This window comes from Pseudoxanthomonas mexicana, assembly GCF_046736355.1.
Lineage (GTDB): Bacteria > Pseudomonadota > Gammaproteobacteria > Xanthomonadales > Xanthomonadaceae > Pseudoxanthomonas_A > Pseudoxanthomonas_A mexicana_B.
This window is the reverse complement of the sequence record NZ_CP157201.1, coordinates 2615789-2731131: the sequence shown is the minus strand read 5'-3', so window position 1 is coordinate 2731131 and position 115343 is coordinate 2615789. Positions and strand designations below refer to the sequence as shown.

The 115343-nt window shown below is 70.4% G+C and carries 93 protein-coding genes, 4 tRNA genes and 1 pseudogene (2 of these 98 running past the window's edge); 55 read left to right on the top strand and 43 right to left on the bottom strand.

What is annotated here, in order from left to right; genetic code table 11:
* Positions 1-2964, top strand: partial view of a YhdP family protein gene (locus AAG688_RS12525; protein ID WP_411832575.1) — the 3' portion only. Its footprint begins 912 nt before the window's first position; only the last 2964 of its 3876 coding nucleotides appear in the window; its start codon lies beyond the left edge, outside the window; its stop codon occupies positions 2962-2964.
* A 102-nt stretch (positions 2965-3066) separates the two neighbouring features.
* Positions 3067-4512: a metalloprotease TldD gene (gene tldD / locus AAG688_RS12520; RefSeq protein WP_411832574.1), complete on the top strand. Its 1446-nt coding sequence runs from the start codon at positions 3067-3069 to the stop codon at positions 4510-4512.
* A 65-nt stretch (positions 4513-4577) separates the two neighbouring features.
* Here the strand turns inward: tldD and yjgA are convergent, their stop codons facing one another.
* Entirely contained in the window at positions 4578-5126 is a 549-nt protein-coding gene (gene yjgA, locus AAG688_RS12515; RefSeq protein WP_411832573.1) for a ribosome biogenesis factor YjgA, read from the bottom strand.
* Positions 5127-5298: 172 nt separating this feature from the next.
* Between yjgA and pmbA the strand changes: the two genes are divergently transcribed.
* Both pmbA and AAG688_RS12505 read left to right on the top strand, forming a co-directional pair.
* The gene (pmbA, locus tag AAG688_RS12510) at positions 5299-6609 is read left to right on the top strand and encodes a metalloprotease PmbA (RefSeq protein ID WP_411834998.1); all 1311 of its coding nucleotides are present in this window, start codon (positions 5299-5301) and stop codon (positions 6607-6609) included.
* 76 nt (positions 6610-6685) lie between these two features.
* On the top strand, positions 6686-7096 hold the full coding sequence (locus AAG688_RS12505) for a DUF4870 domain-containing protein (RefSeq protein ID WP_411832572.1): 411 nt from the start codon (positions 6686-6688) through the stop codon (positions 7094-7096).
* 159 nt (positions 7097-7255) lie between these two features.
* On the opposite strand, the gene AAG688_RS12500 is transcribed toward AAG688_RS12505, so the two are convergent.
* The 11 genes from AAG688_RS12500 to AAG688_RS12450 all read right to left on the bottom strand — a co-directional run bounded on the left by AAG688_RS12500 (position 7256) and on the right by AAG688_RS12450 (position 17973).
* Positions 7256-8131: a polyprenyl synthetase family protein gene (locus AAG688_RS12500; protein ID WP_411832571.1), complete on the bottom strand. Its 876-nt coding sequence runs from the start codon at positions 8129-8131 to the stop codon at positions 7256-7258.
* Complete coding sequence (locus AAG688_RS12495; protein ID WP_411832570.1) at positions 8121-8381, bottom strand: exodeoxyribonuclease VII small subunit; 261 nt, start codon at positions 8379-8381, stop codon at positions 8121-8123. Before AAG688_RS12495 ends, AAG688_RS12500 begins: the two co-directional genes overlap by 11 nt.
* Positions 8382-8426: 45 nt before the next feature.
* Positions 8427-9716, bottom strand: coding sequence for a tRNA lysidine(34) synthetase TilS (gene tilS / locus AAG688_RS12490; RefSeq protein ID WP_411832569.1), 1290 nt, complete (start codon positions 9714-9716; stop codon positions 8427-8429).
* A gap of 171 nt (positions 9717-9887) precedes the next feature.
* Positions 9888-10766 (bottom strand): translation elongation factor Ts, encoded by an 879-nt coding sequence (tsf, locus tag AAG688_RS12485; RefSeq protein ID WP_411832568.1) that lies wholly within the window; start codon positions 10764-10766, stop codon positions 9888-9890.
* A 198-nt stretch (positions 10767-10964) separates the two neighbouring features.
* Complete coding sequence (gene rpsB, locus AAG688_RS12480; RefSeq protein ID WP_411832567.1) at positions 10965-11765, bottom strand: 30S ribosomal protein S2; 801 nt, start codon at positions 11763-11765, stop codon at positions 10965-10967.
* A gap of 255 nt (positions 11766-12020) precedes the next feature.
* A complete protein-coding gene (locus tag AAG688_RS12475; protein WP_411832566.1) occupies positions 12021-12755 on the bottom strand; it encodes a molecular chaperone in 735 nt (244 codons plus the stop codon).
* The gene (locus AAG688_RS12470) at positions 12755-13120 is read right to left on the bottom strand and encodes a hypothetical protein (protein ID WP_411832565.1); all 366 of its coding nucleotides are present in this window, start codon (positions 13118-13120) and stop codon (positions 12755-12757) included. The genes AAG688_RS12475 and AAG688_RS12470 overlap by 1 nt, the downstream gene beginning before the upstream one ends.
* Before the next feature lie 124 nt (positions 13121-13244).
* Positions 13245-14246: a spore coat U domain-containing protein gene (locus tag AAG688_RS12465; RefSeq protein ID WP_411832564.1), complete on the bottom strand. Its 1002-nt coding sequence runs from the start codon at positions 14244-14246 to the stop codon at positions 13245-13247.
* Between the two features lie 11 nt (positions 14247-14257).
* Complete coding sequence (locus tag AAG688_RS12460; RefSeq protein ID WP_411832563.1) at positions 14258-16579, bottom strand: fimbria/pilus outer membrane usher protein; 2322 nt, start codon at positions 16577-16579, stop codon at positions 14258-14260.
* A gap of 66 nt (positions 16580-16645) precedes the next feature.
* Complete coding sequence (locus tag AAG688_RS12455) at positions 16646-17452, bottom strand: molecular chaperone (RefSeq protein ID WP_411832562.1); 807 nt, start codon at positions 17450-17452, stop codon at positions 16646-16648.
* Positions 17453-17457: 5 nt separating this feature from the next.
* Positions 17458-17973: a spore coat U domain-containing protein gene (locus AAG688_RS12450; RefSeq protein WP_411832561.1), complete on the bottom strand. Its 516-nt coding sequence runs from the start codon at positions 17971-17973 to the stop codon at positions 17458-17460.
* A 381-nt stretch (positions 17974-18354) separates the two neighbouring features.
* Here AAG688_RS12450 and map point away from each other — a divergent pair, with 381 nt between their 5' ends.
* The 6 genes and pseudogenes from map (at position 18355) to asnB (ending at position 26615) form a co-directional block, all read left to right on the top strand.
* A complete protein-coding gene (gene map, locus AAG688_RS12445) occupies positions 18355-19149 on the top strand; it encodes a type I methionyl aminopeptidase (RefSeq protein ID WP_411832560.1) in 795 nt (264 codons plus the stop codon).
* Positions 19146-21782: a [protein-PII] uridylyltransferase gene (gene glnD / locus AAG688_RS12440; RefSeq protein WP_411832559.1), complete on the top strand. Its 2637-nt coding sequence runs from the start codon at positions 19146-19148 to the stop codon at positions 21780-21782. Before map ends, glnD begins: the two co-directional genes overlap by 4 nt.
* 55 nt (positions 21783-21837) lie before the next feature.
* Positions 21838-22656: pseudogene (gene dapD, locus AAG688_RS12435) on the top strand (2,3,4,5-tetrahydropyridine-2,6-dicarboxylate N-succinyltransferase); the annotation flags it as partial.
* A 161-nt stretch (positions 22657-22817) separates the two neighbouring features.
* Positions 22818-23174 (top strand): Spx/MgsR family RNA polymerase-binding regulatory protein, encoded by a 357-nt coding sequence (locus AAG688_RS12430; RefSeq protein ID WP_411832558.1) that lies wholly within the window; start codon positions 22818-22820, stop codon positions 23172-23174.
* Positions 23175-23431: 257 nt separating this feature from the next.
* Complete coding sequence (dapE, locus tag AAG688_RS12425; RefSeq protein ID WP_411832557.1) at positions 23432-24559, top strand: succinyl-diaminopimelate desuccinylase; 1128 nt, start codon at positions 23432-23434, stop codon at positions 24557-24559.
* A 325-nt stretch (positions 24560-24884) separates the two neighbouring features.
* On the top strand, positions 24885-26615 hold the full coding sequence (gene asnB / locus AAG688_RS12420; RefSeq protein ID WP_411832556.1) for an asparagine synthase B: 1731 nt from the start codon (positions 24885-24887) through the stop codon (positions 26613-26615).
* Positions 26616-26680: 65 nt separating this feature from the next.
* On the opposite strand, the gene AAG688_RS12415 is transcribed toward asnB, so the two are convergent.
* Complete coding sequence (locus AAG688_RS12415; protein ID WP_411832555.1) at positions 26681-26911, bottom strand: hexameric tyrosine-coordinated heme protein; 231 nt, start codon at positions 26909-26911, stop codon at positions 26681-26683.
* 303 nt (positions 26912-27214) lie between these two features.
* Positions 27215-29677, bottom strand: a complete 2463-nt coding sequence (locus AAG688_RS12410; RefSeq protein WP_411832554.1) for a penicillin acylase family protein — start codon at positions 29675-29677, stop codon at positions 27215-27217.
* A 139-nt stretch (positions 29678-29816) separates the two neighbouring features.
* Between AAG688_RS12410 and bfr the strand changes: the two genes are divergently transcribed.
* Positions 29817-30302: a bacterioferritin gene (gene bfr / locus AAG688_RS12405; RefSeq protein ID WP_411832553.1), complete on the top strand. Its 486-nt coding sequence runs from the start codon at positions 29817-29819 to the stop codon at positions 30300-30302.
* A 43-nt stretch (positions 30303-30345) separates the two neighbouring features.
* Here the strand turns inward: bfr and AAG688_RS12400 are convergent, their stop codons facing one another.
* The 4 genes from AAG688_RS12400 to AAG688_RS12385 form a co-directional block, all read right to left on the bottom strand.
* The gene (locus AAG688_RS12400; protein WP_411832552.1) at positions 30346-31008 is read right to left on the bottom strand and encodes a thiopurine S-methyltransferase; all 663 of its coding nucleotides are present in this window, start codon (positions 31006-31008) and stop codon (positions 30346-30348) included.
* Between the two features lie 51 nt (positions 31009-31059).
* Positions 31060-33303 (bottom strand): DNA topoisomerase IV subunit A, encoded by a 2244-nt coding sequence (gene parC, locus AAG688_RS12395; protein WP_411832551.1) that lies wholly within the window; start codon positions 33301-33303, stop codon positions 31060-31062.
* A gap of 61 nt (positions 33304-33364) precedes the next feature.
* The gene (locus AAG688_RS12390) at positions 33365-35185 is read right to left on the bottom strand and encodes an SLC13 family permease (protein WP_411832550.1); all 1821 of its coding nucleotides are present in this window, start codon (positions 35183-35185) and stop codon (positions 33365-33367) included.
* Between the two features lie 132 nt (positions 35186-35317).
* Positions 35318-35402 (bottom strand) — tRNA-Leu (locus tag AAG688_RS12385).
* Positions 35403-35497: 95 nt separating this feature from the next.
* Here AAG688_RS12385 and rnr point away from each other — a divergent pair.
* The 6 genes from rnr (at position 35498) to AAG688_RS12355 (ending at position 47018) form a co-directional block, all read left to right on the top strand.
* On the top strand, positions 35498-38005 hold the full coding sequence (gene rnr, locus AAG688_RS12380; RefSeq protein ID WP_411832549.1) for a ribonuclease R: 2508 nt from the start codon (positions 35498-35500) through the stop codon (positions 38003-38005).
* 10 nt (positions 38006-38015) lie between these two features.
* On the top strand, positions 38016-38465 hold the full coding sequence (locus AAG688_RS12375) for a GFA family protein (protein ID WP_411832548.1): 450 nt from the start codon (positions 38016-38018) through the stop codon (positions 38463-38465).
* 285 nt (positions 38466-38750) lie between these two features.
* The gene (rlmB, locus tag AAG688_RS12370; protein WP_411832547.1) at positions 38751-39497 is read left to right on the top strand and encodes a 23S rRNA (guanosine(2251)-2'-O)-methyltransferase RlmB; all 747 of its coding nucleotides are present in this window, start codon (positions 38751-38753) and stop codon (positions 39495-39497) included.
* Between the two features lie 257 nt (positions 39498-39754).
* Entirely contained in the window at positions 39755-42745 is a 2991-nt protein-coding gene (locus AAG688_RS12365; protein ID WP_411832546.1) for a diguanylate cyclase, read from the top strand.
* A gap of 176 nt (positions 42746-42921) precedes the next feature.
* Positions 42922-45120 (top strand): EAL domain-containing protein, encoded by a 2199-nt coding sequence (locus AAG688_RS12360; protein WP_411832545.1) that lies wholly within the window; start codon positions 42922-42924, stop codon positions 45118-45120.
* Complete coding sequence (locus AAG688_RS12355; protein WP_411832544.1) at positions 45117-47018, top strand: ATP-binding protein; 1902 nt, start codon at positions 45117-45119, stop codon at positions 47016-47018. The genes AAG688_RS12360 and AAG688_RS12355 overlap by 4 nt, the downstream gene beginning before the upstream one ends.
* Before the next feature lie 15 nt (positions 47019-47033).
* Here the strand turns inward: AAG688_RS12355 and rnt are convergent, their stop codons facing one another.
* The 10 genes from rnt to pstS (AAG688_RS12305) form a co-directional block, all read right to left on the bottom strand.
* Positions 47034-47663, bottom strand: a complete 630-nt coding sequence (gene rnt / locus AAG688_RS12350) for a ribonuclease T (protein ID WP_411832543.1) — start codon at positions 47661-47663, stop codon at positions 47034-47036.
* A gap of 222 nt (positions 47664-47885) precedes the next feature.
* Positions 47886-48650 (bottom strand): DUF2063 domain-containing protein, encoded by a 765-nt coding sequence (locus AAG688_RS12345; RefSeq protein ID WP_411832542.1) that lies wholly within the window; start codon positions 48648-48650, stop codon positions 47886-47888.
* Positions 48643-49512 carry a DUF692 domain-containing protein gene (locus AAG688_RS12340; RefSeq protein ID WP_411832541.1) on the bottom strand — a complete coding sequence of 290 codons (870 nt, stop codon included), beginning with the start codon at positions 49510-49512 and terminating at the stop codon, positions 48643-48645. The genes AAG688_RS12345 and AAG688_RS12340 overlap by 8 nt, the downstream gene beginning before the upstream one ends.
* A gap of 52 nt (positions 49513-49564) precedes the next feature.
* Positions 49565-50002, bottom strand: a complete 438-nt coding sequence (locus AAG688_RS12335; RefSeq protein ID WP_411832540.1) for a hypothetical protein — start codon at positions 50000-50002, stop codon at positions 49565-49567.
* Between the two features lie 101 nt (positions 50003-50103).
* On the bottom strand, positions 50104-50811 hold the full coding sequence (gene phoU / locus AAG688_RS12330; protein ID WP_411832539.1) for a phosphate signaling complex protein PhoU: 708 nt from the start codon (positions 50809-50811) through the stop codon (positions 50104-50106).
* A 128-nt stretch (positions 50812-50939) separates the two neighbouring features.
* Positions 50940-51761, bottom strand: coding sequence for a phosphate ABC transporter ATP-binding protein PstB (gene pstB / locus AAG688_RS12325; RefSeq protein WP_411832538.1), 822 nt, complete (start codon positions 51759-51761; stop codon positions 50940-50942).
* Positions 51762-51769: 8 nt separating this feature from the next.
* Entirely contained in the window at positions 51770-52621 is an 852-nt protein-coding gene (gene pstA / locus AAG688_RS12320) for a phosphate ABC transporter permease PstA (RefSeq protein ID WP_411832537.1), read from the bottom strand.
* On the bottom strand, positions 52621-53592 hold the full coding sequence (pstC, locus tag AAG688_RS12315) for a phosphate ABC transporter permease subunit PstC (RefSeq protein ID WP_411832536.1): 972 nt from the start codon (positions 53590-53592) through the stop codon (positions 52621-52623). Before pstC ends, pstA begins: the two co-directional genes overlap by 1 nt.
* Before the next feature lie 108 nt (positions 53593-53700).
* Positions 53701-54798 (bottom strand): phosphate ABC transporter substrate-binding protein PstS, encoded by a 1098-nt coding sequence (pstS, locus tag AAG688_RS12310; protein ID WP_411832535.1) that lies wholly within the window; start codon positions 54796-54798, stop codon positions 53701-53703.
* A gap of 236 nt (positions 54799-55034) precedes the next feature.
* Positions 55035-56084, bottom strand: a complete 1050-nt coding sequence (gene pstS, locus AAG688_RS12305) for a phosphate ABC transporter substrate-binding protein PstS (protein WP_411832534.1) — start codon at positions 56082-56084, stop codon at positions 55035-55037.
* 255 nt (positions 56085-56339) lie between these two features.
* Here pstS (AAG688_RS12305) and AAG688_RS12300 point away from each other — a divergent pair, with 255 nt between their 5' ends.
* On the top strand, positions 56340-57635 hold the full coding sequence (locus AAG688_RS12300; RefSeq protein WP_411832532.1) for an OprO/OprP family phosphate-selective porin: 1296 nt from the start codon (positions 56340-56342) through the stop codon (positions 57633-57635).
* Positions 57636-57790: 155 nt separating this feature from the next.
* Here AAG688_RS12300 and nth read toward each other — a convergent pair whose 3' ends face one another.
* The 3 genes from nth to AAG688_RS12285 are packed head-to-tail and all read right to left on the bottom strand — an operon-like array spanning position 57791 to position 59614.
* Entirely contained in the window at positions 57791-58459 is a 669-nt protein-coding gene (gene nth / locus AAG688_RS12295) for an endonuclease III (protein ID WP_411832531.1), read from the bottom strand.
* On the bottom strand, positions 58456-58821 hold the full coding sequence (locus tag AAG688_RS12290) for a hypothetical protein (protein ID WP_411832530.1): 366 nt from the start codon (positions 58819-58821) through the stop codon (positions 58456-58458). The genes nth and AAG688_RS12290 overlap by 4 nt, the downstream gene beginning before the upstream one ends.
* Positions 58822-58831: 10 nt before the next feature.
* A complete protein-coding gene (locus AAG688_RS12285; RefSeq protein ID WP_411832529.1) occupies positions 58832-59614 on the bottom strand; it encodes an enoyl-CoA hydratase/isomerase family protein in 783 nt (260 codons plus the stop codon).
* Positions 59615-59796: 182 nt separating this feature from the next.
* Here AAG688_RS12285 and AAG688_RS12280 point away from each other — a divergent pair, with 182 nt between their 5' ends.
* From AAG688_RS12280 to AAG688_RS12270, 3 genes are all read left to right on the top strand, one after another.
* Positions 59797-60498, top strand: coding sequence for an FKBP-type peptidyl-prolyl cis-trans isomerase N-terminal domain-containing protein (locus AAG688_RS12280; protein ID WP_411832528.1), 702 nt, complete (start codon positions 59797-59799; stop codon positions 60496-60498).
* 214 nt (positions 60499-60712) lie between these two features.
* Positions 60713-61510 (top strand): NUDIX hydrolase, encoded by a 798-nt coding sequence (locus AAG688_RS12275; RefSeq protein ID WP_411832527.1) that lies wholly within the window; start codon positions 60713-60715, stop codon positions 61508-61510.
* 10 nt (positions 61511-61520) lie between these two features.
* Positions 61521-62372 carry a sulfurtransferase gene (locus AAG688_RS12270; protein ID WP_411832526.1) on the top strand — a complete coding sequence of 284 codons (852 nt, stop codon included), beginning with the start codon at positions 61521-61523 and terminating at the stop codon, positions 62370-62372.
* 25 nt (positions 62373-62397) lie between these two features.
* On the opposite strand, the gene AAG688_RS12265 is transcribed toward AAG688_RS12270, so the two are convergent.
* Positions 62398-63174 carry an enoyl-CoA hydratase/isomerase family protein gene (locus AAG688_RS12265; RefSeq protein WP_411832525.1) on the bottom strand — a complete coding sequence of 259 codons (777 nt, stop codon included), beginning with the start codon at positions 63172-63174 and terminating at the stop codon, positions 62398-62400.
* Between the two features lie 35 nt (positions 63175-63209).
* On the opposite strand from AAG688_RS12265, the gene AAG688_RS12260 reads away from it, so the two are divergent.
* The 3 genes from AAG688_RS12260 (at position 63210) to AAG688_RS12250 (ending at position 67464) form a co-directional block, all read left to right on the top strand.
* On the top strand, positions 63210-63668 hold the full coding sequence (locus tag AAG688_RS12260; RefSeq protein WP_411832524.1) for a copper chaperone PCu(A)C: 459 nt from the start codon (positions 63210-63212) through the stop codon (positions 63666-63668).
* Positions 63669-63796: 128 nt separating this feature from the next.
* On the top strand, positions 63797-66559 hold the full coding sequence (locus tag AAG688_RS12255) for an HAD-IC family P-type ATPase (RefSeq protein WP_411832523.1): 2763 nt from the start codon (positions 63797-63799) through the stop codon (positions 66557-66559).
* Positions 66556-67464, top strand: coding sequence for a universal stress protein (locus AAG688_RS12250; RefSeq protein WP_411832522.1), 909 nt, complete (start codon positions 66556-66558; stop codon positions 67462-67464). The genes AAG688_RS12255 and AAG688_RS12250 overlap by 4 nt, the downstream gene beginning before the upstream one ends.
* A gap of 173 nt (positions 67465-67637) precedes the next feature.
* Here AAG688_RS12250 and AAG688_RS12245 read toward each other — a convergent pair whose 3' ends face one another.
* Positions 67638-68063 carry an acyl-CoA thioesterase gene (locus AAG688_RS12245; RefSeq protein ID WP_411832521.1) on the bottom strand — a complete coding sequence of 142 codons (426 nt, stop codon included), beginning with the start codon at positions 68061-68063 and terminating at the stop codon, positions 67638-67640.
* A complete protein-coding gene (gene uvrA, locus AAG688_RS12240) occupies positions 68060-71008 on the bottom strand; it encodes an excinuclease ABC subunit UvrA (RefSeq protein ID WP_411832520.1) in 2949 nt (982 codons plus the stop codon). The genes AAG688_RS12245 and uvrA overlap by 4 nt, the downstream gene beginning before the upstream one ends.
* A 368-nt stretch (positions 71009-71376) precedes the next feature.
* Between uvrA and rplU the strand changes: the two genes are divergently transcribed.
* The 3 genes from rplU to obgE all read left to right on the top strand — a co-directional run bounded on the left by rplU (position 71377) and on the right by obgE (position 73250).
* Complete coding sequence (gene rplU / locus AAG688_RS12235; RefSeq protein WP_411832519.1) at positions 71377-71694, top strand: 50S ribosomal protein L21; 318 nt, start codon at positions 71377-71379, stop codon at positions 71692-71694.
* A gap of 12 nt (positions 71695-71706) precedes the next feature.
* On the top strand, positions 71707-71967 hold the full coding sequence (gene rpmA, locus AAG688_RS12230; RefSeq protein WP_411832518.1) for a 50S ribosomal protein L27: 261 nt from the start codon (positions 71707-71709) through the stop codon (positions 71965-71967).
* A gap of 218 nt (positions 71968-72185) precedes the next feature.
* The gene (gene obgE / locus AAG688_RS12225; protein ID WP_411832517.1) at positions 72186-73250 is read left to right on the top strand and encodes a GTPase ObgE; all 1065 of its coding nucleotides are present in this window, start codon (positions 72186-72188) and stop codon (positions 73248-73250) included.
* 181 nt (positions 73251-73431) lie between these two features.
* On the opposite strand, the gene rpsT is transcribed toward obgE, so the two are convergent.
* Positions 73432-73704 carry a 30S ribosomal protein S20 gene (gene rpsT, locus AAG688_RS12220; protein WP_411832516.1) on the bottom strand — a complete coding sequence of 91 codons (273 nt, stop codon included), beginning with the start codon at positions 73702-73704 and terminating at the stop codon, positions 73432-73434.
* Positions 73705-73811: 107 nt separating this feature from the next.
* On the opposite strand from rpsT, the gene murJ reads away from it, so the two are divergent.
* The 5 genes from murJ (at position 73812) to ispH (ending at position 81201) form a co-directional block, all read left to right on the top strand.
* Positions 73812-75434 (top strand): murein biosynthesis integral membrane protein MurJ, encoded by a 1623-nt coding sequence (gene murJ, locus AAG688_RS12215; protein WP_411832514.1) that lies wholly within the window; start codon positions 73812-73814, stop codon positions 75432-75434.
* Between the two features lie 78 nt (positions 75435-75512).
* Positions 75513-76550, top strand: coding sequence for a bifunctional riboflavin kinase/FAD synthetase (locus tag AAG688_RS12210; RefSeq protein ID WP_411832513.1), 1038 nt, complete (start codon positions 75513-75515; stop codon positions 76548-76550).
* Positions 76547-79378, top strand: coding sequence for an isoleucine--tRNA ligase (gene ileS / locus AAG688_RS12205; RefSeq protein WP_411832512.1), 2832 nt, complete (start codon positions 76547-76549; stop codon positions 79376-79378). Before AAG688_RS12210 ends, ileS begins: the two co-directional genes overlap by 4 nt.
* Before the next feature lie 176 nt (positions 79379-79554).
* Positions 79555-80052 (top strand): signal peptidase II, encoded by a 498-nt coding sequence (gene lspA / locus AAG688_RS12200; RefSeq protein WP_411832511.1) that lies wholly within the window; start codon positions 79555-79557, stop codon positions 80050-80052.
* A gap of 198 nt (positions 80053-80250) precedes the next feature.
* The gene (gene ispH / locus AAG688_RS12195) at positions 80251-81201 is read left to right on the top strand and encodes a 4-hydroxy-3-methylbut-2-enyl diphosphate reductase (protein ID WP_411832510.1); all 951 of its coding nucleotides are present in this window, start codon (positions 80251-80253) and stop codon (positions 81199-81201) included.
* A 124-nt stretch (positions 81202-81325) separates the two neighbouring features.
* On the opposite strand, the gene AAG688_RS12190 is transcribed toward ispH, so the two are convergent.
* Entirely contained in the window at positions 81326-83626 is a 2301-nt protein-coding gene (locus tag AAG688_RS12190) for a DUF3772 domain-containing protein (protein WP_411832509.1), read from the bottom strand.
* 175 nt (positions 83627-83801) lie between these two features.
* On the opposite strand from AAG688_RS12190, the gene AAG688_RS12185 reads away from it, so the two are divergent.
* From AAG688_RS12185 to radA, 3 genes are all read left to right on the top strand, one after another.
* Positions 83802-83877: transfer RNA gene (locus AAG688_RS12185), tRNA-Thr, on the top strand.
* Positions 83878-84049: 172 nt separating this feature from the next.
* Entirely contained in the window at positions 84050-84766 is a 717-nt protein-coding gene (locus AAG688_RS12180) for a hypothetical protein (protein WP_411832508.1), read from the top strand.
* A 58-nt stretch (positions 84767-84824) separates the two neighbouring features.
* A complete protein-coding gene (radA, locus tag AAG688_RS12175; protein ID WP_411832507.1) occupies positions 84825-86201 on the top strand; it encodes a DNA repair protein RadA in 1377 nt (458 codons plus the stop codon).
* Positions 86202-86230: 29 nt separating this feature from the next.
* On the opposite strand, the gene AAG688_RS12170 is transcribed toward radA, so the two are convergent.
* On the bottom strand, positions 86231-87022 hold the full coding sequence (locus tag AAG688_RS12170) for an inner membrane protein YpjD (RefSeq protein WP_411832506.1): 792 nt from the start codon (positions 87020-87022) through the stop codon (positions 86231-86233).
* Between the two features lie 135 nt (positions 87023-87157).
* Between AAG688_RS12170 and ffh the strand changes: the two genes are divergently transcribed.
* From ffh to AAG688_RS12135, 7 genes are all read left to right on the top strand, one after another.
* Positions 87158-88528, top strand: coding sequence for a signal recognition particle protein (gene ffh, locus AAG688_RS12165; protein ID WP_411832505.1), 1371 nt, complete (start codon positions 87158-87160; stop codon positions 88526-88528).
* A gap of 98 nt (positions 88529-88626) precedes the next feature.
* Positions 88627-89424, top strand: a complete 798-nt coding sequence (locus tag AAG688_RS12160) for an aminotransferase class IV family protein (RefSeq protein ID WP_411832504.1) — start codon at positions 88627-88629, stop codon at positions 89422-89424.
* A 182-nt stretch (positions 89425-89606) separates the two neighbouring features.
* Positions 89607-89867 (top strand): 30S ribosomal protein S16, encoded by a 261-nt coding sequence (rpsP, locus tag AAG688_RS12155; RefSeq protein WP_411832503.1) that lies wholly within the window; start codon positions 89607-89609, stop codon positions 89865-89867.
* A 38-nt stretch (positions 89868-89905) separates the two neighbouring features.
* Positions 89906-90433 carry a ribosome maturation factor RimM gene (gene rimM, locus AAG688_RS12150; RefSeq protein ID WP_411832502.1) on the top strand — a complete coding sequence of 176 codons (528 nt, stop codon included), beginning with the start codon at positions 89906-89908 and terminating at the stop codon, positions 90431-90433.
* Between the two features lie 151 nt (positions 90434-90584).
* Positions 90585-91340 carry a tRNA (guanosine(37)-N1)-methyltransferase TrmD gene (trmD, locus tag AAG688_RS12145; RefSeq protein ID WP_411832501.1) on the top strand — a complete coding sequence of 252 codons (756 nt, stop codon included), beginning with the start codon at positions 90585-90587 and terminating at the stop codon, positions 91338-91340.
* A 153-nt stretch (positions 91341-91493) separates the two neighbouring features.
* Positions 91494-91901 (top strand): 50S ribosomal protein L19, encoded by a 408-nt coding sequence (gene rplS, locus AAG688_RS12140; protein WP_411832500.1) that lies wholly within the window; start codon positions 91494-91496, stop codon positions 91899-91901.
* 168 nt (positions 91902-92069) lie between these two features.
* Entirely contained in the window at positions 92070-92492 is a 423-nt protein-coding gene (locus AAG688_RS12135) for an RNA-binding S4 domain-containing protein (protein ID WP_411832499.1), read from the top strand.
* A gap of 51 nt (positions 92493-92543) precedes the next feature.
* Here AAG688_RS12135 and AAG688_RS12130 read toward each other — a convergent pair whose 3' ends face one another.
* The 5 genes from AAG688_RS12130 to mutS form a co-directional block, all read right to left on the bottom strand.
* A complete protein-coding gene (locus AAG688_RS12130; protein ID WP_411832498.1) occupies positions 92544-93602 on the bottom strand; it encodes a cytochrome-c peroxidase in 1059 nt (352 codons plus the stop codon).
* A gap of 165 nt (positions 93603-93767) precedes the next feature.
* Entirely contained in the window at positions 93768-94961 is a 1194-nt protein-coding gene (locus AAG688_RS12125; RefSeq protein ID WP_411832497.1) for an efflux RND transporter periplasmic adaptor subunit, read from the bottom strand.
* Positions 94962-94965: 4 nt separating this feature from the next.
* The gene (locus tag AAG688_RS12120; protein WP_411832496.1) at positions 94966-97323 is read right to left on the bottom strand and encodes an ABC transporter permease; all 2358 of its coding nucleotides are present in this window, start codon (positions 97321-97323) and stop codon (positions 94966-94968) included.
* Positions 97320-98051 (bottom strand): ABC transporter ATP-binding protein, encoded by a 732-nt coding sequence (locus tag AAG688_RS12115; RefSeq protein ID WP_411832495.1) that lies wholly within the window; start codon positions 98049-98051, stop codon positions 97320-97322. Before AAG688_RS12115 ends, AAG688_RS12120 begins: the two co-directional genes overlap by 4 nt.
* 64 nt (positions 98052-98115) lie before the next feature.
* Positions 98116-100746: a DNA mismatch repair protein MutS gene (gene mutS / locus AAG688_RS12110; RefSeq protein WP_411832494.1), complete on the bottom strand. Its 2631-nt coding sequence runs from the start codon at positions 100744-100746 to the stop codon at positions 98116-98118.
* A 144-nt stretch (positions 100747-100890) separates the two neighbouring features.
* Between mutS and adhP the strand changes: the two genes are divergently transcribed.
* The 11 genes from adhP to AAG688_RS12055 all read left to right on the top strand — a co-directional run bounded on the left by adhP (position 100891) and on the right by AAG688_RS12055 (position 113287).
* Positions 100891-101916 (top strand): alcohol dehydrogenase AdhP, encoded by a 1026-nt coding sequence (adhP, locus tag AAG688_RS12105; RefSeq protein WP_411832493.1) that lies wholly within the window; start codon positions 100891-100893, stop codon positions 101914-101916.
* 238 nt (positions 101917-102154) lie between these two features.
* Positions 102155-104800 carry a TonB-dependent receptor gene (locus AAG688_RS12100; protein WP_411832492.1) on the top strand — a complete coding sequence of 882 codons (2646 nt, stop codon included), beginning with the start codon at positions 102155-102157 and terminating at the stop codon, positions 104798-104800.
* A 129-nt stretch (positions 104801-104929) separates the two neighbouring features.
* Positions 104930-105421 (top strand): CinA family protein, encoded by a 492-nt coding sequence (locus tag AAG688_RS12095; protein WP_411832491.1) that lies wholly within the window; start codon positions 104930-104932, stop codon positions 105419-105421.
* 31 nt (positions 105422-105452) lie between these two features.
* The gene (gene ubiB, locus AAG688_RS12090; protein ID WP_411832490.1) at positions 105453-107138 is read left to right on the top strand and encodes a 2-polyprenylphenol 6-hydroxylase; all 1686 of its coding nucleotides are present in this window, start codon (positions 105453-105455) and stop codon (positions 107136-107138) included.
* 32 nt (positions 107139-107170) lie between these two features.
* Positions 107171-107812, top strand: a complete 642-nt coding sequence (lexA, locus tag AAG688_RS12085; protein ID WP_411832489.1) for a transcriptional repressor LexA — start codon at positions 107171-107173, stop codon at positions 107810-107812.
* Between the two features lie 193 nt (positions 107813-108005).
* A complete protein-coding gene (gene recA / locus AAG688_RS12080; protein WP_411832488.1) occupies positions 108006-109037 on the top strand; it encodes a recombinase RecA in 1032 nt (343 codons plus the stop codon).
* 111 nt (positions 109038-109148) lie between these two features.
* Positions 109149-109655 (top strand): recombination regulator RecX, encoded by a 507-nt coding sequence (gene recX / locus AAG688_RS12075; RefSeq protein ID WP_411832487.1) that lies wholly within the window; start codon positions 109149-109151, stop codon positions 109653-109655.
* Between the two features lie 218 nt (positions 109656-109873).
* On the top strand, positions 109874-112522 hold the full coding sequence (alaS, locus tag AAG688_RS12070) for an alanine--tRNA ligase (protein ID WP_411832486.1): 2649 nt from the start codon (positions 109874-109876) through the stop codon (positions 112520-112522).
* Between the two features lie 150 nt (positions 112523-112672).
* Positions 112673-112876: a carbon storage regulator CsrA gene (csrA, locus tag AAG688_RS12065; protein WP_411832485.1), complete on the top strand. Its 204-nt coding sequence runs from the start codon at positions 112673-112675 to the stop codon at positions 112874-112876.
* Positions 112877-112951: 75 nt separating this feature from the next.
* A tRNA-Ser gene (locus AAG688_RS12060) sits at positions 112952-113044 on the top strand.
* A gap of 166 nt (positions 113045-113210) precedes the next feature.
* Positions 113211-113287: transfer RNA gene (locus tag AAG688_RS12055), tRNA-Arg, on the top strand.
* Between the two features lie 447 nt (positions 113288-113734).
* Here AAG688_RS12055 and AAG688_RS12050 read toward each other — a convergent pair.
* Positions 113735-113983, bottom strand: a complete 249-nt coding sequence (locus AAG688_RS12050) for a DUF6289 family protein (RefSeq protein WP_411832484.1) — start codon at positions 113981-113983, stop codon at positions 113735-113737.
* 278 nt (positions 113984-114261) lie between these two features.
* Here AAG688_RS12050 and AAG688_RS12045 point away from each other — a divergent pair, with 278 nt between their 5' ends.
* Together AAG688_RS12045 and AAG688_RS12040 are read left to right on the top strand one after the other, a co-directional pair.
* Complete coding sequence (locus AAG688_RS12045) at positions 114262-115014, top strand: 4'-phosphopantetheinyl transferase family protein (RefSeq protein WP_411832483.1); 753 nt, start codon at positions 114262-114264, stop codon at positions 115012-115014.
* Positions 115015-115069: 55 nt separating this feature from the next.
* On the top strand, positions 115070-115343 hold the beginning of the coding sequence (locus tag AAG688_RS12040; RefSeq protein WP_411832482.1) for a TIGR03013 family XrtA/PEP-CTERM system glycosyltransferase. The gene runs 1121 nt beyond the window's last position; the window shows 274 of its 1395 coding nt (coding positions 1-274); the start codon lies at positions 115070-115072; its stop codon lies beyond the right edge, outside the window.

The following is a 115343-nucleotide window of genomic DNA, read 5'->3' as shown; positions in this document are numbered from 1 at the left end:
GGCTGGCGCTTCGACGCGCCGCGCCTGCGCATGTCCGGCGACGGACGGCAGCAGGTGCTGGACGGGCTGACCGTGGCGGCCGGGCAGCGCTACGCGCTGCTGGCCGAGCGCATCGACGCCGCGCCGCTGCTGCGGCTGCTGGCGCTCAGCGATGGCGTCGATGCCGGCCTGCGCCGCTGGCTGTCGCAGGCGCGGCCGAGCGCGCAGATCGCGCAGCTGTCGCTGGCCGGCACGCGCGGCGGTCCGATGCGCGGCAGCGGCCGGCTCAGCGGCGTGGGCTTCCTGCCGGTCGGCGATGCGCCGGGGCTGGAAGGACTGGCCGGTGAATTCCAGGGTGACGGCGAGGGCTTCGCGCTGCGGCTGGATCCGCATGCGGCGATGCGCTTCGACTGGCCGCGCGGCTTCGGCGTGGCCCACGAACTCGGCCTGGATGGCCAGATCCTGGGCTGGCGCGAGGGCGCCGGCTGGCGCGTGGCCACCCCGGCGCTGCGCGTGAGCGGGCGCGACTATGGCGCGCGGGTGCGCGGCGGCCTGTGGTTCCAGGGCGACGGCAGCCGGCCCTGGATCGATCTGGCGGCCGAACTGGACGATGCGCCGGTGCCGGTGGCCAAGGGCTTCTGGATCCACCACCGGATGCCGGAAGCGGCGGTGCGCTGGCTCGACGCGGCGCTGGTCGGCGGCCGCGTGCGCGGCGGCCGCGCGCTGGTGTCCGGCGATCTCGACGACTGGCCGTTCGTTGAGCGCAATGGCCGCTTCGAGGCCACCGCCCGCATCGAGGACGGGCAGTTCAAGTTCCAGCCCGACTGGCCGGCGATGGAGCGCGTCGAGGCCGACATCGCCTTCGTCGGCAACGGCTTCACCATCGGCGGGCAGGCGCGCCTGGCCGGCGTGCGGCTGGATCGCTTCGATGCCGGCATCGCCGACTTCGGCGACGCCGATCTCAGCGTGGACGCGCGCGCCGCCGGCGATGCCGGCGCCTTCATCGACCTGCTCAGGCGCAGCCCGCTGCAACGGCGCTACGGCGAGGTCCTCGACAACCTGCAGGGCAAGGGGCCGGTGCGTGCCAGCTTCGCCCTGCTGCAGCCGCTGAAGAAGGAGCACGCGGCGCTGCACAGGCTCAAGGGCGAGGTCGAACTGCAGGGCGCGGCGCTGACCGAAAAGCGCTGGGACCTGGCCTTCGCGCAGATGCACGGCAAGGCCCGCTACGGCGACGGCGGTTTCGCCTCCGGGCCGCTGCGGGTGGTCCACCAGGGCCGCCCCGGCGTGCTGTCGCTGCGCGCCGGCGATGGCGTGCGCGATGCCGCGCAGGCGTTCGAGGCCGACCTGTCGGCGATGCTGGACGCGCGCGAGCTGCTCGACCGCGCGCCGGAGATGGCATGGCTGAAACCGCACATCCACGGCCAGTCCGAATGGACGGTGGCGGTGGCGATACCGGTCGAGAAGGCGGGCGCGCCGGCGGCCCTGCCGAGCCGGCTGCAACTGCGTTCCAGCCTGTTCGGCACCACCCTGGACCTGCCCGCGCCGCTGGACAAGCCGGCCGCCACGCCGCTGGCCACGACCGTGGTCGCGCCGCTGCCGCTGGGCGGCGGGCAGATCGACGTCGGCTTCGGCAACCGGCTGGCCCTGCGCGCGCACAGCCGGAACGGCCAGACCGGCGTGCGCGTCGCGCTCGGCAGCGCGCGGGTCGACCAGTTGCCGCCGGCCAACGGACTGATCGCGACCGGCCGCACCGGCACGCTCGACGCGATGGAATGGATCGCGCTGGCGCGCGGCGGCGCCGGCGACGGCGGCCTGCCGCTGCGGCGCATCGACGTCAGCGCCGACCGCCTGCGCCTGCTGGGCGGGCAGTTCCCATCCACGCGCGTGCAGATCGCGCCGGCCGATCAGGCGCTGGCGGTGAGCCTGGACGGACCGGCGCTGTCCGGGTCCCTGCTGGTGCCCGACGCCAGGCACGCCGCGATCGCCGGCCAACTGGCGCGGCTGCACTGGCGCGCGGCGCCGGCCACCGGTGCGACCGTCGCGCCCGTGGCCACGGCCACGGCGGAGGCGGGCGCCGCGCCGGTCGCCTCCGCATCGCCGGCGTCGCTGGCCGACGATCTGGATCCGGCGCAGATCCCGCCGCTGACGCTGGACATCGACGACCTGCGCTTCGGCGACGCCGTGCTGGGCAGCGCGCGCCTGCGCACGCAGGCCGTGGCCGGCGGCATGAAGGTCGAGCAGCTGCAACTGCGCTCGCAACGCCAGCGCATCGACGTCGAAGGCAGCTGGACCGGCCGCGGCGCGGCCGCGCGCACCCGCCTGGGCGCGGCCATCGACAGCGATGACGTGGGCGCGCTGCTGGCCTCGCTGGGCTATCCCGGCCGGGTCGGCGGCGGCCACGGCCAGGTGAACCTGGACCTGCAATGGCCGGGCAATCCGGCCGCGTTCCGGCTGGCCACGCTGGAGGGCGCCGCGCGCCTCGACGTGCGCGACGGCCACCTGCTGGAGGTCGAGCCCGGCGCCGGGCGCATGCTCGGCCTGCTCAGCGTGGCCGAGGTGCGGCGGCGGCTGATGCTGGACTTCAGCGATTTCTTCTCGCGCGGCTTCGCCTTCAACCGCATCGAGGGCAACCTGAGCGTGGACGGCGGGCTGGCGCGCAGCGACGACCTGAAGATCGACGGCCCGGCCGCCGAAATCCGCATCCGCGGCACCACCGACCTGGGCGGCGAACGCTTCGACCAGACCATCGAGGTGCTGCCCAAGTCGGCCAACGTGCTGACCGCGGTCGGCGCGGTCGCCGGCGGCCCGATCGGCGCGGCGGTCGGTGCGGTCGCCAACGCGGTGCTGAAGAAGCCGCTCGGCGAGATGGGCGCCAGGACCTATCGCGTCACCGGGCCGTGGAAGGAACCGAAGATCGAGACGATTGGCCGCGAGCAGTCGCGCGCCGCGCCAGCGTCCGAAGCCGGCCCGATCGAAGCGCGCTGACGGCCCTGCATCCGCCGCGCCGCCGGTAGACAGGTGGCGTGGGTCGATTCCGCGCCGCGGTTTCGGCTTGTCTTTCCCCTCCCTTGCCCCAATCCTTGTCCGATGAATACCTCCGCGCTTTCCCTCGCCGAAACCCGCCTCCTGCTGCCTGCCGGCCTCGACCAGGGCGAACTCGACCGCGCCTTCGGCACGCTGCTGGGGCCGGGCATCGACTTCGGCGACCTGTACTTCCAGCATGCACGGCGCGAGAGCTGGACGGTCGAGGACGGCATCGTCAAGGACGGCGCGCACTCGATCGAGCAGGGCGTGGGCGTGCGCGCGATCTCCGGCGAGAAGACCGGCTTCGCCTATTCCGACGACATCAACGGCGCGGCGCTGATCGAGGCGGCGCACTCGGCGCGCGCGATCGCCCGCGACGGCGCCGCGCACCGACCGCAGGCGCTGGTGCGCGGTGGCGGTCGCGCGCTGTACGACGCGGCCGATCCGATCGATGCGATGAGCAACGACGCCAAGGTCGCCGCGCTGCGCCGCGTCGACCAGTACGTGCGCGCCGCCGACCCGCGCGTGCAGCAGGTCACCGTCAGCCTGTCCGGCGGCGTGGACACGGTGATGGTGGCGCGCAGCGACGGCGTGCTGGCCGCCGACGTGCGCCCGCTGGTGCGGCTCAACGTGCAGGTCATCGTCGAGCAGGGCGGCCGCCGCGAGTCCGGCTACGCCGGCATGGGCGGGCGCTATTCCTACGCCGAGCTGTTCGCCGACGGCAAGCCGGAGGACCTGGCGCGCGAGGCGCTGCGGCAGGCGCTGGTCAACCTCGACGCGATCGACGCGCCGGCCGGGGTGATGCCGGTGGTGCTGGGATCCGGCTGGCCGGGCGTGCTGCTGCACGAAGCGGTCGGCCACGGCCTGGAGGGCGACTTCAACCGCAAGGGCACCAGCGTCTACGCCGGCCGCATCGGCCAGCGCGTGGCCTCGCCCGGGGTGACCATCGTCGACGACGGCACGCTGCCGGGCCGGCGCGGTTCGCTCAACATCGACGACGAGGGCACGCCGACCAACTGCACGACGCTGATCGAGGACGGCGTGCTGGTCGGCTACATGCAGGACACCCACAACGCGCGGCTGATGGGCATGGCGCCGACCGGCAACGGCCGCCGCGAATCGTTCGCGCACCTGCCGATGCCGCGCATGACCAACACCTACATGCTGGCCGGCCGGCACGATCCCGAGGAGATGATCCGTTCGGTGAAGAAGGGCCTGTACGCGGTCAACTTCGGCGGCGGGCAGGTCGACATCACCAGCGGCAAGTACGTGTTCTCGGCGACCGAGGCCTATCTCATCGAGGACGGCAAGGTTACCGCGCCGGTCAAGGGCGCCACGCTGATCGGCAACGGCCCGGAGACGATGCAGAAGGTGCGCATGGTCGGCCACGACCTGGCGCTGGACCAGGGCGTCGGCGTATGCGGCAAGGATGGCCAGAGCGTGCCGGTCGGCGTGGGCCAGCCGTCGCTGCTGATCGAGGGGCTGACCGTGGGCGGTACGAAGGCGTGAAGGCCGGGAACGGGGAATCGGGAATGGGGAATCGGCAGGCGCCTGAGTCCTGCTTCCGCCATTCCCTATTCCCCATTCTCCATTCCCGCTTCCGGCTCCGCCGCCAGCACCTCGCGCAGCTCGCGGAACAACTCGCGGAACGCGCGCGGCGGCTTGTTCTTCGCGCGTTCTTCGGCGGCGTTGCGCGCCAGCGTGCGCAGCCGCTGGCGATCGGCCTGCGGGTGTTCTTCCAGCAGGTCGGCCAGCGCGGCGTCGCCGTCGGCCAGCAGGCGATCGCGCCAGTGCTCGGCGCGGTGCAGCAGCGCGGTCTCGCGCCGCGCCGCCTCGCCGCCCTCGTCCATCGCGTCGCGGATGGCTTCCAGCGCCGCGTCGTCCTCGCGCCGCATCTGCTTGGCCAGGTACTGCAGCTGGCGCTTGTGCGCGATGTGCGAGGTGATGCGCTGGGTCTCGACGATGTGCGGCATCAGATCCTCGGGGATCGGCAGCCGCGCCAGCTGCGCGGCCGGCAGCGCCACCAGTTTCTCGGCCAGGTCGCGCACTTCCAGCGCGCCTTCGCGCTGCTGGGTGCGGCTGGGGCCATAGTATTCGCCGGTTTCGGGATCGCGTCCGCGCATGTTTGATTCTCCGCATGTCCCCGGGTGATGCCGGCGCGTCGTGCGTCGCGGGCCGCGGGGCTCGAATGACAGGTGTCCGGAGCGCTGACGCCCGGATCGCAAGGAACAGAAGGATAAAGCATTGAACGCCATCGCCACCCTCCATGCCGACGACAGCCAGCGCAAGCTGGACATGCTGGCCGACCTGTCGCAGCGCCTGCTGCTGCGCGCAAAGGCCCACGGCGCCAGCCAGGCCGAGGTCAGCTGCAGCGAGGAGCGCGGCCTCAGCGTCAACGTGCGCATGGGCGCGGTGGAGACGGTCGAGTCCACCCGCGACCGCGGCATCGGCGTGACCGTCTACTTCGGCCGGCGCAAGGGCAGCGCCAGCACCGCCGACCTGCGCGAGGAGAGCCTGGAGGCCACCGTCGAGCAGGCCTGCGCGATCGCCCGCTACACCGAGGACGACGAGGCCGCCGGGCTGGCCGATCCCGAACTGATGGCGCGCGAGTTCCCCGATTTCGACGACTGGCATCCGTGGGCGCTGGAGGCCGACCAGGCCATCGACCTGGCGCTGGCCTGCGAGGCCGCCGGGCGCCAGGTCGATGCGCGCATCGCCAATTCCGACGGCGCCTCGGTCGGCAGCAGCGAGAGCCTGTCGGTGTACGCCAATTCGCACGGCTTCGTCGGCCGCGAGCGCAGCACCCAGCACACCCTGGGCTGCGCGCTGATCGCCGGCCACGGCGACGGCATGCAGCGCGACGGCTGGTACAGCACCGCGCTGGCGGCGGCCGACCTGGAGGCGCCGCGGGCCATCGGCCTGGAGGCGGCGCGGCGCACGCTGGCGCGGCTGGAGCCGCGTTCGCTGGCCACCGGCGAGTACCCGGTGCTGTTCGCCGCCGAGGTCGCGCGCTCGCTGATCGGCCACCTGCTCGGCGCGGTGTCCGGCGGCGCGCTGTACCGCAAGGCCAGCTTCCTGCTCGACAGCGCCGGCCAGCGGCTGTTCCCGGAATGGTTTTCCATCGACGAGCGCCCGCACCTGCGCCGCGGCCTGCGCTCGGCGGCGTTCGACGCCGAGGGCGTGGCCACGCGCGACTCGGCGCTGGTGTCCGGCGGCGTGCTGCAACGCTACCTGCTGGGCAGCTACTCGGCGCGCAAGCTGGGGCTGCGCAGCACCGGCAACGCCGGCGGCGTGCACAACCTGCAGGTGGCGGCCAACGCCGGCGGTTTCGACGAACTGCTGGCGGGAATGAAGCGCGGGCTGCTGGTGACCGAGCTGATGGGGCAGGGCGTCAATCCGGTGACCGGCGACTATTCGCGCGGCGCGGCCGGGTTCTGGGTGGAGGACGGCGCCATCGCCCATCCGGTCGACGGCATCACCATCGCCGGCCACCTGCGCGGCATGTTCGCCGGCATCGAGGCGGTGGGCAGCGACGTCGATACGCGATCGCATGTTGGCGTCGGCTCGATATTGATCGGGCGGATGACCGTCGCCGGCGGCGATTGACGTTTATGATGAGGGGCGCGCACGCAGGCCGTGGCGCCATCCAGACACATCCACCATCGATGGGGAGTCGAATCACATGTCAGATTTCAACCAGTACACCGCCGCGCCGGAAGCGCCGACCGCCGTGCCCGGCGCCGAGGAGCGCCAATGGGCGATGTTCGCCCACCTGTCCGCGCTTGTCGGCCTGATCATCCCCTTTGGCAACCTGCTGGGGCCGCTGGTGGTGTGGCTGGTCAAGCGCGACACCATGCCGTTCGTCGCCGACCAGGGCAAGGAAGCACTGAACTTCCAGATCACGGTGACGGTGGTATGCGTCGTGCTCGGCATCGCCGCCTTCATCCTGTCTTTCGTCCTGATCGGCTTCCTGCTGTTCCCGGTGATCGCGCTCGTCGGCCTGGCCGCGCTGGTGCTGGCCATCATCGCCGGCATCAAGGCCAACGAAGGCACGGCCTATCGTTATCCGTTCTCGGTGCGCCTGATCAAGTAATCCGCTCCGCGCATCAGGCAAAGGCCCGGCTTGTCCGGGCCTTTGCCGTTTGTGGCGACTGCTTATTGTGGGAGCGACGTCAGTCGCGATGAAGCTTTTCCGATGACCTGTCGCGACTGACGTCGCTCCGACAAGTAATGCCCCGGTAGGGCGCAGGACTCAATGCGAACGGCGGATCGCCAGTTCGCCCAGCGCCCGCAGCGCCTCGGCGCGCGCATCGAACGGCGCCAGCGCATCGCGCATGGCATCGGCCAGTTCCTCCAGCTTGGCCCTGGCGCCCTGCATGCCCAGCAGCGCGGGATAGGTGGACTTGGCCTGCGCCGCGTCCTTGCCGGCGGTCTTGCCCAGTTGCTCGGAACTGGCCTCGATGTCGAGGATGTCGTCGCGCACCTGGAAGGCCAGGCCCAGCGCGGCGGCGTAGCCGTCCAGGCGGGTCAGCGCATCGGGGCCGGCAGCGCCGGCCAGCGCGCCCAGCCGCACCGCGGCGCGGATCAGCGCGCCGGTCTTGAGCGCGTGCATGCGTTCCAGTTCGTCCAGCGCCTGCCCGCCGCCGGTGGCGTCGATGTCCAGCGCCTGCCCGCCGCACATGCCGGCCGCGCCTGCGGCCTGCGCCAGCGTGGCCAGCCAGGCCACGCGCAGTTGCGCGGGCGCGTCGGCCTGCGCCAGCAACTCGAACGCGCGCGTCTGCAGCGCATCGCCGGCGAGGATGGCGGTGGCCTCGTCGAAGGCCACGTGCACGGTTGGCCGGCCGCGGCGCAGGTCGTCGTCGTCCATCGCCGGCAGATCGTCGTGGACCAGCGAGTAGGCGTGGATCAGCTCGACCGCCGCCGCCGGGACGTCCAGCGTTTCCTCCGCCGCGCCCGCCAGCGTGCCGGCCGCGTACACCAGCAGCGGGCGCATGCGCTTGCCGCCGCCCAGCGCGGCATGGCGCATCGCCGCGTGCAGGCGCCGCGGCGCGAGATCGGGCGAAGGCAGCGCGCTTTCCAGCGTGGCCTCGCTGCGCGCGGCCCAGGCCGCGAAGCGATCAGTTGCCATCGGGCAGCGGCGCGAACGGCTCGGCGCTGTCGGGGTTCTGCGGATCGCTGAGCAGGCGCACGCGGATCTCGGCCTGCTCCAGCGCGCTCTGGCACTGCCGGTACAGGCCGACGCCGCGCTCGTAGGCGCTCAGCGATTCCTCCAGGGTCATCTCGCCCTGTTCCATGCGATCGACCAGCTGTTCCAGCTCGTCCAGCGACTGCTCGAAGCGGGCGACCGGCGAGGCGTCGGGGGAAGTCTTCTTTGCCATCGGCGCAGTGTGCGGATGCGGATGGGGCAGGTCAACGCGCCGGCATCAGTCGCGCCGCCACTCCAGCCGGGCGCCGCGTTCGCGCAGCCATGCATCGAGTCCGGCCGCGACGACCAGATCGCCGGCGGCCAGCACCTCGCCGCCGGCGTCGCGCAGCAGCGGCAGGCGCTCGCGCTCCCACGGCGGCACGTCCAGGTCTTGCAGCACCTTCTTAAGCGCGTGCGAGTGCGTCCTGCCCGGCAGCCGGAGGCGCTCGCCGCCGTGGCGGGCGGTGACGGTGACCGGGCAGGGCAATGCATCCGCGCCGGCCAGCGCCAGCGCACCGCCGCCGGGCAGGGACAGCGCGGCGCGGCCATCCCATCCGGTCCGCCAGCCGGGCGGCAGCGGCGGCACCAGCGGCGCGGCATGCAGCAGATCGCGCCAGCGCCGCACCTGCGCCTGCCGCCAGCGGAACGCGGCCCCGCCGTCGCCGCGCGCGGCCAGCAGGTCCGACTCGATGCGGGCCACGCCCTCGGCCGGCAGCGGCGGCAGGCCCAGTGCCTGCACCCAGCGCCGCAACACCCGCGCGCGGCGCGCTGCGGGCAGCCTCAGCAGCGGCGCGACGGCGAGCGCGTGCGCGTCCAGGGTGGCGCAGGCGGCCAGCGCGGTGGCGTCTTCCGCTTCCAGCAACTGCGCCGCCTGCGCGCCGAGCGCGGCGCTGCGGGCGAAGGCGGCCTCGGCCCGCGGCCAGCGCGTGCGCAGCAGCGGCAGCACCTGCCGGCGCAGGAAGTTGCGGTCGAAATCGGTGTCGTCGTTGCCGGGATCCTCGATCCAGCGCAGGCCGTGGCGCTGCGCATAGGCGAACAGCGCCGTGCGCGGCGTGTCCAGCAACGGCCGCCAGTGCCGGCCGGCGGCGAAGGCGCGCCAGGGCCGCATCGCGCCCAGCCCGTCCGGGCCGGAGGCGCGCAGCGCGCGCAGCAGGAAGGTCTCGGCCTGGTCGTCCAGGTGATGCGCGGTGGCCAGCACCTCGCCTTCGCCCAGCGCGCGCGCGAAGGCGGCGTAGCGGGCCTGGCGTGCGGCGGCTTCCAGGCCCTCGCCGGCGTTGCGCGCGACCTCGACCCGGGCGACCTCCAGCGGCACCTCCAGACTCGCGCACAGCGCCCGGCAGTGATCCGTCCAGCGATCGGCATCGTCGTGCAGGCCGTGGTGGACGTGGAGGGCGCGCAGGCCGCGCGCGCGCGCCGGTGCATCGCCGGCCAGCCGATGCAGCAGCACCACCGAATCCAGGCCCCCGCTCAGGCCCACCAGCAGCGGCGCATGGGCATCCGGGGCGATGAGCGGCAGGGCGTCGGGCATTGCGTATCCTAGCCTGCGCGCCGGTGCGGCCGGGCCGACAGGCAGCTGCAACGACAAGCTGCGCCGCCGTTGCGGAGGAACCGCCGGCAACTGCATCGGCGGATGGAACCACGCAAAGAAAAAGCCGCGGGGTGAGCCGCGGCTTCTTCCGGTACTGCCGGAGCGGAGGACTCAGGCCAGGCCGGCCTGCTTCATCACTTCGGCGGCGTAGTCCTCGACCACCTTCTCGATGCCTTCGCCCACGGCCAGGCGCTGGCTGCTGACGACGTCGGCGCCGGCGGCCTTGAGCACGGCTTCGACCGTCTGGTTGGTGTCCAGCACGTACGGCTGGCCGTACAGGGTGACCTCGTTGACGATCTTGGCGATCTTGCCGCTGATGATCTTCTCCAGGATGTCGGCCGGCTTGTTCTTGTCCTTTTCGGACATCTTGGCCAGCTCGATTTCCTTTTCCTTGGCGACGAAATCGGCCGGCACGTCGGAAGCCTTGACGTGCGGCGGGTTCATCGCGGCCACGTGCATGGCCAAGCCGCGCGCCAGTTCGGCGTCGCCGCCCTTGACCTCGACCAGCACGCCGATCTTGCCGCCGTGGACGTAGGCGGCGACGTTGTCGGCGCTGTCCACGCGGGCCAGGCGGCGGATCAGGATGTTCTCGCCGAGCTTGGCGATGGCGGCGGCGCGGGCTTCCTCGACGGTCTCGCCGGACGCCAGCTTGGCGGCCTTCAGCGTTTCCACGTCGGTGGCGCCGGCGGCCAGCGCGGCCTGGGCGACGGCGTCGGCGAAGGCCAGGAAGTTGCTGTCCTTGGCGACGAAGTCGGTCTCGGAGTTGATCTCCACCAGCACGGCCTTGCCGCCGGCCTGGGCCACGGCGATGCGGCCTTCGGCGGCGACGCGGTCGGCCTTCTTGTCGGCCTTGGCCAGGCCCGACTTGCGCAGCCACTCGGCGGCGGCGTCGATGTCGCCGTTGTTCTCGGTGAGCGCCTTCTTGCACTCCATCATGCCGGCGCCGGTGCGCTCGCGCAGTTCCTTGACCAGGGAAGCGGTGATTTCCACGGGATTACCTCGGTTTAGATTGGCAAAGCCCCTCTCCCGTCGGGAGAGGGGTTGGGGTGAGGGTCCGGTGGAGTCGTGACGCGTTGAACGCCAACATGCTTCCCGCACCCTCATCCGCCCTTCGGGCACCTTCTCCCGATGGGAGAAGGGATGAACATGGGCGGCCGCGCAGGATGGCGCGGCCGCATTGCAGGCCGATTACTCGGCGGCGGCGGCCTCGTCGGCCTTCTTGCCGGACTTCTTCGGCGCGCGGCGCTTGCCGGCGTCGTCGCCGCCCTCGGCGAACTCTTCCTCGCGCACGCTGGCGGCGTTCGGCGAGGCGGCCTTGCCTTCCAGCACGGCGTCGGCGGCGGCGCGGGCGTACAGCTGCACGGCGCGGATGGCGTCGTCGTTGCCGGGGATGGCGTAGTCGACCAGGGCCGGGTCGTAGTTGGAGTCGACCACCGCGATCACCGGGATGCCGAGCTTCTTGGCTTCCTTGATGGCGATGTCCTCATGGCCGATGTCGATGACGAACAGCGCGTCGGGCAGGCGGTTCATGTCCTTGATGCCGCCCAGCGAGGCCAGCAGCTTCTCGCGCTCGCGGCGCAGGCCCAGCACTTCGTGCTTGACCAGCTTGTCGAAGGTGCCGTCGGTCTCGGCGGCTTCCAGTTCCTTCAGGCGGGCGACCGACTTCTTCACGGTGGCGAAGTTGGTCAGCGTGCCGCCCAGCCAGCGCTGGGTCATGAACGGCATGCCGCAACGCTCGGCCTCTTCCTTGATCGCCTCGCGCGCGCTGCGCTTGGTGCCGACGAACAGGATGGTGCCGCGCTTCTGCGCCACGCCCGAGATGAAGTTCATCGCGTCGTTGAACAGCGGAACGGTCTTCTCGAGGTTGATGATGTGGATCTTGCCGCGCGCGCCGAAGATGTACGGCGCCATCTTGGGGTTCCAGTAGCGGGTCTGGTGGCCGAAATGGACGCCGGCTTCCAGCATCTGGCGCATGGTGACCTGGGGCATTGCATGAACTCCTGAAAGGGGAACCGGCCGCCGGAAGGGAGGATGGCGGTCTGCCCGCGAGGGCGTGGTTCCGGGGTTGGGCCTCCCTGCGGCTTCCGTGTCCGAACCTCCTTCAAGGAGGCACCCCGGCACGGGTCGTGGCAGCAGGTGTGGATTCGCCGGTGTCGCCCGGCGTGGGCGGAACTGGCCGGCAGGGCCGGACAAAGCCGCGGAAGTATAGCCGGCGCGGCGGTGGTGGCGCAAACCGCCGGGCGCTCAGCGCTCCGGCGCCAGCGCCAGCGGCTGCGCGGCCCCGTCGCGGTTGAGGCGGGCCTCGAAGCGGCCGCCGGCATAGCCGCCGGCCCGCGCCGGCAGCGTCCAGGTGCGGTATTGCCCCGGCAGCACGTAGCCGGCCAGGCGGCCGGCCAGCTCCACCCGCCGACCGTCGGCGTCGATCCAGGCCAGGTCCACCAGCCGCGCGTGCGCGTCGCCGTGGTTGTCGATGCGCAGCACGGTGTCCGCGCCCTCGCGGGCCAGGCGGGCCAGCAGCCTGGGCGCGGCCTGGCCGGGCGGGGCGATGAACACCGGCGTCGAATAGCGCAGCACCGTCTGCGGCCCGGCCGCATCCTGACGCGGCAACTGGTCGATGATGAGGCGGTAGCTGCCCTCGCGCAGCGATTGGGATGCGTCCAGGCGGACGATGCGGACCTTCTGCCGCTGGCCGGCGGGGATTTCCAGCAACGGCGGGCTGGCCGCCAGGTCGCGGGTCGGCAGCAGGCGCTCCTCGCCGTCCTCCTGGCTCCAGCGATACAGCCGCACCTGCGCGTGCAGCGGATGATCGCCGGTGTTGCTCAGGTCCAGTTCCGCGCTGCGCTGGGTGGCTTCCAGCCGCAGCCAGGACGGCGCGGCGTACAGGCCGGCGCCGCCACGGGTGGCCGCGCTGCCGGCGCCGACCGCCCACAGCAGGCCCGCGCAGGCCAGGGCCTTCCAGCGCAGCGGCGCGAGCGCCATCAGAACGTCACGACGGCGACGGTCACCTCGCCATTGGCGACAGCGCCGGGGGAGGCCTCCGGCAGGGAAGCGGCGCGGGGTTCCTCGCGCGACGGCGCCGGCCTGCCATCCCCCGGCGCGTTGCCGGCGGACGCGCGCGGCGGCGGTTGCAGGGCGAAGTGGTGCGGCAGGTCGTCGCTGCATTCGACCCGCGTGTCCTGGCCGGCCGCGCCGGGGTCGGCCGGCAGGCGGATGTCGCAGCCGTCGACCAGGGTCAGGCTGATGCGCAGCTGCGCCTGCTTGCGCTGGTTGGCCGCCGTCGCGGTCAGGGCGGGAAGCAACAGGGTGGCGGCCAGCAGGACGAGGGCAAGGCGGGGGAAAGGCATGACGGCTCCGGCCCCCGCGTCACTTGGGCAGGGGGTTCAGAGAGGTCTTCGGCCGCGATGGCGGTTAGTTGAGGGCCGGCGGCGGCCAATGCGCGGATCTGTGAACCGCGTCGCCCGGCCGGCGTCAGTAGGTCAGGGTGACGGTGATGGTGTCCGTATAGCTGCCGGGCTGGGTGACCGGCTGCGCCGGCACGCGCCCGTAGACGGTCTGCGACTGCACCGCGTTGTTGCCGGTTCCGGTGACATCGTTGGGCGAGGCGTTGCCCCAGCGCTGGGTGCGGCCGCTGTCGCGGTAGAGCTCGTAGCCGATCAGGCCGCCACCGGCGCGGGCCATGCGGCGGTTGTTGCCGGAGGCGTTCTGGCCGTTGTCCAGGCCGAGCCGCCAGGCCGTGCCGGTGGGGCATTGCAGCTGGATGATCGAGGTATGGTCGCGGTTGCCGGTCAGCGCGCTGGCGTTGCCGAAGTCCAGGTCGGTGGCCATCGTGATGCGGCAGGTATTGGCGTAGCTGGCGCGGACGCCGACCCAGCTGAAGGGCACCTCGCCGGCGCCGCCCAAGAAGCCGGGCGAAGCGTTGCGGCATTCCGACTCGCTGGGCATGAACACGTAGCCGTAGCTGTAGCGCAACACCGAGTTGGCGGGGAAGCCCTGGTAGGGGAAGGCCGCCGGCAGGTTCTGCCCGGCCGGCACCCGTCCATAGATCGGCAGCGTCCCGGATATGCCCTGATAGTTGCCCGGCACGGTCAGCGCGACGCTGTAGACCGGCAGGCTGCCCACCGGTCCGAGCAATTGCGTGCGCGCCGCGTTCGAATACAGGTTGTAGTTCATGAACGCGCCGTTGTTGTTGGTCATGCGCCGCGGCGACAGCCCCGAGGGGTTGCCTTCGCCGACGAAGATGCAGACGCGCACGTTCATGCCTAGCAGGCCCGATTGGCAGCGGTAGTTGACCGTGGCCTGCGCATCGGTGTTCGCCGACGCGGTGACCGTGCCGAAATCGAGCTCGGCCGCGCCGTTGACCCAGCAACTCTGCGCGCTGGCCGCCCGTGGCCACAGCACCAGCGCGCACAGCAGCAGGCAGGCCGCGGCGGCGTGCGGGCGAAGAAGATGGCGGAGCGCGGAAGCGGTCATGGTCGTGGCGATTATCGGCATGTGAGTTCGCCCAGGTCCACGCGGCCTTCCCGTGCCGGCAGTTCGGGCAGGGCCACGCCGCAGTCCAGCTGCGCGCCGTGGACGCGCAGGCGCGTGCCGGGCGCGGGGTTCTGCAGGTAGACCATGCCGTCGTGGCCGACCACCGTCTGCGTTTGCGCGGGCGCGCCCGGCGGCTCCACGTCGACGCGGCTGCCGGCCGGCAGCCACTGGCCGTCGCCGCCGCGCAGCGCCAGCTGCACGGCCAGGGTGCGCCGCATCGGGAAGCGCGCCAGCAGGCCGGTGCGGCCCTCGGGCACGGCGTCCCGGCGGGTCGCGTCCACTTCCATGTCGGCGGGCAGCTGCATCGGGTCGATGGACAGCTGGTTGACCTGCCAGGCGTTGAGCTGGTTGATCAGCAGGTGGCCGTGGGCGTCGGTGCGGCCGATGGGGCGGTTCTCCAGCTTCACCGGCACGCCGGCCACGCCGCTGGTGTCGACCAGCGCGAAGGCCTCGTCCACCCGCCGCATCGCGAAGCTGCGGCCCTGCATCCATACCAGCCCGCCGTTGGCGCTGGCGTAGCCGAGGGTGGCGGAGGGCGCGCCGTCATCGTCGCGGTAGTGGTCGATGCCGGCCGACCATTGCCCGTAGCGGCCCAGCCGGGTGACCTGCGCCTGCGCGTTGCGGTTGTCGCCCAGCGAAGCCTGCGCGCGCCAGCCCCAGCCGCCCAGGTCGCCGGGGACGGCGCGGTTGGCCTCCAGCGAAAGCCCGCGCGCGGCGTCGCTGTGCCGCGCGGTGGCCGCGACCGAGGTGTGGCGGTCCAGCGGCAGCGACAGGTAGAGGTAGGCGCTGTGGCCGGTGTCGTTTTCCAGGTCGCGGTTGACGCTCAGGCTGAGCATGGCGTTGCGCGGCAGCATCCGCGACCAGTTCAGGCTGGCGAAGCGACTGCGGCCGAACTGCGGCAGTTCCTGCGCCACGTAGCTCATGCCCAGTTGGCCCAGGCCGGTGCTGACGCCGGCGAAGGCCTGGTCGGTGCGGCGCGGCATCGGCGCGTCCTCGACGCTGGCCACGTCGCGGAAGTCGTCGCTGCGCCGCAGCGTGGTCAGCGACAGGTTGAAGGCGCGGTTGCTCCACTGGTAACCCAGTCCGTGCTGCACGCCGTCGCGCCCCTGGTGGCGGCTGCCGGCCAGCGAGGCGCTGACGATGCCGCCGCGCCGGCCCAGCAGGGCCACGCCGCCGGCGCCGGCCATCTGCACCGCGTCGCTGGCCTCGACGTGGGCTTCGACGGTGAAGGCGTCGCCCAGGCCGCGGCGGCCGGTGGCGGCGAACATCGGGTCGCCGCCGTAGCGCGCCGAGCGCAGGCCGTAGTCGCGGCGCAGCACGCCCAGGTCCAGCGACCAGTCGCTCAGGCCGGCCTGCAGCAGTTCCGGGGTGCCGTACATCGTGAAGCCGACCACGCGGCTCTGGCCGTTGATGTCGGTGATGACCAGTTGCGCCTGGCCCATGCCGTTGAGCGCGGGCACGCTGTCCAGTTCGAAGCGCCCCGGCGCGACCTGCTGGCTGGACTGCCTCAGGCCGTCGATGTACAGGTCCACGGTCGAGGGCAGCACCGCCTCGCCGGCGAAGGAGGCCAGCGGCGTGGTGATGCGGTAGGGCTGCAGGGCGAAGTTGCGGCTGAAGCGCACGCCGCCGATGCGGGTGGCGCGGGTCCAGTCCAGCGCGCCGGTGATGGCGTCGCCGACGATCAGCGTGCGCATGCTGTCGGGCAGGTCCAACTGCCACCAGCTGTCCAGCCGCACGTGGTCGTGGTGGCCGGCGGCGCGGGCGTCGCCGCTGTTCAGCCGCGAGTTCATGGTGTTGTTCCACACGCCGGCGCCGAACCCGAACAGGCGCAGGTCGGTGAACGCGCTGGCGCTGCCGTAGTCGCGCGCGCGCTGGCCGTACAGGTCGTAGTTGAGGATGACGCCGGGCGCGCGCGCGGCCGGGTCCACGCGCGGGCGGTCGGGCTGGCTGAAGCCGATGCGCGCCACCGGCCGGTCCAGCATCTCCACCGGCACCCGCAGGGCGATGCGCTGGGTGGCCGCGTCGTACTGCACCTGCATGCCGGGCAGCGCGTCCAGCGCGACCAGCCCCTCGGTGTCGGCGTCGCCGGGCCAGCGCAGTCCCAGTTCGCGCAGGCTCGCCGCGCTGGCGTGCAGGCGGCCGCCGCGCAGGACGAAGCGCGCCAGCCGCCCGGTCGGCGCCTGGTTGATGGACACCTCCAGGTACAGCTCCTGATCGCCGGCGTCCATCACCGCGGCGGCATCCGTCGCCGGTGGACGCGCGGCGTCCTGCACCAGCGACAGGCCGCCGGTAGCGGCGGCCGCGGCGGGGCGCCGGCCGCCAGCACCATCGCGGCGACGCTAGCGGCCAGCGGGGTCGAGCGGCAGGCTCTGTTCTTGCTGGTCGTCATTGAAGCGGGCTTTCAGCACGCCGGCGGTGGCCGCGGCGGGCGGAAGGGAAAGGGTCCACTGCATCTGCAGGCCGGCCAGCGCATAGCCCAGCAGGCCCGGCTCCAGCACGGTGCGGGTGCCGTCGCCGGCCACGTGGGTGAGCTGGCTGATGCGCACCCGGCGCGCGCCGTCGTTGCGCAGGGACAGGACGAACCTGCCGTCGTCGCCACGGCGGAAGCCGCCCGAGAGCCGGGAGAGATCGGTGGGCGGGCGCTCGCCCGACTGCCCGGCCACCGGCACGGCGCTTTCCGGCAGCAGGAACACCGGTACCGAATAGCGCAGCAGGAACTGCAGGCCGGGGCTGGCGGCGTCGTCGGAGGCCGGCAGTTCGTCCACCAGCAGGCGGTAGGCGTGCTCGCGGTCGGCCGGGAGCCGGGCGATGCGCACGATGCGCACCAACTGCTGCTCGCCCGGCGCGATCTGCAGGATCGGCGGGCTGGCGGCCAGATCGCCGGTGGCGGCCAACTGGTCGCCCTGCTCGGACTGCGTCCATTGCTGCACGCGCACCTGCGCGCGGATCGGCTCGCTGCCGCTGTTGGACAGCCACAGGCCCTGCGCCTGATCGGCCGGACCGAACTCCAGCAGGATCGGCGAGACCTGCAGGCTGCCGGCCAGCACCGGCGCCGCCAGCCAGCACGCCAGCAGCGTCAGGCAGGCCGCAAGGGACCGCAGCGGCCGGTGTCGGACCGGCCGCTTTCGCGGGAGGAACCCGATCATCCGCGTCAGTAGGTGATGGTGGCGGTGACGGTATCGGTGTAGGTGCCGGCCGGCGCGTCGGTCGAGATGGCGCGGCCGTAGACCGGGATGCTCTGGTTGCTGGCGTTGCCGGTGCCGGACAGGGTGTCGGTGCCGATGGTGGCGCCCCACAGCTGGGTGCGGCCGGCGTCGCGGAACAGGCCGTAGGCCAGGGTGGCGCTGCCGGGGCCGGTCATGCGGCGGTTGCTGGCCGAGACGGTGGCGCTGGAGGGGTTGGCGCCGTTGCTCAGGCCGATGTTGTAGGGAGTGCCGTTGGAGCAGTTCACGACCAGCTGGCCCTGGCTGTCGATGGGCGTGGTGGCGCCGCGGATGCGGGTACCGAAATCGACGTCGGTCGCGGTGACCGTGCTGATGTCGCACGACTCGGTGATGATCATCCTGACCTGGAAGGTGGTGGTGGCGGTGGCCGCGTGCGCGGAACCGGCGATACCGGCGGCGGCCATCAGGGCCGTGGCGATCAGCGAGGACTTCATGGCGTTCATGGGCATTCTCTGGATGTGTGCGGCCGGGATGGCCAAACCGGTGTGACGTAGAGCACAAGTCATGCCAATAATTTGGCACCGGTTCACATCTTGCAACAAGTCACGGAAAAGTAAAGACTTTGTGAGGACTTTCGGCCAAGCCCTTCAGTCTGATGGCAAAAAGCCGGGCCGACCGGCGGCGGCGGCGATTGACGCACTGCGTCAGGTCACGCGGGGGCACCCCGCCGGCGCGGCGCAATGCAAGCGGCATGCCGGGAAGTGCCGGCGTCCCGACAGGGATGGCCGCGCGCATGGCCCGCATCCGCCGGCGAGGCGGCTTGAACACCGGCATTGGCTGCGCAAACGGTTCGGAACCGCCGGGCGATCGGCGATAATCCCGGGATGGCTATCAACCTGAAGACCCCGGAAGAACTGGAGAAGATGCGCGTGGCCGGCCGGCTGGCGGCCGAAGTGCTGCAGATCGTCGCCCCGCACGTGAAGCCCGGCGTGACCACCGCCGAGCTGGACCGCATCTGCCACGACCACATCGTCAACGTGCAGCAGGCCATCCCGGCCAACATCGGCTACGGCGGCGGCCACGGCCGCATCCCGTTCCCGTTCACGGTCTGCACCTCGGTCAACAACGTCATCTGCCACGGCATGCCCAGCGAGGGCAAGGTGCTCAAGGACGGCGACATCCTCAACATCGACGTGACCGTCATCAAGGACGGCTGGCACGGCGACACCAGCCGCATGTACTACGTCGGCACGCCGTCGGTGATGGCACGGCGACTGGTCGAGACCACCCGCGAGGCGATGTTCCGCGGCATCCGCGCGGTCAGGCCCGGCGCCACCCTCGGCGACATCGGCCACGCCATCCAGTCCTACGCCGAGAGCCAGCGCTTCTCGGTGGTGCGCGAGTACTGCGGCCACGGCATCGGCAAGGTCTACCACGACGAGCCGCAGGTGCTGCACTACGGGCGCGCCGGCGACGGCGTGGTGCTCAGGCCGGGCATGACCTTCACCGTCGAGCCGATGATCAACGAGGGCGGCCGCCACACCCGGCTGCTGCCGGACGGCTGGACCGTGGTGACCAAGGACCGCAAGCTGTCGGCGCAGTGGGAGCACACCGTCGCGGTGACCGAGGATGGGGTGGAAATCCTGACCCGCCTGCCCGGCGACGACAACGACCTGTGAACACGCCGGCCGCGGCCGAAGGCGCGAACGCGCGGCCGTCCGCCCCCGGCACGGCCGTCGCCGACGATGCCGCCTGGTCGGCCGCCGCGCGCGCCTCGCTGGTGCATACCGACGCGCGCCTGGACAAGCGCTTCGACCAAGGCGACGACATGGATCGCGTGCTGGCGCTGCGCGCGCGCGCAGCCGATCACCTGCTGAAGGAGGCCTGGGCGCGCTGCGTCCCGGCCGGCGCGCCGCTGGCGCTGTTCGCGGTCGGCGGCTACGGCCGCGGCGAGCTGTTCCCGCACTCGGACGTGGACGTGCTGGTGCTGGCCGAACCGGACGCCCAGCAGCAGTGCCATGACGCGCTGGCGCGCTTCTTCGCCATCCTGTGGGACGCCGGCCTGCCGATCAGCCACTCGGTGCGCTCGGCCGCGCAGTGCACCGGCGCGGCCGCCGCCGAGCAGACCGTGCTGACCGCGCTGATCGAGGCGCGCCCGCTGGCCGCCGAGCCGGTCGACGAGGCGCTGCTGATCGACGCCATCGCGCCGGCGCGGGCATGGCCGCCGCGCGATTTCTTCGTCGCCAAGCGCGAGGAACTGCGTGTCCGCCACGCGCGCTTCGGCGACACCTCCGACAACCTCGAGCCCAACGTCAAGGACGGCCCGGGCGGCCTGCGCGACCTGCACACGCTGGGCTGGATGGCGCTGCGCGCGTTCGGCGTGCGCGACCTTGAGCCACTGGTCGGCATGGGCCACCTGGGCGCCGACGAGGCCGCCGCGCTGGCGCGCGAGCGGCGCGCGCTGGGGCGGCTGCGCTACGGCCTGCACCGCGTCGCCGGGCGGCCGGAGGAGCGGCTGCGCTTCGACTACCAGAAGGCGCTGGCGCAGCGGCTGGGCTTCGCCGACGACGCCGAGAGCCTGGGCGTCGAGAAGATGATGCAGGGCTTCTACCGCAGCGCCGCCATCGTGCGCCGGATCAGCGACCGCCTGTTGCAGCGCTTCGAGGAGCAGTTCGACGGCGAGGCGCTGCCCGAGCCGCTGGACGAGGATTTCGAGCTGCGCCGCGGCTACCTGGTCGCGCGCGATCCGGCATGGCCGCGCGGCGACATCGCGCAGGTTTTCGCATTGTTCTCGATGTGGGCGGCGCAGCCGCAGGCGCGCGGGCTGCATTCGCGCACCGCGCGCGCGCTGGCCGAGGCGCTGCCGCGGCTGCCGGCCCATACCGCGTCGACGACCGCGCCGCGCGCGCAGTTCCTCGCCCTGCTGCGCGGCCCGCGCGCGGTCGAGACGCTGACCCGGATGGCGCGGCTGGGCGTGCTGGGGCAGTGGATCCCGGCGTTCGCGCGGGTGTCCGGGCGCATGCAGTTCGACCTGTTCCACGTCTACACGGTCGACCAGCACACGCTGATGGTCCTGCGCAACATCGCCGCGTTCGCGTCGGGGCGCGCCGACGAGCGCTTCTCCATCGCCCACGAGGTGTGGCCGCGCCTGCGCAAGCCGGAACTGCTGCTGCTGGCCGGGCTTTTCCACGACATCGCCAAGGGCCGCGGCGGCGATCATTCCGAACTGGGCGCGGTCGACGCGCGCGAATTCTGCGCCGCGCACGGCCTGGGCGAGGCCGACACCGAGCTGGTCGCCTGGCTGGTCGAGCAGCACCTGCGCATGTCGGTCACCGCGCAGAAGCAGGACATCTCCGACCCGGAGGTCATCCATGCCTTCGCCGCGCTGGTGTGCGATCGCGAGCGGCTGGACTTCCTCTACCTGCTGACCTGCGCCGACATCGCCGGCACCAGCCCCAAGCTGTGGAACGCGTGGAAGGACCGGCTGCTGGCGGATCTCTATTTCGCCACGCGGCGCGTGCTGCGCGAGGGCCTGGAGCATCCGATCGCGGTCGAGGAGCGCCTGGCCGAATCGCGCGAGGCGGTGCACGGGCTGCTGGCCGCGCAGGGCTACGACGCGGCCGCGGCGGGCCGGCTGTTCGCCGCGATGCCGGAGGAAAGCTTCCTGCGCTTCCGCGCCGAGCAACTGGCCTGGCAGGCGACGGCCATCGACGGCGTCGCGGCCGGCGAAACGCGCGTGCGCGTGCGCCCGATTGCCGACGACGCCGGGGCGATGGAGGTGTTTGTGCATTCGCCGGATCGCGACGGCCTGTTCGCCGCCATCCTCGCCACGCTGGACCGGCTGGGGCTGGGCATCCACCAGGCGCGGGTGCTGGTCGGCCCGCACGGCACCGTGTTCGACACCTTCGAGGTGCTGCCGGCCGGCGGCCATGCCTGCCGTGAGCCGGCGCGGATCGAATCGACCCTGCGCGAGGCGCTGTCCGGCGACCTGGACAAGGTGCGCCCCTCGCGCCGCGCGCTGCCGCGCCAGCTGCGCCATTTCCGCTTCGCACCGCGCATCGAGTTCAGCGCCACGCCGGACGGCCGGCGCACCGTGCTGGGGCTGGTGGCGCCGGATCGCCCCGGCCTGCTGGCCGACGTGGCGCAGGTGCTGCGCGCCTGCCGGCTGCGCGTGCACGACGCGCGCATCGCCACCTTCGGCGAGCGCGCCGAGGACATCTTCCAGATCACCGACGAGCGCGACCGGCCGCTGACCGGCGCCGACGAACAACGCCTGCGCAACGCGCTGCGCGCATGCTTCGAACAGAACTGAAACCACCAGGGATCCATCGATGACAGACAGGCAAGCCACCCCGACCGAGCAGATCCGCTTCACCATCGAGAGCGCCTTCGAGCGCCGCGGCGAACTGACCCAGGCCGAGATCGAGGGTTCCACCCGGCCGGCGGTCGAGCGCGTGATCGAGGGGCTGGAGAGCGGCGAGTTCCGCGTCGCCGAGCCCGACGGCAAGGGCGGCTGGCAGGTCAACGCGTGGCTGAAGAAGGCGGTGCTGCTGTACTTCCGTGTCAACGAGATGGAACTGGTGGAAGCCTATCCGGCGCCGTTCTGGGACAAGGTGGAGGCGCGCTTCGGCGCGTTCGACGAGAACGACTTCCGCAGGCTCGGCGTGCGCGTGGTGCCCGGCGCCATCGCCCGCCGCGGCACCCACTTCGGCCGCGACGTGGTGTTGATGCCGAGCTTCGTCAACATCGGCGCGCACGTCGGCGAGGGCACGATGGTCGACACCTGGGCCACGGTCGGTTCGTGCGCGCAGGTCGGCAGGCACTGCCACCTGTCCGGCGGCGCCGGCATCGGCGGCGTGCTGGAACCGCTGCAGGCCAGCCCGACCATCATCGAGGACCACTGCTTCATCGGCGCGCGCTCGGAAGTGGTCGAGGGCGTCGTGGTCGGCCACCACAGCGTGATCGGCATGGGCGTGTTCATCGGCCAGAGCACGCGCATCTACAACCGCATGACCCGGGAAATCAGCTACGGCTACGTCCCGCCGGGCAGCGTGGTGGTATCCGGCTCGCTGCCGGCCGCCGACGGCTCGCACTCGCTGTACTGCGCGGTGATCGTCAAGCAGGTGGACGAGAAGACCCGCAGCAAGACCAGCGTCAATGAACTGTTGCGCGGGCTGGCGGATTGAGGGGTGAGGGGCGAGGAGTGAGCGGAGAGGAGTGAGGAGTGAGTAGAGGCAAAAGCGATTCCGGCCGTGCTGGTCGCGCTCATTTCCTTTGCTATACCCTCACTTCCCGCGAGCCAACGCTTTTATTCACGCCTCACTCCTCTCCGCTTACTCCTAGCCTTATGACCAAGATCTACGGCCTCAAGAACTGCGACACCTGCAAGAAGGCGACCCGGTGGCTGGACCGCTTCGGCGTGCCGTACACCTTCATCGACTACCGCGACGACAAGCCCGCGCCGGAGACGCTGGTCGAGTGGGCCGGCAAGGCCGGCGGCTTCGACGCACTGATCAACAAGTCCTCGACTACCTGGCGGCAGTTGCCCGACAGCCGCAAGTCGCCCGGCAGCGAGGCGGAGTGGAAGCTGCTGCTGCGCGAATACCCGCAGCTGATCCGCCGCCCGGTGGTGATCACCGGTGACGGCGCCTTCAGCCAGGGCTTTTCCGACAACGGCTTCAAGAAGCGCTTCAACACTGACTGAATCCTTCCCTTCCCCCCGCCTGCGGGGAAGGTGCCCGAAGGGCGGATGGGGGCAGCCCCCGGACTCGCCGATGGGTTGCAGACAAGCGGAGCAAGCTCCGCTCTACATGCAACATGTTGTAGAGCCGAGCTTGCTCGGCTCGGCCTCGCTGGTCGGATTGAAAGGCAGCGGAGCAAGCTCCGCTCTACATGGCGGATGGATGCGCGGGCCGGGTCGGGTCCGTATCCTTGTGCGATGACCGACGCGACGATTCGACCATGAGCGATGTACTGGACCTGGCCCGCGACCTGATCGCCCGCCCCTCGGTCACCCCCGACGATGCCGGCTGCCAGGCGCTGATCGCCGAGCGCCTGCGACGCGCCGGCTTCGCCTGCGAATCGCTGCGCTACGGTGAAGTCGACAACCTCTGGGCCACCCACGGCAGTGGCGCGCCGGTGCTGGTGCTGCTGGGCCATACCGACGTGGTGCCGCCGGGGCCGCGCGAAGCCTGGGCCAGCGATCCCTTCGCCCCGGAAGTCCGCGACGGCATGCTGTACGGCCGCGGCGCGGCCGACATGAAGGGCAGCGTGGCCGCGTTCGCGATCGCCGCCGAGCGCTTCGCCGCCGCGCATCCGCATCATCCCGGAACGCTGGCGCTGCTGCTGACCTCGGACGAGGAAGGCGACGCCATCGACGGCGTGCGCCGGGTCGCGCAGACCTTCCGCGAGCGCGGCCAGCGCATCGACTGGTGCATCACCGGCGAGCCGTCCTCGACGGAGAAGCTCGGCGACCTGCTGCGCGTGGGCCGGCGCGGCAGCCTGTCGGGCACGCTGACGGTCAAGGGCGTGCAGGGTCACGTCGCCTATCCGCACAAGGCGCGCAACCCGATCCACCTGTCCGCGCCGGCGCTGGCCGAGCTGGCCGCGCGGCACTGGGACGACGGCTACGAGAGCTTCCCGCCGACCAGCCTGCAAATCAGCAACCTCCACGCCGGCACCGGCGCCAACAACGTCATCCCCGGCGAACTGCGGGTGCTGTTCAACCTGCGCTACAACCCGCACTGGGACGCGCCGCGGCTGGAGGCGGAGATCGCCGCGTTGCTGGATCGCCACCGGCTGGACCATGAACTGCGCTGGCATCGCAGCGGCGAGCCTTTCTACACGCCGGAAGGCCGCCTGCGAGAAGTCGCGCGGCAGGTGCTGGCAACCTTCGCCGGCGCGCCGCCGGAGGAAAGCACCGGCGGCGGCACCTCCGACGCGCGCTTCATCGCCCCGCTGGGCGCGCAATGCATCGAGGTCGGCCCGGTCAACGCCAGCATCCACCAGGTCGACGAGCACGTGCGCGTGGCCGACCTGGAGGCGTTGCCGGATCTCTACCTGGCGCTGATCGAAGGCCTGCTGGCTTGAGAGGACCCTGCCTGCGACGACCATCGTTCCATTCGTTGCCGATGCAACGGTTGCGCGCCTGTCCGAAGCAGGTTAGGGTCTGCCCCATGCTTGCGTCCCTGGCCAACGCCGTCAACAACGACAACCGCAATAATCTGCGCGCGAACAATCGTGCGCGGCCGATGCGGGACTGCGACCAGGCAAAGTAGCAAGCGACAACCGCCCGGATTCCAGAAAACCCGCATCGGCCGATGCGGGTTTTTTGTTGCCCGGGATTCCCGCTCCGGGCCTGGAAGGCCGGTCGAATACCTCCCAAACCCACGCACACCACGACAGGAGTTTTCCCATGTGTTCGATCTTCGGCATCTTCGGCCTGCAGTCGGGCGACGACGTGCAGGCACTGCGGCGCGAGGCGCTGGACTGCTCGCAGCGCCAGCGCCACCGCGGACCGGACTGGAGCGGCGTCTACCTCGATGAGCGGGTGATCCTGGTCCACGAGCGGCTGGCCATCGTCGATCCGGCCGGCGGTTCGCAGCCGCTGCTGTCGGAGGACGGCGATCTGGCGCTGGCGGTCAACGGCGAGATCTACAACCACCGCGAACTGAAGAAGGAACTGCGCCAGCCCTACGCCTTCCAGACTGGATCGGATTGCGAGGTGATCAACGCGCTGTACCGCGAGGACGAGCCGGCCTCCTTCCTCAACCGCCTCAACGGTATCTTCGCCTTCGCGCTGTGGGACAAGGCGAAGGGCCGCGTCATCATCGCCCGCGACCCGATCGGCGTGGTGCCGCTGTACTGGGGCCACGACAAGGAGGGGCGCCTGCGCGTGGCCTCGGAAATGAAATCGCTGGCGGACGCCTGCGCCGACGTGGCGCAGTTCCCGCCGGGCCATTACTACGACAGCGCACTGGATGCAGGCAGCGGGGCAAGCTCCGCCCTGCGCAGGTACTACGCAAGGCCGTGGCGCGATTACGCGGCGGTCGAAGGCGTGCAGGTGTCGCCGCAGGAATTGCGCGAGGCGTTCGAGCGCGCCGTGCACCGCCAGCTGATGACCGACGTCCCCTACGGCGTGCTGCTGTCGGGCGGCCTGGATTCCTCGCTGGTGGCGGCCGTGGCCGCGCGCTACGCGCGCCACCGCATCGAGGAGGACGACCAGGCCGAGGCCTGGTGGCCGCGCCTGCATTCCTTCGCCATCGGCCTGAAGGGATCGCCGGATCTGGCCGCCGCCCAGGTCGCCGCCGAGGCGCTGGGCACCGTGCACCACGGCTTCGAATACACCTTCGAGGAAGGGCTGGACGCGCTGCCGGAAGTGATTCGCCACATCGAGACCTACGACGTCACCACCATCCGCGCCTCCACGCCGATGTTCCTGCTGGCGCGGCGGATCAAGGCGATGGGGGTGAAGATGGTGCTGTCGGGCGAGGGCAGCGACGAGATCTTCGGCGGCTACCTGTACTTCCACAAGGCGCCGGACGCGCGCGAGTTCCACGAGGAGCTGGTGCGCAAGCTCGACGCGCTGAACAACTACGATTGCCTGCGCGCCAACAAGTCGATGATGGCTTGGGGCGTGGAACCGCGCGTGCCGTTCCTGGATCGCGAGTTCCTCGACGTGGCCATGCGCATGGACGCGAAATGCAAGATGGTGGACAAGTCCAGCGCAGGCCCGCAGCGGATGGAGAAGGGCGTGCTGCGGCAGGCGTTCGACGGCTACCTGCCCAGGGAAATCCTGTGGCGGCAGAAGGAACAGTTCAGCGACGGCGTCGGCTATGGCTGGATCGACGGGCTGAAGGCGCACGCCGAGGCGCAGGTCAGCGATCGCGAACTGGCCGCCGCGGACAAGCGCTTCCCGGTCAACCCGCCGCAGACCAAGGAGGCGTACTGGTACCGCAGCCTGTTCGAGCGCTTCTACCCGACCCCGGCCGCCGCCGAGACGGTGCCGGGCGGCAAGTCGATCGCCTGCTCGTCCCCGGCGGCGATCGCCTGGGACGCCAGCTTCGCCGCCGCGGCCGATCCATCCGGCCGCGCGATCAGCGGCGTGCACAACGCGGCGCTGGGAGAAGCGGTGGCGCCGGGTTGATGGCCGCCATCCGGGTGCCGGCGCGTCGGCTCCGAAGCCGGCACCCGACTTCAGATTTCCGGGAGCTATTTGCGCCAGTAGTTGTTGGCGGCGGCGATGGTCTGGAAGTTGATGGCGACGACCTGGGACGCGGCTATCAGCGCTTCCGGGTCTTCCGCGTATTCCGGGCGCAGCTTCTGGAGCACGGCCGCGTCCGGCTGCGTGTACTTGACGCCGCGCCGGCTCAACACCAGCGCAAGCTCGAAGCCGGCCTGGGGAGAGTCGGTGATGAGCGTGGCAAGCCATGTGTCGGTCATGGAACACCTCCGTGGTGGATGGGACTGCAGGTTGGCCCGGGCGCTGAACGCGGCTCCCCATGACGGGTTCGCCGCTCCGCGAAGCGGCTTCGACCTAGTTTTGGCGACCTGGCTTTACCTTGAATTGAATGAAGTCTTCCCTATCGCTTGTGGCGTAGTCAACGGAATACTCGACCGCTACGACAACGTCCGAGGTTGGCTTGGGAGCAAAAAACTCCGCCTTTCCCGGCCGGGACTCGATAGCGTGTTGCCTGTGTCACCCACAATCCGCAGGCCTTGCAGGCAACCCAGTGCCTCATTGCATCAACGAACCGGCCGCAGCACCAGCGTGCGTTCCGTTGCTCCGGGCAAAAACGGCGTCGGCCGCCCATGCACCCAGTCGTCGTGGCCCGCGCCCCAGTAGGGCGAGAGCGGGTGGCCGCTCTGGCCGCCGGGCATGTGGATGATGCCGTCGGCTTCGTAGCCGGGCGAGACGACCATGCGTTGCGATGCGCCGAACTTCGGGCCTTGCACGCGTGGCATCGAACCGTCGCCCGGCAGCGGTTCGGCCGGCATGCACAGGCGCGCGCGCAGCAGGGCGGGCAGGGCGTCGGCCAGCGGGTGGCAGATGCGCGCGGTGTTGCGCTCGCCCCAGGTGCGTGCGGCCAGCGGGCCTTTCCCTGCCAGGTCGTCGCGCACTTCGCGGGCGGCGTCTTCCAGCAGCGCGCTCCAGCCGTCCGCATCGCTGCACTTGGGTGCGCGTGCTTCCGCGAGCGAGGCGCATGAGTACCGGCGCGGCAGCAGGTGCGCGGGCCGCCGTTCCAGCAGCGGCCACGCCACGCCTTCCAGTTGCGGCAGGTCGGGCATGACGAAGTCCTCGCCCATTGCGGCCTGCGCCGGTGCGGTCAGGCCGTCGGCGATGCGTGCGTGCACGGCCAGCCGCCAGGCGCGCACCAGCCGGTAGCTCACCGAATCGACGCGGGCGGCGCCTTCCCAGGTGCCGCCGGCTTCGGCGAGGGCTTTCAGCGACGCATCCGCCGGTTGCCGTTTCGCCTCGTCCTGCAGCAACTGCCACCAGCGTTGCAGGAACAGCGCGCGATCGTCGAGCTGGATCGCCAGCAGATCCGGCTCGGCGAAGCGCTCCCTGGCGAACAGGCCGTCGCGGATCTGCTGTGCGCGCGCGCCCAGCGCGTAGCCGCCGTCGCCGACGCGGGCCAGCGCGTCGCCGTCGAGCACGCGGGCGTTGGCGGTCCACAGGCGCTGCTGCGGCGGATCGACGAGCTGCGGCGATACGCCGGTGGAGATGGACCACGGGTGGCAGGGTTCGCGCTGGATGGCGGGTTCGTCCGAAGCGGGCGGCGCCTCCGGGCCATCCGCGGGCAGGGGCGGACTGCCCGTGCAACCGCCCGCGCGATCCGGCAGCGGGCCGAGGATGCGCCAGGCGATGCGGCCGTTGCGATCGGCGATGACCAGGTTCTGCGCGGGCGTGGCGGTCTTGCCGGCGATGGCCAGCGCCTGGTCCAGATCGTGCGCGATCGCGAAATCGGCCAGGCCGAAGTTCAGCGCACCGCGCTGGTGGGCGACCCAGCGCAGCGCCAGCGCGTCGGCAGCGCCCGTGGCGTCGTGCATGACCGGGCCGTGCGAGGTTTCCACCACTTCGAAGGCGATGTCCTGCGCGCCGGCGACGCGGATCGTTTCCACGTGACGCTCGATGCGATCGCAAACGGCGTCCGCGGGCGCATCCTTCGCGCACGGCCGCACCGGGAACCAGTCGGCGGTGTCCGCGTAGCTGTTGGTGAAGCCCCAGGCCACGTGGCCGTTGCTGCCGACGATGATCGCCGGCAGGCCGGGCAGGCTGAAGCCCGACACGTCCACGCGGCCGCCCGGCGCGCGCGAGTCCGGATAGCGCAGGCGCACGCGGAACCAGATGTTGGGCGCGCGCAGGCCCAGGTGCATGTCGTCGGCGACGATCGCGCGGCCGTCGGCGGTCAGCGCGCCGGCCACCGCCCAGTTGTTGCTGCCGGGCGTGCCCTTGTCGGCCAGCCGCCGGTGCGTATCGGTGCGCGGCATCGGCAGCGCGCGCAGGTCCACCTGGTCGGCGGCGGGCAGCGGCGCGTCGCCGCGCGGCTGGCCCTGCAGCGGCGCGTCCCAGCTGCTGCCGTCGTGCGCCAGCAGCGCGCACAGCGCCGGCGGCAGGTGCCGGCGGATCTTCCACAGGGCCAGTTCGCGGACGTTCTGCGAATCCTGCAGGTCGAAGTACATCGCATGGCCGGCGAGCGCCGAATCGGCCATTTCCCACGGCCCGGGCTGCTGGCGCAGCAGCAGGTACGGCCAGGGCCGCGCGCGCAGCGCCTCGCGGCCGGCGTTGACGCCATCCACGTAGGCCTGGAGCTGCGGCGCGCGATCGCCGGCGAAGGCGTCCAGGTGCGCCATCGCCCTTGCGCGCATGCGGTGGACGCGCCGCTGCCTGTCCATGTCCAGGGCGGCCGGGCCGAACAGTTCGGCCAGCTCGCCGGCGGCGCTGCGACGCATCAGGTCCATCTCGAAATAGCGTTCCTGCGCGTGCACGTAGCCCAGCGCGCGCACCGCGTCGGCTTCGCCGGCCGCCTCGATGGTCACCACGCCCAGCGCGTCGCGCTGGATCGTCGCCGCGGCCTGCAGGCCGGGCAGGACGCGTTCGCCGTCCAGCGCGGGCAGGCTGCCGCGCAGCAGCGCCCAGGCGGCGAGCAGCGACAGCAGCAAGGCCACCGCCAGCAGCAGGGCGGTGCGCCGGAACCATTTCAGCATGCGGTATCCCCGGTGGCGGAACGATGGAACGGCCCGATTATTCCACGCCGTCGCGCGACTGCGATTGCGATTGATTCCGATTAGGCCACCGGGCCGGGAAATCGGGCAACATGCATGCCTTCCCCGCCGGAGCGCACGGATGAAAGGCCATCCCGAAATCGTCGAATACCTGAAGGAACTGCTGCGCGGCGAGCTGGCCGCCCGCGACCAGTACTTCATCCATTCGCGCCGCTACGAGGACCAAGGCCTGAAGTCGCTGTACCAGCGCCTGGACCACGAGATGCAGGAGGAGACCGAGCACGCCGACGCGCTGCTGCGGCGCATCCTGTTCCTGGAGGGCGACCCGGACATGCGTCCGGCCGCGTTCACCGCCGGCCGCACGGTCGAGGAGATGCTGCAGCGGGACCTGGAAGTGGAATACGAGGTGCGCGGCAACCTGGCCAGCGGCATCGCGCTGTGCGAACGCCACGGCGACTACGTCACCCGCGACATCCTGCTGGCCCAGCTCAAGGACACCGAGGAAGACCACGCGCACTGGCTGGAGCAGCAGTTGGGCCTGATCCGCCGGCTGGGCATCGAGAACTACCTGACCGCCAGGATCGGCGTGGCTTCCTCGGACGAGTGAATCCGGAACGCCGCGCCATCGGGGCGCGGCGCGATCCGCGGCCTCAATCCGCGCGCCGGTGCATCCGGTAGACCGCGGTGTGCAGCGCGGTGACGCCCTCGGCGGCGAAGCCCGGCTCGTCGGCCAGGATGTCGCGGCGCTCCAGTCCGGTTACTTCCCAGCGCCGGTCGTACAGTTCGTGCACGTGCGCCGCGTCCACCGAGAACGGCGGGCCGGCCTTTTCCGACTGCGGGTATTCCAGCGTGATCAGCAATCCCCGGCTGGCGGCCGGCAGCCGCGCGTACACCTCGTCGGCGTAGCGGCGGCGCAGGTCCCGCGGCAGCGCGATCAGCGCGGCGCGGTCGTAGACGCCGGCGCAACCGGCCAGCAGCGCATCGTCCAGGCCGAAGACGTCGCCGCAAATCAGCTCGATGCCGCCGGCGCGGTAATGGCGGCCGTTGCGCGAATCGGAAACCTCCGGCGCCAGCCGCTGTTCCTCGAAGAACTGCTGCACCGCCAGCGGCGACAGCTCCACGCCGAGCACCTGGTGGCCCTGCGCGGCCAGCCAGACCATGTCCAGCGACTTGCCCGCCAGCGGCACCAGCACGCGGCTGCCGGCCGGCAGCGCCAGTGCCGGCCAGTGCTTCTGCAACAGCGGCATCACCTCGCCGCGGTGGAAGCCGATGCGGCCCTCGCGCCAGCGTTGCAGCCAGAAGTCGGCTTCCATCAGTGCGTCTCCCTTTCGTCCTGCGCGGTGGCGGTGCGCGGGAAGCGACGTTTACTGGACATCGAGCCCATCCACCTTCTGCCACCCGCGCGGCAGCAAGCCGCCGCGGGAAGCGCGCGCGCCGACGTACTCGTCCAGGTCCTTAAACGACAGGCTCATCGTGCGCTGGCCGCTCTTGATCTGCAGCGTGCCGCCCGGCGACACCGCCGCCACCGCGACCACGCGCTCGGTGCCGAGCTTGGCCTTGGGGATGTCGATGATCTTGTTGCCCTTGCCCTTGTCCAGCTCGGGCAGGTCGCTCAGCGCGAACGCCAGCAAGTGGCCGGCGCTGGTGACCGCGACGATGCGCGCGCTGTCGGTATCGCTCACCGCCGCCGGTTGCAGCACGCGCGCGCCGGCGGTGAGGTTGAGCATCGTCTTGCCGGCCTTCTGCCGGCCGGTCAGGTTCTCGAAGCGGGTGACGAAGCCGTAGCCGTGCGAGGACGCCAGCACGAAGCGCGCATCGTTGTCGCCGCTGGCCAGCGCCTGGAAGGAGGCGCCCGGCGCGGGCGAGAAGCGGCCGGTCAGCGGCTCGCCGTTGCCGCGCGCGCTGGGAAGCGTGTGCACGGCGGTCGAATAGCTGCGGCCTTCCGAGTCCAGGAACGCCACCTGCTGGGTGCTGCGGCTGCGCACCGCCGCCAGCAGGCCGTCGCCGTCGCGGTAGGACAGCCCGGCGGCATCGACGTCGTGACCCTTGGCCGCGCGGATCCAGCCCTTCTGCGACAGCACCACGGTCATCGGCTCGGAGGCGACCAGCTCGGTCTCGTCCAGCGCCTGCGCCGCGCTGCGCTGCACCAGCGGCGAGCGGCGGGCGTCGCCGAACTTCCTGGCGTCGGCGGTGAGTTCGTCCTTGATCAGCTTCTTCAGCTTCGTCTTGGAATCGAGGATGCCGATCAGCTTCTCGCGCTCGGCCGCCAGCTCGTCCTGCTCGCCGCGAATCTTCATTTCCTCCAGCCGCGCCAACTGCTTCAGCTTGGTGTCGAGAATGTAGTCGGCCTGTTCCTCGGACAGCGCGAAGCGCGCGATCAGCGCGGCCTTCGGCTCGTCCTCGCTGCGGATGATGCGGATCACCTCGTCCAGGTTGAGATAGGCGACGAGCAAGCCGGCCAGCAGGTGCAGGCGGCGTTCGACCTTGTCCAGCCGGTGCTTGAGGCGGCGGGTCACGGTGTCGTAGCGGAAACCCAACCACTCGGTCAGCAGCGCCTTGAGGTTCTTGACCTGCGGGCGGCCGTCCAGGCCGATGATGTTCATGTTGACCCGGTAGCTCTTCTCCAGGTCGGTGGTGGCGAACAGGTGGCCCATCAGCTGCTCGGCGTCGACGCGGTTGGAGCGCGGGATCAGCACCACCCGCACCGGGTTGGCGTGATCGGACTCGTCGCGGATGTCCTCCAGCCACGGCAGCTTCTTGGCGCGCATCTGCGCGGCGATCTGCTCGATGACCTTGGACGGCGAGACCTGGTAGGGCAGCGCATCGATGACGATGTTGCCGGCCTCCTTCTTGAAGGTGGCGCGGGCGCGCACGCTGCCGTTGCCGGTCTCGTAGATCGCGCGCAGGTCGGCGGCCGGGGTGATGATCTCGGCGTCGCTGGGATAGTCGGGGCCGCGCACGTGATCGCACAGGTCGGCGACGGTGGCTTCCGGGTCGTCGATCAGGCGGATCAGCGCGCTGACGATCTCGTTGAGGTTGTGCGGCGGCACGTCGGTGGCCATGCCCACGGCGATGCCGGTGGTGCCGTTGAGCAGCAGGTGAGGCAGCCTCGCCGGCAGCCAGGTCGGCTCCTCCAGCGTGCCGTCGAAGTTGGGCGACCAGTCCACCGTGCCGTGGCCGAGCTCGCCCAGCAGCACCTCGGCGATCGGAGTCAATTTGGACTCGGTGTAGCGCATGGCCGCGAACGACTTGGGATCGTCGGTCGAGCCGAAGTTGCCCTGGCCCTCGATCAGCGGGTAGCGGTACGAGAACGGCTGCGCCATCAGCACCAGCGCCTCGTAGCAGGCGCTGTCGCCGTGCGGGTGGAACTTGCCGATGACATCGCCCACGGTACGCGCCGACTTCTTCGGCTTGGCCGCCGCGTTGAGCCCCAGCTCGCTCATCGAATAGACGATGCGGCGCTGCACCGGCTTGAGCCCGTCGCCGATGAAGGGCAGGGCGCGGTCCAGCACCACGTACATCGAATAGTCCAGGTAGGCGCGCTCGGCGTACTCGCGCAGCGGGATCTGTTCGAAGCCGTGGAAGGTGGGGCGGATCGTTTCGGTCATGGGGACGTGCAGGAACTACGGGAGCGGCGATTCTACCGTTTCCCGGTACCGTCCCCGGCTTTCAGCCGCCCGCGCCCGGCAGCAGCGGGCCGCCCAGCCACAGCCAGCGCGACAGCCAGGCCGAGGCCAGCGCGATGCCCAGGGTCAGCGGCATGCCCACGCGCAGGAAGTCGCCGAAGGTGTACTGGCCGGCGGTGAGGATCAGCAGGTTGCCGTGGTGGCCGATGGGGGTCAGGAACGAGGCCACCGCGCCCATCGCCGTGCACACCACGAACGGCACCGGGCTCAGTCCCAGTCCCTGTGCCAGCGCCAGCGCGATCGGCGCCAGCAGCACGGTGGTGGCGGCGTCGGAGAGGATCTGGGTCAGCAGCGCGGCCACCCCGAACATCACCAGCAGCAGCGCCAGCGGCGACCAGTCCGCGGCGTGCGCGAGCAGCAGGTCGGCTATCAGTCCGGCGGTGCCGGTCTTCTCCATCGCGATGCCCAGCGGGATCACCCCGGCGATCATCACGAAGATGCGCACGTCGATGGCCTGGTAGGCGCGCTCGATGTCCACGCAGCGGCTCAGCACCATCGCCACCGCGCCTGCCAGGAAGGCGATCTGCGGCGCCAGCAGTTCGGTCGCCGCCGCGGCCACCGAGGCGGCCATGATCGCCAGCGCCAGCGGCGCGCGCCGGCGCGGCTTCTCGCGGCCCTCGAACGGCATCAGCATCAGGAAGCCGTGGTGCGTGGCCAGCGGCTCGAAGTTCTGCTGGCGGCCCCACAGCACCAGCAGGTCGCCTTCCTCCAGCGTCATTTCCGACAGCTCGCCGTGCAGCCATCCCTCGCGCCGCCACAGGCCGACCACGACCACGCCGAGGTTGCGCAGGAAATCGATGTTGGCCACGCTGCGGCCGACGAACTCGGAACGCGGCGCGACCACCGCCTGCACCAGTTGTTCCTCGCCGAGCAGCTCGGTCTGGTGATCCTCGCCGGGTTGCTCGCCGTACTTGGCCACCGCGTGCAGCGCCAGGCCCGGCTCGTCCTTGATCGAGGCGATCTCGTCGGGCGAGGCGCGCACCAGCAGCACGTCGCCGGCCTCCAGTTCGCCGCCGGCGTGCTGGCGCGGCCGGCGCAGGCCGTGGCGCAGCCAGTCCACCACCTGCAGGCGCTCGTGGAAGGCCTGCTCGAACTCGCCGCGCCGGCGCCCGATCCACGGCGAGCCGGGGATGATCACCAGCTCGGTGTAATAGCGTTCCAGCTTGAGGTAATCGCCCTGCGGCGCCTCGCCGTCGCGCTTGGGCACCAGCCAGCGCGCCAGCAGCATGTACGTGGTGCCCAGCAGCACCAGCACCGCGCCGACCGGGGTGATGGCGAAGATGTCCAGGCCCGGGTCGCCCGAGCGCTTGAGCAGGTCGTTGGCCAGCAGGAAGGCCGGCGCGCTGAACAGCGTCAGCGTGGTGCCCAGCGAGGCGGCCAGCGACATCGGCATCAGCAGCCGCGAGGCGGCCAGCTTCTGCTCGCGCGCCAGCCGCATCAGGATCGGCAGCATCATCGCGGTGATCATCACGTGGTGCGAGAACGCCGCCAGCAGCGCGGTGGCCGGCATCACCACCGCGATGGTGCGCCACTCGCTGCCGCCGGCCGCGCGCGCGATGCCGGCGCCGATGCGGTCGGTGATGCCGGTGGCCGACAGCCCGGCCGACAGCACGAACACCGCCGCCACGATGATCGCCGGCTCGCTGGAGAAGCCGGCCAGCGCGTCCTTCGGGCCGAGGATGCCGGTCAGGGTCAGCGCCAGCAGCGTCAGCAGGGCGACCAGGTCGATGCGCAGCTTCTCGCTGACGAACAGCGCCAGCGCGGCGGCCAGGATGACGAGGAAGAGGATCTGTTGCGGTTCCATGCGGCAATGGTGGACCGAAGCGGCGAATCACGATAGATGCGGGCGCGCATCCGCCACGCGGGGGCGGCGCAACGGCGGCCCCCTGAAACGATGAAACCCCCGGTTTCCCGAGGGTTTTTCGATGCTCGTGCATGGTGCCCAGGAGAGGACTCGAACCTCCACGGTTTTACCCGCTAGTACCTGAAACTAGTGCGTCTACCAATTCCGCCACCTGGGCAGGGTGTGCAGGCCGCGCATTTTGGGAGTTGCCCGCGGGATTGTCAACGGCGTTTTTCGCAAGGCGCTCATCCGGGCGGGGTGTACCATCGAACGATGACCAAGAAAACCAGCGACAGCGGCGGCAAGACCGCGAAAGGAAAGGCACAGGGGCGGACGGCGGCCAGGCAGGCCGGCAAGGCGGCGGGCGCCGCCCCGGGTAGCGGCGAGCGTCCGCCGCGCAGGAAGGCGGGTGCCTCCGCGCTGCCGCCGTGGATGCCGGAACCGTCGCCGGCCCTGCCCACGCCGGTGCGCACGCCAGCGTCCGGCGGTCCGGCCCGCAAGGCCGCGCCGCCACGCCGTGGACCGGCGGCGGCGCCCGGCTTCCAGGACCCCTACGCCAGTCGCGAGGCCGAACGCTACGCCGAGCCCATCGCCAGCCGCGAGGCGATCCTGGCGCTGCTGGAGTCGGCCGAAGGGCCGCTGACCGCGGAGGAACTGGCCGCGCAACTGGACCTGACCGCACCGCACCGCGCCGAGGCGCTGGACAAGCGGTTGGCGGCGATGCAGCGCGACGGCCAACTGGTGCAGAACCGCCGCGGCGGCTTCGCGCCGGTGCGGCATACCACGCTGATCGCCGGCGTGGTGATCGCCAACCCGGACGGGTTCGGCTTCCTGCGCCCGGAGGCCGGAGGCGACGACCTGTTCCTGCCGCCGTACGAGATGCGCAAGGTCATGCACGGCGACCGCGCGCTGGCCAACGTCACCGGCATCGACCGCCGCGGCCGCCGCGAGGGCAGCATCGCGCGCGTGCTCGAGCGCCGGCTGAGCCGGCTGATCGGCCGCTTCGCGTTCGAGGCCGGCATCGCCTACGTCGTGCCGGACGACAAGCGCATCCAGCGCAACGTGCAGATCCCGCCGGATGCGATCGGCGAGGCGCGCGACGGCCAGCTCGTGGTCTGCGAACTGACCCAGGCGCCGGACGCGCGGCGCCCGCCCATCGGCCGCGTCATCGCGGTGCTGGGCGACAAGCTGACGCCGTCGCTGGTGGTGCAGACCGCCATCCACGGCCACGACATTCCCGACCAGTTCCCGCCGGAAGTGCTGGCCGAGGCGATGGCGGTGCCGCTGACGGTGGAGCCTTCGATGATCGGCGGCCGCGTCGACCTGCGCGCCACCCCGCTGGTCACCATCGACGGCGAGGACGCCAAGGACTTCGACGACGCGGTGTACTGCGAGGCCAACCGCGACGGCTTCCGGCTGGTGGTGGCGATCGCCGACGTCTCGCACTACGTGCGCCCGGGCATGCCGCTGGACGACGAGGCGCAAAAGCGCGCGACCTCGGTGTACTTCCCCGGCTTCGTCGTGCCGATGCTGCCGGAGACGCTGTCCAACGGCATCTGCTCGCTCAACCCGAAGGTCGATCGCATGTGCTTCGTCTGCGACATGCAGATCGGCCGCGACGGCGAAGTGACCGGCTCGCGCTTCTACGAGGCGGTGATGAACTCGCACGCGCGGCTGACCTACACGCAGGTGTGGCAGGCGGTCGGCGAGGACGACGAAGAGGCGCGTGCGCAGATCGGCGCGCTGCTGCCGCAGGTCGAGCGGCTGCACCAGCTCTACCAGGTGCTGGCCAAGGCGCGCGCCCGGCGCGGGGCGATCGAGTTCGAGTCGTCCGAGGTGCGCTTCGTGCTGGACAACCGCGGCGAGGTCACCCAGGCCGGCATGCTGGTGCGCAACGACGCGCACAAGCTGATCGAGGAATGCATGATCGCCGCCAACGTCGAGGCGGCGAAGTTCCTGCTGGAAAAGCGCATCCCCGCGCCGTACCGCATCCATGAGAAGCCGCCGGAGGCCAAGTACGCCGACCTGCTGGAGTTCCTGAAGGAATTCAAGCTGTCGATGCCGGCCTGGAGCAAGGTGCAGCCGCGCGACTTCACCCGCCTGCTGCAGAAGGTGCGCGAGCGCGCCGACGCCACCCTGCTGGAGTCGGTGCTGCTGCGCAGCCAGTCGTTGGCGGTGTACTCGCCGGAGAACGTCGGCCATTTCGGCCTGGCGCTGGAGAGTTACGCGCACTTCACCTCGCCGATCCGGCGCTATCCCGACCTGCTGGTGCACCGGGCGATCAAGTTCGCGCTGACCGGCCAGCGGGCGGAGAAGTACGCGTATTCGCCGCACGAGATGACCGCGCTGGCGCTGCAGTGCTCCGAGCGCGAGCGCCGCGCCGACGAGGCCGAGCGCGAGGTCGACGAGCGCTACCGCGCCGCATGGATGGAACAGCACGTCGGCGGCCAGTTCGACGGCGTGATCAGCGGGGTGACCAGCTTCGGCCTGTTCGTCGAGCTGGACCAGTCCAAGGTCAACGGGCTGGTCCACGTGACCCAGCTGCCGCACGACTACTACCACTTCGACCCGATCCGCAAGACGCTGGCCGGCGAGCGCCGCGGCCGCGAGTACCGGCTGGGCGACCGCGTGCGCATCGTCGTGCTGAAGGCCAGCCTGGAGGAGCGCAAGATCGACTTCCGGCTGGTCGAGGACAAGCAGGCCGGCGGTGCGCAGGAAAGCGCCTTCCCGCCGCCGCCGCCGCGCGGCCAGCCGGCGCGGCGCAAGAAGCAGAAATACTGACGGAGGACGCATGGCGGTCAACGAATACACCGGCGGTTGCCAGTGCGGCGCGGTGCGGTTCCGCATCCGTGGGCCGCTGGACCATGCATCGATCTGCCACTGCCGGATGTGCCAGAAGGCGTTCGGCGCGTACTACGCGCCGCTGGTGTCCACGCGCAGCGCGGAGCTGGCGTGGACGCGCGGCGAGCCGGCGCGCTTCCAGTCGTCCAACCTGGTCAGGCGCGGCTTCTGCGCGCAATGCGGCACGCCGCTGACCTACGAGGCGCCGGACGGCGTGGCGGTGGCGGCCGGGGCGTTCGACGATCCGTCGGTGGCGCCGCCGACCTTCCAGTACGGGCTGGAAGGCAAGCTGCCGTTCGTCGATGAACTGCACGCCTTGCCGAGTTCGCGCACCGAGGAGGATGAGCCGGAATACCTCGCCAGGCTGGTGTCGTTCCAGCATCCGGATCGCGATACCTAGGAGCGGGGATTCGGGATTGGGGAGTGGGGATTCGACAATCTCAGAACGGCTCTCCTTCCATTCGTCATTCCCGCGCAGGCGGAAGCGCTCTTTAACAGCCGTCAGGCTGGTCAACCCTGTGCCTTTGCTTTCAACGGCTTGAAGTCGCTGGATCCCCGCCTGCGCGGGGATGACGGCGAGTTCGGGATTGGGGATCGGAAGTTCGTGTCGTACCCTGTCCCGGCTTTACCGAATCCCCATCCCGGCTTTCAACGGACGCATGTCCGGTCATCCCCAATCCCGACCATGAGCAAACAGACCCAGTGGATCGTCGGCGTCAACGCCGTCGCGTCCTCCATCGACAACGACGCCGACCACGTGCGCGAGGTGCTGATCGAGGCCGGCAGCAAGAACCCGCGGCTGACCGAGATCGAGGAGAACGCGCGCCGCAAGGGCATCGACGTGCGCCGGGTCACCGGGCAGGCGCTGGACGGCGTCGGCGGATCGGTGCGCCACCAGGGCGTGGCCGCGCGCTACGCCGCCGCGCGTACCTGGGACGAGAACGAACTGCAGGCGCTGGTCGAGGGCGCCGAAGGCCGCGCCCTGCTGCTGGTGCTGGACGGCGTGCAGGATCCGCACAACCTCGGCGCCTGCCTGCGCAGCGCGGCCGCCGCCGGGGTCACCGCGGTGGTCATCCCCAAGGACAAGTCGGTCGGGGTCAACGCGACCGTGCGCAAGACCTCGGCCGGCGCCGCCGACCGCATCCCGGTGGTGGCGGTGACCAACCTGTCGCGCTGCCTGCGCGACCTGCAGCAGTGGGGTGTGTGGATCTACGGGCTGGCCGGCGAGGCGCAGGCTTCGCTGTACGCGCTGGACCTGCGCGGCAACGTCGCGCTGGTGCTGGGCGGCGAGGCCGACGGCCTGCGCCGGCTGACCCGCGAGCACTGCGACCAGCTGGTGAAGATTCCGATGCCGGGCGACATCGAGAGCCTGAACGTCTCGGTCGCCGCCGGGGTGACCCTGTTCGAGGCGGTGCGCCAGCGGCAGCCGTGAAGAAGGCCCGCGTCGTCCTGAAGAATCCGCCGGCACGGCCGCTATCGCAACAGTCCCCGGCAGTCGTGGGCGTTGAACGAGGGATCCCGCCCGCGGCCGCGTCGCCGGCGGCTCCCGGATGAATCTGGCCGATAATCATGCCGTTGGCGGTAACGTTGGATAGAGGAACGGCAGGCGTGTCGGAGGGCGGTGCAAGCCCGCGCGCGGGCGCGACCGGCGCCGGGGCGGATCCGCTGCGCCCGGGCGGGACAGGGGCGATGCGCCTGCGCACCGCCGCCCGATGGCTGCTGGCGGCATGGCTGCTGCTTGCCGGCGGGCCGCTGCGGGCCGCGCCGGCCGACGCGCCGCCGCCGCTGCGCGATTACGTCATCGATCGCTGGACCTCGCGCGAGGGCCTGCCGCACAACTCGCTGCGTGGGCTGGCGCAGACGCCCGACGGCTACCTGTGGCTCGCCACCTGGGAAGGGCTGGTGCGCTACAACGGGCTGGACTTCACCGTCCATGACCGTGGCAGCGTGCCGGCGCTGCCGGACAACGGCGTCGGCACGCTGTACGTGGACCCCGCCGGCGCGCTGTGGCTGAGCGACTCGCGCGGCAACCTGGGCCGGCACACGCCCGACGGCCGCTGGCGCTTCTGGAACAGCGGCGGCGCATGGCCGCAGGCGCTGATCCATGCGATGACGATGGACCGGCAGGGCCGCCTGTGGCTGTTGTTCGAGGGCCGCGGCCTGGGCTGCCTGCATCCGGACGGTCGCTTCGAGTACGCCGAACCTTCCGGCGGGGCGCCGCTGCGCTCCAGTTTCCCCAAGATGGCGGTCGATGCGAGCGACCGCATCTGGATCGGCGGCCTGGAGGGGCTGATCTACCGCGACGTCGACGGCCGCTTCCACCGCGCGCCGGAGGTGTTCGGGCTGCCACCGGGCCTGGCCTGGCCGTACCGCGCGCCGGACGGGACGGTGTGGTTCGTCGTCGGCGAGCGCCTGTACCGGCTGCGCGGCGACCGCGCCGAGCAGGTGCGGGAAATCCCCGGCCAGGGCCATTTCACCGCGATGCTGCAGGATCGCCGCGGCGACCTGTGGCTGGGCAGCGAGAACCGCGGGCTGCTGCGCATCGGCCCGCACGGCGTGGAATACCCGCCGGCCGGCGAGGTGCAGCCGCCGGGCCGCATCGTCAACCTGCTGGAGGACGCCGAGGGCAGCATCTGGGTCGGCGCCAACGGCGGCCTGTTCCGCCTGCGCGAGACGCTGTTCAGCAGCTACACCAAGCGCGACGGCCTCGGCGGCGACTACGTGCGCGCCTTGCTGGAGGACCGCCGCGGCGAGCTGTGGATCGGCGGCGCCAACGGCCTGGACCGGCTGCCCGCCGACGGCCCCGCCGCGCCGGTGTCGCTGCGGCCCGGCCCTCCGCTGTCGCTGTTGAGCCTGGCCGAGACCGCCGACGGCGACCTGTGGGCCGGCAGCTACGGCGAAGGCGTGTTCCAGTTGCGCGACGGCCGCCTGCTGCGCCGCTACGGCCAGGCCGATGGCCTGCCGGCCGGGCATGTGCGCGCGATCGTGCCGGCCGCCGGCGGCGGTGTCTGGGTCGGCACCCAGCATGGACCGGTGCGGATCGCGCAGGGGCGCGTGCAGCCGCGCGAGGACGGCCTGCCGCGGGCGCTGGTCACCGCGCTGGCCAGCATCGACGGTGAACTGTGGATGGGTTCGGTGGAAGGGGCCAGCGTGCTGCGCGACGGCGTGGTGCGCAGGATCCCGCTGGAAAGCCTCAGCGGCGCGCGCAGCGTGTTCGGCTTCCAGCGCATCGGCGGCGACATGTGGATCGCCACCGATCGCGGCCTCTACCGCGAGCGCGCGGGCCAACTGGCGCGGGTGGGGCTGGAGCAGGGGCTGCCGGTGGACACCGTGTTCCAGATCGTCGCCGACCGCATCGGCAACGCCTGGATCAGCAGCAACCGCGGCGTGCTGCGCGCGGGCATGGCCGACCTGCACGCGGTGGCCGACGGCCGGCTGGCGCGATTGCAGGTGGATCGCTACGACGAGACCGACGGCATGCCCAGCGCGCAGGGCAACGGCAGTTCCGCGCCGTCGATGATCCTGCGCCGCGACGGCAGCGTGTGGCTGGTGACCGCCGGCGGCGTGGCCACCGTCGATCCGTCGCGCTGGCGCAGCATGGCCGGCCGCCTGCCGCCGCCGGCGGTGATCGAGAACGTGGCGCTGGACGGACGCCCGCTGGCCTGGCGCCAGTTGCCGCCGCAGGCGCGGCTGCCCGGCGGCCGGCGCGTGTCGGTGTCGTACACGGGCCTGAGCTACCTGCTGCCCGAGCGCATCCGCTACCGCACCCGCCTGGAAGGCGTGGACGAGCACTGGATCGAACGCGGCTCCCAGCGCAGCGTGGATTACATCGGCCTGCCGCCGGGCGACTACACGCTGCGCGTGGCCGCCGCCCATCCCGGCGGCCCTTGGGGCGCCCGCGAGGCGACCTGGCGGTTCTCGATCGCGCCGCTGTGGTGGCAGCGTACTTCCACTTGGATCGCCGCCGCGCTATTGCTGGCGCTGGCGCTGGGCGTGCTGTACCGCTTGCGGACCCGGCGCTACCGGCGCCGGGCCGAGCGCCTGGAGCGCCGGGTGGCCGAACGCACGCAGCGGCTGCGCCAGCAGACCGAACAACTGATGCGGGCCGACCAGGAAAAGAGCCGGCTGCTGGAGCAGCTGCGCGAGCAGGCGCAGGCGTTCGAGCGGCAGGCGCACGAGGACGCACTGACCGGGCTGCCCAACCGCCGCCACTTCGACGAGGTGATGCTGCGCGAGCATGCGCGCGCGCGCCGCAGCGGCCGCCCGCTGTGCCTGATGATCCTGGATCTCGATCACTTCAAGATGATCAACGACGGCCACTCGCACGCCGTCGGCGACCTGGTGCTGCGCGAGGTCGGGCGGATGCTGGCTTCGGCCTGCCGCGCCTCCGATTTCGCCGCGCGCGTGGGTGGCGAGGAATTCGCGATGGTGCTGGCCGATACCGCGCTGGCCGACGCGCTGGCGGTCGGCGCGCGGCTGCGCGGGCTGTTCGCCTCGCAGCAGGACTGGGGCGGCATCGCCGGCCTGAAGGTGACCTTCAGCGCCGGCCTGGTGCAGTTGCGCGACGCCGACGCCACGCCTGCTGAGATGATGCAGCGGGCGGACGAGGCGCTCTATCGCGCCAAGAGTTCCGGCCGCGATCGCGTCTGCACCGAAGCGGCCACGGACGGCAGCGCCTAGGAGGTACAGGCATGGCGGCTGGCATCCACGCGCTTTTCGCGCCCCGCGCTTTAGATTGGCAAGCGCCGGCCGATTCTTTCAGAACGAGTCGCCGGGACGGGAAGCCGCCGGTTTGCTTCCCGCTTGCAGAGCGATGGAGCAACACTCCGGCACCTTGATCCCGGGAGGGAAGGATCATGCAGGGATTCGACAGCGAATTCGTTTTCGCAGCCGAGGACAACGACGCTCCGCCCGTCGACAACGCACGGCCGCTGATCGTGCTCAGCGTGGACGACGATTCCGCCTTCCAGCAGTCGTTGCGGATGGCCCTGTCCAGCTACCGCTTCCACGATCAGCGGGTGCAGCTGCTGACCGCCGGCTCGGCGACCGAGGCGGCCCGCATCCTGGCCGAAACGCCGGAGATCGCGCTGGTCCTGCTCGACGTGGTGATGGAGACCGACGACGCCGGCCTGCGCCTGGTGCGCAGCGTGCGCGAGGTGCTCGGCAACGCCGAGGTGCGCATCGTGCTGGTGACCGGCCAGCCCGGCATGGCGCCGATGAAGCAGACGCTGGAACGGCTGGACATCAGCGACTACTGGCTCAAGACCGAGCTGCACCGCGAGCGCCTGCACGGCATCCTCACCGCCAGCCTGCGCACCTGGCAGGAGATCCGCGCGCTGGCCCGCGCCAAGCGCGGCCTGCAACTGGTGGTGGAGGCCAGCAACAGCCTGGCGCGGACCAAGAACCTGCGCGACTTCTCCCAGCGCGTGATCCACGAGATGTCGCGCCTGCTCGGCGTGGCGCCGGACGGGCTGGTGTGCGTGCAGGCCGACGCCGACAGCCCGTTGGCCGCGCGGCTGATCGGGGTGGCCGGCCGCTTCGCGCCGCTGGCGATGCAGTCGCTGCGCCACATCGACGACGCGCGCATCCGCGACATGCTGCTGGACGCGCTGGAGAACCGCTCCGCGGTCGAGGCCGAGTGCAGCCAGGTGCTGTTCTTCGAGGGCGCCGAGCACGTCCCGCCGGTGGCCGTCTACCTGGCCACCGCGCGCACGCTGGACGAGACCGAGCGCGAGCTGCTGCGCGTGTTCGCCACCAATGCCAACACCGGCCTGATCAACGTCGCGCTGGCCAGCCGCCTGGACCAGATGGCCTACGAGGACGCGCTGCTGGCCATCCCCAATGCCAACGCGCTGCAGCGCGCGCTGGATTCGGTGCTGGAGATCGCCGGCCCGCGCGATCGCGCGCTACTGCTGTTCGAACTGGAGCAGTACGCGCAGAGCAGCCTGGCGCTGGGCATCGAGCAGGGCGCGCTGCTGCTGCGCCGGATGGCCGATCGACTGCGCCAGGTGTTCCCGCCGCCGTGCCTGGTCGCGCGCATGCACGAGGGCATCTTCGCCGTGCTCGGCCCCGCGGCGATGCTGACCGACACGCGCGTGCAGCGGGTGGAGGACGAGGACGCCACCGGCGCGGCGCCGCTGATCGGCATCGTCGCGGCGCGGCTGGACCTGGACGGCTACGAGGGCAGCCCGCGCCGGGCGATGGCCTCGGGCCTGCTGCTGCTCAAGCGCGCGCGCCAGAGCGGCGCCGGCCGCATGCTGGAATACACCCGCGAGCACGAGCGCGAGAGCCAGCAGAGCCTGCTGCTGTCGCACCGCCTGCACCAGGCGCTGCAGGCCGGCGGCATCCATATCGTGCTGCAGGCGCAGTTCGAGCTGGCCAGCGGCCGCATCGTCGGCGCCGAGGTGCTGGCGCGCTGGCACGACGCCGGCGAGGACATCCCGCCGGCGCGCTTCATCCCGGTGGCCGAGGCGACCGGCATGATCGTGCCGCTGGGCAGGCAGGTGATCGAACATGCCTGCCGCGCGCTGGCGCGGCTGGATGCCGAGGGCTTCCCGGATCTGCCGGTGGCGGTGAACGTGTCGCCGCTGCAATTGCAGCGGCGCGAGTTCGCCGACGAGCTGATGGCGGCGGTCGCCCGCCACGGCGTGCGCCCGCAGCGGCTGGAACTGGAGATCACCGAGTCGGTGGTGATGGAGGATCTGCAGGCCAACCGCGAGGTGCTGGGGCGGCTGCGGCAGGCCGGGTTCCCGATCGCGGTGGACGATTTCGGCACCGGCTATTCGTCGCTGCGCTACGTGCACTGGCTGCCGATCACCACGCTCAAGCTGGATCGCAGTTTCATCGAGCAGATCGGCCGGATCGAGGACCAGCGCAGCAGCGCCGACATGATCATCACCCTGGGCCGGCGGCTGGGCCTGCGCGTGCTGGCCGAGGGCGTGGAGACCGCCGAGCAGGCGGACTGGCTGGCCAGCCGCCGCTGCCACAGCGCGCAGGGCTACCACTTCGCCCGGCCCGAGCCGCTGGATGCGTTGATCCGGCGGCTGCGCGGATGAAGGCCGCCGCCTTCTTCGGCGGCTGGCGCGGCTCGCTGCCGGCGTTGCGGCGGCACTGGCGGCGGCTGCTGCCGCAGGCGCTGCCGTGGGCGGCCTGGCTGCTGGTCGGCATCCCGCTGCTGTGGTGGGAAGTGGGCGAGGCGGTGCAGGCGCCGCTGCGGCAGGCGCGCGCCGCGGTGGTGGCCGACGCGGTGCAGCACCTGCAGCGCCTGCTCGACCGGCTGGGCAAGGACGTGGTGTTCCTGGCCGACCTGCCGGCCCGGTTCCCGCCGCAGCCGGGCCCGGCCGAACCGATGGACACGCCGCTGGCGATCACCTTCCTGAGCTTTTCCGACCGCACCCAGGGCTACAGCAAGGTGCGCTGGCTGGATCGCCACGGCCACGAGCGCCTGCGCGTCAACAACGACGGCGCCGCCGTGCTGGTGCCGCCGGAGCAGTTGCAGGACAAGTCCGAGCGCCCGTTCCACACCGAGGCGGTCGGCCTCGGGCCGAGGCAGGTCTACCTGTCGGCGCTGGATCTCAACGTCGAGAACGACGTGATCGAGCAGCCGCTGCGGCCGATGCTGCGCGCCGCCTCGCCGGTGCTGGTCGATGGTGAGCGCATCGGCGTGGTCGTGATCAACCTGGAGATGCGGCCGGTGATCGAGCGCCTGCGCGCGAACGCGGAAGCGAAGGGGTTCTCGCTCTACCTGGTCAATCCCGAGGGCTACTGGATCGCCGGCGAGGCGGCGGCCGACGAATGGGGCTGGCAATTGGGCCTGCCCGATCGATCGCTGGCGCGGCAGCAGCCGGGACTGTGGCGCGCCATGCGCGGCGCGGACCAGGGCGAATGGAAGGACTGGACCTTCTCCAGCCTGCGCGGCCGTGGAGCCGACCCGGCTTCCGGAGCGGACGTGTGGGACGTGCGCGTGCTGGCGCGGCGCTCCGAGGCCAATGGCGGCGCATGGCGCTGGAAGGCGGCGCTGGTCCTGGTCAGCCTGGCCAGTGCGTGGATCGCATTGGGCGCGGTGCTGGGCGCGGCGCGCAGCATGGCGGCCGAGGCCGATTTCATCGACGAACTGCGCGAGGCCAACCGCGCCCTGACCGAGAGCAACGAACGGCTGGGCGCGATGCAGGCGGAACTGGCCCGCGCCGAGCGCCTGTCGTCGCTGGGGTTGATGGTGGCCGGCGTCGCCCACGAGATGAACACCCCGCTGGGCAGCGCGCTGCTGGCATTGAGCAACGTCCGCGGCGACCTGGCGCTGTTGCGCGAGCGGATGGAGGCCGGCCTGCAACGCTCGCAGCTGGCGTCCTTCGTGGCCGAGACCGATGCGGCGATCGCGCTGGCCACGCGCGAGCTGCAGCGCAGCGCGGCGCTGCTGCAACGCTTCAAGCAGGTGGCGGTGGACCGGACCTCGCTGCAACGCCGGCGCTTCGACCTGCGCGAGGCGATCCTGGACGCGGATCCGCGCCTGCGCCGCGGCGACCTCGGCGGGCGCATCGTGCTGGAACTGGATCTGCAGCCGGGCCTGGAGATGGACAGCTACCCCGGCCCGCTGGAGCAGGTGATTTCCAACCTGCTGGCCAACGCGCTGATCCACGGCCATGCGCCGGACGCGGCCAGCGTGATCCGCATCGAAGGCCATGCCGAAGGCCCCGATCACGTCGTCGTCGCCGTGTCCGACGATGGCGCCGGCGTGGCCAGCCAGGACCTGCCGCGGATATTCGAGCCCTTCTACACCACCCGCCGGCACGCGGGCGGCAACGGCCTGGGGCTGCACATCGTCCACCAGATCGTGGTGGAGGTGCTGGGCGGGAGCATCCGGGTGGAGAGCGAGGCGATCGCCGACGGCGCCGAGCCGGGCCGGCACGGCACCCGTTTCACGCTGCGCATCCCGCGCCGGGGGCCGGCGCAGTGAGCCGGCCGCGCGCCGCTACTGCGGGCGCGGCCAGGCGTTGACGATGGTGCAGAACAGCCGCGCGGTCTGCTCGGCGTCGTAGACGGCCGAGTGCGCGTCGGCGGCGTTCCATTCCTGCCCCGACGCCTGCACCGCGCGCGCCAGCACGGTCTGGCCGTAGGCCACGCCGGCCAGGGTGACGGTGTCGAACACGCTGAAGGGATGGAACGGGTTGCGCTTGTGGCCGACCCGCGCGACCGCCGCGTTGAGGAAGTTGAGATCGAAATGCGCGTTGTGGCCGACCAGGATCGCGCGCTGGCAGCCGTGTTTCTTGACCGCCGCGCGCACCGGCGCGAACACGTGGTCCAGCGCCTCCTTCTCGTGCTTGGCGAAGCGGAACGGATGGTCCAGGTCGATGCCGGTGACCTCCAGCGACTGCGGATCGATCTCGGTGCCCGGTGCCGGATGCAGGTGCGCGCTGGCGGTCTGGCCGAGGACGAAGCGCCCGTCCTGGTCCAGGTCGATCGGCACGGCGGCGATCTCCAGCAGCGCGTGGCGGTTCCAGTCGAAGCCGCCGGTCTCCACGTCGACCACCACGGGCAGGTAGCCGCGGAAGCGGCGGGCCATCGGCGTGGCGGAGGAAGGGGAGGGGACGGTGTCGGTCATGCGCGAAAGGGTAGCAGAGGCGCCACCGTAGAGCAGAGCTCGCTCCGCTCAATGGCTCCGGGGAGTGCGCAGCCGAGCAAGCTCGGCTCCACATGCGCTCCTTCTTGTAGAGCAGAGCTCGCTCCGCTCAATGGCTCCGGAGGGTGCGCAGCCGAGCAAGCTCGGCTCTACACGCGCTTCTCCTTGTAGAGCGGAGCTCGCTCCGCTGCTCTTCCAAGGGATTCACCCCTGCGGCGTAGAAGAAATCTCGCTGCCCAGCAGCGTATCCTCCCCGCGCATCCGCTCCAGCATCTGCGCACCTTGCCGCAGGAACGCGTCCTCGTCATCGGCGCCGGCCTCCGCCGCCAGTTGCCGCAGCACCCGGTTCCCGCTCGCGCCACCCTGGCCCAGCAGTTCCAGCAGCCGGTGGACCAGCGGCGAGATGCTGGAGAAATGCACGCGCAGTCCGCGGTCGCGCCGCACCAGCAGCAGGGTCGGCGCGGGCAGCGGCGTGGACGGCTGATGGTCCGGGCCGATGTGCGCCACCGGCCAGCGGTAGGCCAGCGCCCAGGCGTGCGGCGACAGCACCGGCACGCCTGCCAGGAGATCGCCGTCGGGATCGTGCGGGGGCAAGGGCGCATCGGAGATCTGCAGCGCCAGTTCCACCCATTCGTAGTGCGCCAGCTCGGTCAGCCAGGGCGGCAGATCGCCGTCGCCCTCGCGCGTTTCGCAATGGCGGATGAACTCGCGCGCGATCTCGGGGAACAGCGGCGTGCGGCTGCGGTGCTGCGCGTAGAAGTCGCGTACCAGCGCGCGCCAGCGCTCCTCGCCCAGGGTCTTGCGGATGACCGGGAAGTTGCCGGCCAGCAGCCCTTCGATGTTGTTGAAGAACAGGTCGCGGTAGATCGCCAGCCTGCGCTCCTCGATGCCCGGCGGCGGCGGATGCGCGCGCGGGTCGCGCAGGTGCGCGGCCAGCGCGTACTGCTGCCGGCGCAGCGCGTCATCCATGCGCGCGCGCCGCCGCGCCGGCCGTATCGGCCTGGACGTCGCGGATGCGCCGCACCTCGTCCAGCAGCACGGGCAGCGGCGGGAAGTTGAAGTCGCGCTCCAGCAGCGTCGGCCGCACGCCGTGCAGCCGGTAGGCCTCGGCCAGCAGCGACCACACGTCGTCCTTGACCGGCGCGCCGTGGGTGTCGACCTTGAGATCCTCGGCCTCGTCGTAGTGGCCGGCGACGTGGTACGAGGCGATCCGCGCCGACGGCATCCGCGCGAGGAAACCGCGCGCGTCGTAGCCGTGGTTGATCGCGTTGACGTGGATGTTGTTGACGTCCAGCAGCAGGTCGCAGTCGGCCTGTTCCAGCACCGCGTTGATGAACTGCGCCTCGTCCAGCGCCGCGCGCCCCGGCAGCGGCGGGTGCATGGCGTAGTAGGAGATGTTCTCCACCGCGATGCGCCGCCCCAGCGCGTCCTGCGCCTGCGCGATGCGCGCGGCCACGTGCGCTACCGCTTCCTCGGTGAACGGCAGCGGCATCAGGTCGTACAGGTGGCCGTCGTCGCCGCAGTAGCTCAGGTGCTCGCTGTACAGCGCGGCGCGGTGCTGGTCGAGGAAGCGCCGGGTACGCGCCAGGAAGGTCCGGTCCAGCGGCTCGATGCCGCCCAGCGACAGCGACAGCCCGTGGCAGGTCAGCCGGTGGCGCGAGGACAACTCGGCCAGCGCCTCGCCATAGCGGCCGCCGACGCCGATCCAGTTGTCCGGCGCGCATTCGAGGAAATCGAACGCGCCCGGTGGCGCGTCCAGCAACGCGTCCAGCAGCGCGCGGCGCAGGCCCAGGCCGGCGCTGGCGGCGGGGAGGGGCGGAATCGACGTCATGGGATCGCGCGGCACGCCGTCCCTCTCAGGGGGAGGGACGGCAGTGCGTGGTTCAGGCGCTGCCGCCGCACTTGCCCTCGCCGCACTTGCCTTCGCCGCATTTGCCTTCCCCGGCCTTGTCCTTGTGCATGGCCGCGTGATGGGCCTTCATCTCGGCCGCGTCGATGAAGCCATCGGCATTGGTGTCGATGCTGGCGAACTTGCCGGCCTTGTCCACCTTGTCGGCCTTGTCGGGATGGGCGGCGGCGAACTCGGCCTGCGAGATCCTGCCGTCCTTGTCGGTGTCGGCCTTGGCCATGCCGCACTTGCCCTCGCCGCACTTGCCTTCACCACCACACTTGCCTTCGGCCGCCTTGGCGCCGTCGCCGGCGGACAGCAGGTAGCCCTGCGCCAGCGGCTGCATGGCGAAGGCCGAGCCGGCCAGCGCGATGCCGCCGGCCAGCGCGGCGCTGATCGCCAGCGTGGACGGCCTGTTGTGGGACTTGGACATGCTGATCTCCCGTTGGAGCGCGGGACGGCCCCGCGCGGTGCGGCAAGTGTACGGGGGAAGCGTTAGCCCGATGTAAGCCGCGGGGCTCCCGCCGGGCGGCCTCAGACCGCGCCGGTCGTGCTGGTCTCGTCGCGCTTGTCGCGCGGCGGCAGCGGCTGGTCGCCGTGGACCAGGAACCAGACGTTCTCGGCGATGTTGGTGGCGTGATCGCCGATCCGCTCCAGGTTCTTGGCCATGAACAGCAGGTGCGTGCAGGGGGTGATGTTGCGCGGGTCTTCCATCATGTAGGTCAGCAGTTCGCGGAACAGCGCGGTGTAGTGCGCATCCAGCTCGGCGTCGCGCTCGCGCACCACCAGCGCCTGCGCGGCGTCGCCGTCGCGATAGGCCGCCAGCACGTCGCGCACCTGCCGCGCGGCCAGCGCCCCGAGCGCGCGCAGGCCGGTGATCTGCGGCATCGGCGGCGACACGTTCAGCGCGATCGATCGCTTGGCCACGTTGGCCGCATAGTCGCCGATGCGCTCGATGTCGGCCGGGATGCGCAGTCCGGCCAGGATCTCGCGCAGGTCGCGCGCCATCGGCCCGCGCAGCGCCATGTGCATCACGTCGTGGCTGATCTGCCGCTCCAGCGCGTCGATGGCCTCGTCGTTGGCGACGATGCGGCGGGCGGCGCCGTCGTCGCGGCGCTGCACGACGTCCAGCGCCGCCTCCAGCTGCGCGACCGCGGTCTCGCCCATCAGGACGATCTCGCCGGCCAGGCGGCGCTGTTCTTCGTCGTAGCTTTTGACGATGTGCTCGTGGGGAGTGTTCATACGGGAATGGGGAGTAGGGAATGGGGAATGGTAGGAGCGGTTACGGGGTTTGGTGGGGTGGTGGTAGGGGGAGCCGGCGCTTTCGCTCTTATCGATTCCCTATTCCCTATTCCCCATTTCCGGCCGCGTCACCCGAAACGCCCGGTGATGTAATCCTCGGTCTGCTGCCTGGACGGGCGCGAGAAGAGGATCGAAGTGGCGTCGTGCTCGATCAGTTCGCCCAGGTACATGAAGGCGGTGTAGTCGGACACGCGCGCGGCCTGCTGCATGTTGTGGGTGACGATGACCAGGGTGTAGTCGCGCTTGAGCTCCTCCACCAGCTGCTCGATTTTGCTGGTGGAGATGGGGTCCAGCGCCGAGGTCGGCTCGTCGAGCAGGATCACCTCCGGGCGCAGCGCCACCGCGCGGGCGATGCACAGGCGCTGCTGCTGGCCGCCTGACAGGCCCAGCGCGCTCTGCCTGAGCTTGTCCTTGGCCTCTTCCCACAGCGCGGCCTGGCGCAGCGCCTGCTCGACGCGCACGTCCATGTCGGCGCGCGAGATGCGCTCGTGGTGGCGGATGCCGTAGGCGACGTTCTCGTAGATCGTCATCGGGAACGGCACCGGCTTCTGGAACACCATGCCGACCTTGCTGCGCAGCCGGTTCATCGGGTAGCGCGCGTCGAGGATGTCCTCGCCGTCCAGCAGCACCTGCCCGCGCGCCTCCAGCTTCGGATACAGCGAGTAGATGCGGTTGAAGATGCGCAGCAGCGTCGACTTGCCGCAGCCGGACGGGCCGATCAGCGCGGTCACCTTCTTCTCGGGAATCCGCAGGTTGATGTTCTTCAGCGCCTGCGCGCCGGCGTAGAAGAAATCGAGCTGCCGCGCCTCCAGCTTCATGCGGGCGGCGTCGTCGAGGGCGGGCGCGTGCTGCTGCGCGGTCGCCAGGGGGATGCGGGCTACGTCGTTCATGGGCGTCTTCAATCGTGGGCGATCTTGTTGCGCAGCAGGATCAGGCGGGCGGACAGGCTCAGCAGCAGCACCAGCACGGTGACCAGCAGGGCGCCGGCCCAGGCCAGCGAGTTCCACGAGTCGTACGGGCTCATCGCGTACTGGTAGATGACCATCGGCAGGTTGGCCATCGACGCGTTCATGTCGGTGCTCCAGAACTGGTTGTTGAACGCGGTGAACAGCAGCGGCGCGGTTTCGCCGCTGATGCGCGCGAGCGCCAGCAGGATGCCGGTGACGATGCCGGGCAGCGCCGAGCGCATCAGCACCTGGGTGGTGACCTTCCACTGCGGCACGCCCAGCGACAGCGCCGCCTCGCGCATCTGCTGCGGCACCAGCCGCAGCATCTCGTCGGTGGTGCGCACGATCACCGGCAGGGCGATGAACGCCAGCGCCACCGCGCCGGCCCAGGCCGAGTAGTGGCCCATCTGCGCGACCATCAGCGTGTAGACGAACAGGCCCAGCACGATGGACGGCGCCGACAGCAGGATGTCGTTGACGAAGCGGATGGTCTCGCCCAGCCAGTGGCGGTTGGCGTATTCGGCCAGCCAGGTGCCGGCGGCGATGCCGATCGGCGTGCCGAGCGCGATCGCGGTCAGGCTGATCGCCACGCTGCCGAAGATCGCGTTGGCCAGGCCGCCGGGTTCGTTCGGCGGCGGGGTCATCATCGTGAACAGGTCCAGGTTCAGGCTGCCCAGGCCCTTGCTGATCGTGGTCCACAGGATCCACACCAGCCACATCAGGCCGAACAGCGCCGCGGCGATCGACAGCGTCAGCGCGACGGCGTTCTTGAGCCTGCGCCAGCCGTACAGGGAGACGGACATCAGTTGCCCTCCCGCTTGGCGAGCTGGCGCAGCATCAGGCGGGCCACCGCCAGCACGATGAAGGTCAGCAGGAACAGGGTGAAGCCCAGCAGCAGCAGCGAGCCGCGGTGCAGCGGGTCGGTGGCCTCGGCGAACTCGTTGGCGATGGTGGCCGCGATCGAGGTGCCCGGCTCCAGCAGCGCGGTGCTGATGGCGTAGGCGTTGCCGATGACGAAGGTCACCGCCATCGTCTCGCCCAGCGCGCGGCCCAGGCCGAGGAACACGCCGCCGATCACCGCCGATCGCGTGTACGGCAGCACGATGTCCCAGACCACCTCCCAGCGGGTGGAGCCGAGCGCGTAGGCCGATTCCTTCAGCCGGCCCGGTACGGTCAGGAACACCTCGCGCATCACCGAGGAGACGAACGGGATCACCATGATCGCCAGCACCAGCCCGGCGGTCAGCATGCCGATGCCGAGCGGCGGGCCGGACAGCACCGCGCCGACCAGCGGCACGCCGGAGAAGGTCTCGTCGAGCCACGGATAGACGTGCTCGCTGAGCTGCGGCGCCAGCACGAACAGGCCCCACATGCCGTAGATGATCGACGGGATGCCGGCCAGCAGTTCGATCGCCATGCCGACCGGCCCGCGCATCCACACCGGCGCCACCTCGGTCAGGAACAGCGCGATGCCGAAGCTGACCGGCACCGCGATCAGCATGGCGATGCCCGCGCTGACCAGGGTGCCGTAGATCGGCACCAGCGCGCCGAACTCGCGCGTGCCGACGTTCCACTCGCTGCTGAAGAAGAAGCCCAGGCCGAACGCCTGCAAGGCCTCGCGCCCGCCCCACAGCATCGACAGCGCGGCGGCGAACAGCGACAGCAGCACGAACAGGCCGGCGCTGGCCAGCAGCCAGCGGAACAGGCGATCGGCGCGCGCGTCGCGGGCGGTGCGCAGATCGGTGGAGGTCAGGGACAGGGCGGTGGCGTTCATCGCGGGAGGCGAGTTTCCGGCGTTCTAAGGCGATGGAAAAGGTGTGGCAGGAGTTGGAGGAAATCCCTGATTCGGCAAAGCCGCGCGCGTTGCGCGCGGGCCGAATCGTCACTTGATCTCCGCCTCCCAGTAAGCCTCGATCTGCGCCACCAGCTCGTCCGGCAGCGGCACGTAGTCCAGCGCCTCCGCCTGTGCCTTGCCCTGCTCGAACGCCCAGCGGAAGAACGCCTGCATCGCCTGCGCGCGCGCGGCGTCCTTGGGCTGCCGGTGGACCAGGATGAAGTTGGTGGCGGTAATCGGCCAGGCCTGCTCGCCCGGGGCGTTGGTGATGACCAGGTTGAAGTCCTTCGTGCTGCCCCAGTCGGCGCTGGCCGCGGCGGCGGCGAAGCTCCCGGCGGTCGGCTGCACGAACTTGCCGGCCGCGTTCTGCAGCGACGCGTAGCTCATGTCGTTCTGTTCGGCGTAGGCAAGCTCGACGTAGCCGATCGAATTCCTCAGCTGGCGCACGTACGCGGCCACGCCTTCGTTGCCCTTGCCGCCGACGCCGCCGGGCCAGTTGACCGAGGTGCCTTCGCCGACCTTGCCCTTCCACTCCGGACTGACCTTGGACAGGTAGTTGACGAAATTGAAGGTGGTGCCCGAGCCGTCGGAGCGGTGCACGGTGTTGATCTTGGCCGCCGGCAGCGCCAGGCCCGGGTTGAGCGCGGCGATCGCCGGGTCGTTCCAGGTGGCGATCTTGCCGAGGAAGATGTCGGCCAGCAGCGGGCCGGTCAGCTTGAGCTGGCCCGGCTGCAGGCCCTCCACGTTGATCACCGGCACCACGCCGCCGATCACCGAGGGGAACTGCGCCAGCCCGGCCTGCGCCAGTTCCTCCGGCGGCAACGGCTTGTCGGTCGAGCCGAAATCGACGGTGCCGGCCTTGATCTGGGCGATGCCGCCGCCCGAGCCGATCGACTGGTAGTTGATCTTCGCGCCGGTGGCGGTGTTGTAGTCGGCCGACCAGCGCGCCATCACCGGGTAGATGAAGGAAGCGCCCGCGCCGGTGACCACGGCGTCGATGCGATCGCCCGGGGCCGGCGCGGCGGTGGTGGCCGGGTCGCCCGCGGTGGCGGCCGGCGGCGCGCCGCTCTCGGATTTGCAGGCGGCCAGGAACAGGGACGTGCACAGGGCCAGGGTGGCCAGGCGGGCGGGCGTCGCGAAGGACATTCAACGGCTCCAGGTTCGCTGTCTGGGGAATGCCGGCTATGAAATGATGTTTTTGTTACAGCGTGATGACACCCTCCCGGATCTGTAGAGCGGAGCTCGCGCCGCTGCCCGGCGATCTTCCGCCAGGCGAGCCCGACGCGTGCTGTCTGTAGAGCGGAGCTTGCTCCGCTGCCCGGCGCCACAAAAAAAGCGGGCCTTGCGGCCCGCTGCAATGGACATCAGGAGGGAGGGTTGGATCAGTACTTGAGGTTCTGCGACCAGTAGGCCTCGATCTGCTGCACCAGCGGGTCCGGCAGCGGAACGTAGTCCAGCGCCTTGGCCTGGGCGTCGCCGTTGGCGTAGACCCAGCGGAAGAAGTCGCGCGCGCTCTTGGCGCTGGCCAGCTTCTTCGGCTGCTTGTGCATCAGGATGAAGTTGGTGGCGGTGATCGGCCAGGAATTGGCGCCCGGCGCGTTGGTCATCACCAGATGGAAGTCCTTCGACTTGCTCCACTCGGCGCTGGCGGCGGCCGCGGCGAAGGTCTCCTCGCTCGGCTGCACGTAGTGGCCGGCGGCGTTCTTCAGGCTCACGTGCGACATCCTGTTCTGCAGCGCGTAGGACAGCTCGACGTAGCCGATGCCGCCCTTGACCTGCTTGACGTAGGCGGCCACGCCCTCGTTGCCCTTGCCGCCGATGCCGGCCGGCCACTGCACGGTGGTGCCTTCGCCGACCTTGCTCTTCCACTCGGGGCTGATCTTGGACAGGTAGTTGACGAAGTTGAAGGTGGTGCCCGAGCTGTCCGAGCGGCGCACGACGGTGATCTTGGCCGCCGGCAGCGCCAGGCCCGGGTTGAGCGCGGCGATCGCCGGCGCGTTCCAGGTGGTGATCTTGCCGAGGAAGATGTCGGCCAGCGTGGTGCCGTCCAGCTTCAGCTGGCCCGGCGCGATGCCCTGCACGTTGATCACCGGCACCACGCCGCCGATCACCGAGGGGAACTGCGCGAGGCCGAACCTGGCCAGTTCCTCCGGCTTGAGCGGCGCGTCGGAAGAACCGAAGTCCACCGTGCCCGCCTTGATCTGGGCGATGCCGCCGCCCGAGCCGATCGACTGGTAGTTGACCTTGTTGCCGGTGGCGCCGGCGTAGTCGGCCGACCACTTGGTCATCACCGGATAGACGAACGAAGCGCCGGCGCCGGTCACGTCGGCGGCCTGCGCATGCGCCGAGAAGGCAGCGGCGGCGGCGATGGCCGCCACGCGGAACTTGAGGGAGTTGAACACGGAAGGCTCCTGAAGGTGATGGGACGGCATGCATCGCCGTGGCGCGCATTGCACGACGCTTCGATGACAATCCGGTGTCTTGCGCAAGACAGGAATATGACGGGCCGGATCGGGGCTGTCGCCGCACCGCCGCGCCCGGCCATGCCGCGCTGTCATCTTTCCGTCATCGCAATCACACAAGACTGTCAGAAAGCGGCCGCATCCTTTGCGCCAACCTTGACGGCCCCTTGGCGGGCCGGTCGCAAGCCGCATCCACGCGCCGCACACACCTTCCGGAGATTCCTCATGCGTCATTCCCTGCTGGCCACCGCATTGGCCGTCGCCACCTGCAGCCTGTCCTTCAACGCCTCGGCCGCCAGCGATCGCGAACTGGCCGAACTGAAAGCGCAGCTGGCCGCCCTGCAAGCCAAGGTCGCCGAACTGGAAGAGCGCAGCGACGCGCAGTCGGACATCAACGTAGGCACGCAGCAGAACCTGGACACGATGGCGGCGACCACGCCCAAGGTCGAGACCAAGGGCGGCATCAAGGTGACCTCGGCCGACAGGAAGTTCGAAGCCTCGCTGGGCGGACGCATCCACTTCGACGCCTACGCCTTCGACCGCGACATCGCCGCCACCACCGGCACCACCGAGTTCCGCCGCGCGCGCCTGACCCTGCAGGGCAAGGCCTACGACTGGGACTACAAGGTCGAGCAGGACTTCGCCGCCGGCACCAACCTCGACGGCCTGCGCGACGCCTACATCGCCCGCGCCGCGCTGGGCGGCAAGATCACCATCGGCCACTTCAAGCCGTACCGCGCGATGGAAGAGCTGACCAGCTCCAACGAGATCCTGATGATGGAGCGCCCGTTCGCCACCGCCACCGGCCTCTTCAGCGGCCGCCAGTTCCAGCAGGGCGTGGGCTACCTGCGCTCTTCGGACCACTACACCGCCGGCATCAGCGTGTTCAACCTGCGCGGCGCCGCCGGCGCGCGCAACGAGGGCACCGGCGTGGCCGGCCGCGTCACCTTCGCGCCGATCAACACCGCCGACAGCACGCTGCACTTCGGCGGCTGGGCCAGCAACGAGAACAACAACCAGGGCTCGGCGGACCTGACCGCCACCGCCAACTACGCCGGCCGCCGCGGCCCGGCGCAGGCCATCGCCACCACCAGCGGCGCCAGCCGCAACACCGTCACCGCCTACGGGCTGGAAGCGGCCGGCTCGTTTGGCCCGGCGTTCTTCCAGGCCGAATACGCCAACGCGACCTTTGGCCAGCCGATCGGTGCCGACCAGGACGTGACCACCTGGTACGTGCAGGGCAGCTTCCTGCTCAACGGCGGCCACAAGGCGTACAAGCCGGCCACCGGCGTGTTCGCCTCGCCCAAGGTCGACGGCAGGAGCCTGTGGGAGCTGACCGCGCGCTACGACACCATCGAGAACAAGGACATCGCCAACCGCGAGGCCAGCAGCTGGATCCTCGGCCTGAACTACTACGTCAATCCCAGCCTGCGCTTCATGTTCAACTACGCCCGCGGCGAGAACGAGGTCAACGGCGACGAGACCGCGCAGTACGCGCTGCGCACGCAGTTCAGCTTCTGATCGCGGCGCCCCCACTTCCGTCTCTCTCTCCGGACGGAACCCGACGCCCCCGCATGCCGGGGGCGTCGTCTTGCCTGCCCTTGTGGGAGCGACGTCAGTCGCGACGGGGCTTCACCCTGGAAGCCGTCGCGACTGACGTCGCTCCCACGGGATTCCTAGGCCGCGACCGTCTTGTCCGGGTAGCGGCACAGATCGCGGATCACGCACTGCGGGCAGTCCGGCTTGCGCGCCTTGCAGACGTAGCGGCCGTGCAGGATCAGCCAGTGGTGCGCGTCCTGCATGAACTCGGCCGGCACCACCTTCAGCAGCCGCTCCTCGACCGCGCGCACGTCCTTGCCCGGCGCCAGCCCGGTGCGGTTGGCGACGCGGAAGATGTGCGTGTCCACCGCCATCGTCGGCTCGCCGAAGGCGGTGTTGAGCACCACGTTGGCGGTCTTGCGGCCGACGCCCGGCAGCGATTCCAGCGCCTGCCGCGAGCGCGGCACCTCGCCGCCGTATTCGTCCAGCAGGATCGCGCAGGTGGCGATGACGTTCCTGGCCTTGGCGTTGTACAGGCCGATGGTCGAGATGTAGCGCTTCAACCCGTCCTCGCCCAGCGCCAGGATCGCGGCCGGCGTGTTGGCGACCGGAAACAGCCGGCGGGTGGCCTTGTTGACGCCGACGTCGGTGGCCTGCGCCGACAGCGTCACCGCCACCAGCAGCTCGAACGGCGTGGCGTATTCCAGCTCGGTGGTCGGATGCGGGTTGAGTTCGCGCAGGCGCGAGAACAGTTCCACCACTTCCTCGCGCCGGAGCGTGGCGCCGCGCCGCGGGGCGCGGGTCACCGCTTCATCCTTTCGGCCGCCCTGGCCTTGGCGCGCGCCAGGATGTCGGCGGCCGCCGGCGGCAGCGCGGGCCTGGGCGAGAGGGGCGTGGCGGCAGGCGCGGCGGCCGCACGGCGCGCTTCGCGCTCGGCCGCGCGCCGTGCCAGCCGCGCGCTGCGGCGGCGATGGCGTTCGCGCGCCTCCCAGGCATCGCGCAGGCGCGCCTGCGCCTGCGCCAGCGCGGCGACGGCGGCTTCGTCGCCGCCGCACGCGCACGCTTCGAAATCCATCAGCCCGGCCTCGATGGCCTCGTCCAGCCGATCGGCGGCGACCAGCGGGTACAGGCGGCGGGCGTGCTCGCAGGCGGGGCAGGCGGAAGCCATCGCGGCGACCTCAGCGGCCCTCGAAGGCCGGCTTGCGGCGCTCGAGGAAGGCGCGGGTACCTTCGCGCATGTCCTCGGTGGCGAACATCAGGCCGAACTGCGCCGACTCGTATTGCAGGCCTTCCTCGATCGCGCACTCGCCGCCGACGTTGACGATGTCCAGCGTGGCGCGCAGCGCCAGCGGCGCGGAGGCGGCCAGTTGCTCGGCCAGCTTCCGCGTCTCGGCCTCCAGTTCCGCGGCCGGCGCGACGCGGTTGACGATGCCCAGCTGAAGCGCGCGTTCGGCGGTGATCGGCGCGCCGAGCAGGCACAGTTCCAGCGTCGCGGCGCGTCCGGCCAGCCGCAGCAGGCGCTGGCTGCCGCCGAACCCGGGGATCAGGCCGAGGTTGATTTCCGGTTGCCCGACCTTCGCCGTATCGGCGGCGATGCGCAGGTGGCAGGCCATCGCCAGTTCCAGCCCGCCGCCCAGCGCGAAGCCGTTGATCATCGCGATCACCGGCTTGGGCATCGTCTCGATGCGGCGCATCAGCCGCTGGCCGCGCAGCGAGAAGTCGCGGCCGCGGGTGGCGCTCAGGTCGGCCATCTCGGCGATGTCGGCGCCGGCGACGAAAGCCTTGGGCCCGGCGCCGGTCAGCACGACCACGCGCACGCCCTCGTCCCCGGCGGCCTGCCCGAACGCGTCGTGCAGCGCGTCCAGGGTGGCCGCGTTCAGCGCGTTGAGCTTGTCGGGCCGGTTGACGGTGACGTGGCGGATGGGGCCGTGGTCGGCGACGGTGATGGGCGTGTCGGTCATGGAGGGCTCGTTGCGGGGGCGAGTTGTAAATATTAAGTGAATCGGGGCGGCGGACATGAACTCCGCCTCCCGGGAAAGGGCGCAAACCCCCGCCGTCAGTGGCGGTTAAGCGCGTCGGCCGCTATCCTAGCCCGTCCATTCCCAGGCGGCGCCGTCGCCTTTCCCTTCCGGAGAATTGCTTGATGAAGTTGCGTTCGTTAGCGGTCGCTGTTGCTGCGTTTGCCATGGCCGGTAGCGCCCTGGCCCAGGACACCACGTCCGAGAAAGGGAAGCTGAGCTACTACTTCGGCTATGACTACGGCAACAACCTGGCCGAGCTGGCCGGCCGTGGCGAACAGCTCGACATCAATTCGGTGGTCAAGGGACTGCAGGATGCCTTCGCCAAGAAGCAGCCGGCATTGACCCCGGATCAGCTGCGCCCGGCGCTGGAGGCGTTCCAGAAGCGCGAGCAGGCCCGCGCCCAGCAGGCCAAGGCCGAGTACGACCGCGTCGCGGCCGAGAACAAGACCAAGAGCGACCAGTTCATCGCCCAGAACAAGGCCAAGCAGGGCGTGCAGTCGCTGCCCAGCGGCGTGCAGTACCGCGTGCTGGAGAACGGCAGCGGCGCCAAGCCGACCCAGGCCAGCACGGTGGAGCTGGAAGTCGCCGGCCCGTTCCCGTTCGGCCAGCGTCCGGCCGAGGCGCGTCCGCCGCAGAAGATGCAGGCGGTGAAGGTCAGCGAGGTCGAGATGCAGGCCATGCGCGAGGTGCTGCTGCAGATGCCGTCCGGCGCCAAGTGGGAAGTGGCGCTGCCGCCGGACAAGGCCTACGGCGCCGACCCGCGCACCGGTTTCCCGCCGAACCTGGCGGTGGTGTTCGAAATCAAGCTCGTCAGCGTGAAGTGACGCAACGGCGCGGGCGCCACGCGCCCGCCTTTGCCGTTGCGTCACCCCCGCGAGGGCGGGGGTCCAGTGTCTTGAAGCTTTTGCTTTTTTCTTGGCATGAGCGGATCCAAGCACCTCCACCATCGCTTCAACCGACCGCGCCGGCCCTGTGCCGGCGCAGTCGTTTACGGAACGGTGCACCCGTTCGCGCTAATCTCCCGGGGTGCCAGAGAACATGAATCCCGCTTTCCGCGCCGTGTTGAGTCCCTGCACCGGCGTCTGCACATTGGGGGAGGATGGCCTGTGCGACGGTTGCCTGCGCACCGGCGCGGAAATCGCAAGTTGGTCGCGGATGGACGACGACGAACGCCTGCACATCATGGAAACCGTGCTGCCCCGGCGCGAACGGCGGCACGACTTTGCCCAGCGCCTGCCGGAACGCCGGCGCCTGCAGGCCGGCCTGCATCCGCTGGATCGCCCGCCGCCCGGTTCCGGCTGGAACCAAGACGAACTGGCCGACCTGCTGCCGCCCGGCGAACTGGCGCAGGCGGCGGTGCTGGCCGGGCTGGTGCCGCGCGCTTCCGGCACCCAGGTGCTGCTGACCCGGCGCACCGACGGGCTGCGCCATCATGGCGGGCAGGTCAGCTTCCCGGGCGGCCGCATCGAGCCCACCGACGCCGGCGTGATCGCCGCCGCGCTGCGCGAGAGCGGCGAGGAGATCGCGCTGCGCCCCGAACAGATCGCGCCGCTGGGTTTCCTGGACCCGTTCGTGACCATCAGCGGCTTCCGCGTGGTGCCGGTGGTGGCGGCCATCGACCCGGACTACGTCGCCCGGCCGGACCCGGGCGAGGTCGCCGACGTGTTCGAGGTGCCGCTGGACTACCTGATGGCGCCGGACAGCCTGCGCCGGGTCACGATGGACTATCGCGGCCGCCCGCGCGTCGTGCTGGAATACGGCTGGCCCGGCCAGCGCATCTGGGGCGCCACCGCGGCCATCCTGTTCAACCTGCGCCAGCGACTGCTGGGCCAATGAGATCACGCCGATGCACTGGACCACGCTGGTATCGCCGGAAACCCTGTCCGCCCATCTCGGCGAGGCCGGATTGCGGCTGCTGGACGCGCGTTTCGCGCTGATGGATCCGGCCGCCGGCCGCCGCGACTACCTGCAGTCGCACCTGCCCGGCGCGCTCCACGTCGATCTGAACGAAGACCTGTCCGATCTGCGCAAGCAGGGGCAGGGCCGGCACCCGCTGCCCGACGCCGAGGCGTTCGCGCACCGCTTGGGGCAGTGGGGCATCGCCCCGGACCACCAGGTGGTGGTGTACGACGCCGGCGACGGCAGCATGGCGGCCGCGCGCGCCTGGTGGCTGCTGAAGCTGATCGGCCATGCACGCGTGGCCGTGCTCGATGGCGGCCTTGCCGCCTGGCGCGGGCGCGGTTTCCCGGAAACCTCCGAAGTGCCCGAAGTGGCGGCGCGGGCACCGTACCCGGGCCGTTTCGACGAGCACCGCATCGCCACCGCCGCGCAGATCCTGGAACGCCTGGACGAGGACAGCGGCTGGCTGTTCGACGCGCGCGCGCCGGAGCGCTTCCGCGGCGAGGCCGAGCCGATCGACCCGGTCGCCGGCCACGTGCCCGGCGCGATCAACCTGCCGTTCGCCCTGCAGCTGCGCGATGGCCGCTACCTGCCGGGCGAAACGCTGCGCCAGCGGCTGTTGCCGGCGTTGGCCGGCCGCCATCCCGAGGACGTGGTGCTGATGTGCGGTTCCGGCGTCACCGCCTGCCACCTGCTGCTCGCCTTCGAGCATGCCGGCCTGCACGGCGCGCGTGTCTACGCGGGCTCGTGGAGCGGCTGGATCAGCGATCCGGCGCGGCCGGTGGCGCAGGGCGCCTGAGCCGCAGGCGCCTGCGCGCGCGGCCTCACTTCTGCAAGCGGGCCATCAATGCCTGCAGCGCGGCCTGGGTGTCGTGCGAATACCAGTTGTCGACGAAACGCTCGATCTGGATCAGTTCCGGCGACATCGCTTCCAGCACGTCGCGGCGCGCCAGCGCACGGGTCAGCAGCATCGGCTGCTGCGGCAGGGCCAGCAGCGCCTGCAGCCAGGCCAGGGCGCGGGCGGCGACGTCGGCCTGATCGACCAGCTCGTCGACCAGGCCGATCTCCAGCGCGCGCTCGGCCGGCACCATTTCCCCCGCCACCACCAGCCGCTCGGCGCGGTAGTTGCCGACCACGCGGCGCAGCAGGCGCTGGATGCCCTCGGGCACGCTCAATCCCACCTGCGTCTCGTTGAGGCCGATGGCGAACGGCCGCGCCGGATCGCTGCTGCGCGCCATCACCCGGTAGTCGCAGCACAGCGCCAGCACGCAGCCGCCGGCCGGCGCATGGCCGGTGATCGCGGCCACCACCGGCACCCGCGATTCGGCCAGCGCGCGCGCCGCGCCGAAGAATGCCTGCCAGCTGTCCAGCAGCGCGGCGCGGTCGTCGCCGTGCGAGAGCAGGTGGGGCACGTCCAGCCCGGCGGAGAAGATCCGCTCGTTGCCCGCCAGCACGATGCCGCGCACGCCATCGCCCAGCGCCTGGCCGAGCGCGCCGATCAGCGCGCGGCACAGATCGGTGTCCAGCGCGTTGACGGGCGGCCGCGCAAGGCGGATTTCGCGGATATCGCCGTGATCTCGGATCTCTACCAGGGGGCTCATTCGGTTTCTCCTGCGGGACGACCTATGATATGCCCATGAAACGATTCACACCGCGTGCCTTCCTGCCATCGGCGCTGCTGCTGTGCGCGCCGGCCCTTTCCGCGGCCGAATGCCTGCCGCGCATCGAGCAGGGCTGGGTGCGGCCGCCGCCGGTGGCGATGCCGATGATGGCCGGCTTCATGCGCATCGAGAACCCGTGCGACGCGCCGATCGCCATCGTCGCCGCCAGCAGCCCGTCCTTCGCCGAGGTGTCGATCCACGAGACCCGCGAGGTCGACGGCGTCAACCGCATGCGCGAGGTCGAGCGCCTGGACATCGCGCCGGGCAAGTCGATCGAACTGGCGCCGGGCGGCCTGCACCTGATGCTGTACCGCCCGCAGGCGGCCCTCGCCGAAGGCCAGCGCGTGCCGGTGGTGCTGACCCTGGCCGATGGCCGCAGCATCGGCGCGGACCTGCAGGTGCGCCCGCCATCGCGGCCCGCGCCGGCACGCTGAGCCGCATCCACGCACGCACGGATGCGGGCATCGGGACCGCGGCCCCGGTCCCCCATTGATCGACATCAACGGCGTTCGCGCGCATTCCGGGTTATGTTGAACCATCCGGCACAGCAACGAGGCGAACGATGACGGATGCGAACCTGCCGTCGCGCGACGGCGGCGCGCCCGCGTGGCATGCGATGGAGGGGGCGCAGGCCCTGCAGGCGCTGCGCGCCACCGAACAGGGACTGCAGGAAGCCGAGGCATCGCAGCGCCTGCGCCAGCATGGACGCAACGAACTGCCGCCGCCGCCGAAGCGCTCGCCGCTGCGGCGGCTGCTCGAGCAGTTCAACAACGCGCTGATCCTGTTCCTGCTGTCGGCTGCGGTGCTGTCCGCGCTGCTGGGGCATACCGTGGATGCGGTCGTCATCGTCGCCGTGGTGCTGGTCAACGCGGTGGTCGGGTTCGTGCAGGAAGGCCGCGCCGAGCAGGCGCTGGCCGCGTTGCAGGCGCTGCTGGCGCCGAGTGCGCGGGTGCTGCGCGACGGCGCCCGGCGCGTGCTGCCGGTCGGCGAGCTGGTGCCGGGCGACATCGTGCTGCTGGAGGCCGGCGACCGCGTGCCGGCCGACCTGCGCCTGCTGCACGCGCGCGGCCTGCTGGTGGACGAGGCGATCCTGACCGGCGAGTCGGTCGCCGCCGAGAAGACCGAGGCGGCGGTCGCCGCCGACGCGGCGCTGGGCGATCGCCTGTCGATGGCGTACTCGGGCACGCTGGTCGCCTCGGGGCAGGCCAGCGGCGTCGTCACCGCGACCGGCGCGGCCACCGAGATGGGCCACATCAACGCGCTGCTCGGCTCGGTGCAGACACTGACCACGCCGCTGCTGCGCCAGATCAACGCCTTCGGTCGCCGCTTCACCGCGCTGGCGATCGCGGCGGCGGCGGTGCTGTTCGTGTTCGCCATCGCGCTGCGCGGCTACGCCTGGCTGGACGCGCTGATGGTGGTGGTGGCGCTGGCGGTCAGCGTGGTGCCGGAAGGCCTGCCGGCGGTCATCACCATCACCCTGGCCATCGGCGTGCGCCGGATGGCCGCGCGCCACGCCATCGTGCGCCGGTTGCCGGCGGTGGAGACGCTGGGCGCGACCTCGGTGATCTGCTCGGACAAGACCGGCACGCTGACCCGCAACGAGATGACCGCGCGGCGCGTGGTCACCGCCGCCGGCACGACCCTGGCCTCCGGCGCGGGCTATGCGCCGGCCGGCGTGCTGAGCACGGACAAGGGCGACGCAGAGCCCGACGCCGCCGCGCGCCAGCTCATCCTGTGCGGCTTGCTGTGCAACGACGCGCACCTGCGCGAGCGCGACGGGCAGTGGACGGTCGATGGCGATCCGATGGAGGGCGCGCTGCTGGCGCTGGCGCTCAAGGCAGGTCTGGAACCGGACAGTGGCCAGGCCGATCGCCCGCGCGTGGACGCGATACCGTTCGACGCGAGCTACCGCTACATGGCCACGCTGCACCGCGTCGGCGGCGCCGAGGGTGAACTGTTCGTCAAGGGCGCGCCCGAGCAGGTGATGGCGCTGAGCCCGCGCCAGTGGAGCGTCGACGGCGGCGTGGAGCCGCTGGATCGCGCGTACTGGGAGGCGGCCATCGCGGACGCCGCCGCGCAGGGCGAGCGCGTGCTCGGCTTCGCGATGCGGCGGCTGCCGCGCGCGCCGGCACGGCTGGGTTTCGCGGACGTGTCGGACCTGGTGTTCCTCGGCGTGGTCGGCTTCATCGACCCGCCGCGCGAGGAGGCGATGGCGGCGGTGGCCGAATGCCACAGCGCCGGCATCGCGGTGAAGATGATCACCGGCGACCACGCCGCCACCGCCGCCGCCATCGCGCAGCGGCTGGGCCTGGCCGACGCGCCGGTCGTGGTCGCCGGCGCCGACCTGGACGGCGTGCCCGACGAGGCGCTGCCGGCGCTGGCGGAAAAGGCCGACGTGTTCGCCCGCGCCAGCCCCGAGCACAAGCTGCGGGTGGTGCGCGCGCTGCAGTCGCGCGGCGCGGTGGTGGCGATGACCGGCGACGGCGTCAACGACGCGCCCTCGCTGAAGCAGGCCGACGTCGGCATCGCGATGGGCCGCAAGGGCACCGAGGCGGCCAAGGAGGCGGCCGAGATGGTGCTGTCGGACGACAACTTCGCCTCCATCGCCGCGGCCGTGCACGAGGGGCGCACCGTCTACGACAACATCCGCAAGGTGGTGGCGTGGACGCTGCCGACCAACGGCGGCGAGGTGCTGGCGATCGTCGCGGCGCTGGCGTTCGGCCTGACCCTGCCGATGACGCCGCCGCAGATCCTGTGGGTCAACATGATCCTGACCGTCACCCTGGGGCTGGTGCTGGCCTTCGAGCCGCCGGAGCCGGGGGTGATGCGGCGGCCGCCGCGGCGTCCCGACGCGCTGCTGGTCTCGCCCTTCATGCTGTGGCGGATCGTGCTGGTGTCGGTGCTGTTCACCCTCGGCGCGTTCGGCGTGTTCGCCTGGGCGATGCAGCGCGGGCTGGGCGTGGAGGCCGCGCGCACGATGGTGGTCAACACCCTGTGCGTGATGGAGATCTTCTACCTGTTCAACGTGCGCTACCTGCACACGACCTCGTTCACCCTGCGCGGCCTGCGCGGCACGCCGGCGGTGCTGTGGGCGATCGCCGGCGTGGTGGCGGCGCAGCTGCTGTTCACCTACGCGCCGTGGATGAACCACTGGTTCGACACCCGCCCGGTGGCGTTCGCCGATGGCGTGGTCATCGTGCTGATCGGCGTGGCGGTGATGGTCCTGCTGGAGGCGGAGAAGACCCTGCTGCGCCGGCTGGACCTGTTCGAGGAACTGCGCGCCGACGGCGCCGCCGACATCAAGACGAAGGAAGCCAGGACATGAGCGAATTCCCAACCACGCCCGCCGTTCCGCGCGCCATCCTGCTGGCGACCGACCTGGGGCCGCGCAGCGATCGCGCGCTGGATCGCGCCCTGCTGCTGGCGCAGCGCTGGAACGCGCGGCTGGTGGCGCTGACCGTGGTCGATCCGGATGCCGTGCAGATGCAGGACATCCTGGCCGGCCGCCGGCTGCTGGCGTGGTACCGCGCGCAGGACCCGGCCGACGCCGCCGAACGGCATCTGCGCGAGGACGCCGCCGCCGCCGGCGTGGAGATCGCCACGCGGGTGGAGGAAGGCGAGGTCGGCGAGAAGATCCTGCAGGTGGCGCAGGCCGAAGGCTGCGAGCTGATCGTCACCGGCGTGGCCCGCCACGAGATCCTCGGCCGGGTGGCGCTGGGCTCGACGGTGGAATGGCTGGCGCGGCATTCGCCGCAGCCGGTGCTGGCGGTGCGCCAGCGCGCGCGCCAGTCCTACCGCAACCTGCTGGCGGCCAGCGATTTCTCCGACTCCTCGCGCCACGCGATGGAGACCGCCGCGGCGATGTTCCCGGACGCTGCGCTGACGCTGCTGCACGGCTTCGACGTGCCCTACCTGGGGCTGCGCGACAGCGGCCGCGACGCATCCATCGCCCAGGCCGACGCGCAGGCCCGGCAGGAGAGCGAGCGCTTCCTCGCGCAGGTCCGCCTGCCGGCCTCCGACAAGCCGGTGCGCACGGTGATCGAGCACGGCGATCCGGCCTACCTGGCGCGGCTGTACGCGCGCCAGTACCCGACCGACCTGGTCGTGCTGGGCAGCCACGGCCGCAGCGCGCTGTACGACATCGTCATCGGCAGCGTGGCCCGGCGCATCCTCGAACTGGCGCCGATCGACACGCTGATCGTCCGCGATCCCCACGCCGGGGGGCGCTAGGGCGTTCGATTCGGATGTTTTCGCCGTCGTCCCCGCGGTTTTCAGCAGACGCATGTCTGGTCGGGCAGGGACATCGCGACTTCCACCCTTGCAGGAAGCGGAGCAAGCTCCGCTCTACAGGTGAGGATCTGTAGAGCCGAGCTTGCTCGGCTCCGGCGCAGGCATCGTATGGCTCAGGCAGAGGCTTCGCGGATCGCGTCCGGCAGCTGCGCGCTGCGGCCGGTCTGGGTGTCCATCCACACGACCACCACGTTGCCGTCCGAGTACAGCAGCGCCTCGTCCTTCTGATCGACGATGCGGTGGCCGATGGTGACGCTGCTGTTGCCGAGCCGCTCGACGAACAGCTCCACCACGATGTCGTTGGGCCAGACGATCGGCGCGCGGTAGTTGACGTTGGTCGCCGCCACCACCGGCGCGATGCGGTCGCTCATCGACACGCCGGGCACGCCCAGCAGCCAGCGCACGCGCGCCTCCTCCAGGTAGGAGACATACTTGGCGTTGTTGACGTGGCCCATGCTGTCCATGTCGCGCCAGCGCACGCTGATCGGCACGCGCGCCAGCAGCCTGCGGGAGGCGTCGTCGTGATCGTTCGCGCTCATCGTGCGGTCTTCTTCTTGGTGGTGGCCTTCTTGCTGGCGGACTTGCGCGGCGGCAGCACGTCGGGCCTGGCGACGGCGGCCGGCTTGCTGGCCTTGGGCGCCTTCGACGCCGGCAGCAGCTTGGACAGGAAGCGGCCGGTGTGCGAGGCCGGATTGGCGGCGATGTCCTCCGGCGTGCCGGTGGCGAGGATCTGGCCGCCGCGATGGCCGCCTTCCGGGCCCAGGTCCACCACCCAGTCGGCGGTCTTGATCACGTCCAGGTTGTGCTCGATGACGACGATGGTGTTGCCGTCGTCGCGCAGCTTGTGCAGCACCGCCAGCAGGTGCTCGATGTCGTGGAAGTGCAAACCGGTGGTCGGCTCGTCGAGGATGTACAGCGTGCGGCCGGTGTCGCGCCGCGACAGCTCCTTGGACAGCTTGACCCGCTGGGCCTCGCCGCCGGACAGCGTGGTCGCGCTCTGGCCGAGCTTGATGTAGCTCAGGCCCACGTCCATCAGCGTCTCCAGCTTGCGCGCGATGGCCGGCACCGGCTCGAACAGCTTCAGCGCGTCCTCGACCGTCATCTCCAGCACGTCGTTGATGTTGAAGCCCTTGTAGAGGATCTCCAGCGTCTCGCGGTTGTAGCGCTTGCCGTGGCAGACGTCGCAGGGCACGTACACATCGGGGAGGAAGTGCATCTCGACCTTGATCAGGCCGTCGCCCTGGCAGGCCTCGCAGCGGCCGCCGCGCACGTTGAAGGAGAAGCGCCCCGGCGAGTAGCCGCGCGCGCGCGCCTCCGGCACCTGCGCGTACAGCTCGCGCAGCGGCGTGAACAGGCCGGTGTAGGTGGCCGGGTTGGAGCGCGGCGTGCGGCCGATCGGCGACTGGTCGATGTCCACGACCTTGTCGAACAGGTCCAGGCCCTCGACCTCGCGGTACGGCGCCGGCTTGTGCGAGGCGCCGTTGATCTCGTTGGCGGCCAGCGCGTACAGGGTGTCGTTGATCAGCGTGGACTTGCCCGAGCCGGACACGCCGGTGATGCAGGTGAGCAGGCCCGAGGCGATCTCCAGATCGACGTTCTTCAGGTTGTTGCCGGTGGCGCCGCGCAGGTGCAGCGTCATCTTCGGGTTGGGCTTGTGGCGCGCCTTCGGCACCTCGATGCCGCGCTTGCCGGACAGGTACTGGCCGGTCAGCGAGCGCGGCGCCTTCAGGATGTCGGCCAGCTGGCCCTCGCCGACGATCTCGCCGCCGTGCACGCCCGCGCCCGGCCCGATGTCGAGGATGTAGTCGGCCGCGCGGATCGCGTCCTCGTCGTGCTCGACCACGATCACCGTGTTGCCGAGATCGCGCAGCCGCGTCAACGTGCCGAGCAGGCGCTCGTTGTCGCGCTGGTGCAGGCCGATGGACGGCTCGTCGAGCACGTACATCACGCCAACCAGGCCGGCGCCGATCTGCGAGGCCAGGCGGATGCGCTGCGCTTCGCCGCCGGACAGCGTGTCGGCCTTGCGCTCCAGGGTCAGGTAGTCCAGGCCGACGTCGACCAGGAAGCCCAGCCGCTCGGCGATCTCCTTGATGATCTTGGTCGCGATCTCGCCGCGCCAGCCCGGCAGCGACAGCTCGCGGAAGAACGCCAGCGCGCCGTCCACCGGCAGCACCACCAGTTCGGACAGCGCGCGGTCGGCGACGAACACGTTGCGCGCGGCCTTGTTCAGGCGCGCGCCCTCGCACTCGGGGCAGGGCCTGTCGCTGATGTACTTGGCCAGCTCCTCGCGCACCGCCGGCGATTCGGTCTCGCGGTAGCGGCGCTCCAGGTTCGGCACGATGCCCTCGAAGCGGTGCTTGCGCTGGGTGCGCCCGCCGGCCTCGGTGAGGTAGCTGAAGGTGATGACTTCGTCGCCGCTGCCGTACAGCACCGCCTGCCGGCTCTTTTCCGGCAGCGACTGCCACGGCGCATCGACGTCGAAGCGGTAGTGCCGGGCCAGCGAGGCGATCAGCTGGAAGTAGTAGGCGTTGCGGCGGTCCCAGCCGCGCACCGCGCCGGCCGCCAGCGACAGCTCCGGATGCACGACCACGCGTTCCGGATCGAAGAACTGCGCCACGCCCAGGCCGTCGCAGCTCGGGCAGGCGCCGACCGGCGAGTTGAAGGAGAACAGCCGCGGCTCCAGCTCCGGCAGCGAATAGTCGCAGACCGGGCAGGAATACTTGGACGAGAACAGCAGCGGCGCGGCGTCCGGCTCGTCCAGCGGCATCACCGAGGCCATGCCGTCGCCGAGCTTGAGCGCGGTCTCGAAGCTCTCGGCCAGGCGCTGCTTGATCTCCTCGCGCGGCTTGAAGCGGTCGATGACCGCCTCGATGGTGTGCTTGACCCGCAGCGCCAGCGGCGGCACCGCGTCGATCTCGTGCAACTGGCCGTCCACCCGCACGCGCACGAAGCCCTGCGCGCGCAGCTGGTCGAACACCTGCGCGTGCTCGCCCTTGCGCTCGCGGATGACCGGCGCCAGCAGCATGTAGCGCTGCTCGCGGCCGGCCTCGATCGCGCCCAGCGCCAGCACCTGGTCGACCATCTGGCTGACCGTCTGCGCCTCCAGCGGGTAGCCGTGGTCGGGGCAGCGCGGCGTGCCCACGCGCGCGTACAGCAGGCGCAGGTAGTCGTAGATCTCGGTGATCGTGCCGACCGTCGAGCGCGGGTTGTGGCTGGTGGATTTCTGCTCGATCGAGATGGCCGGCGACAGGCCCTCGATGTGGTCGACGTCGGGCTTCTCCATCACCGACAGGAACTGCCGGGCGTAGGCCGACAGCGACTCGACGTAGCGGCGCTGGCCCTCGGCGTAGATGGTGTCGAAGGCCAGCGACGACTTGCCCGAGCCGGACAGGCCGGTGATCACGATCAGCTTGTCGCGCGGCAGATCGAGGTCGATGTTCTTGAGGTTGTGGGTGCGGGCGCCGCGGATGCGGATGCTGTCCATGCCGTGGGGGTGGCCTGTTCAGGAAAGGGGAGGATGCGCCGTTCGCCGGGCGCCAGGGCAAGCCGCGCCGGCGAATCGCCCAGCGTAGCGATTCACCTGGATGGGGGCAAATACCCGCAACCGAAGCCGCGCCAGCATGGGTTGGCGCAGTCTCGGCGGTTGCGATTCAGTCCCGTGAAAGAGGCATGGGCCGGCCGGGCGGCAGCCTGGCGCCCAAGCGCCGGCACGCCGGCCGCGGGCAGGGATGCCGAGGTTGCGGGCAATCCGGGGGATGGTTGACCCTAACCCGCTGAAAGCCTTACAATTCCGCTCCTGTCCGCCCTCGATGGCGGCAGGTTCAAGAGAATAACTACAGAAGAGGCACACCAATGTACGCAGTCGTGGTCACCGGCGGTAAGCAATACCGCGTGACGCAGGGCGAAACGCTCCGCGTCGAGAAGCTCGAGGCCGAGGCCGGCAACGAGGTCACGTTCGACAACATCCTGATGCTGGGCGATGCCGACGGCATCAAGGTCGGCGACGCGCTCAAGGGCGCCACCGTCACCGCCAAGGTCGTCGGCCACGGCCGCGCCGACAAGGTCCGCATCATCAAGTTCCGCCGCCGCAAGCACCACATGAAGCGTCAGGGTCACCGGCAGCACTACACCGAAATCGAGATCACCGGCATCGCCGGTGGCAGCAAGTAAGGAGAAGCCGTCATGGCACACAAAAAAGCTGGTGGTTCGACCCGCAACGGCCGCGACTCCAACCCGAAGATGCTGGGCGTGAAGGTGTATGGCGGCCAGGCGATCGACGCCGGCAACATCATCGTCCGCCAGCGCGGCACCCAGTTCCACCCGGGCAGCGGCGTCGGCCTGGGCCGCGACCACACGCTGTTCGCGCTGGTCGACGGCAAGGTCGAGTTCTCGATCAAGGGCCCGAAGAAGCGCCGCACCGTCAGCGTGGTGGCGGAGGCGTAAGCCTTCCCTGGTCCGCGCGACATCCGGAAAGCCCCGCTTCGGCGGGGTTTTTCGTTGGGGAAGGCCGGGAATCGGGAATGGAGAATAGGGAATGGAAACAGCGTCCTTATTCTTTCTTTCCCGTACTCCAGCGTGGCACCCGGTAGACTGTTCCGATTCCGATCGCCGGTCGCGCTTTTCCGATTCCCCATTCCCGATTCCCCATTCCCGGCACCGCCATGAAACTCGTAGACGAAGCTGAAATCCAGGTCATCGCCGGCAACGGCGGCAACGGCTGCGTGGGCTTCCGGCGCGAGAAGTTCATCCCGCTGGGCGGGCCGGACGGCGGCGACGGCGGCAGCGGCGGCAGCGTCTGGCTGCAGGCCGACGAGAACCTCAACACGCTGGTCGATTTCCGCCACCAGAAGCAGTTCCGCGCCCAGCGCGGCGAGAACGGCATGGGCCGGCAGATGTACGGCAAGGCCGGCGAGGACCTGACCATCACCGTGCCGGTCGGCACCGTGGTCACCAACATCGGCACAGACGAGGTCATCGGCGACCTGACCACCCACGGCGACCGCCTGCTGGTGGCCAAGGGCGGCAAGGGTGGCCTGGGCAACATGCACTTCAAGAGCTCGATCACCCGCGCGCCGCGCAAGGCCACGCCGGGCGAGGAAGGCGAGGAGCGCCTGCTCAAGCTCGAACTCAAGCTCTTGGCCGACGTCGGCCTGCTCGGCTTCCCCAACGCCGGCAAGAGCACTTTCATCCGCGCGGTGTCCGCGGCCACGCCCAAGGTCGCCGACTATCCGTTCACCACGCTGTATCCCAACCTGGGCGTGGTCAGCGTCGAGGCGCACCGCAGCTTCGTCATCGCCGACATCCCCGGCTTGATCGAGGGCGCCGCCGACGGCGCGGGATTGGGCGCGCAGTTCCTGCGCCACCTGCAGCGCACCCGCTTGCTGCTGCACCTGGTGGACATGGCGCCGGTATCGGAGGAATACGCCGACACCGGCGTGGTCGTGTCGCCGGCCGAGCAGGTGCGCGCGATCGAGCGCGAACTGGCGCGCCACGACGCCAGCCTGCTGGACAAGCCGCGCTGGCTGGTGCTCAACAAGGCCGACCTGATGTTCGAGGACGAGGCGCGCGAGCGCGCGCAGGCCATCGTCGCCGAACTGGGCTGGACCCAGCCCTGGTACCTGGTCTCGGCGATCTCGCGCGAGGGCACCTGGCCGATCATGCAGGACGTGATGGCGTGGTTCGACCGCCAGCGCGAGGAGGCGGGGCAGGACGCGGATGCGTACTGAGGCATCCGCGAAGGTGGATGCCGTGGCTGCTGGAGCGCCCGGGAAGCGTTGGGCGAACACTGCCTGGGCCGGGCGCGCGTCCGGCGTGATTGCCCGCACAGAGGCTTCCTGCCCCGAAAACACGCCCACAAAAAACCCGGCCGGAGCCGGGTTTTCTGGCTTTCCCGTCAATCCCGCCTGGTCAGGCGGCGGCCTGCAGGGCCTTGATGCGGGCGGTCAGGCGGCTCTTGTGGCGGGCGGCCTTGTTCTTGTGGATCAGACCGCGCGAGCTGTAGCGGTCCAGAATCGGCTGGGCGACGGCGAAGGCAGCCTGGGCGCCGGCGGCGTCATTGGCGTCGAGCGCCTTGAGCACTTTCTTGACGGCGGTGCGCAGCATCGAGCGCTGGCCGGCGTTGCGCGCGTTGCGCACGACGGTCTGCTTGGCGCGCTTCTTGGCGGACTTGATATTGGCCACGGTGGGTTCCTGGAAATCGGGATGAATGGAATGGCGGGAATTAGACAGGAAAGTATGGACTATTCAGGCAGTTGCGTCAACTCCGGCCCCGGGCGGGAGGCGCGGGCGTGAGCGGGGGCCGGCTGCTGCGCTCGACCACGGTGTTCAGCGCGATGACCTTCATCTCGCGGGTGTCCGGGCTGGTCCGCGACCAGGTCTACGCGACGGTGTTCGGCGCCAACCCGGCGATGGACGCCTTCATCGCCGCCTTCCGCATCCCCAACTTCATGCGCCGGCTCTCGGCCGAGGGCTCGTTCTCGATGGCCTTCGTGCCGGTGCTGGCCGAGTACAAGCAGAAGCACGGCCAGGAGGCGGTACGGGAACTGGTGGACCGGGTCACCGGCGCGCTGATGGCCGCGCTGCTGGTGGTGACTGCCGGCTTCCTGCTGCTGGCGCCGTGGCTGGCGCGGGTCATCGTGCCGGGCTTCGAGCCGGGCGGCGAGAGCGCCGCGCTGTTCGTGGAGATGCTGCGCATCACCTTCCCGTACGCGCTGTTCATCTCGCTGGCTTCGCTGGCCGGCGGCATCCTCAACAGCTACCAGCGCTTCGCCATCCCGGCACTGTCGCCGGTGCTGATGAACCTGGCGATGATCTCGGCGGCGCTGGTGGCGGGCGAATGGTTCGGCGGCTCGGTCAAGGTGCTGGCCTGGGGCGTGTTCGCCGCCGGCATCCTGCAACTGGGCTTCCAGTTGCCCGCGCTGGCCCGGCTGGGCCTGCTGCCGCGGCCGCGGCTGGACCTGGCCCATGCCGGCGTGCGCCGGATCATGACGCTGATGGTGCCGACCCTGTTCGGCTCGTCGGTGGTGCAGTTCAACCTGCTGTTCAACACGATGGCGGCCTCGATGCTGATCGGCGGCAGCATGACCTGGCTGTACTACAGCGATCGGCTGCTGGAATTCCCGCTGGGCATGTTCGGCGTGGCGATCGGCACGGTGATCCTGCCGCACCTGTCCGGCCGCCACGCGGCCACCGATCCGGAAGGCTTTTCGAAGGGCCTGGACTGGGGTTTCCGGCTGTGCCTGCTGATCGGCCTGCCGGCCTGCGCCGGCCTGATCCTGTGCGCGCAGCCGCTGCTGGCGACGCTGTTCCAGTACGGCGAGTTCGGCGAGACCGACATGCGGATGAGCAGCTGGAGCCTGATCGCCCAGTCCACCGCGGTGCCGGCCTTCCTGCTGGTCAAGGTGCTGGCGCCGGCGTTCTATTCGCGCCAGGACACGCGCACGCCGGTCAAGGCGGCGGTGGTGTCGGTGGCGGTCAACGCGCTGTGCATCGTGCTGTTCTTCGCCGGCCTGCTGTGGCTCACCGAGGCGGGGCGCGAGGCGTGGGCGGCCTCGGGCGGCGACGTGCGCGCGGCCCTGAAGGCGATGGACGGCGGCGGCCACGCGCTGCTGGCGCTGGCCATCGCCATCGCCGGCTGGGTCAACGCGGCGCAGCTGGCGTGGTACCTACGCCATGCCGGCGTCTACCGTCGGCAACCGGGCTGGGGCCGGTTCCTGCGCCAGGTCGGCCTGGCGACGCTGCTGATGGCCGGGGTGGTCGTGGCGCTGCGCTGGTACTGGCCGGAGTGGACGCCGTGGGCGTGGTGGCAGCGCGGCTGGCGGCTGGCGGTGATGGTCGGCGCGGGCGGGGCGGTCTATGGCGCGCTGCTGTGGCTGCAGGGCATCCGGCCCCGCGACCTGCGCGGACATTGAGCGACGGGTCGCCGGCTATACTTGCCCGATTACCGCAAAGGGACCGGCCGCCGGGCCGGCTTTCGCATCCAGGAATCCATGAGCAGGCTGTTCCGTGACGTCGATGGCGGGCCGTTGTGCCCGCAGGGAAGCGTGGTCTGCATCGGCGCCTTCGACGGTCTGCACGCGGGCCATCGCGCGCTGGTGCGGCATGCCGTGGCGCGCGCGCGCGAACGCGGCGTGCCGACGGTGGCGCTGACCTTCGAGCCGCTGCCGCGCGAGTTCTTCGCTCCCGGCGACCCGCCGCCGCGGCTGACGCTGGCGCGCGGCAAGGTCGAGGGGCTGCACGCACTGGGCGTGGACACGGTCGGCCTGCTGCGTTTCGATGCCGCGCTGTCGGCGCTGGATGCCGAGGCGTTCGTGCGCAGGCTGCTGGTCGGCCGTCTGGCCGCGCGCGAGGTGTGGATCGGGCCGGAATTCCGTTTCGGCCACCGTCGCGGCGGCGATCTGGCGCTGCTGCAGCGGCTGGGCGGCGAGTGCGGCTTCAGCGCCGGCGAGATCGCGCCGGTGCAGGTGCAGGGCGAGCGCGTGTCCAGCACGCGCATCCGCCAGGCGCTGAGCGATGGCGATTTCGATCACGCAGCGCGCCTGCTCGGCCGTCCCTACGCCATCGGCGGACGGGTGGTGCGCGGCCGCCAGCTCGGCCGCACGCTGGGTTTCCCGACCGCCAACCTGCGCTTCCCCAAGAAGCCGGCGTTGTCGGGCATCTACGCGACCTGGGTGCACGGCGTCGGCGATCGTCCGTGGCCGTCGGTGTCGAGCTTCGGCACGCGCCCGACCGTCGATGGCGTCGAGCCGCTGCTGGAGGCGCACCTGTTCGACTTCGAGGGCGACCTGTACGGGCGCCACATCGAAGTCGAGTTCGTCGCCAAGCTGCGCGACGAACTGAAGTTCCCCGATCTGCCGACGCTGACCGCACAGATGCGGCGCGACGCCGAGCAGGCGCGCAGTATGCTCATCCCTGGGCAAGAGCCCGCACATCCATGTGCGGAACAGAGTGCGAATCCTTCGCAACAGCCCGCACATCCCTGTGCGGATCATTCAATGCAAACAGCCGTGGAACGACAGATCCCGTGAGCCAGGACTACAAAGCCACCCTCCACCTGCCGGCGACCGATTTCCCGATGCGCGGCGATCTGCCCAAGCGCGAGCCGGACACGCTGGCGCGCTGGGAGGCGCAGGACCTGTACGCGCAATTGCGCGCCAACGCCCAGGGCCGGCCGCTGTTCGTGCTGCACGACGGCCCGCCGTACGCCAACGGTGCGATCCACCTGGGCCATGCGGTCAACAAGATCCTCAAGGACATCATCGTCAAGTCGAAGTACCTGGCCGGCTTCGACGCGCCGTACATCCCTGGCTGGGACTGCCACGGCCTGCCGATCGAGATCGCGATCGAGAAAAAGTACGGCAAGGTCGGGGTCAAGCTCGACGCGGTCGAGTTCCGGCAGAAGTGCCGCGAATACGCCGAGTCGCAGATCGAGATCCAGCGCCGGGACTTCAAGCGCCTGGGCGTGATCGGCGACTGGGACAACCCGTACAAGACGCTGAGCTTCCGCTTCGAGGCCGACGAGATCCGCGCGCTGGCCAAGATCGTCGACAACGGCCACCTGACCCGCGGCGTCAAGCCGGTGCACTGGTGCTTCGACTGCGGTTCGGCGCTGGCCGAGGCCGAGATCGAGTACCACGACAAGGTCTCGCCGGCGGTGGACGTGGCCTATGCGGCGCGTGACGCGCAGGCGTTCGCGCGCGTGTTTGGCGTCGAACTGCCCGCCGACGCCGACATCGCGCTGCCGATCTGGACGACCACGCCGTGGACGCTGCCGGCCTCGCTGGCGGTGTCGCTGGGCGCGGATCTGGAATACGCGCTGGTCGAAGGCCCGGCGCACGCGGGCCGCCGCCGCTGGCTGGTGCTGGCCGACGCGCTGGTCGCGCGCGCGCTGCAACGCTATGGCGTGGCCGAGGCCGTCGTGCACGGACGCGCCGCCGGCAAGGCGCTGGAAAACCTGCAGCTGGCGCATCCGTTCTATCCCGAGCGCGACATCTCGCTGATCCTGGGCGATCACGTCTCGGCCGAGGACGGCACCGGCGCGGTGCATACCGCGCCCGGCCACGGCCAGGAGGACTACGTGGTCGGCAAGGCGTACGGCCTGCTCGATCGTTACACCGCCGCGCAGACCAACCCGGTCGACGGCCGCGGCGTCTACCTGCCGTCGACGCCGCCGGCCGGCGAGGTCACGCTGGCGGGATTGCACATCTGGAAGGCCAACGACGTCATCGTCGAGGCGCTGCGCGATCGCGGCGCGCTGCTGGCGTTCGCCAGGCTGGAGCACAGCTACCCGCACTGCTGGCGGCACAAGACGCCGATCGCCTTCCGCGCCACGCCGCAGTGGTTCATCTCAATGGAGCAGGCTGGCCTGCGCGCCGACGCGCTGGCCGCCATCGACACGGTCACCTGGTATCCGGAGTGGGGCAAGGCGCGCATCGCCGGCATGGTCGAGGGCCGGCCGGACTGGACGATCTCGCGCCAGCGCACCTGGGGCGTGCCGATCGCGCTGTTCGTGCACCGCGAGACCGGCGAGCCGCACCCGCGCAGCAGCGAACTGATGCGGCAGGTCGCCGATCGCGTCGAGCAGGGCGGCGTCGACGTCTGGTACACGCTGGACGCGGCCGAGCTGCTCGGCGACGAGGCGGCCGATTACGACAAGATCACCGACATCCTCGACGTCTGGTTCGATTCCGGCGTCACCCACGAGGGCGTGCTGCTGGAGCGCGGGCTGGGCAAGCCTGCCGACCTGTACCTGGAAGGCTCGGATCAGCACCGCGGCTGGTTCCAGTCCTCGCTGCTGACCGGCGTGGCGATCGACAAGGCGGCGCCGTACCGGCAGTGCCTGACCCACGGCTTCACCGTCGACGAGCACGGCCGCAAGATGTCCAAGTCGCTCGGCAACGGCATCGAGCCGCAGGACATCATGAAGACGCTCGGCGCGGACATCCTGCGCCTGTGGATCGCCTCGGCCGACTACAGCAACGAGATGTCGCTGTCGCAGGAGATCCTCAAGCGCAACGCCGACGCCTACCGCCGCCTGCGCAACACCGCGCGCTTCCTGCTGGCCAACCTGCACGGCTTCGAGCCGGCGCGCGACCTGCGCCCGCTGGACGACATGGTCGCGCTGGATCGCTGGATCGTGCACCGCGCCTGGGAGGTGCAGGAGAAGATCACCGCCGCCTACGCGCGCTATGACTTCGCCGGGATCGTGCAGGCGCTGCTGAACTTCTGCAGCGTCGACCTGGGTTCGCTGTACCTGGACGTGACCAAGGACCGCCTGTACACGATGCCGGAGGACTCGCGCGGGCGCCGCAGCGCGCAGAGCGCGATGTACCGCATCGCGGAAGGCTTCGTGCGCTGGATCGCGCCGGTGCTGAGCTTCACCGCCGACGAGCTGTGGGGCTACCTGCCGGGCGAGCGCGCGGGCAACGTGCTGTTCGCCACCTGGTACGACGGGCTGGCGCCGTTGCCGGCCGACGCTGACCTCAGCGCGGCCGACTTCGACAGGCTGCTGGCGCTGCGCGAGCAGGTCGCCAAGGTGCTGGAGCCGATGCGCGCCAACGGCGCGATCGGCGCGGCGCTGGAGGCCGAGATCACCGTCGCCGCCGACGCGGTCACCGCCGCGCGCTGGCAGCCGCTGGGCGAGGAACTGCGCTTCCTGCTGATCAGCGGCGACGTGACGGTGACCCCGGCCAGCACCGACGACATCTTCGTCAGCGCACAGCCGACGGCCAAGCCCAAGTGCGTGCGCTGCTGGCACCATCGCGCGGACGTGGGCGTGGTCGCCTCGCATCCGGAACTGTGTGGGCGCTGCGCCGGCAACGTGGACGGGCCGGGCGAGGATCGCCGCTGGTTCTGAGCACGTCCCTTCTCCCGCTTGCGGGAGAAGAGCCTGCCCCCGCGGAGGCGGGGGTGGCGCGAAGCGCCGGATGAGGGCAGTTCCCGCAACCCTTTTCGTTCCTGTACTCGCTTTCCCCCATCCGCCCTTCGGGCACCTTCCCCCGCAGCCGGGGAAGGGAACAGAGGTAGCCATCGATGAGTCGACATCCCAAACCCAACGCGTTGATCTGGCTGCTGCTGTCGGCGGCGATCATCGGGTTCGACCAGTGGACCAAGGTGTGGGTGCTGTCCTCGCTGCCCGAATACACCGCCATCCCGGTGATCGAGGGCTTCTGGAACTGGTACCGCACCTACAACACCGGCGCGGCGTTCAGCTTCCTCGCCAACGCCGGCGGCTGGCAGGTCTGGTTCTTCACCGCGCTGGCGGTGGGCATCAGCGGACTGCTGGGGTTCTGGCTCTCGCGCACGGCGCGCGGCGACTGGCGGCAGGCGCTGCCGTATTCGCTGGTGATCGGCGGTGCGCTCGGCAATGTCATCGACCGGTTGATCCACGGCCATGTGATCGATTTCATCCAGTGGCATTGGCGCGATTACTACTGGCCTGCGTTCAACCTGGCCGACTCGGCCATCGTCGCCGGCGCCATCGGCATCGCGTTGTTCGGGGTGCTGGACGGCAGGAAGAAAGCCGCCTGACCCGGGGGCCCCGAGCCCCCTCGGATCATGCGTGAGGCCGGTGATGTGGGATGGCCGGCCAAGTCTGCCTTCGGGAGTGCCGCGGCCGGCCCTCACCCCGTTCCCCTCTCCCGCAAGCGGGAGAGGGGTGCCATATGGATTCGGCTTCGATGGCCGGTTCATCCCTTGAATCGTCCGGCTTCGGTAGAATCGATTCCCATGGAAGTCCTGCTCGCCAATCCCCGCGGTTTCTGCGCCGGCGTCGACCGCGCCATCGAGATCGTCAAGCGCGCCATCGAGACGCTGGGCGCGCCGATCTACGTGCGCCACGAAGTCGTGCACAACCGCTTCGTCGTCGACGACCTGCGCAAGCGCGGCGCCATCTTCGTCGAGGAACTGGACGAGGTGCCGGACGGCAACACGGTCATCTTCAGCGCCCACGGTGTTTCCCAGGCGGTGCGCGCCGAGGCCGAGCGCCGTGGGCTCAAGGTGTTCGACGCCACCTGCCCGCTGGTGACCAAGGTGCATTTCGAGGTCGCGCGCCATTGCCGCGCTGGCCGCGACGTGGTGCTGATCGGCCATGCCGGCCACCCCGAGGTGGAAGGCACGATGGGCCAGTGGAACGTGCAGAACGGCGGCGGCCGGATCTATCTGGTCGAGGACATCGCCGGTGCCGCCGCGCTGGAGGTCAGCCAGCCGGAAAACCTCTTCTACACCACCCAGACCACGCTGTCGGTGGACGACACCATCGGCATCATCCAGGCGTTGCAGGCGAAGTTCCCGGCCATCCAGGGACCGAAGAACGACGACATCTGCTACGCCACCCAGAACCGCCAGGACGCCGTGCGCGACCTGGCGCGCGACTGCGACCTGGTGCTGGTGGTCGGTTCGCCCAACAGCTCCAATTCCAACCGCCTGCGCGAGCTGGCCGAACGCGATGGCGTGGAGTCCTACCTCATCGACGGCGCGCACGAGATCGATCCGGCCTGGGTGCAGGGCCGGCAACGCATCGGCGTGACCGCCGGCGCGTCGGCGCCGGACGTGCTGATCGAGGGCGTGATCGAACGCCTGCGCGAACTCGGCGCCGGCGGCGTGCGCGAGCTGGAAGGCGAGCCGGAGTCGATGGTGTTCGCGCTGCCGAAGGAACTCAGGCTGCAGCTGGTCGGTTGATCGTCGTTACGCGCAAGGCATCGGATTTTCGCGAATCGAGCGGAGCAAGCTCCGCTCTACAGGGAATGAATGATTGCCATCTGTAGCGCCGAGCTTGCCCGGCGATGGCCTGCCGGAGAAGTGCTCACACCATCCTGATCCCGAACTCGCGCATCCGCTTCAGCAGGTTGAAGAGGATTTCGCTGCGCACGCCGCCGGCCTGCCGCGGCGTCGACACGAAGCCGGTTGCGCTGAGCAGGATGCGGCCGTCGGCGATGCCGTCCAGCAGCACGTTCGGCGCGGGCGTCTCCAGGATGCCCGGATGCTCGCGGAAGGTTTCCAGGATCAGCTTGCGCACCAGTTCCACGTCGGTGCTCAGCGGCATCGGCAACTGCACCTTGACCAGCCCCTGCGCATTGGCGAAGGTGCGGTTGCGCACGATCTTGGTGATGAACTCGGAGTTGGGCACCAGCACGGTGGTGCGGTCGCCGGTCTGGATCTCGGTGGCGCGCACGTTGATGCGGCGGATGTCGCCCTCGGCGTCGCCGACGATCACCCAGTCGCCGACCTTGACCGGCCGCTCGGCCAGCAGGATCAGGCCGGAGATGAAGTTCTGCACGATCGCCTGCAGGCCGAAGCCGATGCCCACCGACAGCGCGCTGGCGATCCAGGCGATGCGCTCCAGGCCGACGCCGATGGCCGCCAGCGCCATCGCCACCGCGATCACGAAGCCGACGTAGCCCAGCAGCGTGACCACCGAAGTGCGCATGCCCTCGTCCAGCCGCGTGGTCGGCAGGTAGCGCTTGCCGAACCAGCGCTGCACCAGGCCGACCAGCACGCTGACCAGCGCGAACACCAGCAGCGCCTGCGCCACGTTGCGGGGGCTGAGCACCAGCTCGCCGACGCGGATGCCGCGCACCACGTCCAGCGCGCGGCCGATCAGGTTGTCGGCATCGGCGCCGTAGGGCACCAGCAGCGCGACGATGGCCAGCAGCGCCAGGCCGATGCGCGCCAGCGCCGACAGCACCACCGCGATCTGGTCGATGCGCTCGGCGGAGATGCCGTAGCGATGGTTGAGCCGGCTGCCGGCCACACCCTTGGACGTCAGCAGGGTGGTCAGCGCATCGTCGGTGACCCGCATGGCCAGGTACAGCAGCGACAGCACGATGAGAGTCCACAGCAACTGCTGCATCACGAACGCGGCGAAGGCGATGAAGCCGGTCGCCAGCGCCAGCGAGCACAGGCCGGTCGCGATCCAGCCGATCAGGATGGTGACGTTGATCCAGGGCGTGAAGTGCGGTTGCGCGGCGATCGCTTCGGACGTGCTTTCCCTGCGCGAGGCCAGCCGGCGCACCCGCAGCAGTGCGTTGAGCACGACCGCGATCAGCAGCACGCTGGTCAGCGAGCTGATCGCCACCGACAGCGCCAGGCTGGCGTTGACCACGGTGGCGATGCGTTCGGCTGCCACGCCCGTCGCCACGACGAGGGCGGCGGCCCACGGGAAGGGCCGCAGCGCGTGCGCCGCCTCGTCGGAAATGGCCGGCAGCCGCCAGGACGGGCGCTTGTGCGACAGCAGCGCGCGCCCCAGCGCGATCACCAGCGCGGCGAAGGCCGCCAGGCCGGCGAAGAAATGCGCGAGCTGATCCACGCGCGGCGGTGCGTCGCCCAGGGCCAGGCGCAGCAGCGTGGCGGCCCACCAGGTGGCCAGCGCGGCGACCAGCACGCTGGCCAGCGCCGGCGCCGAGCGCCGCAGGCGTCCGGCCGGCAGCCAGCGCGACGCCAGCCGTTGCAGCAGGTGGCGGTTGAATCCGTGCGCCGCGGCGGCGATCAATGCGGCCAGGAGCAGCAGCGTCAATGCGCGCCCCGGCTGCGTCTGCAACGAGGCGGACGTCGTCCGCGCCGCCTCGTCCCACAGCCCACGCAGCCGCGCCGTATCGCGCGGCGCGCTCTGCCTGATCTCGCGCCAGAGACGGGGCATGAAGGGCGGGGAAGCCCGCTCGCCGAGCGCGGCGCGGAAGCGCGCCTGGCGCAGGCCGGCGATCCGGTCCAGCAACTGCGCGCTTTCCACCGAGGCCAGCCGGGCGGTGCGGATCTGCGCATCCAGCGCATTGCGCTGCGCCTGCAGCGTCCTGCGCTGGCGGGTGACCTCGGGCGCTTCGGGGACGCCTTCCGGTGCGGTCAGCTCGCCCAGGCGCGCATCCAGGCTCTCCAGCTCCGGCGCGTGCTCGCTGACCAGGCCCTCGGCACTGGCCTGGATGGCGAGGACCGCGTCGCGCGCCTTCAGCAGCGCCGCCTCGTCCCGGCTGTCTTTTTCAAGTCCCGCCTCGATGCGGGTCAACTGCCGGCGTGCCTGATCCAGATCCGGCGCGCTTCCGCCCTCCTGGGCCGGCAGCGGCCACGCGGGGGCGAACAGGCACAGGCACAACAGCAACCGTGGTAGACGCATGCGGAAGACGGAGCGGCAGAGGGGAGGACAACTTAGCATCGGCGCCGTGAGGCCGGGTTGCACATCCTTCGCCCCGCGTGCCGGACGCCGGCGCGGGAACTGGCCTCCGCCGACGCGACCGGCTAGAATAGCCGCCCGGTTCGGCCCGCCCCAGGCGCGCGAACGGCATCCTCCCGCCGGAATAGCTCAGTCGGTAGAGCGGCGCATTCGTAATGCGTAGGTCGCAGGTTCGACTCCTGTTTCCGGCACCAAGTCGAGACAAGGCCCCGCTCTATGCGGGGCCTTGCCTTTATGGGTCATGACCGGCATCGCTCAAGCCTGCGACCGAAGCGCCGGCTGGCGCTCGCTCACCGGCGCGATCCCAACTGTTGAGAATGGCCCGGGACAGACTTTCTGCTTCCATCCGAAGACAGGGAGAACAGCATGCAGTACGAGGCATTGATCGAGGCCCTGCGCGCTTCGACGAAGGCATTGAAGTCCCCGCAGTACAAGGGGGCTTGGGAATGGCGGCTGGAGAAATACGCGCAGGGGTTTCTGGTGGCGGCGATATCCGTGCTGCCCGTCGCCGCCTTCTTCGGCGTGTCCGGTTCAAGGGTCGGGCCATTGGCCATGGTGGTGATATCGCAGGTCCTTTCGATCATCAGCTTGTTGCTGATGACGGTGGGCGTCATCGCAACCCTCTGTTATACGCGGCAGAGCGAGGTCGCGGGTCTGGTCGCGACGAGGGAGCGATTGGAACGTTGCGCGCGGGATCTGGCAGAGCGCTTCCCTGATGCAGATTGGCCCACCATCCATTTGATAACGAGCCATTGGAAAGAGCGGAACGTGGTCTGGCTGACGATTTCCAGCTTCGTCACCGCGACGCTGCTGGCGCTCTACATGGCCAGCATGGGCAGCGCCAGTGGCGCCTGTCTGGCCGATGGGCAGGCAGGCACGATGGAATACGTCTGGGGATGGTGGTCGGCGAAGGGATGGTGCCGAGGCTACGGGTACGGGCTTGCGCTGGTGGCAGGGGCGTTCGTCGGGACAGTGGCCTTCTACACGACCCTGCTGCGGAGCCTGCGCATTTCGCTCATGACCCGCTATCTGGCGGAACGCCCTGCGCCTGCCGCCGCTCCGTGGAACTGGGCACGCACCTGAAGCCTCGTGCGTTGCGGGGTCGATTCGTTAATCTGCAACAATTCAATGGTGATCTGACATGGCCAAATCCAGGACAGCCTTCGTCTGCTCCCAGTGCGGGGCCGACTTCAACAAGTGGCAGGGCCAGTGCGGCGAGTGCGGGGCGTGGAATTCGCTGGGCGAGGTCGTCGTCGAGCCGGCGGCCGGCGCGCCCGCCGCCGCGCGCCGTTCCGGCTGGGCCGGCAAGGCCGAGGCGCCGAGGATCACCGCGCTCAAGGACGTGCGCCACAGCGAACAGGCGCGGGTGACGACCGGCATCGGCGAGTTCGACCGCGTGCTCGGCGGCGGGCTGGTCGAGGGCGCGGTGGTGCTGGTCGGCGGCGACCCGGGCATCGGCAAGTCGACCCTGCTGCTGCAGGCGCTGGCGGCGATGTCGGCGAGCTTCCCGGCGCTGTACGTGACCGGCGAGGAATCGCTGGCGCAGGTCGCCGGCCGCGCGGTGCGGCTGGGCCTGCCGCTGGACAACCTGCAGGCGCTGGCCGAGACCGGCATCGAGCACATCCTCCGCCACGCCAGCGAGGCGCGGCCCAGGCTGATCGTCGCCGACTCGGTGCAGACGCTGTGGACCGAGTCGCTGACCGCCGCGCCCGGTTCGGTCAGCCAGGTGCGCGAGAGCGCGGCGCGGCTGGTGCGCTACGCCAAGGAGACCGGCACGGCGGTGTTCCTGGTCGGCCACGTCACCAAGGAGGGCGGCATCGCCGGCCCGCGCGTGCTCGAGCACATGGTCGACGCGGTGCTGTATTTCGAGGGCGAGAGCGGTAGCCGCTTCCGCCTGCTGCGCGCGTTCAAGAACCGCTTCGGCGCGGTCAACGAGCTGGGCGTGTTCGCGATGGGCGAGAAGGGGCTGAAGGAAGTGCCCAATCCGTCGGCGATCTTCCTGTCCGGCAGCGCGCAGCAGCCGGGCAGCTGCGTGCTGGTCACCCGCGAGGGCACGCGGCCTCTGATGGTCGAGGTGCAGGCGCTGGTCGACGCGTCGCCGCTGTCCAATCCGCGCCGGGTCGCGGTGGGCCTGGAGCAGAACCGGCTGGCGATGCTGCTGGCGGTGCTGCACCGGCACGGCGGCGTCGTGGTCGGCGACCAGGACGTGTTCGTCAACGTGGTCGGCGGCATCCGCGTGCAGGAAACCGCGGCGGACCTGCCGGTGCTGCTGGCGGTGCTGTCGTCGCTGCGCGACAGGCCGCTCGCCGACAAGACCGTGGCCTTCGGCGAGGTCGGCCTGTCCGGTGAGATCCGCCCGGTGCCCAACGGCGAGGAGCGCCTGCGCGAGGCGGCCACGCACGGCTTCAAGCGCGCCATCGTGCCCAGGGGCAACGCGCCCAAGTCGGGCGTGTTCAAGGGGCTGGAGGTGGTGGCGGTGGAAAGGCTGTCGCAGGCGCTGGAAGCGGCGGCCGAGTAGGGCGTGCGTCCTGTCGGCGCGCGAGTGACTCAGACCTGCTGCAGCACCAGCTCGATCACGAACTTGCTGCCGAAGAACGCCAGCAGCAGCAGCGCCATCGCCGTCAGCGTCCAGCGCACCGCCTTGCCGCCGCGCCAGCCGTAGCGCCAGCGGCCGTAGAGCAGGGCGCCGAACACCAGCCACGACAGCAGGCTGAGCACGCTCTTGTGGACCAGGTGCTGGGACAGGAAATCCTCGACGAACAGCACGCCGGTCAGCAGGGTCGCGGTCAGCAGCGCGAAGCCCACCACGATCGTGCGGAACAGCAGTTCCTCCAGCTCGGTCAGCGGCGGCAGCGCGCGCAGCCACAGGTGGAACTCGCGCCGGCGCAGCGCGCGCTCCTGCGCCCACAGCATCAGCGCCAGCAGCGCGGCGATGGCCAATGTCGCGTAGGCCAGCAGCGCCAGCCATGCGTGCAGTTGCAGGCGCCAGTCCAGCGTGTTGCTCGGCAGGTGGCCCTTGAAGTGGTAGGTCAGCAGCAGCAGCGCCGCCAGCGGGAAGGCGATCACGCCCAGCGCGGCCATCCTGCCCTGCCGGCCGACCAGTGTGGTCATGCCGGCCATGCCCAGGCCGACCAGCGACAGCGCGGCGAAGAAATGCATGTCCGGCACCCCGGGCGTGCGCCAGGCCGCCCACAGGTGATAGCCCGCGTGCAGCGCCACCGCGAGCAGCGCCGGCCAGAACCACAGTCCCCGGCGTTCGCTGCGGTCGGCGGCCACGCCCCACACCAGCAGGCCGGCGGCGGCCAGGTACAACGCAGCGGCGATGAGAACGGTTGTCATCCGTGAAGTGTCGCACAACGGCCGCCCCGAGGAACGCCGCCGGCGTGCGAATCGCGGTGGCGACCGCGGGCGGGCGGATGCCGCCGCGGGCGGGCGGCTATAATCCGCCTCCGTTTTCCCGCGTGCTTCCTGCCCATGTTCGAATCCCTGACCCAGCGCCTTTCCGGCACCATCGAGCGGCTGCGCGGCCGCGGCCGCCTGAGCGAGGAGAACATCCGCGAGGCCACCCGCGAGGTGCGCATCGCGCTGCTGGAGGCCGACGTCGCCCTGCCGGTGGTGCAGGCGCTGATCGAGCGCATCAAGGTGCGCGCGGTCGGCCAGGAAGTGCTGAAGTCGCTGACCCCGGGCCAGGCGCTGATCAAGATCGTGCGCGACGAGCTGACCGCGGTGATGGGCTCGGCCGCCGCCGACCTGAACCTCAACGTGCCGGCGCTGGCGGTGATCCTGATGGCCGGCCTGCAGGGCGCGGGCAAGACCACCACGGTCGGCAAGCTCGCCAGGCACCTGAAAGAGAAGCGCAAGAAGAAGGTGATGGTGGTCAGCGCCGACGTCTACCGCCCGGCCGCCATCGAGCAGTTGAAGACGCTGGCGCAGCAGGTGGACGTGCGCTTCTTCGCGTCCGACGCCTCGCAGAAGCCGGAGGCCATCGTCCGCGCCGCCATCGACGACGCGCGCAAGTCCTACGTCGACGTGCTGCTGGTCGACACCGCCGGCCGTCTCGCCATTGACGAGGCGATGATGGCCGAGATCAAGGCGCTGCACGCGGCGGTCAAGCCGGTGGAGACGCTGTTCGTGGTCGACTCGATGACCGGCCAGGACGCGGCCAACACCGCCAAGGCGTTCAACGAGGCATTGCCGCTGACCGGCGTGGTGCTGACCAAGACCGACGGCGACGCCCGCGGCGGCGCGGCGCTGAGCGTGCGCTACATCACCGGCAAGCCGATCAAGTTCATCGGCACCGGCGAGAAGGTGGACGGGCTGGATGTGTTCCACCCCGAGCGCGTGGCCAACCGCATCCTCGACATGGGCGACGTGCTGTCGCTGGTCGAGCAGGTCGAGCAGACCGTCGACCAGGAGAAGGCCGCCAAGCTGGCCGCCAAGGTCGCCAAGGGCAAGAAGTTCGACCTCAACGACATGAAGGACCAGCTCGAGCAGATGCAGAACATGGGCGGCCTGAGCGGCCTGATGGACAAGCTGCCGGGCATGGGCCAGATCCCCGACCACGTCAAGCAGCAGGTGCAGCAGGGCAAGGAAGTGCCGCGCATGGTCGCCATCATCAACTCGATGACCAAGAAGGAGCGCCGCAACCCGGCGCTGCTCAACGGCTCGCGGCGCGCGCGCATCGCGCGCGGCTCCGGCACCACGCCGGCCGACGTCAACAAGCTGATGAAGCAGTACCAGCAGATGGAAAAGATGATGGGCAAGCTGGCCGGCGGCGGCATGAAGGGCCTGATGCGCGGCATGAAGGGCCTGATGGGCGCGCGCGGCGGGTTGCCGTTCCGTTGATCTCCTCATGAATCGCGGGAGCGACGTCAGTCGCGACGTTTCCATCGGCAAAGCCCGTCGCGACTGACGTCGCTCCCACAGTCAGGGAACCGAAGGGCATGTCCACTTCATTCCTCAACGGCCAGCCGGCCGGCGCCGACGATCTGCGCGCGCTGGCGCTGGCCAACTACGGCCACTTCACCTCGATGCAGGTGCGGGGCCGGGCGGTGCAGGGGCTGGACCTGCACCTGCGCCGGCTGAAGGACGCCACCCGTGAGCTGTTCGACGCGGAACTGGCGGATGAACGCGTCCTGGGCGATCTGCGGGCCGCGCTGGACGCGAGCGGCGGCGCCGACGCTTCGCTGCGGGTGACCGTATTCGCGCGCGGTTTCGACTACCGCCGCCCGGCCGATGCCGCTCCACCGGATCTGCTGGTGTCGTTGTCGCCGCCGGCCTCGCCCGACAAGCCGGCGTTGCGGCTGAAGTCGTATCCGTTCCTGCGGCCGTTGCCGCACATCAAGCACGTGGGTACGTTCCCGCTGTTCCATTACCGCCGGCTGGCGCTGCGGGCCGGTTTCGACGATGCGCTGTTCGTCGCGCCCGACGGGGCGATCGCCGAAGGTTCGGTCTGGAACATCGGCTTCTGGGACGGCGAGCAGGTGGCCTGGCCCGAGGCACCGGCGTTGCGGGGAGTGACGGAGCAATTGCTCCAGGCCGGCCTGGCCCGGCTTGGGATTGCCCAGCGGCGGCGGCCAGTCGGCCTGGACGAGGCGGGACGCTTCCGGGCGGCCTTCGCCGCCAATGCCAGCGGCGTGCAGGCGATTGTGGGGATCGACGGGGCGGCCCTGGCCGCGGATGCGTCGCTGATGGAACGGCTGGGGGCCGCCTTGGCACGGCAGCCCTGGCAACCGGTGTAGCGTCCGTGGGAGCGACGTCAGTCGCGACGGCTTTCCCGGTAAGGCCCGTCGCGACTGACGTCGCTCCCACAGGCAGCAGTTCCCACAGGCAAGGGCCCCCGGGTTTCCTTCAGGCTTTCAATGGCTTAGAATAGCCGGCTTACCTCGCCATCCTGGCGACTGGGCAACACCGGAAAACTGCAATGGTCAAGATTCGCCTTACCCGCGGCGGCGCCAAGAAGCGTCCCTTCTACCACATCATCGTCACCGACTCGCGCAGTGCGCGCGACGGCCGCAACATCGAGCGCGTGGGTTACTACAACCCGGTCGCCGCCGGCAACGAGAAGCGCGTCGAACTGGACATCGCCCGCGTCGACCATTGGGTCAGCAACGGCGCGCAGCTGACCGACAAGGTCCGTGGCCTGTACAAGGAAGCGGCCAAGGCCGCCCAGGCTTCGGCCTGATTGAAGAAGGGCCGCGCCCCGCGCGCGGCCCCTTGCCGATGGATACCGGGCACCCTTCCGACCCGCAGAAGATGATCCTGCTGGGGCGGATAACGGGTGCCTTCGGCGTGCGCGGGCAGATCAAGCTGGAGTCGTGGACCGAGCCGCGCGAGGCGATCTTCGGCTACCAGCCGTGGACGCTGAAATCGCCCAACGGCCAGCAGCGCGAACTGTCCGGCGCGCGCGGCAAGAACTCCGGCAAGCACCTGATCGCGACCTTCCCCGAGGTCGAGGACCGCGATGCCGTCGAGGCGATGCGCGGCACCGAGATCTGGGTGCCGCGCTCGGCGCTGCCGCCGGCCCGGCCCGGCGAGTTCTACTGGGTCGATCTGGAAGGGCTGCAGGTCGTCACCACCGAAGGCGTGGCGCTGGGCCGGGTGTCGCACCTGTTCTCCACCGGCGCCAACGACGTGATCGTCGTGAGCGGCGAGCGCGAGCGGCTGATCCCGTTCGTGGAACCGGATTTCGTGCGCTCGGTGGACTTCGAGGCCGGCCGCGTCACCGTGGACTGGGATCCGGAGTTCTAGGAGCGAGGAGTGAGCGTGGAGGAGTGAGGAGTGAGTGGTGCGCTGCCGCCTGCGACCTTTCTGTCTTACCCTGCTCATCGCCCAACTCCACCCGGCAGCTAGGGCTGTTGCTTCTACTCACTCCTCACTCCTCCACGCTCACTCCTCGCTGATGCGCATCGACGTCGTCACCCTGTTCCCCGAATTCATCGCGCAGTGCGCGGGCTTCGGCGTGGTCGGCCGGGCGCAGGAGCGCGGCCTGCTGCGACTGCAGGGCTGGAATCCGCGCGACCACGCCGAAGGCGGCTACCGGCGCGTGGACGACCGCCCGTTCGGCGGCGGTCCCGGCATGGTGATGATGATCGAGCCGCTGCGCGCCTGCCTGGCCGCGGCGCGCGCGGCCGACGCCACGCCCGCGCCGGTGGTCTACCTGAGCCCGCAGGGCGGGCCGCTGACCCAGGCCAAGGTCCGCGAACTGGCCGCGCGGCCGCGCCTGATCCTGCTGTGCGGCCGCTACGAGGGCGTGGACGAGCGCTTGCTGGCCGCCGAGGTGGACGAGGAAATCTCGATCGGCGACTACGTGCTGTCCGGCGGCGAGCTGCCGGCGGCGGTGCTGATCGACGCGGTGGCGCGGCTGCAGGACGGCGCCCTGAACGACGCCGAATCGGCGGCCCAGGACAGCTTCGAGGGCGACGGCCTGCTCGACTGCCCGCACTACACCCACCCGGCCCGCCATGAACTGGGCGAGGTGCCGGCGGTGCTGCGTTCCGGCGACCATGCCGCCATCGCCCGCTGGCGCCGGCAGCAGTCGCTGGGACGGACCTGGCTGCGCCGGCCGGACCTGCTGGACGAGGCGGCCCTGTCGAAGGCCGACCGGGCGCTGCTGGAGGCGTTCCGGCAGGCGCAGGAGGGCGAGGGCGGCCGCTAGCCTTCGCCACGGAAAATCAGTAAGATACCCGGCTTCCCTGGCCCGCTCGGGCTGCGGGAGACCACAACAACAATATCGTGCAGCGCAATCCGGCGACTGCATCAGAATCCTGCTGTCGAACGACACACCCACGCCATCAGATACGGTGCCACCATGAGCAGTCTCAACAAGTCCATCATCGCGGAATTCGAAGCCGCCCAGATCCAGCGCGAGCTGCCCGCCTTCGGCCCCGGCGACACCGTCGTGGTCAACGTCAAGGTCAAGGAAGGCAACCGCGAGCGCGTGCAGGCGTACGAGGGCGTGGTCATCGGCAAGAAGAACGCCGGCCTGAACTCGGCCTTCACCGTGCGCAAGATCTCGCACGGCTACGGCGTGGAGCGCGTGTTCCAGACCCACAGCGCCTCGATCGACTCGGTCGAAGTCAAGCGCCGCGGCAAGGTCCGCGCCGGCAAGCTGTACTACCTGCGCGATCTGGAAGGCAAGGCCGCCCGCATCAAGGAAGACCTGGCCGCCAACGCCGCCGCCAAGAAGGCGCGCCAAGCCGCTGCCGCCGCCGAGTAATCCGGCAGGCATCGCGTCCACGAACGGCCACCTCCGGGTGGCCGTTCGCGTTTGCGGCTGCGGACGGTGCGGGAGCCGTGCCTTGAGCTTCTGCACACGCCGGGATGGAGGATGATGGGTCGCATGCGCTCCATTCCGTCCTGCAATGATCCTTGCCCGATGAATCCGATGTCCTCGATTACCGTTCCCGATTCCGACTCCGGCCTCGCCAGCGTCCGCCTCGATCTCTGGCTGTGGGCCGCGCGCTTCTTCAAGACCCGCAGCCTGGCCAGGCAGGCGGTGGAGACGGGCAAGGTGGAGGTCGGCGGCCAGCGCGCCAAGCCTTCGCGCGCGGTGAAGGTCGGTGACGAGGTGCAGGTGCAGCGCGGCGACGAGCAATTCCGGCTGCGGGTGCTGGCGCTGTCGGTGCAGCGCGGGCCGGCCAGCGTCGCGCAGTCGTTGTACCTGGAGAGCGAGGCCTCGCGCGCGGCGCGCGAGGAGGCCAGGGCGCGCCGCGCGGCCGAGCGCAACGGCTACCGGCCGCCCGAGCAACGCCCGGACAAGCGCGCGCGGCGGCTGATCCGCGCGCTGGGCGATATCGACGCGATGTAGCGCGGGCAAGGGAACCGAGGCCTGGCCCCGGTCCCTCGCCCTCGCGTCCCCTTACTCCGGCCGCGGCGTGCGCGACGTGCTCGGCGGCAGCACCGGCAGGGTCACCACCGGCTGGCGGCCGGTCAGCGTGCGCAGGAAGCCGGCGATGGCCTTGGCGTCGCCGGGTTCCAGTTCCTGGCCCAGCTGGCTGCTGCCCATGATCGCCACCGCCTGCTCCAGGTCCCACACCTCGCCGCTGTGGAAGTAGGGCGCGGTCAGCTCGACGTTGCGCAGCGGCGCGGCGCGGAACACGTACTCGTCGGAGGCCGTGTTGGTCACCGCGAAGCGGCCCTTGTCGCCCGGCGGCAGGATGTCGGCGCCGGGCTTCTGCACCACGCCGAACGGGTAATAGGCCTGGCCGCCGATGTTGGTGCCGCTGTGGCAGGCGATGCAGCCCTTCTCGATGAACAGCGACAGGCCCTTCAGCTCGTCCCGGTCCAGGCTGTCGCGGCCGGCGAGGAACTGGTCGAAGCGCGAATCGGGCGTGGTCAGCGTGGTCTCGTAGGCCTCGATCGCGCGCGCCATGTTCTCGAAGTTGACCGGATCCTTCTCGCCCGGGAACGCGCGGCCGAACGCCTCGACGTAGGCCGGGATGCTGCGCAGCGTCTCCTCCACCAGCGCGGGCGTGCTGTTCATCTCGACGCTGGCCTGCACCGGTCCCTTGGCCTGTTCCTTCAGGTCGGCCGCGCGGCCGTCCCAGAACTGGGCGACGTTGAACACCGCGTTGAGCACGGTGGGCGAGTTGCGCGGACCCTTCTGCCAGCCGTGGCCGATCGAGGTGGGTACGTTGTCGGCGCCGCCGGTGCCGACGTTGTGGCAGGTGTTGCAGCTGATGACGTGGCTGCGCGACAGGCGCGGTTCGAAGAACAGCAGCTTGCCCAGCTCGACCTGCTCGGCGCTGATGGGCTGGCCGCGCACTTCGGTCACCGTGGCCTGGATGGGCGAGAACAGGGCGTTGGCGGTTTCGCGCAGGGCCGTGGCGTCGGGCGAGGTGTCGGCGGTGACCACGAACGACACGGCGGCGACGGCCGCACTGGCGGCGCAGGCGATCGCAAGGGGGAGGATTTTCATGGCGGCCTCGATGGGTGGCTGGGATGCTTACCTTATGGACCTGCGCGGGCAACCCTACATTGATTGCAATCAACCGCGCCATGCGCAGGTTCAATCACGCCATCCACGGGTTCAATCATGTGCGCGTGCATGCCGGGGGACGCCGCCGCGACGGCGGATCCCAAGTCAGCGCGACCGCACCCGATCGCGGTCCGAGAGTTCGCGATCCGGGTGTACGACGACGCGGTCGCCGGCCTCCAGTCCTTCGGTGATTTCCACCCAGCCGCCGCCCTGCAGGCCGGTGCGCACCGGCGCCAGCCGCGCGCGCGCGCCGTCGATGCGGAACACGGCGTGGCCGTCGTCGCCGTGGCGGAACACCGCGCTGGCCGGCGCGCGCAGCGCGTCCGCACGCTCGCGCAGCACGAAGCGCGCATTGACCCGGTAGGCTTCGCCCAGCCGCTGCCATTGCGCGTGCGGTTCGGCCAACTCGACGATCACCCAGACCCGCTGCTCCTCCACCCCGAGTGCGGAGAACTTGGTGAAGCCGCCCGGTTCGACCCGCCGCACCCGGCCCGGCAGCGGCCGCTCGCCGCCCCAGCGCAGCAGTTCCACCCGCATGCCCTCGCGCAGGCGCACGGCGTCGGCGGACAGCACGTCGACCTCGACTTCCATCGCGGCCGGATCGCCGATCTCGATCAGCGGCTCGCCGGCCTGCACCGGGCGCGCGCTCTCGAAGTGGCGGCGCAGCACCACGCCGGCGACCGGCGCGGTCAGCACCAGTTCGGCCTCGCCGTCCGCCGCGCCCGCGCGCCCGCGCGCCAGCACCGCCTCGGCCGCGCGCATCTGGTGCGCGGCGGTGGCCTCGCGGTAGCGGGCGCTGGCGGCCTCGCGCTCGGCGCGCTGGCGTGCGGTGTCGGCGCGCTCGGCGGTCTCGACCGCGACCAGTTGCCCGCGCGCCAGCACGCGCAGGCGTTCGGCCTCGGCGCGCGCCTGCCGGGCGGCCGCCTCGGCGGACTGCGCCTCCTCGCGGGCGGAGGCGAGGCTGGCGCGGGCGCCGGCTACCCAGGACTCGGTGGCGGCGCGGGTGCGCGCGTCCAGTGGCGCCGCGGTGCCCGGATCCAGCACCACCAGCGGCTGCCCGGCCTCGACCGCATCGCCCGGCCGCAGCGCCAGCCGCCGGGCCATCGCCGCCGTCGGCGCGGCGACCACGTAGCGATCGCGCAGGCGGGTGCGGCCCTCGGCGTCGAGGGTTTCGCGTACCGCGCCGCGCTCGACCGCGCCGCTGTCGACCAGCCGCGCGTCGGGCCACAGCACCATGAGCAGCAGCGCCAGCACGATCGAGCCGGCGGCGAGGTAGCGGAAGCGGCGGGCGCGGTTCATCGGATCACTCCTGGGTCTTGAGCACGGCGACGAGATCGAGCCGGTCCAGCCGGCGGCGCACCAGCAGGCCGGACAGCACGGTGGCGGCCAGCACCACCAGCCCGGCGACGGCGAAGCCGGACGGCGGCAGCACCAGCGGGATCCGGTACAGATCGGTGGCCAGGCCGTGGATCAGCAGCGCGGACAGGCCGTAGCCGAGCGCGAAGCCGGGCAGCAGCGCGAAGAAGCACAGCGTCAGCAGTTCGCCGAACAGCAGCGCGCGCACCTCGCCGCGGGTATAGCCGAGCACGCGCAGGCTGGCCAGTTCGCGGCCGCGCTCGGCCAGGGTGATGCGCGCGCTGTTGTAGACCACGCCGGTGGCGATGCTGGCCGCCATCAGCGTGACCGCCAGGGTGAAAGTCAGCAGGGTGCGCGCGATGGTGTCCATGAAGCCTTCGATGGCGGCGCTGCGATCGGCCACGCCGGCCACGCGCGGGCGATCGCGCAGTTCGCGCACGACCTGCGCGCGCGCCTGCGGCTCCAGTTTCAGCCAGGCGCCGGAGATCGCGCCGTCCTCGCCGAGCAGGCGGTTGACGGTGTCCTGGCGCGCGTAAGCGCCGACGCCGAGGTATTCGCCGACCAGGCCGGCCACCGGCACCCGCAGCGTGCGGCGGTGGCCTTCGAGGAATTCGATCTCCAGTTCCTCGCCCGGCCGCACCGCCAGCAGTTCGCCCAGGTAGTCGGTCAGCAGCACGCCCTGCGCGGGCGGTTCGACCGGCCGCAGGCCCTGGTCGAGCACGCGCTTGAGATCCGCCTGCGATGGCAGGCCCTGCAGGGCGGTGCGGTATTCGCGGTGGCCGTTGCGCAGGCGCACGGCGGCGGCGCGGAACGGCTCGACCGCCTGCACGCCGGGCAGCGCGGCCAGTTCATGGGTGGCGCGCGCGGAGGCCGGCTCGGTGAAGGTCACCGCCAGGTCGTCGCGCTGGGCCAGGCCGAACTGCACCTCGACGATGCGATCGATCGCCCCGCCGCTGATGCGCGCGGTCACCAGCACGCCGATGCCCAGGCCGATGCCGACCACCGACAGCGCGGTGCGCAGCGGCCGCCGTTCCAGGTTGCGCAGGATCATCCGCGCAGTCGGATCGAGCAGGCCGCCGAAGCCCAGCCGCTCGCTCAGCGCGCGCCGGAACGTGGCCGGCGCCTCCGGCCGCATCGCCTCGGCTGGCGGCAGCGCGAACGCCCGCCGCAGGCCGCCGAAGGTGCCGAGCACGGCCGCGGCCAGGGCGAAGCCGAACGCCAGCAGCAGCACCGACGGCTGCAGCGACCAGGCCAGGAACGGGAAGCGGTAGTACTCCATGTACAGGTCGGCCATGCCGCGGCCCAGCCACGCGCCCAGCGCCAGCCCCGGCAGCACGCCGGCGCTGGCCACCAGCAGCGCCAACTGGCCGTAGTGCAGGCCCACTTCCCAGCGGCTGTAGCCGAACGCCTTGAGCAGCGCGATCTGCTCGCGCTGGGCGCCGATCAGCCGGCCGATCACCACGTTGAGCAGGAACGCCGCCACGCCGAGGAAGATCGCGCTGAACATCCGCGTCATCGTGCGCAGCTGGACCAGTTCCTCGTCGAGGAAGCGGTGCGACATCTGCAGGTCGCGGCCATGCGCGCCGGTGCCGCCGTAGGGCGCGAGCAGGGCGTCGAGCGTGTCGATCACGTCGCCCTCGCGCGCGTCGCGTTCCAGCATCAGCGCCAGGTCGTTGAACGCGCCGTCCAGGTCGAAGGCGGTGGCCAGCGGCTCGCGCTGCATCCACAGCACGCCGAAGCGCTCGAAGTCGGGAAAGATGTCGCCGGGGCGGATCTGGTAGACGAACTCCGGCGACAGCCCCACGCCGCTGACCGTCAGCGGCTGGCGGCGGCCGTTGAGCACCGCGGCGAGCGTGTCGCCTGGCCGCAGCCCGTGCGCCTGCGCGAAGGCCTCGCCCAGCACCACCTCGTCGTCGGCCGCCGGCAGCCGGCCCTCGCGCAGGAACACCCGGTTCAGCCCCGGCTCGCCCGCGCCGGGCAGCGACACGATCTGCGCGGACACCGCTTCGTCGTAGCCGTCGATCTCCAGGTTGGCGAAACCGATCACGCGCGGCTCGGCCTCGCGTACGCCGGGGATCGCGCGCACCGTTTCGGCCAGCGACAGCGGCGCGCGCTTGAGCCCGGCGAAGGCGTCGGCGAAGCGGTATTCGCCGTAGTACAGCGCGCGGGTCTGCGACAGCGCGTGGTAGTTGCTCTGCGCCATCACCAGGGTGGCGATGCCGGCCGCCATCACCGCGCCGATCGCCAGCACCTGCCCGCGCAACTGGGCGAACTCGCGCAGCAGCTTGCGGCGCAGCACGCTCACCAGTGCAGGTCCTCGGGCGCCGCGCGCCGCGGGTTGCGCCGCTCGCTCTCGATGCGGCCGTCGCTGAGCCGGATCACCCGGTGCGCCATGTCGGCGATCACTGCGTTGTGGGTGATCACCACGGTCAGCGCGCCGGTCTCGCGGTTGATCCGATCCAACGCCTGCAGCACGCGGATGCCGGTCTTCGAGTCCAGCGCGCCGGTCGGCTCGTCGCACAGCAGCACGGTCGGGCGCTTGGCGATCGCGCGTGCGATCGCCACCCGCTGCTGCTCGCCGCCGGACATCTGCGCCGGGAAGTGGTCCATGCGTTCTTCCAGGCCGACCAGCGCCAGCGCTTCTTCCGGGGTCATCGGATCGGTGGCGATCTCGGTGACCAGGGCCACGTTCTCGCGCGCGGTCAGGCTCGGGATCAGGTTGTAGAACTGGAACACGAAGCCGACGTGCTCGCGGCGGAAGCGGGTCAGCGCGTCGTCGCCGGCGCCGGTGAGCCGGTGGCCGCGGCATTCGACCGTGCCGCTGCTGGGCGCGTCGAGCCCGCCGAGGATGTTGAGCAGGGTCGACTTGCCGCTGCCCGAGGCGCCCAGCAGCACCACGAACTCGCCGGCGGACAGTTCCAGATCTACGCCGCGCAGCGCGTGCACTTCGACCTCGCCCATGCGGTAGGTCTTGGTCAGGCCCCGGGCGCGGAACACGACCTCGGCGCGGGCTTCGGCGGGAGCGGCGGACATGGGCCGATACTAAGCGGCCCATCGCGCCGATGGGTTGATTTCACTCAAGCCGTGGCGCGCCGGCTCAGAGCAGCGTCTTGATCCGGTACAGCGCCTCCAGCGCCTGCTTGGGCGTCAGCTCGTCGGGATCCAGCGCGGCCAGCGCCTCCATCGCCGCCGAGGGCGCGGCCGCGAACAGCCCGATCTGCTGCGGCTGGTCCAGCGCCTGCGGGGCCATCCCGGAGGCGTGGCTCTCGCGGCCGCGCTGCTCCAGTTCGGCCAGCCGCCGCCGCGCCTGCTGCAGGGTGGCGCGCGGCAGGCCCGCCAGCGCGGCGACCTGCAGGCCGAAGCTGCGGTTGGCCGCGCCCGGCTTGACCGCGTGCATGAACACCAGCGAATCGCCGTGCTCGACCGCGTCCAGGTGCACGTTGGCGATGCCGCTGGGGCCACCCTCGACGCTCTCGCCGGCCAGCGCGGTCAGTTCGAAATAGTGGGTGGCGAACAGCGTGTAGCAGCGGTTGACGCCGGCCAGGTGGCGCGCGACCGCGTCGGCCAGCGCCAGGCCGTCGTAGGTGGAGGTGCCGCGGCCGATCTCGTCCATCAGCACCAGCGACTGCGGCGTGGCGTGGTGGAGGATGTAGCTGGTCTCGGCCATCTCGACCATGAAGGTGGACTGCCCGCGCGCCAGGTCGTCGCCGGCGCCGATGCGGGTGAGGATGCGGTCGATCGGGCCGATGCAGGCGCGCGTGGCCGGCACGAAGCTGCCGACGTGCGCCAGCAGCACGATCAGCGCGTTCTGCCGCATGTAGGTGGATTTGCCGCCCATGTTGGGGCCGGTGACGACCAGCATCCGCTCGCCGTTCGGGGCCAGATCGCCGAGCCGCAGGTCGTTCGGCTCGAAGGGTTCCTCGCGCACCGCCTCGACCACCGGGTGGCGGCCGCGATCGATGCACAGGCCGGGCGTGTCCAGCAGTTCCGGCCGGGTCCAGTCCAGCGCCTGCGCGCGCTCGGCGAAGGCGGCCAGCACGTCCAGTTCGCTGAGGCCGGCGGCGCAGCGCTTGAGCGGCTCCAGCACCTGGTTCAACTCGTCCAGCACCTGCTCGTACAGCATCCGCTCGCGCGACAGCGAGCGCTCGCGCGCCGACAGCACCTTGTCCTCGAAGCCCTTCAGTTCCTCGGTGATGTAGCGCTCGGCGTTGGTCAGGGTCTGCCGGCGGGTGTAGTGGACCGGCGCGCGCGCGGCCTGCGCCTTGCTGATCTCGATGTAATAGCCGTGCACGCGGTTGTAGCCGACCTTCAGGGTGGCGATGCCGCTGCTCTCGCGCTCGCGCGCTTCCAGGTCGATCAGGAACTGGTCGGCGTGAGTGCTGAGCCGGCGCAACTCGTCCAGCTCGGCGTCGAAGCCGTCGGCGATCACGCCGCCGTCGGTGAGCTTGAGCGGCGGCTGCGGCGCAATCGCGCGCGCCAGCAGGCCAGCGGTGTCGGCGTGCTCGCCCAGCGCCTCGGCCAGCGCCCGCAGCCGCGGCGAATCCAGTGGCTGCAATGCGCGCGCGATGCCTGGCAGCAGCGCCAGGCCGTCGCGCAGGGTGGACAGGTCGCGCGGACGCGCCGAGCGCAGCGCCACCCGGGTGAGGATGCGCTCGACGTCGCCGAGCGCGCGGAAGCGCTCGCGCAGGTCCGCCTCGGCGCCGCTGTCGATCAGCGTCTGCACCGCGTGGTGGCGTCGTTCCAGCACCGCGCGATCGCGCAGCGGCCGGTGCAGCCAGCGTCGCAGCAGGCGCCCGCCCATCGGCGAGACGGTGCTGTCGAGCACGCCGAGCAGGGTGTTCTTCACATCGCCGTCGACGCGGGTGTCCAGTTCCAGGTGACGGCGGGTGGCCGCATTCATCGCGATGGCGTCGGCGGTCGATTCCACCGCGATCGCGGTCAGGTGCGGCAGGCGCTGCTTCTGCGTCTCCTCGACGTAGCCCAGCAGCGCGCCGGCCGCGCCGGTGGCCAGCGGCTTGTCCTCGATGCCAAACGCCGACAGGTCGCGCAGGCCGAAGAACTGCAGCAGTTGCCGCCTGCCGCCGTCGGCGTCGAACAGCCACGGCGCGCGCCGGCGCAGGCCGCCGCGCTGCTGCACGAAGCCGGGCCAGCCGTCCTCGTCGGCCAGCAGCAGCTCGGCTGGCTCCAGCCGCGACAGCTCGGCCTCCAGCGCATCGTCGCTGTCCACCTCGCCGACCAGGAAACGGCCGCCGGCCAGGTCCGCCCAGGCCAGCCCGTAGCGCCAGCCGCGCGCGGGCGAACCGGTGCGCGCCAGCGCCATCAGCAGGGTGTCGCGGCGCTCGTTGAGCAGCGCCTCGTCGGTGACCGTGCCCGGCGTGACCACGCGCACGACCTTGCGCTCGACCAGCCCCTTGGCCAGCGCCGGATCGCCGATCTGCTCGCAGATGGCCACCGACTCGCCCATCGCCACCAGCCGCGCCAGGTAGCTCTCGTAGGCGTGCACCGGCACCCCCGCCATCGGGATCGGCGCGCCGGCCGAGTTGCCGCGCTGGGTCAGGGTGATGTCGAGCAGCCGCGCCGCCTTGCGCGCGTCGTCGTAGAACAGCTCGTAGAAATCGCCCATCCGGAAGAACAGCAGCAGCTCCGGGTACTCCGCCTTGGCGGCGAAGAACTGCTTCATCAGGGGCGTGTGTTCCTGCTTGCCGTGGGTCACGGATGCGCGCTTCATGTCGGCCGGATGGGCGGCGATTGTAGCGGTTGCCGCTGGTCGGCCCGCCGGGTGCCGGCGACGGCGGGTTGATCCGCATCAATGTCCGCCTAACATCGATGGGCGCAGGCTCGGACTTCTTCCCGCAAGCATGAGGACCAACCCATGAGCAGGACCATGAAAGCCGCCGTCGTACACGCCTTCGACCAGCCGCTGCGGATCGAGCAGGTTCCGGTACCCGAGGTCGGTCGGGGCCAGGTGCTTGTGAAGATCGCCGCGTGCGGGGTCTGCCATACCGATCTGCACGCGGCGCGGGGCGACTGGCCGGTCAAGCCGGGCCTGCCCTTCATCCCCGGCCACGAGGGCGTCGGCGAGGTGGTGGCGGTCGGGCAGGGCGTGGATTTCGTCAGGGAGGGCGATCGCGTCGGCATCCCGTGGCTGTATTCGGCGTGCGGGCATTGCGAGCACTGCGTGGGCGGCTGGGAGACGCTGTGCGAGTCCCAGCGCAACACCGGCTATTCGGTCAATGGCAGTTTCGCCGAATACGCGCTGGCCGACGCCGGCTATGTCGGCCACCTGCCCGATGGCGTGGATTTCGCCGAAATCGCGCCGGTGCTGTGCGCGGGCGTGACCGTCTACAAGGGGCTCAAGGTCACCGGCGCGCGGCCCGGCAACTGGGTGGTGATCTCCGGCATCGGCGGGTTGGGCCACATGGCGGTGCAGTACGCGCGCGCGATGGGGTTCAACGTGGCGGCGGTAGACGTGGACGACGCCAAGCTGGAACTGGCGCGCCGGCTCGGCGCGGACGTCACCGTCAACGCGCGCCGCGAGGATCCGGCGGCGTGGCTGAAGAAGGAAATCGGCGGCGCGCACGCCGCGCTGGTCACCGCGGTGTCGACCAAGGCGTTCGAGCAGGCGCTGGGCATGATCCGCCGCGGCGGCACGATGTCGCTGGTGGGGCTGCCGCCGGGCGATTTCCCGCTCGACATCTTCGGCATGGTGCTCAACGGCATCACCGTGCGCGGCTCCATCGTCGGCACGCGGCTGGACCTGCAGGAGTCGCTGGACTTCGCCGCGGCCGGCAAGGTGCGCGCCACGTACGCGACCGAGCGGCTCGACAACATCAACGCGGTGTTCGAGCGGATGGAGAAGGGCGAGATCGAGGGGCGCATCGTCCTGGACATGCGCTAGCGCCGGCGGGTATTAGCCTCGCTTATGCGTAATCCAGGTTCTCTTCCGGGAGTAAAAGAAACGTCGTTTTTCCGTGCCAAAGTGACGTTCGACGTATCGACGCGGTGCAGAATGAAGAGCTGTGAAGTCGATGTTAAGTTCGAGCAGGTGCCGGGGAACGGATGCCGTCGAAGCACTCGAAGGCCGCAACGCCCGACAACATCCTAGAACGTCAGTTATTCCACCCGGGGAGGGGAACATGATCGTCGTCAAGCCGAAGCACAAGGTGCTTACGCTCGCTGTCTTTTCCGCACTGTGCGCAGTCCAGGGCGCCCATGCCCAGCAGGCATCGGCGCCCGTCGCCGACGAGGAGCCGACCACGCTGGCCACCATGACGGTGACCGCGCAGAAGCGCGAGGAGCGGGCGCAGGACGTTCCCATCTCCATCACCGCCGTGTCCGAGCAGCTGCTGCAGGACACCGGTGTGCGCGACGTCAAGGATCTGCAGGTGCTGGTGTCCGGCCTGACCGTGACCAGCACGCAGAGCGAGGCCATCACCACCGCGCGCATCCGTGGCGTCGGCACGGTCGGCGACAACGTCGGCCTGGAGTCGTCGGTCGGCATCGTCATCGACGGCGTGTACCGCCCGCGCAACAGCGTCGGCTTCGGCGATCTCGGCCAACTCGAGCGCATCGAGGTGCTGAAGGGCCCGCAGGGCACGGTGTTCGGCAAGAACACCTCGGCCGGCGTGATCAACGTGGTCACCCGCCGCCCCAGCTACAGCCAGAGCGCCGAGGGCGAGATCAGCGTCGGCAACTACGGTGCGCTCGGCGTGGCCGGCAGCTACAACGACGCCCTCGGCGACAACGCGGCCTTCAGCATCTACGCCGCCAAGCGCAAGCGTGACGGCTGGATGGACGTGGTCACCGGCAATGGCCCGCGCCAGGAGCGCGACGACTACGACCAGAACTTCCACACCATGCGCGCCAAGCTGCTGCTGGAACCCAGCGATACCTTCGAGGTGCTGCTGTCGGCCGACTTCACCAGCCGCGAGGAGAACTGCTGCACCGCCGTGCAGACCACGGTCGGCGGCACCGCGCCGGTGATCAACGCGGTCTCCGGCATCGGCAAGGCGATCGCCGCGCCCGGCGACGATCCGTTCGACCGCGTCGCCTACAGCAACCGGCCCACCACCCAGGACATCAAGGACAAGGGCGTCTCGGCCGAGGTCAACTGGGATCTGTCCGCGCTGGGCGGCGCGACCCTGACCTCGATCACCGCCTCGCGCGACTGGCAGGCCATCAACGGCCTGGACTACGACTTCAGCGCGGCCGACATCCTCTACCGCAACCCGAGCGAGGACGAGTCGTTCACCGGCTTCAAGACCTTCAGCCAGGAGTTCCGCCTGACCGGCTCGACCGAGCGCGTGGACTGGATGTTCGGCGTGTTCTATGCGGACGAGGACCTCGACCGCACCGAGACCTACCGCATGGGCCCGGCCTACGAGCCGTACCTGTCCACGCTGGTCGGATCGATGGTGCTGGGCGGTCTGGCGCAGCAACTCGCGCCGTTCGGCCTGACCGTCAACCAGGCCAACCCGGCGATCTTCATGTCGCAGGTCAGCGGCCGTCCGTACGGCACCAACTTCACCGGACTGGGCGCGCTGGATCACTACGAGCAGAACGCCAAGAGCCTGGCGCTGTTCACCAACAACACCTGGCACGCCACCGACGCGCTCGACCTGACCCTGGGCCTGCGCTACACCCGCGAGGACAAGGAGCTGGATTCGGTCTACAGCAATCCCAATGGCAGTCTGGGATGCGCGGCGACGCTGGCCAATCCCGGTGGACGCGTCGGCGCGGCGCTGGCCGCGCGCATCCCCGGTTTCAGCATGCTGCCGGCCGCCAACCAGGCCGCCATCCTCAACGCGGTCGCCCCGCAGGTGGCCGGCTACATGTGCCTGCCGTGGGCCAACGCACTGCACCACGGCCGCGCGACCCACCAGGAGCGCGAGGAGAAGGAGTGGTCGGGCACGCTGAAGGCGGCCTACCGCTGGAACGACAACGTGATGACCTACGCCTCGGCCGCGCGCGGCTACAAGGCCGGCGGCTTCAACCTGGATCGCGTGCAGTCGTCCAACGGCCTGTCCAGCGGCGGCGCCGGCATCACCCCGGTCAACGACACCTCGTTCCCGGGCGAGTTCGTCGACAGCTACGAGCTGGGCGCCAAGACCACCTGGGCCGACGGCAACCTGCTGCTCAACGCCACCCTGTTCCACCAGACCTACGACAACTTCCAGCTCAACAGCTTCCTCGGCACCAGCTTCGTGGTGCGCTCGATCCCGGAAGTGGTCTCGCAGGGCCTGGACGCGGAAATCCTGTGGCAGCCGCGCGGCGTGCAGGGACTGATGCTGCAGGCCGGCCTGATGTACGCCGACACCAAGTACGGCGACACCATTCCCGGCGCCGACTTCCAGGACGCCGCGCCGCCGGCCAGCCCGGGCCAGCTGTACAAGCTGCCGGGCGCGCAGATGAGCTTCGCGCCGGAATGGTCGGGCTCGGCCTCGGCGACCTACGAATGGGACTTCGGCAGCAGCCTGATGGGCCGCTTCAACGTCGGCGCCAAGTACATGTCCGAGTACAACACCGGCTCGGACCTGGACGCGGAGAAGATGCAGGGGTCCTACACCATCTTCAACGCCCGCTTCGGCATCGGCGCGCAGGACGGGCGCTGGATGCTGGAACTGTGGGGCCAGAACCTCACCGACACCGAGTACGTGCAGGTCGGTTTCGACGGTCCGCTGCAGGCGGTCGGCTCCTCGCGTCCGGGCGATCCGATGAACACCTACAACGCCTTCCTCGGTGCGCCGCGCATGTACGGCATGACGCTGCGCGTGCGTTACTGATCCGAAGTCACCGCCGCAACCTCCAGGGCCCGCCGGCGTCACCGGCGGGCCCTGCGTTTTGCCGCCGTCCAACACCGCAACCGGGATTTGCGATACAACGGCATCTTTCCGCTTGACCACGGTTCGAAGATGTCCATCCCCTCCGACAGCCAGTTGCACGATCTCGCCCACGCTCTGGGCTTGCGCCTGCGCGAGGCGCGCGATCGCCTGGTCACGGCCGAGAGTTGCACCGGCGGCTGGATCGCCAAGGCGGTGACCGACATCGCCGGCTCGTCGGACTGGTTCGACTGCGGCATGGCCGCCTACAGCTACGAAGCCAAGCAGGCGCTGCTGGGCGTGCAGCCGCAGACGCTGGAAGTGCACGGCGCGGTCAGTCGCGAGACCGTCATCGAGATGGTCTCCGGCGCGCTGGTCCATTCCGGCGCCAGCGTGGCGGTCGCGGTCACCGGCATCGCCGGCCCCGGCGGCGGCACCGCCGACAAGCCGGTCGGCAGCGTCTGGATCGCATGGAAGCGCCGCGGCGGCTATCCGCATGCCGAACTGTTCCAGTTCGACGGCGATCGCGACGCGGTGCGCCGGCAGACCGTCGAGGCCGCCTTGCGGGGACTGGAGACGCTGTGACGAGGCCGAGCCGGCCCGGAGGAACACGCTGATGTGGGAGACGCTGGGCACCGTCCGCGATCTCGGCCGGCTGCAGGAAATCGCCGTGGTGCTGATCCGCTACGGCTTCGGCGACCTGGTCCGGCGCATCGGCCTGGCCGGCGCGCTGGAGCGGGCCGGGCGGCTGCTGCACCTCCAGCACAGCGAGGAGATGCTGCGCATGGCCACGCCGGTGCGCCTGCGCCACGCGCTGGAGGATCTGGGGCCGACCTTCGTCAAGCTCGGCCAGGTGCTGGCCACCCGCATCGACCTGCTGCCATCGGACTGGATCGACGAACTGGGCAAGCTGCAGAACGCCGTGCCCGCGCTGCCGTTCGAGGCGATACGGCTGCAGTTGGCCGAGGATCTCGGCGCCGATCCGGAAACCGTCTTCGCCCGCCTGGAAACCGAGCCGCTGGCCGCCGCTTCGCTGGCGCAGGCGCACCGCGCCTGGCTGGCCGACGGCAGCGCGGTGGTGCTGAAGGTGCGTCGTCCCGGCATCCGTGAAGTGGTCGAAGCGGACCTGCGCCTGCTGGCGCGGCTGGCCGAAATCGTCGAGGCGCAGGCGCCGGACCTGCGCCGCTACCACCCGGTCGGCATCGTCCAGCAGTTCGCCGCCTCGCTGCGCGCCGAACTCGATTTCGCCGGCGAATGCCGCAACGCCGAGCGCATCGCCGCCAACTTCGCCGGCCACCCGGAGATCCTGATTCCGGCCGTGTACTGGCAATGGACCTGCGAGCGGCTCAACGTGCAGGCGCTGGTGGAAGGCATCCCCGGCCGCGACCTGGCCGCGGTCGACGCCGCCGGCCTGGACCGCCACGCGCTGGCCCGCGCCAGCGCCGGCATCGTGCTGAAGATGGTGCTGGAGGACGGCCTGTTCCATGCCGATCCGCATCCCGGCAACATCTTCTACCTGCTGGACGGGCGCATCGGCGTCATCGACTTCGGCATGGTCGGGCGCATTTCCGAGCAGCGCCGCTTCCAGGTCGCGCAGCTGCTGCACGGCCTGGTCGGCCAGGACGCCGAGGCGGTGGCCGACATCCTGCTGGATTGGACCGAATCCGACGTCGAGGTGGACGAGAGCCGCCTGCAGGCCGACGTCGGCGTGTTCACCGACCGCTATCGCGGCGTGCCGCTGAAGGACCTGCGGATGGGCGCCATGCTGATCGAGGTGGCCGCGCTGCTGCGCCGGCACGGGCTGACCCTGCCGCCGGACCTGGCGCTGATGATCAAGGCCTTCCTGACCCTGGAAGGGCTGGGCCGCCAGCTCGACCCCGATTTCGACATGGCCGGCGAGGCGCGTCCGTACCTGGAGCGGGCGATGCTGGATCGCTACTCGCCGCGCGCGCTGGCCCGGCGCGGGCGCCGCACCGTGGTGGGCGCACTGGATCTGATCGGCGACCTGCCGCGCGACCTGCGCCGGCTGCTGCGCGCCGCCCGGCGCGGCCGCCTGCGCGGCCAGATCGAGGTGACCTCGCTCAAGGCCTTCGGCGACCAGGTCAACAGCGCCGCCAACCGGCTCACCATCGGCGTGGTGACCGCCGCGCTGATCATCGGCTCGTCGATCGTCATGAACAGCGTCGGCGGCGGCGTTTCCAACCGCTGGCTGATGGCGATGGGCGTGCTCGGCTTCGTCGGCGCCGCGGTCACCGGCGTGTGGATCGTGCTGTCGATCTGGCGCAGCGGCAGGAAACATTGACGGAGCACATTGTTAGTAGTATTACTACTAACATGGACCTGACCGATACCCAGCACGCCATCCTCGCGCTCATCGCCGAGCGCATCGAGGCCGATGGCCTGCCGCCCTCGCAGACCGAGATCGCGCGCGCCTTCGGTTTCAAGGGCGTGCGCGCCGCGCAATACCATCTCGAGGCGCTGGAACAGGCCGGCGCCATCGAACGCCTGCCCGGGCGCGCGCGCGGCATCCGCCTGCTCAAGCCACCGGCCGCACCGCAGGGCGAACTGGTCCTGCGCGATCACGGCGACAGCGCGCTGCGGGTACCGGTGCTGGGCCAGGTGGCGGCCGGCGCGCCGATCGGCGCCGACGCCGGACACCACGACTACGTGATGCTGGATCGCGCCTTCTTCGCGCCCGCGCCGGACTACCTGCTGCGGGTCAAGGGCGACTCGATGCGCGACGAGGGCATCTTCGACGGCGACCTGATCGGCGTGCACCGCACCCGCGACGCGCGCTCCGGCCAGATCGTCGTGGCCCGCATCGACGACGAGATCACCGTCAAGCTGCTGAAGATCGGCAAGGACCGCATCCGCCTGCTTCCGCGCAACCCGGACTACCGGCCGATCGAGGTGCAGCCGGACCAGGATTTCGCCATCGAGGGCCTCTACTGCGGCCTGGTGAGGCCGAACCGGTGAGCGCGCCGCGCTTGCCGGCGAGCCTTCCCACAGGCGGAGCCGGCGGCTTCCTACCCGGAGCCGGGCGGCCCGCCGACGGTTTCCGGCGCTCCCGCGCATCACGCTTTCCGATGCCGGTCCGGCAGTCGCAGCTCCTGCGATGGACGCCCGATAGGCTGACCCCATTCCCACACTGACCCCGAGGAAACACACGATGGACGAGAACAAGAAGCGCGCCCTGGCCGCCGCCCTGACCCAGATCGAGCGCCAGTTCGGCAAGGGCTCGGTGATGCGCATGGGCGACCGCGTCATCGAGGCGGTCGAGGCCATCCCGACCGGCTCGCTGATGCTGGACATCGCACTGGGCATCGGCGGCCTGCCCAAGGGCCGCGTGGTCGAGATCTACGGGCCGGAATCCTCGGGCAAGACCACCCTGACCCTGCAGGCCATCGCGCAGTGCCAGAAGAAGGGCGGCACCGCGGCCTTCATCGACGCCGAGCACGCGCTGGATCCGATCTACGCCGCCAAGCTGGGCGTCAACGTCGACGACCTGCTGCTGTCGCAGCCGGACACCGGCGAGCAGGCGCTGGAAATCGCCGACATGCTGGTGCGTTCGGGCTCGGTCGACATCGTGGTCATCGACTCGGTCGCCGCGCTGACGCCCAAGGCCGAGATCGAGGGCGAGATGGGCGACCAGCTGCCGGGCCTGCAGGCCCGCCTGATGAGCCAGGCGCTGCGCAAGCTGACCGGCAACATCAAGCGCTCCAACACCCTGGTGGTCTTCATCAACCAGTTGCGCATGAAGATCGGCGTGATGATGCCGGGCCAGAGCCCGGAAACCACCACCGGCGGCAACGCGCTGAAGTTCTACGCCTCGGTGCGCCTGGACATCCGCCGCATCGGCGCGATCAAGAAGGGCGACGAGATCATCGGCAACCAGACCAAGATCAAGGTGGTCAAGAACAAGCTGGCGCCTCCGTTCAAGCAGGTGGTCACCGAGATCCTGTACGGCGAGGGCATCAGCCGCGAGGGCGAGCTGATCGACATGGGCGTGGAGGCCAAGCTGGTCGAGAAGGCCGGCGCCTGGTACAGCTACGGCAGCGAGCGCATCGGCCAGGGCAAGGACAACGCCCGCACCTACCTGCGCGAGAACCCGGAACTGGCCGCCAAACTGGAAGCCGAACTGCGCGAGAAGTTCCAGCCGGCCGAAGCCTCGCGCGACGAGGCCCAGGACGGCGACGATTGAGCCGTTGCCGGGGAGGCGGGCGGGGTCAGTGACGACCGCCTCCCCGGCAGCCTCATCACCTCCGGCCAAGGAAGGTCACACGGGGACGGCTGCCGCACGTAATCCATCGCCATGACCGACGCACCGACATCCGACCCTGACCGCAAGCGCCGCCGTCGCCCCGAGCAGACGCCCGTGCAACGGGCGTTGGGCCTGCTGGTGCGGCGCGAACATTCACGGCGCGAACTGACCCGCAAGCTGCAAGTGCGCGGCGTCGAGGCCGAGCAGGCGCGGGTGGCGGTGGCGCGCCTGGCCGGCGAAGGCTGGCAGGACGATGCCCGTTTCGCCGAATTCATGGTTCGCAGCCGGGTCGGCAGCGGCTACGGGCCATTGCATATCCGGGCCGAACTGGCGACCCACGGCCTGGATCGCGAGGCCATCGACGCGGCGATGGCCAGTTTCGAGGGCGACTGGAACGCGCTGGCCCGTGAACTGGTCCGGCGGCGCTTCGGTTTCGGCGGGGAGCTGGAACCGGCGCAGCGCCGCAAAGCGGCCGACTGGCTGGCCAGGCGCGGTCACGACGGCGATGCCATCCGCGCGGCATTGTCCGGGGCGGGCATCGATGGCGACGAAGACTGAGGGAACCGCCAACCGCCCGGGCAAGTGCGCCATCCGCCCGCGGCCTTCACATGGCGGTGTGGTCCGGAAGCCCTGTACGGGAAGGGGAGCCTGCCCGGCAGCGGGACTGAACGCGGCGCGCCTGTTAATCTAGCCAGTTCGGGTTGCCTGTCCGGTCTTCCGCCCGCATCTTGCGGAGAGCGGGTGCCGCCGTGCGCCTTTCCAGCCCCTGCCAGACCATGACCAGTCCCTCCAGAATCAGCACCGAACAGCTTCGCAGCGACTTCCTCGAATTCTTCCGCGGCAAGGGCCACACCATCGTGCCGTCGGCCTCGCTGGTGCCGGGCAACGATCCGACCCTGCTGTTCACCAACTCCGGCATGGTCCAGTTCAAGGACGTGTTCCTGGGCGCGGAGAAGCGCAGCTACGTGCGCGCGGCCGACGTCCAGCGCTGCCTGCGCGCCGGCGGCAAGCACAACGACCTGGATTCGGTCGGCTATACCGCGCGCCACCACACCTTCTTCGAGATGCTGGGCAACTGGTCCTTCGGCGACTACTTCAAGAAGGACGCCATCGCCTGGGCGTGGGAACTGCTGACCCAGGTCTGGAAGCTGCCGCCCGAACGCCTGCTGGTCACCGTCTACCATACCGACGACGAGGCCTACGATCTGTGGCACGACATGATCGGCGTCCCGGCCGAGCGCATCGTCCGCATCGGCGACAACAAGGGCGCGCCGTTCGCCTCGGACAACTTCTGGCAGATGGCCGACACCGGCCCCTGCGGCCCGTGCACCGAGATCTTCTACGACCACGGCGAGCACATCGCCGGCGGCCCGCCGGGTTCGCCCGACGAGGACGGCGACCGCTTCATCGAGATCTGGAACCTGGTGTTCATGCAGTTCGACCGCCAGCCCGACGGCACCCTGATGCCGCTGCCGGCGCCCTGCGTGGACACCGGCATGGGCCTGGAGCGGCTGGCGGCGATCCTGCAGCACGTCCACACCAACTATGAAATCGACCTGTTCCAGGAACTGATCGCCAAGGCCGCCGAACTGACCGGCACCGCCGACCTGCAGAACAAGTCGCTGCGCGTGATCGCCGATCACATCCGCGCCTGCGCGTTCCTGATCGTCGACGGCGTGCTGCCGTCCAACGAGGGCCGCGGCTACGTGCTGCGCCGGATCATCCGCCGCGCCCTGCGCCACGGCTGGATGCTGGGCGTGCGCCAGCCGTTCTTCCACAGGATGGTGGACACGCTGTCGCAGCTGATGGGCCGTGCCTATCCGGAACTGCCGGCCGCGCAGCAGCTGGTCGAGCGCGCGCTGAAGGCCGAGGAGGAGCGTTTCGCCGAAACGCTGGACTCGGGCATGCGCATCTTCGACGAGATCGCGGCGCGCTCCACCGAGGCCATCGCCGGCATCGACGCGTTCCGGCTGTACGACACCTATGGTTTCCCGGTCGACCTGACCGCCGACATCGCCCGCGAACGCGGCCTGTCGGTGGACATGGCCGGCTTCGAGGCGGCGATGGCGCAGCAGCGCGAGACCGCGCGCGCGGCCGGCAAGTTCGCCTCCTCCGCCGGCCTGCCGGCCGAACTGGTCGCCCAGCTCACGCCGACCGGGTTCCTCGGCTACGACCAACTGCAATCCGACGATCTGCGCGTGCTCGCGCTGCTCAAGGACGGCCGCCCGGTCGAAGCGATCGCGCAGGGCGAGGAAGCGGTGGTGATCCTCGACCGCACGCCGTTCTACGCCGAGTCCGGCGGCCAGGTCGGCGATACCGGCACGCTGGCCGGCGCGGAAACCGAGTTCGAGGTGGCCGACACGCTGAAGTTCGCCGGCCAGTTCCACGGCCACGTCGGCCGGCTGGTGCGCGGCAGCCTGTCGCGCGGGCAGTCGCTGGCCGGCACGGTGGATGCGGCGCGCCGCGGCGCGACCATCCTCAACCACTCGGCCACCCACCTGCTGCACGCCGCACTGCGCGAGGTGCTCGGCACCCACGTGCAGCAGAAGGGCTCGCTGGTGGCGCCGGACCGCCTGCGCTTCGACTTCTCGCATTTCCAGCCGATGACCGCGGCCGAGACCGCCGAGATCGAGCGCCGCGTCAACGCCGAGATCCGCGCCAACCACGAGGCCGAAGTCCATCACATGGGCATGCAGGAAGCGCTGGACTTCGGCGCGATGGCGCTGTTCGGCGAGAAGTACGGCGAGCAGGTCCGCGTGCTGAAGATGGGCGGCTATTCGACCGAACTGTGCGGCGGCACCCACGTCGGCCGCACCGGCGACATCGGCCTGTTCAAGATCGTCGGCGAGGGTGGCGTGTCGGCCGGCGTGCGCCGCATCGAGGCGGTGACCGGGCAGGGCGCGCTGGACTACGTGGCCGCCGAGGAACGGCGGCTGGAGGAGGCGGCCACGCTGCTGGGCGGCAACGCCGGCGACGTGGTGGAGAAGATCCGCGCGTTGACCGAGCGGCAGAAGAAGCTCGAGCGCGAACTGGAAGCGGCCAGGGCCAAGGCGGCATCGGGCGCCACCGCCGATCTGGCGGGCGCAGCCGTCGAGGTGGCCGGCATCAGGATCCTGGCCGCGCGGCTGGAGGGTTTCGACGCCAAGGCCCTGCGCGAAGCCGTGGACCGGCTCAAGCAACAGCTGGGTGATGCCGTTATCGTCCTGGCAGGCGTTGCCGACGGCAAGGCCGCGCTGGTGGCGGGTGTCCACGGCGCGGCGGCCGGCCGGGTCAAGGCCGGGGAACTCCTGTCCCACGTTGCCAGTCAGATTGGCGGCAAGGGCGGCGGTCGCCCGGATCTTGCCCAGGGCGGCGGCGAGGATGGACCTGCCCTTGCGACTGCCCTGGCAGGCGTCGCGGGCTGGGTCGGCGAGCGCCTGGATTGACCGAAAGTACAGGCCTTGCGGTGGTTGCGGCCGCTGCTGCCTGCCAGCTACCATGGCTTTAACTAAATGAATGTAGTCGGAAGCAGGGAGGCGAGGATTGCGTCTCCGTGCATTCCCGGTTCCCTGGGAACCGACATACGGAGAACAGAAATGCTGATTTTGACCCGCCGTGTCGGCGAAACCCTGATGATCGGAGATTCGGTCACGGTGACTGTGCTCGGCGTGAAAGGCAACCAGGTGCGCATCGGCATCACCGCGCCCAAGGACGTCGCCGTGCACCGCGAGGAGATCTACCAGCGCATCCAGCGCGGCGAGGAAGCGCCTTCCGCCAGCGAGAACGCTTCGTCGGATTGAATTTTCGTTGCCGCATCTACGGCAAGCCGTTATCCTATGCGGCCGCCGCCAAGGGCAGCGGACAGCGACAAATCCGGAGTGATGCCCGAGTGGCCGAAGGGGCTCCCCTGCTAAGGGAGTATAGGGTCAAAAGCCTTATCGAGGGTTCGAATCCCTCTCACTCCGCCAGTTGTCGCCAGGCTTCAACACTGCAGTACCGGGAGCATTCCCTGCCCGATTTTCCATCGGGAAGGTGACGCTCCAGCGACGAGGCGGCCACAGGCTTCGCCGATTCTCAGGAACGATGTCTTGACGGATTCACACGCCATCAGGCAAAATTCCGCTTCTTACATACGCGCCCGTAGCTCAGCTGGATAGAGTACCTGGCTACGAACCAGGCGGTCGGGAGTTCGAATCTCTCCGGGCGCGCCATCATCGACACACAGGCCTGCGGCAAAACCGCAGGCCTGTGTGTTTTTGCGCGTGCGTTGCCGGAGATGGCCGCCAACCTGCTCCAACTGGCTCGGACCAGCCAGAAATGAGAGGCCGCTTCCTTGAGCTTAAAGAGACTTCATTCCGCGAGGCGGGATCCCGCGCTTTTGCTCTTGTTTCAACGCTAGAGGTCGTTGGGCCTCCGCCTTTGCGGGAACGGCAGGAGAAAACGTTCGAATCGGGAATGCTCTATAGCCATGAAGAGGTCAAGGCTGCTGAAGCAACCCTTGCCCTGAAGCAGGCGGGCAACGGCGCGACATGCGCAGGGAGAAGAAGTCGATGCCAGACTTTCCCCTTCGCTGTTGCATCAAGCGTCGAGACAAGTCGGCGGGATGTCGCTTCATGACAACAAAAGGCCCACTTTCGTGGGCCTTTTGTTGAGGGGGCCTATCCGCCGCATTCAGGGCCGCCGATGGGATTGTTGTCGCATCCGCATGAAATCTGGGAGATGACGTAATTGTTCGTGCGCACGCCAACCATGCTTGCCGGTCCTTCGCATGGAGCCCAATACTGACCAACCGTATCGCCGAATTCATCTACATAGTCGATCTGTATCGAATACTTGCGTGCGCCACTGGCTGAGAAAGAAGTCGCCGCCATGGCGACAAGAATGCCGAAAAGAATTCTTTTCTTCATGTTCCCTCCTTGGCCGCCTCATGCGGCGGGCCCTAATTACCACATTCTTGATTCGGGTTCAACAATGATTCTGATGCCTTGAATCAGCTTTTTCTGTCACGAAACGTCCTTGTTCCGGGCCAGCGGAAGCAGAAGACGGGGGGAGCCGTGGCTTGGCGGATTGCAGGCCGTTCCGGCCGGCCTTTTGCGTATGAATCGGAATGAAAGAACCCATAGCCGCCGATCAGTTTCACCTGCTGGCGTGGTCCGGGTCGAGGGATTCTCGGAGCATGAGGGGCGTGGAGCGCCTGGATGACGTATTCACCGGGGCATGGGCGCGCTCAAACCTTTCCCGCGATCGAACCGCTGTCGTCGTTTTGCTTGATGCGGACGAATGGCTGCCGGGACTTGCGCAGGCGGAACGATTGCTGGATCCGGAGGAACGCCAGCGGGTCTCGCGTCTCAGGAGAAGGAGCGATGCCATCCGCCGCACGCTCGGCTATGCGCTCAACCGCCTGGTACTGGGGCGGTTGCTGGATTGCGATCCGGAAAGGGTGCCGCTTTACCGCGATGCGCGTGGGGCGCCGCGGCTGGGAGGCGACGTCCGGGCGTGGGTCAGCCTGAGTCACGCGGACGAGCATTGCGCGATCGCGTTCTCGGGCGAAGGCGTGGTGGGGGTGGACATCGAGCCGGTCTCGCGCCGCGCGGACGTGGCCGGGATCGCGGAGTGGATCTGCCATCCCGACGAGTACGAGGCGTTGCGATCCTTGGCCGCCGGGCCGCGCGACAGCGCGCTGCTGGATCTGTGGGTGAGGAAGGAGGCGCTGCTGAAGGCGGCGGGAACCGGGTTGTCGATCGAGATGGCCGGTTTTACCGCGCCGCCGGACAGCACACTTGCCTTGCCCGACGGCACGCCGGCTTCCGTCGCCCTGCGCATGCTCGATACCGGCATGCGCACGGTCGCCGCCGCGGCGACGCCGGCGCATCAGCCTGTGCGCGTAGTCCGGCTGTCTCCGGACTGGCCGGATTCCGAGCCGTCTGCCGTTGACTGAACCAGTGGCCCGCTGCGGCGGTGCTTCGGTCGATACAGGTGAGTCGGGGGGGATAATGAAAGCCGTCAATTCAAGTCGCAAGTCCAAGGCGATCCGGACGCTGTGGCTGGTGGAAGCCGCCGTTGTCGTCTGCGCCGTCATCGTCTCGGCCTGGATACGCTTCCAGAACGATCCGGCGACGCACGGGGAGTTCTCCGAGTACGCGCTGCTGCGCGCATTACTGGTGGCGGTCTTTATCACCGGCGCGATGGCGGCCTTCGGCCTCTATCAGATCCACGTGCGCCACAATCGCCTGGACTTCGCCCTGCGCATCGTCCTGTCCTTCTTCT

Coding starts and splice junctions, on each gene's coding strand:
- AAG688_RS12345 (WP_411832542.1), bottom strand. CDS start 48,650: ATGGATGACGCGCTGCGCCGGCAGCAGTACGCGCTGGCCGCGCACCTG.
- AAG688_RS12130 (WP_411832498.1), bottom strand. CDS start 93,602: ATGAAAATCCTCCCCCTTGCGATCGCCTGCGCCGCCAGTGCGGCCGTC.
- rlmB (WP_411832547.1), top strand. CDS start 38,751: ATGAGCAAACAGACCCAGTGGATCGTCGGCGTCAACGCCGTCGCGTCC.
- AAG688_RS12135 (WP_411832499.1), top strand. CDS start 92,070: ATGTCCTCGATTACCGTTCCCGATTCCGACTCCGGCCTCGCCAGCGTC.
- pstS (WP_411832535.1), bottom strand. CDS start 54,798: ATGTCCTTCGCGACGCCCGCCCGCCTGGCCACCCTGGCCCTGTGCACG.
- trmD (WP_411832501.1), top strand. CDS start 90,585: ATGCGCATCGACGTCGTCACCCTGTTCCCCGAATTCATCGCGCAGTGC.
- AAG688_RS12390 (WP_411832550.1), bottom strand. CDS start 35,185: ATGGAACCGCAACAGATCCTCTTCCTCGTCATCCTGGCCGCCGCGCTG.
- AAG688_RS12255 (WP_411832523.1), top strand. CDS start 63,797: ATGACGGATGCGAACCTGCCGTCGCGCGACGGCGGCGCGCCCGCGTGG.
- AAG688_RS12245 (WP_411832521.1), bottom strand. CDS start 68,063: ATGAGCGCGAACGATCACGACGACGCCTCCCGCAGGCTGCTGGCGCGC.
- recX (WP_411832487.1), top strand. CDS start 109,149: ATGACCGACGCACCGACATCCGACCCTGACCGCAAGCGCCGCCGTCGC.
- AAG688_RS12450 (WP_411832561.1), bottom strand. CDS start 17,973: ATGAACGCCATGAAGTCCTCGCTGATCGCCACGGCCCTGATGGCCGCC.
- AAG688_RS12300 (WP_411832532.1), top strand. CDS start 56,340: ATGCGTCATTCCCTGCTGGCCACCGCATTGGCCGTCGCCACCTGCAGC.
- map (WP_411832560.1), top strand. CDS start 18,355: ATGGCTATCAACCTGAAGACCCCGGAAGAACTGGAGAAGATGCGCGTG.
- AAG688_RS12410 (WP_411832554.1), bottom strand. CDS start 29,677: ATGCTGAAATGGTTCCGGCGCACCGCCCTGCTGCTGGCGGTGGCCTTG.
- parC (WP_411832551.1), bottom strand. CDS start 33,303: ATGACCGAAACGATCCGCCCCACCTTCCACGGCTTCGAACAGATCCCG.
- AAG688_RS12500 (WP_411832571.1), bottom strand. CDS start 8,131: ATGGCAACTGATCGCTTCGCGGCCTGGGCCGCGCGCAGCGAGGCCACG.
- pstA (WP_411832537.1), bottom strand. CDS start 52,621: ATGTCCGTCTCCCTGTACGGCTGGCGCAGGCTCAAGAACGCCGTCGCG.
- AAG688_RS12190 (WP_411832509.1), bottom strand. CDS start 83,626: ATGCGTCTACCACGGTTGCTGTTGTGCCTGTGCCTGTTCGCCCCCGCG.
- AAG688_RS12505 (WP_411832572.1), top strand. CDS start 6,686: ATGTCAGATTTCAACCAGTACACCGCCGCGCCGGAAGCGCCGACCGCC.
- AAG688_RS12095 (WP_411832491.1), top strand. CDS start 104,930: ATGTCCATCCCCTCCGACAGCCAGTTGCACGATCTCGCCCACGCTCTG.
- rplU (WP_411832519.1), top strand. CDS start 71,377: ATGTACGCAGTCGTGGTCACCGGCGGTAAGCAATACCGCGTGACGCAG.
- rplS (WP_411832500.1), top strand. CDS start 91,494: ATGAGCAGTCTCAACAAGTCCATCATCGCGGAATTCGAAGCCGCCCAG.
- AAG688_RS12280 (WP_411832528.1), top strand. CDS start 59,797: ATGAAGTTGCGTTCGTTAGCGGTCGCTGTTGCTGCGTTTGCCATGGCC.
- ispH (WP_411832510.1), top strand. CDS start 80,251: ATGGAAGTCCTGCTCGCCAATCCCCGCGGTTTCTGCGCCGGCGTCGAC.
- pstS (WP_411832534.1), bottom strand. CDS start 56,084: ATGCCGTCCCATCACCTTCAGGAGCCTTCCGTGTTCAACTCCCTCAAG.
- AAG688_RS12260 (WP_411832524.1), top strand. CDS start 63,210: ATGAAACGATTCACACCGCGTGCCTTCCTGCCATCGGCGCTGCTGCTG.
- rnr (WP_411832549.1), top strand. CDS start 35,498: ATGACCAAGAAAACCAGCGACAGCGGCGGCAAGACCGCGAAAGGAAAG.
- AAG688_RS12275 (WP_411832527.1), top strand. CDS start 60,713: ATGAATCCCGCTTTCCGCGCCGTGTTGAGTCCCTGCACCGGCGTCTGC.
- rpmA (WP_411832518.1), top strand. CDS start 71,707: ATGGCACACAAAAAAGCTGGTGGTTCGACCCGCAACGGCCGCGACTCC.
- AAG688_RS12360 (WP_411832545.1), top strand. CDS start 42,922: ATGCAGGGATTCGACAGCGAATTCGTTTTCGCAGCCGAGGACAACGAC.
- obgE (WP_411832517.1), top strand. CDS start 72,186: ATGAAACTCGTAGACGAAGCTGAAATCCAGGTCATCGCCGGCAACGGC.
- AAG688_RS12400 (WP_411832552.1), bottom strand. CDS start 31,008: ATGGAAGCCGACTTCTGGCTGCAACGCTGGCGCGAGGGCCGCATCGGC.
- tldD (WP_411832574.1), top strand. CDS start 3,067: ATGAATACCTCCGCGCTTTCCCTCGCCGAAACCCGCCTCCTGCTGCCT.
- AAG688_RS12290 (WP_411832530.1), bottom strand. CDS start 58,821: ATGGCTTCCGCCTGCCCCGCCTGCGAGCACGCCCGCCGCCTGTACCCG.
- yjgA (WP_411832573.1), bottom strand. CDS start 5,126: ATGCGCGGACGCGATCCCGAAACCGGCGAATACTATGGCCCCAGCCGC.
- recA (WP_411832488.1), top strand. CDS start 108,006: ATGGACGAGAACAAGAAGCGCGCCCTGGCCGCCGCCCTGACCCAGATC.
- AAG688_RS12365 (WP_411832546.1), top strand. CDS start 39,755: ATGCGCCTGCGCACCGCCGCCCGATGGCTGCTGGCGGCATGGCTGCTG.
- AAG688_RS12250 (WP_411832522.1), top strand. CDS start 66,556: ATGAGCGAATTCCCAACCACGCCCGCCGTTCCGCGCGCCATCCTGCTG.
- AAG688_RS12415 (WP_411832555.1), bottom strand. CDS start 26,911: ATGACCGACACATGGCTTGCCACGCTCATCACCGACTCTCCCCAGGCC.
- AAG688_RS12335 (WP_411832540.1), bottom strand. CDS start 50,002: ATGTCCAAGTCCCACAACAGGCCGTCCACGCTGGCGATCAGCGCCGCG.
- asnB (WP_411832556.1), top strand. CDS start 24,885: ATGTGTTCGATCTTCGGCATCTTCGGCCTGCAGTCGGGCGACGACGTG.
- ubiB (WP_411832490.1), top strand. CDS start 105,453: ATGTGGGAGACGCTGGGCACCGTCCGCGATCTCGGCCGGCTGCAGGAA.
- ffh (WP_411832505.1), top strand. CDS start 87,158: ATGTTCGAATCCCTGACCCAGCGCCTTTCCGGCACCATCGAGCGGCTG.
- pmbA (WP_411834998.1), top strand. CDS start 5,299: ATGCTGGCCGACCTGTCGCAGCGCCTGCTGCTGCGCGCAAAGGCCCAC.
- lexA (WP_411832489.1), top strand. CDS start 107,171: ATGGACCTGACCGATACCCAGCACGCCATCCTCGCGCTCATCGCCGAG.
- AAG688_RS12470 (WP_411832565.1), bottom strand. CDS start 13,120: ATGCCTTTCCCCCGCCTTGCCCTCGTCCTGCTGGCCGCCACCCTGTTG.
- uvrA (WP_411832520.1), bottom strand. CDS start 71,008: ATGGACAGCATCCGCATCCGCGGCGCCCGCACCCACAACCTCAAGAAC.
- pstC (WP_411832536.1), bottom strand. CDS start 53,592: ATGAACGCCACCGCCCTGTCCCTGACCTCCACCGATCTGCGCACCGCC.
- mutS (WP_411832494.1), bottom strand. CDS start 100,746: ATGAAGCGCGCATCCGTGACCCACGGCAAGCAGGAACACACGCCCCTG.
- AAG688_RS12050 (WP_411832484.1), bottom strand. CDS start 113,983: ATGAAGAAAAGAATTCTTTTCGGCATTCTTGTCGCCATGGCGGCGACT.
- rpsB (WP_411832567.1), bottom strand. CDS start 11,765: ATGCCCCAGGTCACCATGCGCCAGATGCTGGAAGCCGGCGTCCATTTC.
- AAG688_RS12455 (WP_411832562.1), bottom strand. CDS start 17,452: ATGATCGGGTTCCTCCCGCGAAAGCGGCCGGTCCGACACCGGCCGCTG.
- AAG688_RS12180 (WP_411832508.1), top strand. CDS start 84,050: ATGCAGTACGAGGCATTGATCGAGGCCCTGCGCGCTTCGACGAAGGCA.
- lspA (WP_411832511.1), top strand. CDS start 79,555: ATGAGTCGACATCCCAAACCCAACGCGTTGATCTGGCTGCTGCTGTCG.
- AAG688_RS12465 (WP_411832564.1), bottom strand. CDS start 14,246: ATGACCGCTTCCGCGCTCCGCCATCTTCTTCGCCCGCACGCCGCCGCG.
- AAG688_RS12355 (WP_411832544.1), top strand. CDS start 45,117: ATGAAGGCCGCCGCCTTCTTCGGCGGCTGGCGCGGCTCGCTGCCGGCG.
- pstB (WP_411832538.1), bottom strand. CDS start 51,761: ATGAACGACGTAGCCCGCATCCCCCTGGCGACCGCGCAGCAGCACGCG.
- rimM (WP_411832502.1), top strand. CDS start 89,906: ATGGATACCGGGCACCCTTCCGACCCGCAGAAGATGATCCTGCTGGGG.
- AAG688_RS12160 (WP_411832504.1), top strand. CDS start 88,627: ATGTCCACTTCATTCCTCAACGGCCAGCCGGCCGGCGCCGACGATCTG.
- csrA (WP_411832485.1), top strand. CDS start 112,673: ATGCTGATTTTGACCCGCCGTGTCGGCGAAACCCTGATGATCGGAGAT.
- AAG688_RS12265 (WP_411832525.1), bottom strand. CDS start 63,174: ATGAGCCCCCTGGTAGAGATCCGAGATCACGGCGATATCCGCGAAATC.
- AAG688_RS12475 (WP_411832566.1), bottom strand. CDS start 12,755: ATGGCGCTCGCGCCGCTGCGCTGGAAGGCCCTGGCCTGCGCGGGCCTG.
- AAG688_RS12100 (WP_411832492.1), top strand. CDS start 102,155: ATGATCGTCGTCAAGCCGAAGCACAAGGTGCTTACGCTCGCTGTCTTT.
- AAG688_RS12270 (WP_411832526.1), top strand. CDS start 61,521: ATGCACTGGACCACGCTGGTATCGCCGGAAACCCTGTCCGCCCATCTC.
- AAG688_RS12495 (WP_411832570.1), bottom strand. CDS start 8,381: ATGGCAAAGAAGACTTCCCCCGACGCCTCGCCGGTCGCCCGCTTCGAG.
- tilS (WP_411832569.1), bottom strand. CDS start 9,716: ATGCCCGACGCCCTGCCGCTCATCGCCCCGGATGCCCATGCGCCGCTG.
- AAG688_RS12210 (WP_411832513.1), top strand. CDS start 75,513: ATGAGCAGGCTGTTCCGTGACGTCGATGGCGGGCCGTTGTGCCCGCAG.
- AAG688_RS12340 (WP_411832541.1), bottom strand. CDS start 49,512: ATGACGTCGATTCCGCCCCTCCCCGCCGCCAGCGCCGGCCTGGGCCTG.
- radA (WP_411832507.1), top strand. CDS start 84,825: ATGGCCAAATCCAGGACAGCCTTCGTCTGCTCCCAGTGCGGGGCCGAC.
- AAG688_RS12125 (WP_411832497.1), bottom strand. CDS start 94,961: ATGAACCGCGCCCGCCGCTTCCGCTACCTCGCCGCCGGCTCGATCGTG.
- AAG688_RS12170 (WP_411832506.1), bottom strand. CDS start 87,022: ATGACAACCGTTCTCATCGCCGCTGCGTTGTACCTGGCCGCCGCCGGC.
- bfr (WP_411832553.1), top strand. CDS start 29,817: ATGAAAGGCCATCCCGAAATCGTCGAATACCTGAAGGAACTGCTGCGC.
- adhP (WP_411832493.1), top strand. CDS start 100,891: ATGAGCAGGACCATGAAAGCCGCCGTCGTACACGCCTTCGACCAGCCG.
- dapE (WP_411832557.1), top strand. CDS start 23,432: ATGAGCGATGTACTGGACCTGGCCCGCGACCTGATCGCCCGCCCCTCG.
- AAG688_RS12285 (WP_411832529.1), bottom strand. CDS start 59,614: ATGACCGACACGCCCATCACCGTCGCCGACCACGGCCCCATCCGCCAC.
- alaS (WP_411832486.1), top strand. CDS start 109,874: ATGACCAGTCCCTCCAGAATCAGCACCGAACAGCTTCGCAGCGACTTC.
- AAG688_RS12430 (WP_411832558.1), top strand. CDS start 22,818: ATGACCAAGATCTACGGCCTCAAGAACTGCGACACCTGCAAGAAGGCG.
- rnt (WP_411832543.1), bottom strand. CDS start 47,663: ATGACCGACACCGTCCCCTCCCCTTCCTCCGCCACGCCGATGGCCCGC.
- AAG688_RS12375 (WP_411832548.1), top strand. CDS start 38,016: ATGGCGGTCAACGAATACACCGGCGGTTGCCAGTGCGGCGCGGTGCGG.
- phoU (WP_411832539.1), bottom strand. CDS start 50,811: ATGAACACTCCCCACGAGCACATCGTCAAAAGCTACGACGAAGAACAG.
- rpsP (WP_411832503.1), top strand. CDS start 89,607: ATGGTCAAGATTCGCCTTACCCGCGGCGGCGCCAAGAAGCGTCCCTTC.
- AAG688_RS12115 (WP_411832495.1), bottom strand. CDS start 98,051: ATGTCCGCCGCTCCCGCCGAAGCCCGCGCCGAGGTCGTGTTCCGCGCC.